This is a genomic window from Methylobacterium sp. J-078 (assembly GCF_022829285.1).
Taxonomy (GTDB): domain Bacteria; phylum Pseudomonadota; class Alphaproteobacteria; order Rhizobiales; family Beijerinckiaceae; genus Methylobacterium.
The window spans coordinates 1-112665 of sequence record NZ_JAKSYI010000069.1; the positions used below are offsets into that span (position 1 = coordinate 1).

At 69.4% G+C, this 112665-nt stretch carries 100 protein-coding genes, 1 tRNA gene and 1 pseudogene (1 of these 102 only partly in view); 40 read left to right on the forward strand and 62 right to left on the reverse strand.

Annotation, left to right across the window (positions count from 1 at the left end):
• Together MKK58_RS10800 and MKK58_RS10805 are read right to left on the reverse strand one after the other, a co-directional pair.
• Window positions 1-110, reverse strand: a pseudogene (locus MKK58_RS10800) (IS110 family transposase); the annotation flags it as partial.
• A 219-nt stretch (window positions 111-329) separates the two neighbouring features.
• A complete protein-coding gene (locus tag MKK58_RS10805) occupies window positions 330-1727 on the reverse strand; it encodes a leucyl aminopeptidase family protein (RefSeq protein WP_243912080.1) in 1398 nt (465 codons plus the stop codon).
• A gap of 163 nt (window positions 1728-1890) precedes the next feature.
• Here MKK58_RS10805 and MKK58_RS10810 point away from each other — a divergent pair, with 163 nt between their 5' ends.
• The 4 genes from MKK58_RS10810 (at window position 1891) to MKK58_RS10825 (ending at window position 7741) form a co-directional block, all read left to right on the forward strand.
• Window positions 1891-2751, forward strand: coding sequence for a tetratricopeptide repeat protein (locus MKK58_RS10810; protein ID WP_243912081.1), 861 nt, complete (start codon window positions 1891-1893; stop codon window positions 2749-2751).
• A 129-nt stretch (window positions 2752-2880) separates the two neighbouring features.
• Window positions 2881-4611: a heparinase II/III family protein gene (locus MKK58_RS10815; protein WP_243912082.1), complete on the forward strand. Its 1731-nt coding sequence runs from the start codon at window positions 2881-2883 to the stop codon at window positions 4609-4611.
• Window positions 4612-4702: 91 nt separating this feature from the next.
• Entirely contained in the window at window positions 4703-6301 is a 1599-nt protein-coding gene (gene purH / locus MKK58_RS10820) for a bifunctional phosphoribosylaminoimidazolecarboxamide formyltransferase/IMP cyclohydrolase (protein WP_243912083.1), read from the forward strand.
• A 60-nt stretch (window positions 6302-6361) separates the two neighbouring features.
• Window positions 6362-7741, forward strand: a complete 1380-nt coding sequence (locus MKK58_RS10825) for a DUF2252 domain-containing protein (protein ID WP_243912084.1) — start codon at window positions 6362-6364, stop codon at window positions 7739-7741.
• Between the two features lie 55 nt (window positions 7742-7796).
• Here the strand turns inward: MKK58_RS10825 and MKK58_RS10830 are convergent, their stop codons facing one another.
• The 6 genes from MKK58_RS10830 to MKK58_RS10855 form a co-directional block, all read right to left on the reverse strand.
• Window positions 7797-9536, reverse strand: a complete 1740-nt coding sequence (locus MKK58_RS10830; protein ID WP_409565236.1) for an MFS transporter — start codon at window positions 9534-9536, stop codon at window positions 7797-7799.
• Window positions 9537-9901: 365 nt separating this feature from the next.
• Entirely contained in the window at window positions 9902-11596 is a 1695-nt protein-coding gene (locus MKK58_RS10835; RefSeq protein ID WP_243912086.1) for a cation acetate symporter, read from the reverse strand.
• Window positions 11593-11901 carry a DUF485 domain-containing protein gene (locus tag MKK58_RS10840; RefSeq protein WP_243912087.1) on the reverse strand — a complete coding sequence of 103 codons (309 nt, stop codon included), beginning with the start codon at window positions 11899-11901 and terminating at the stop codon, window positions 11593-11595. Before MKK58_RS10840 ends, MKK58_RS10835 begins: the two co-directional genes overlap by 4 nt.
• A gap of 126 nt (window positions 11902-12027) precedes the next feature.
• A complete protein-coding gene (gene acs, locus MKK58_RS10845; RefSeq protein ID WP_243912088.1) occupies window positions 12028-13977 on the reverse strand; it encodes an acetate--CoA ligase in 1950 nt (649 codons plus the stop codon).
• A gap of 147 nt (window positions 13978-14124) precedes the next feature.
• Window positions 14125-14379: a hypothetical protein gene (locus tag MKK58_RS10850; RefSeq protein WP_243912089.1), complete on the reverse strand. Its 255-nt coding sequence runs from the start codon at window positions 14377-14379 to the stop codon at window positions 14125-14127.
• Between the two features lie 69 nt (window positions 14380-14448).
• On the reverse strand, window positions 14449-17070 hold the full coding sequence (locus tag MKK58_RS10855; RefSeq protein ID WP_243912090.1) for a PAS domain-containing sensor histidine kinase: 2622 nt from the start codon (window positions 17068-17070) through the stop codon (window positions 14449-14451).
• A gap of 201 nt (window positions 17071-17271) precedes the next feature.
• Here MKK58_RS10855 and MKK58_RS10860 point away from each other — a divergent pair, with 201 nt between their 5' ends.
• A complete protein-coding gene (locus MKK58_RS10860; RefSeq protein ID WP_243912091.1) occupies window positions 17272-17763 on the forward strand; it encodes a phasin in 492 nt (163 codons plus the stop codon).
• A gap of 178 nt (window positions 17764-17941) precedes the next feature.
• The gene (locus MKK58_RS10865) at window positions 17942-18295 is read left to right on the forward strand and encodes a hypothetical protein (protein WP_243912092.1); all 354 of its coding nucleotides are present in this window, start codon (window positions 17942-17944) and stop codon (window positions 18293-18295) included.
• A 180-nt stretch (window positions 18296-18475) separates the two neighbouring features.
• Here the strand turns inward: MKK58_RS10865 and MKK58_RS10870 are convergent, their stop codons facing one another.
• The 6 genes from MKK58_RS10870 to MKK58_RS10895 all read right to left on the reverse strand — a co-directional run bounded on the left by MKK58_RS10870 (window position 18476) and on the right by MKK58_RS10895 (window position 23462).
• On the reverse strand, window positions 18476-19135 hold the full coding sequence (locus tag MKK58_RS10870; RefSeq protein WP_243912093.1) for a L,D-transpeptidase: 660 nt from the start codon (window positions 19133-19135) through the stop codon (window positions 18476-18478).
• Window positions 19136-19308: 173 nt separating this feature from the next.
• Window positions 19309-20115 carry a transglutaminase-like domain-containing protein gene (locus MKK58_RS10875; protein WP_243912094.1) on the reverse strand — a complete coding sequence of 269 codons (807 nt, stop codon included), beginning with the start codon at window positions 20113-20115 and terminating at the stop codon, window positions 19309-19311.
• Window positions 20116-20189: 74 nt separating this feature from the next.
• Window positions 20190-21110 (reverse strand): transglutaminase family protein, encoded by a 921-nt coding sequence (locus MKK58_RS10880; protein ID WP_243912095.1) that lies wholly within the window; start codon window positions 21108-21110, stop codon window positions 20190-20192.
• Window positions 21111-21248: 138 nt separating this feature from the next.
• On the reverse strand, window positions 21249-21755 hold the full coding sequence (locus tag MKK58_RS10885) for a response regulator (protein WP_243912293.1): 507 nt from the start codon (window positions 21753-21755) through the stop codon (window positions 21249-21251).
• Between the two features lie 235 nt (window positions 21756-21990).
• A complete protein-coding gene (locus MKK58_RS10890) occupies window positions 21991-23172 on the reverse strand; it encodes a transglycosylase SLT domain-containing protein (protein ID WP_243912096.1) in 1182 nt (393 codons plus the stop codon).
• Window positions 23173-23385: 213 nt separating this feature from the next.
• Window positions 23386-23462 (reverse strand) — tRNA-His (locus tag MKK58_RS10895).
• A gap of 194 nt (window positions 23463-23656) precedes the next feature.
• On the opposite strand from MKK58_RS10895, the gene MKK58_RS10900 reads away from it, so the two are divergent.
• The gene (locus MKK58_RS10900; RefSeq protein ID WP_243912097.1) at window positions 23657-25501 is read left to right on the forward strand and encodes a chloride channel protein; all 1845 of its coding nucleotides are present in this window, start codon (window positions 23657-23659) and stop codon (window positions 25499-25501) included.
• 6 nt (window positions 25502-25507) lie between these two features.
• Here the strand turns inward: MKK58_RS10900 and MKK58_RS10905 are convergent, their stop codons facing one another.
• The 3 genes from MKK58_RS10905 to MKK58_RS10915 all read right to left on the reverse strand — a co-directional run bounded on the left by MKK58_RS10905 (window position 25508) and on the right by MKK58_RS10915 (window position 28154).
• The gene (locus MKK58_RS10905) at window positions 25508-25711 is read right to left on the reverse strand and encodes a sporulation protein YpjB (RefSeq protein ID WP_243912098.1); all 204 of its coding nucleotides are present in this window, start codon (window positions 25709-25711) and stop codon (window positions 25508-25510) included.
• Between the two features lie 66 nt (window positions 25712-25777).
• Window positions 25778-26539 (reverse strand): YfdX family protein, encoded by a 762-nt coding sequence (locus tag MKK58_RS10910; protein WP_243912099.1) that lies wholly within the window; start codon window positions 26537-26539, stop codon window positions 25778-25780.
• Between the two features lie 277 nt (window positions 26540-26816).
• Entirely contained in the window at window positions 26817-28154 is a 1338-nt protein-coding gene (locus MKK58_RS10915; protein ID WP_243912100.1) for an MFS family transporter, read from the reverse strand.
• A gap of 317 nt (window positions 28155-28471) precedes the next feature.
• On the opposite strand from MKK58_RS10915, the gene MKK58_RS10920 reads away from it, so the two are divergent.
• Window positions 28472-29326, forward strand: coding sequence for a DUF1236 domain-containing protein (locus MKK58_RS10920; RefSeq protein ID WP_243912101.1), 855 nt, complete (start codon window positions 28472-28474; stop codon window positions 29324-29326).
• Between the two features lie 58 nt (window positions 29327-29384).
• On the opposite strand, the gene hrcA is transcribed toward MKK58_RS10920, so the two are convergent.
• Together hrcA and MKK58_RS10930 are read right to left on the reverse strand one after the other, a co-directional pair.
• Entirely contained in the window at window positions 29385-30440 is a 1056-nt protein-coding gene (hrcA, locus tag MKK58_RS10925) for a heat-inducible transcriptional repressor HrcA (protein ID WP_243912294.1), read from the reverse strand.
• Window positions 30441-30733: 293 nt separating this feature from the next.
• Complete coding sequence (locus MKK58_RS10930; RefSeq protein ID WP_243912102.1) at window positions 30734-31021, reverse strand: hypothetical protein; 288 nt, start codon at window positions 31019-31021, stop codon at window positions 30734-30736.
• Between the two features lie 134 nt (window positions 31022-31155).
• Between MKK58_RS10930 and rph the strand changes: the two genes are divergently transcribed.
• From rph to hemW, 3 genes are all read left to right on the forward strand, one after another.
• The gene (gene rph / locus MKK58_RS10935; RefSeq protein ID WP_243912103.1) at window positions 31156-31872 is read left to right on the forward strand and encodes a ribonuclease PH; all 717 of its coding nucleotides are present in this window, start codon (window positions 31156-31158) and stop codon (window positions 31870-31872) included.
• Complete coding sequence (gene rdgB, locus MKK58_RS10940; protein WP_243912104.1) at window positions 31869-32501, forward strand: RdgB/HAM1 family non-canonical purine NTP pyrophosphatase; 633 nt, start codon at window positions 31869-31871, stop codon at window positions 32499-32501. Before rph ends, rdgB begins: the two co-directional genes overlap by 4 nt.
• A gap of 63 nt (window positions 32502-32564) precedes the next feature.
• Window positions 32565-33743 carry a radical SAM family heme chaperone HemW gene (hemW, locus tag MKK58_RS10945; protein WP_243912105.1) on the forward strand — a complete coding sequence of 393 codons (1179 nt, stop codon included), beginning with the start codon at window positions 32565-32567 and terminating at the stop codon, window positions 33741-33743.
• Window positions 33744-33756: 13 nt separating this feature from the next.
• Here hemW and MKK58_RS10950 read toward each other — a convergent pair whose 3' ends face one another.
• A complete protein-coding gene (locus MKK58_RS10950; RefSeq protein ID WP_243912106.1) occupies window positions 33757-35001 on the reverse strand; it encodes a penicillin-binding protein activator in 1245 nt (414 codons plus the stop codon).
• Window positions 35002-35121: 120 nt separating this feature from the next.
• Here MKK58_RS10950 and rsmI point away from each other — a divergent pair, with 120 nt between their 5' ends.
• A complete protein-coding gene (gene rsmI, locus MKK58_RS10955; protein ID WP_243912107.1) occupies window positions 35122-36081 on the forward strand; it encodes a 16S rRNA (cytidine(1402)-2'-O)-methyltransferase in 960 nt (319 codons plus the stop codon).
• Window positions 36074-36445, forward strand: a complete 372-nt coding sequence (locus MKK58_RS10960) for a YraN family protein (protein WP_243912108.1) — start codon at window positions 36074-36076, stop codon at window positions 36443-36445. The genes rsmI and MKK58_RS10960 overlap by 8 nt, the downstream gene beginning before the upstream one ends.
• 16 nt (window positions 36446-36461) lie before the next feature.
• On the opposite strand, the gene MKK58_RS10965 is transcribed toward MKK58_RS10960, so the two are convergent.
• The gene (locus MKK58_RS10965) at window positions 36462-36851 is read right to left on the reverse strand and encodes a response regulator (protein ID WP_243912295.1); all 390 of its coding nucleotides are present in this window, start codon (window positions 36849-36851) and stop codon (window positions 36462-36464) included.
• Between the two features lie 303 nt (window positions 36852-37154).
• Between MKK58_RS10965 and MKK58_RS10970 the strand changes: the two genes are divergently transcribed.
• The 3 genes from MKK58_RS10970 to MKK58_RS10980 are packed head-to-tail and all read left to right on the forward strand — an operon-like array spanning window position 37155 to window position 40035.
• The gene (locus MKK58_RS10970; RefSeq protein ID WP_409565229.1) at window positions 37155-38096 is read left to right on the forward strand and encodes a glycine betaine ABC transporter substrate-binding protein; all 942 of its coding nucleotides are present in this window, start codon (window positions 37155-37157) and stop codon (window positions 38094-38096) included.
• A 2-nt stretch (window positions 38097-38098) separates the two neighbouring features.
• Complete coding sequence (locus tag MKK58_RS10975; RefSeq protein ID WP_243912297.1) at window positions 38099-39286, forward strand: ABC transporter permease subunit; 1188 nt, start codon at window positions 38099-38101, stop codon at window positions 39284-39286.
• Window positions 39286-40035, forward strand: a complete 750-nt coding sequence (locus tag MKK58_RS10980; protein WP_243912109.1) for an ABC transporter permease — start codon at window positions 39286-39288, stop codon at window positions 40033-40035. The genes MKK58_RS10975 and MKK58_RS10980 overlap by 1 nt, the downstream gene beginning before the upstream one ends.
• Here MKK58_RS10980 and MKK58_RS10985 read toward each other — a convergent pair.
• Window positions 40022-41113 carry a L,D-transpeptidase gene (locus MKK58_RS10985; protein ID WP_243912110.1) on the reverse strand — a complete coding sequence of 364 codons (1092 nt, stop codon included), beginning with the start codon at window positions 41111-41113 and terminating at the stop codon, window positions 40022-40024. The two genes, MKK58_RS10980 and MKK58_RS10985, sit on opposite strands and share 14 nt — an antisense overlap.
• A gap of 75 nt (window positions 41114-41188) precedes the next feature.
• Window positions 41189-42136: an extensin family protein gene (locus MKK58_RS10990; RefSeq protein WP_409565230.1), complete on the reverse strand. Its 948-nt coding sequence runs from the start codon at window positions 42134-42136 to the stop codon at window positions 41189-41191.
• 196 nt (window positions 42137-42332) lie between these two features.
• Here MKK58_RS10990 and MKK58_RS10995 point away from each other — a divergent pair, with 196 nt between their 5' ends.
• Window positions 42333-44423, forward strand: coding sequence for a M3 family metallopeptidase (locus MKK58_RS10995; protein WP_243912111.1), 2091 nt, complete (start codon window positions 42333-42335; stop codon window positions 44421-44423).
• Between the two features lie 83 nt (window positions 44424-44506).
• Window positions 44507-45313 carry a hypothetical protein gene (locus MKK58_RS11000; RefSeq protein WP_243912112.1) on the forward strand — a complete coding sequence of 269 codons (807 nt, stop codon included), beginning with the start codon at window positions 44507-44509 and terminating at the stop codon, window positions 45311-45313.
• Between the two features lie 514 nt (window positions 45314-45827).
• Here the strand turns inward: MKK58_RS11000 and MKK58_RS11005 are convergent.
• The 11 genes from MKK58_RS11005 to rpsT all read right to left on the reverse strand — a co-directional run bounded on the left by MKK58_RS11005 (window position 45828) and on the right by rpsT (window position 58943).
• Window positions 45828-46727, reverse strand: a complete 900-nt coding sequence (locus MKK58_RS11005) for an NAD(P)/FAD-dependent oxidoreductase (protein WP_243912113.1) — start codon at window positions 46725-46727, stop codon at window positions 45828-45830.
• 133 nt (window positions 46728-46860) lie between these two features.
• Window positions 46861-47202 (reverse strand): Grx4 family monothiol glutaredoxin, encoded by a 342-nt coding sequence (gene grxD / locus MKK58_RS11010; RefSeq protein ID WP_243912114.1) that lies wholly within the window; start codon window positions 47200-47202, stop codon window positions 46861-46863.
• Window positions 47203-47232: 30 nt separating this feature from the next.
• Entirely contained in the window at window positions 47233-47739 is a 507-nt protein-coding gene (locus tag MKK58_RS11015) for a DUF29 domain-containing protein (RefSeq protein ID WP_243912115.1), read from the reverse strand.
• A gap of 33 nt (window positions 47740-47772) precedes the next feature.
• Window positions 47773-48009, reverse strand: a complete 237-nt coding sequence (locus MKK58_RS11020) for a BolA family protein (RefSeq protein ID WP_055951915.1) — start codon at window positions 48007-48009, stop codon at window positions 47773-47775.
• A gap of 34 nt (window positions 48010-48043) precedes the next feature.
• Window positions 48044-50269: a phosphoribosylformylglycinamidine synthase subunit PurL gene (gene purL / locus MKK58_RS11025; RefSeq protein ID WP_243912116.1), complete on the reverse strand. Its 2226-nt coding sequence runs from the start codon at window positions 50267-50269 to the stop codon at window positions 48044-48046.
• Between the two features lie 108 nt (window positions 50270-50377).
• Window positions 50378-51541, reverse strand: coding sequence for a hydrolase (locus MKK58_RS11030; protein ID WP_243912117.1), 1164 nt, complete (start codon window positions 51539-51541; stop codon window positions 50378-50380).
• Between the two features lie 177 nt (window positions 51542-51718).
• Window positions 51719-53569 carry a DNA helicase RecQ gene (gene recQ, locus MKK58_RS11035; protein ID WP_243912118.1) on the reverse strand — a complete coding sequence of 617 codons (1851 nt, stop codon included), beginning with the start codon at window positions 53567-53569 and terminating at the stop codon, window positions 51719-51721.
• A 324-nt stretch (window positions 53570-53893) separates the two neighbouring features.
• Window positions 53894-55021, reverse strand: a complete 1128-nt coding sequence (gene recF / locus MKK58_RS11040; protein ID WP_243912119.1) for a DNA replication/repair protein RecF — start codon at window positions 55019-55021, stop codon at window positions 53894-53896.
• Window positions 55022-55082: 61 nt separating this feature from the next.
• On the reverse strand, window positions 55083-56204 hold the full coding sequence (dnaN, locus tag MKK58_RS11045) for a DNA polymerase III subunit beta (RefSeq protein ID WP_243912120.1): 1122 nt from the start codon (window positions 56202-56204) through the stop codon (window positions 55083-55085).
• A gap of 187 nt (window positions 56205-56391) precedes the next feature.
• A complete protein-coding gene (dnaA, locus tag MKK58_RS11050) occupies window positions 56392-57912 on the reverse strand; it encodes a chromosomal replication initiator protein DnaA (RefSeq protein ID WP_243912299.1) in 1521 nt (506 codons plus the stop codon).
• A gap of 764 nt (window positions 57913-58676) precedes the next feature.
• A complete protein-coding gene (gene rpsT, locus MKK58_RS11055; protein WP_056190238.1) occupies window positions 58677-58943 on the reverse strand; it encodes a 30S ribosomal protein S20 in 267 nt (88 codons plus the stop codon).
• Between the two features lie 240 nt (window positions 58944-59183).
• On the opposite strand from rpsT, the gene speB reads away from it, so the two are divergent.
• On the forward strand, window positions 59184-60197 hold the full coding sequence (gene speB, locus MKK58_RS11060) for an agmatinase (RefSeq protein WP_243912121.1): 1014 nt from the start codon (window positions 59184-59186) through the stop codon (window positions 60195-60197).
• A gap of 67 nt (window positions 60198-60264) precedes the next feature.
• Window positions 60265-62751: an esterase-like activity of phytase family protein gene (locus MKK58_RS11065; protein ID WP_243912122.1), complete on the forward strand. Its 2487-nt coding sequence runs from the start codon at window positions 60265-60267 to the stop codon at window positions 62749-62751.
• 201 nt (window positions 62752-62952) lie between these two features.
• Here MKK58_RS11065 and MKK58_RS11070 read toward each other — a convergent pair whose 3' ends face one another.
• The 4 genes from MKK58_RS11070 to ubiE form a co-directional block, all read right to left on the reverse strand.
• Complete coding sequence (locus MKK58_RS11070) at window positions 62953-63240, reverse strand: hypothetical protein (protein WP_243912123.1); 288 nt, start codon at window positions 63238-63240, stop codon at window positions 62953-62955.
• A gap of 270 nt (window positions 63241-63510) precedes the next feature.
• The gene (gene coaBC / locus MKK58_RS11075; protein WP_243912124.1) at window positions 63511-64782 is read right to left on the reverse strand and encodes a bifunctional phosphopantothenoylcysteine decarboxylase/phosphopantothenate--cysteine ligase CoaBC; all 1272 of its coding nucleotides are present in this window, start codon (window positions 64780-64782) and stop codon (window positions 63511-63513) included.
• 47 nt (window positions 64783-64829) lie between these two features.
• Window positions 64830-66386 (reverse strand): 2-polyprenylphenol 6-hydroxylase, encoded by a 1557-nt coding sequence (ubiB, locus tag MKK58_RS11080; RefSeq protein ID WP_243912125.1) that lies wholly within the window; start codon window positions 66384-66386, stop codon window positions 64830-64832.
• A gap of 46 nt (window positions 66387-66432) precedes the next feature.
• Window positions 66433-67233 carry a bifunctional demethylmenaquinone methyltransferase/2-methoxy-6-polyprenyl-1,4-benzoquinol methylase UbiE gene (gene ubiE / locus MKK58_RS11085; protein WP_243912126.1) on the reverse strand — a complete coding sequence of 267 codons (801 nt, stop codon included), beginning with the start codon at window positions 67231-67233 and terminating at the stop codon, window positions 66433-66435.
• 134 nt (window positions 67234-67367) lie between these two features.
• On the opposite strand from ubiE, the gene mutM reads away from it, so the two are divergent.
• Both mutM and MKK58_RS11095 read left to right on the forward strand, forming a co-directional pair.
• A complete protein-coding gene (gene mutM, locus MKK58_RS11090) occupies window positions 67368-68294 on the forward strand; it encodes a bifunctional DNA-formamidopyrimidine glycosylase/DNA-(apurinic or apyrimidinic site) lyase (RefSeq protein WP_243912127.1) in 927 nt (308 codons plus the stop codon).
• Between the two features lie 220 nt (window positions 68295-68514).
• Window positions 68515-69867 carry a diguanylate cyclase domain-containing protein gene (locus MKK58_RS11095; protein WP_243912128.1) on the forward strand — a complete coding sequence of 451 codons (1353 nt, stop codon included), beginning with the start codon at window positions 68515-68517 and terminating at the stop codon, window positions 69865-69867.
• On the opposite strand, the gene MKK58_RS11100 is transcribed toward MKK58_RS11095, so the two are convergent.
• The 3 genes from MKK58_RS11100 to uvrB form a co-directional block, all read right to left on the reverse strand.
• Window positions 69852-70601 carry a YidB family protein gene (locus tag MKK58_RS11100; protein WP_243912129.1) on the reverse strand — a complete coding sequence of 250 codons (750 nt, stop codon included), beginning with the start codon at window positions 70599-70601 and terminating at the stop codon, window positions 69852-69854. The two genes, MKK58_RS11095 and MKK58_RS11100, sit on opposite strands and share 16 nt — an antisense overlap.
• A gap of 72 nt (window positions 70602-70673) precedes the next feature.
• Entirely contained in the window at window positions 70674-71021 is a 348-nt protein-coding gene (locus MKK58_RS11105; RefSeq protein ID WP_243912130.1) for a hypothetical protein, read from the reverse strand.
• 80 nt (window positions 71022-71101) lie between these two features.
• Window positions 71102-73891: an excinuclease ABC subunit UvrB gene (gene uvrB / locus MKK58_RS11110; RefSeq protein ID WP_243912131.1), complete on the reverse strand. Its 2790-nt coding sequence runs from the start codon at window positions 73889-73891 to the stop codon at window positions 71102-71104.
• Window positions 73892-73994: 103 nt separating this feature from the next.
• Between uvrB and MKK58_RS11115 the strand changes: the two genes are divergently transcribed.
• From MKK58_RS11115 to MKK58_RS11125, 3 genes are all read left to right on the forward strand, one after another.
• Window positions 73995-75581, forward strand: a complete 1587-nt coding sequence (locus MKK58_RS11115; RefSeq protein WP_243912132.1) for a glycosyltransferase family 61 protein — start codon at window positions 73995-73997, stop codon at window positions 75579-75581.
• 99 nt (window positions 75582-75680) lie between these two features.
• Window positions 75681-76217 carry an ankyrin repeat domain-containing protein gene (locus tag MKK58_RS11120; protein WP_243912133.1) on the forward strand — a complete coding sequence of 179 codons (537 nt, stop codon included), beginning with the start codon at window positions 75681-75683 and terminating at the stop codon, window positions 76215-76217.
• A gap of 58 nt (window positions 76218-76275) precedes the next feature.
• The gene (locus tag MKK58_RS11125; RefSeq protein ID WP_243912134.1) at window positions 76276-78039 is read left to right on the forward strand and encodes a pyrroloquinoline quinone-dependent dehydrogenase; all 1764 of its coding nucleotides are present in this window, start codon (window positions 76276-76278) and stop codon (window positions 78037-78039) included.
• A gap of 181 nt (window positions 78040-78220) precedes the next feature.
• On the opposite strand, the gene MKK58_RS11130 is transcribed toward MKK58_RS11125, so the two are convergent.
• The 4 genes from MKK58_RS11130 to MKK58_RS11145 all read right to left on the reverse strand — a co-directional run bounded on the left by MKK58_RS11130 (window position 78221) and on the right by MKK58_RS11145 (window position 81642).
• Entirely contained in the window at window positions 78221-79108 is an 888-nt protein-coding gene (locus tag MKK58_RS11130; protein WP_243912135.1) for a DUF3313 domain-containing protein, read from the reverse strand.
• A 311-nt stretch (window positions 79109-79419) separates the two neighbouring features.
• Window positions 79420-79968 carry a DUF2147 domain-containing protein gene (locus MKK58_RS11135; RefSeq protein ID WP_243912136.1) on the reverse strand — a complete coding sequence of 183 codons (549 nt, stop codon included), beginning with the start codon at window positions 79966-79968 and terminating at the stop codon, window positions 79420-79422.
• Between the two features lie 126 nt (window positions 79969-80094).
• The gene (locus MKK58_RS11140; RefSeq protein ID WP_243912137.1) at window positions 80095-80730 is read right to left on the reverse strand and encodes a TetR/AcrR family transcriptional regulator; all 636 of its coding nucleotides are present in this window, start codon (window positions 80728-80730) and stop codon (window positions 80095-80097) included.
• 597 nt (window positions 80731-81327) lie between these two features.
• Window positions 81328-81642 (reverse strand): hypothetical protein, encoded by a 315-nt coding sequence (locus MKK58_RS11145; RefSeq protein ID WP_243912138.1) that lies wholly within the window; start codon window positions 81640-81642, stop codon window positions 81328-81330.
• A 408-nt stretch (window positions 81643-82050) separates the two neighbouring features.
• On the opposite strand from MKK58_RS11145, the gene MKK58_RS11150 reads away from it, so the two are divergent.
• Both MKK58_RS11150 and MKK58_RS11155 read left to right on the forward strand, forming a co-directional pair.
• The gene (locus tag MKK58_RS11150) at window positions 82051-82473 is read left to right on the forward strand and encodes an acyl-CoA thioesterase (protein WP_243912139.1); all 423 of its coding nucleotides are present in this window, start codon (window positions 82051-82053) and stop codon (window positions 82471-82473) included.
• Window positions 82470-83615 carry an endo-1,4-beta-xylanase gene (locus MKK58_RS11155; RefSeq protein ID WP_243912140.1) on the forward strand — a complete coding sequence of 382 codons (1146 nt, stop codon included), beginning with the start codon at window positions 82470-82472 and terminating at the stop codon, window positions 83613-83615. Before MKK58_RS11150 ends, MKK58_RS11155 begins: the two co-directional genes overlap by 4 nt.
• A gap of 40 nt (window positions 83616-83655) precedes the next feature.
• Here the strand turns inward: MKK58_RS11155 and MKK58_RS11160 are convergent, their stop codons facing one another.
• Together MKK58_RS11160 and MKK58_RS11165 are read right to left on the reverse strand one after the other, a co-directional pair.
• Window positions 83656-84564 carry an alpha/beta hydrolase gene (locus tag MKK58_RS11160; protein ID WP_243912141.1) on the reverse strand — a complete coding sequence of 303 codons (909 nt, stop codon included), beginning with the start codon at window positions 84562-84564 and terminating at the stop codon, window positions 83656-83658.
• Between the two features lie 94 nt (window positions 84565-84658).
• Complete coding sequence (locus MKK58_RS11165) at window positions 84659-85588, reverse strand: lytic transglycosylase domain-containing protein (protein WP_243912142.1); 930 nt, start codon at window positions 85586-85588, stop codon at window positions 84659-84661.
• 158 nt (window positions 85589-85746) lie between these two features.
• Between MKK58_RS11165 and MKK58_RS11170 the strand changes: the two genes are divergently transcribed.
• The 4 genes from MKK58_RS11170 (at window position 85747) to MKK58_RS11185 (ending at window position 89190) form a co-directional block, all read left to right on the forward strand.
• The gene (locus MKK58_RS11170) at window positions 85747-87387 is read left to right on the forward strand and encodes an ABC transporter ATP-binding protein (RefSeq protein ID WP_243912143.1); all 1641 of its coding nucleotides are present in this window, start codon (window positions 85747-85749) and stop codon (window positions 87385-87387) included.
• A 10-nt stretch (window positions 87388-87397) separates the two neighbouring features.
• On the forward strand, window positions 87398-88618 hold the full coding sequence (locus tag MKK58_RS11175) for a phosphopentomutase (RefSeq protein WP_243912144.1): 1221 nt from the start codon (window positions 87398-87400) through the stop codon (window positions 88616-88618).
• 18 nt (window positions 88619-88636) lie between these two features.
• On the forward strand, window positions 88637-88828 hold the full coding sequence (locus tag MKK58_RS11180; RefSeq protein ID WP_243912145.1) for a DUF1192 domain-containing protein: 192 nt from the start codon (window positions 88637-88639) through the stop codon (window positions 88826-88828).
• Between the two features lie 134 nt (window positions 88829-88962).
• Window positions 88963-89190: a hypothetical protein gene (locus tag MKK58_RS11185; RefSeq protein WP_243912146.1), complete on the forward strand. Its 228-nt coding sequence runs from the start codon at window positions 88963-88965 to the stop codon at window positions 89188-89190.
• 18 nt (window positions 89191-89208) lie between these two features.
• Here the strand turns inward: MKK58_RS11185 and MKK58_RS11190 are convergent, their stop codons facing one another.
• Entirely contained in the window at window positions 89209-90354 is a 1146-nt protein-coding gene (locus MKK58_RS11190) for a helix-turn-helix transcriptional regulator (protein WP_243912147.1), read from the reverse strand.
• A 205-nt stretch (window positions 90355-90559) separates the two neighbouring features.
• On the opposite strand from MKK58_RS11190, the gene MKK58_RS11195 reads away from it, so the two are divergent.
• The 5 genes from MKK58_RS11195 (at window position 90560) to MKK58_RS11215 (ending at window position 94079) form a co-directional block, all read left to right on the forward strand.
• Window positions 90560-91198 carry a TetR/AcrR family transcriptional regulator gene (locus tag MKK58_RS11195; protein ID WP_243912148.1) on the forward strand — a complete coding sequence of 213 codons (639 nt, stop codon included), beginning with the start codon at window positions 90560-90562 and terminating at the stop codon, window positions 91196-91198.
• A 76-nt stretch (window positions 91199-91274) separates the two neighbouring features.
• Window positions 91275-91733 (forward strand): DUF2852 domain-containing protein, encoded by a 459-nt coding sequence (locus MKK58_RS11200; RefSeq protein WP_243912149.1) that lies wholly within the window; start codon window positions 91275-91277, stop codon window positions 91731-91733.
• 194 nt (window positions 91734-91927) lie between these two features.
• Complete coding sequence (upp, locus tag MKK58_RS11205) at window positions 91928-92569, forward strand: uracil phosphoribosyltransferase (protein ID WP_055951992.1); 642 nt, start codon at window positions 91928-91930, stop codon at window positions 92567-92569.
• 78 nt (window positions 92570-92647) lie between these two features.
• Window positions 92648-93658 (forward strand): NAD(P)H-quinone oxidoreductase, encoded by a 1011-nt coding sequence (locus MKK58_RS11210; protein ID WP_243912150.1) that lies wholly within the window; start codon window positions 92648-92650, stop codon window positions 93656-93658.
• Between the two features lie 118 nt (window positions 93659-93776).
• Window positions 93777-94079 (forward strand): hypothetical protein, encoded by a 303-nt coding sequence (locus MKK58_RS11215; protein WP_243912151.1) that lies wholly within the window; start codon window positions 93777-93779, stop codon window positions 94077-94079.
• A 24-nt stretch (window positions 94080-94103) separates the two neighbouring features.
• Here MKK58_RS11215 and MKK58_RS11220 read toward each other — a convergent pair whose 3' ends face one another.
• From MKK58_RS11220 to MKK58_RS11255, 8 genes are all read right to left on the reverse strand, one after another.
• On the reverse strand, window positions 94104-94985 hold the full coding sequence (locus MKK58_RS11220; RefSeq protein ID WP_243912152.1) for a 3-hydroxybutyryl-CoA dehydrogenase: 882 nt from the start codon (window positions 94983-94985) through the stop codon (window positions 94104-94106).
• Window positions 94986-95165: 180 nt separating this feature from the next.
• Window positions 95166-96116, reverse strand: a complete 951-nt coding sequence (locus MKK58_RS11225) for an electron transfer flavoprotein subunit alpha/FixB family protein (RefSeq protein ID WP_243912153.1) — start codon at window positions 96114-96116, stop codon at window positions 95166-95168.
• A 90-nt stretch (window positions 96117-96206) separates the two neighbouring features.
• Window positions 96207-96956, reverse strand: a complete 750-nt coding sequence (locus MKK58_RS11230; protein WP_243912154.1) for an electron transfer flavoprotein subunit beta/FixA family protein — start codon at window positions 96954-96956, stop codon at window positions 96207-96209.
• 207 nt (window positions 96957-97163) lie between these two features.
• A complete protein-coding gene (locus tag MKK58_RS11235; protein WP_243912155.1) occupies window positions 97164-97736 on the reverse strand; it encodes a cob(I)yrinic acid a,c-diamide adenosyltransferase in 573 nt (190 codons plus the stop codon).
• A 173-nt stretch (window positions 97737-97909) separates the two neighbouring features.
• A complete protein-coding gene (locus MKK58_RS11240; protein WP_243912156.1) occupies window positions 97910-98527 on the reverse strand; it encodes an acyloxyacyl hydrolase in 618 nt (205 codons plus the stop codon).
• Between the two features lie 175 nt (window positions 98528-98702).
• Window positions 98703-99998, reverse strand: coding sequence for an AmpG family muropeptide MFS transporter (locus tag MKK58_RS11245; RefSeq protein WP_243912157.1), 1296 nt, complete (start codon window positions 99996-99998; stop codon window positions 98703-98705).
• A gap of 10 nt (window positions 99999-100008) precedes the next feature.
• On the reverse strand, window positions 100009-100194 hold the full coding sequence (locus MKK58_RS11250) for a twin transmembrane helix small protein (RefSeq protein WP_243912300.1): 186 nt from the start codon (window positions 100192-100194) through the stop codon (window positions 100009-100011).
• A 106-nt stretch (window positions 100195-100300) separates the two neighbouring features.
• Window positions 100301-102994, reverse strand: a complete 2694-nt coding sequence (locus tag MKK58_RS11255; protein ID WP_243912158.1) for a TIGR02302 family protein — start codon at window positions 102992-102994, stop codon at window positions 100301-100303.
• Window positions 102995-103188: 194 nt separating this feature from the next.
• Here MKK58_RS11255 and MKK58_RS11260 point away from each other — a divergent pair, with 194 nt between their 5' ends.
• Window positions 103189-103716 carry a tellurite resistance TerB family protein gene (locus tag MKK58_RS11260; RefSeq protein WP_243912159.1) on the forward strand — a complete coding sequence of 176 codons (528 nt, stop codon included), beginning with the start codon at window positions 103189-103191 and terminating at the stop codon, window positions 103714-103716.
• Between the two features lie 13 nt (window positions 103717-103729).
• Here MKK58_RS11260 and lysA read toward each other — a convergent pair whose 3' ends face one another.
• From lysA to MKK58_RS11285, 5 genes are all read right to left on the reverse strand, one after another.
• Entirely contained in the window at window positions 103730-105010 is a 1281-nt protein-coding gene (gene lysA, locus MKK58_RS11265; protein ID WP_243912160.1) for a diaminopimelate decarboxylase, read from the reverse strand.
• Between the two features lie 64 nt (window positions 105011-105074).
• Complete coding sequence (gene lptM, locus MKK58_RS11270) at window positions 105075-105428, reverse strand: LPS translocon maturation chaperone LptM (protein WP_243912161.1); 354 nt, start codon at window positions 105426-105428, stop codon at window positions 105075-105077.
• Between the two features lie 101 nt (window positions 105429-105529).
• Window positions 105530-105829: a 3',5'-cyclic-nucleotide phosphodiesterase gene (locus MKK58_RS11275; protein WP_243912162.1), complete on the reverse strand. Its 300-nt coding sequence runs from the start codon at window positions 105827-105829 to the stop codon at window positions 105530-105532.
• Window positions 105830-106011: 182 nt separating this feature from the next.
• Window positions 106012-106755, reverse strand: coding sequence for a hypothetical protein (locus MKK58_RS11280; RefSeq protein ID WP_243912163.1), 744 nt, complete (start codon window positions 106753-106755; stop codon window positions 106012-106014).
• A 170-nt stretch (window positions 106756-106925) separates the two neighbouring features.
• Window positions 106926-107540 carry a DUF1134 domain-containing protein gene (locus MKK58_RS11285; RefSeq protein ID WP_243912164.1) on the reverse strand — a complete coding sequence of 205 codons (615 nt, stop codon included), beginning with the start codon at window positions 107538-107540 and terminating at the stop codon, window positions 106926-106928.
• A 168-nt stretch (window positions 107541-107708) separates the two neighbouring features.
• Between MKK58_RS11285 and MKK58_RS11290 the strand changes: the two genes are divergently transcribed.
• Window positions 107709-108185 (forward strand): hypothetical protein, encoded by a 477-nt coding sequence (locus tag MKK58_RS11290; protein WP_243912165.1) that lies wholly within the window; start codon window positions 107709-107711, stop codon window positions 108183-108185.
• 83 nt (window positions 108186-108268) lie between these two features.
• Here the strand turns inward: MKK58_RS11290 and MKK58_RS11295 are convergent, their stop codons facing one another.
• Complete coding sequence (locus tag MKK58_RS11295) at window positions 108269-109138, reverse strand: 3'(2'),5'-bisphosphate nucleotidase CysQ (RefSeq protein WP_243912166.1); 870 nt, start codon at window positions 109136-109138, stop codon at window positions 108269-108271.
• A gap of 143 nt (window positions 109139-109281) precedes the next feature.
• Between MKK58_RS11295 and chpT the strand changes: the two genes are divergently transcribed.
• Both chpT and MKK58_RS11305 read left to right on the forward strand, forming a co-directional pair.
• Window positions 109282-110013 carry a histidine phosphotransferase ChpT gene (chpT, locus tag MKK58_RS11300; RefSeq protein WP_243912167.1) on the forward strand — a complete coding sequence of 244 codons (732 nt, stop codon included), beginning with the start codon at window positions 109282-109284 and terminating at the stop codon, window positions 110011-110013.
• Between the two features lie 134 nt (window positions 110014-110147).
• Window positions 110148-112665, forward strand: partial view of a hybrid sensor histidine kinase/response regulator gene (locus MKK58_RS11305; RefSeq protein ID WP_243912168.1) — the 5' portion only. Its footprint extends 170 nt past the window's final position; only the first 2518 of its 2688 coding nucleotides appear in the window; the start codon lies at window positions 110148-110150; the stop codon falls past the right edge of the window.

Genomic DNA, 112665 nt, shown 5'->3' on the forward strand with positions numbered 1-112665 from the left:
ATGCCGGTCGGGGTGTTGTCACACCGGAGCGGTTTGGCGGCGGGATGGAACCCGAGGTCGAGGACGTGCTTGCCGACGTCGATGCCGGCCACCGGTACGAGGCTGAGCATGGCGGATCCTGTCCTGTACGCGGGCGCCCGCCGAGGCGGGACCCAACCGACTGTTCGGACTACGCAAGACAGGGCGTCCGGGATCGTGCCGATTGACGGTCGTATCACGCGGCGGAACGACAGCCCGCGTGACGGACCTGGAAATCGTAAGACCGCCGGACGCCCAAGCCGTATCAAACCACGGCCAGCCCTCAGGTACAGGAAACCGGATGCCCCGCGTCAGGCCTTCGGGTAGCGGCGGGACAGGAGCGCGTGGACGAGGCGCGCCGTCTGCACCTCGCCGCCTTCCGGCCGCCCCGGCTTCGTGGACGGGTTCCAGCCGTAAAGGTCGAAATGCACGTGGGCCCGCGTGGTGGGGGCGAAGCGGCGCAGGAACAGCGCCGCCGTGATCGCTCCGGCGAAGGGGCCGCCCGAGACGTTGTTCAGGTCGGCGACCTTCGAATCAAGCAGGCTCGCGTAAGGCTTGTGCAGCGGCAGGCGCCAGACGGGGTCGGCGCAGGCCGCGCCGGCCTCCGAGACCGCATCGGCGAGGGCATCGTCCTCGGTGAAGAAAGCCGGCAGGTCCGGCCCCAGGGCCACTCGCGCAGCGCCCGTGAGGGTCGCGAAGTCGATCAGGAGCTCCGGTTTCTCGGCATCCGCCAGCGCGAGTGCGTCGGCGAGGATGAGCCGGCCCTCGGCATCGGTGTTGCCGATCTCCACCGTGAGCCCGGACCGGCTGCGGATGACGTCCCCCGGCCGGAAGGCTTCGCCCGAGACCGCGTTCTCCACCGCCGGCACGATCAGGCGCAGGCGCAGGCGAAGCCCCGAGCCCATCACCATGTCGGCGGCGGCGAGGGCGGCCGCGGACCCGCCCATGTCCTTCTTCATCAGGAGCATCGCGCTCGACGGCTTGATGTCGAGGCCGCCCGTGTCGAAGGCGACGCCCTTGCCGACGAGCGTCACGCGCGGCGCGTCGGCCGGTCCCCAGGTCAGATCGATCAGGCGGGGCGCGCGCGGCGACGACGAACCGACCGTATGGATGAGGGGGAAGTCGCGGGCGAGATCGGCACCCGACACGACCGAGACGCTGGCGCCGTGACGCATCGCGACGGCGCGGACCGCCGCCTCGATCTCGGCGGGTCCGAGGTCGTTGGCGGGGGTGTTGACGAGGTCGCGCCCGTTGGCGACCGCGGCGGCGATCCGGGTGAGGGCCTCGGCATCGACGCCCTCCGGTGTCACGAGGGCCGGGCTCTCCGGCCCCGCATCGCGGTAGCGCCCGAAGCGGTAGCTGCCGAGGAGCCAGGCCAGCGTCGCTGTGGCGGCATCGAACCCTTCCGCTGCGGAAAAGCGGTAGGTGCCCGGCGGAAGTGCCCCGGGGAGCTTGCCCGCCAGCATGCGGTCGCCCCCGTCGCCGAGCCCGAACAGGACGCCGCCGAGCCGGCCGTCCGGCGCCGGAAGGAGGGCGAGCCGGCCCGCCTTCGGGGTGAAATCCGCCGCGCGGGCGAACGTCGCCTGCGGGCCGGGCAGGGCGGCCTCGACCGCCGGCCAGGATTCGGCCGTGACGCAGGTGATTGGCACGCCGATGTCAGCGCCGGACGGGCCGTTAGCGGGAACGAGACGGGACAGGGACTGAGTCATGTGGCTCGCGGAGGGCAGGATCGGGACGAGGTTAACGGCGGGTTAGGGTTAACCGTCTATCACCACCCGGTCGGGAGGGCGAAGCGCGCCTCCGATGAGACACACCGATCACAAACCCGGACCCATGGGGCGCACGTTCCCGTCGGCCGTCGCGGAGCGCGTCATGGTCACGCCGCTGTTGAACCCATCACGAACCCGGACCACCGGGCTGCTGATCACCATCCTGGTGGCGAGTGTCGCCGCCGGGTGCCAGTCGCGCTCGCCCGAGACCACCGGGTCCATCGGGGGGATGTCCCTGCCGAGTTTCGGCAAGCCGCAGAACCCGGCGGTGATCGGCCGGCGTGAGGTCGACAGTCTCGGTGAGAAATATGCCGCCGATTCCGGCGACGTCACCCTCGCGCTGCGCTATGCGCAAGCCCTGCGCGCGACCAACCAGAAGCCGCAGGCGGTGGCGGTGCTTCAGCAAGCGGCCCTGCGCAACCCCAAGAACAACGCCGTGCTTGCGGCTTACGGGAAAGCGCTCGCCGATGTCGGCCGCTTTCAGGAAGCCGCGGAAGTGCTTCAGAACGCCCATACGCCGGCCCGGCCCGACTGGCGCGTCCTCTCGGCACAGGGGGCGGTGGCCGACCAGCTCGGCGATCATGCCCGCGCGCAGGCGTTCTACGAGGCGGCCCTGAAGATCCAGCCCGACGACCCCGTCATCCTCTCGAACCTCGGCCTGTCCTACGCGCTCGGCCGGCAGTTGCCGCAGGCGGAGGCAACCCTGCGCCGCGCCGTCGTTCAGCCCCGCGCCGATGCGCGGGTTCGGCAGAACCTGGCGCTCGTCCTCGGCCTTCAGGGTAAGTTCGCCGATGCCGAGGCGGTTTCCAGCACCGATTTGTCCCCGGATGAGTCCGCCGCCAACACCGCCGCCCTTCGGGCCTTCGTGGCGCAGCCCAATAGCTGGAAGGCGCTCAAGGCCTCCGAGTCCAGGGCGGCCAAGCCCGTGCGCGCGGTCGCGGCATCGGCCAGGGCTGCCGAATGAGAACGTCCGAGCATGGACGGAGCGCCGGATTTGCGGTTAACCGCGCAGTCGGATCAACGGTCTCGCTTCGGGGAGCGGCATCCGGCGTAACGCCCGGCGGTCGGGTTCGACGCCGGAAGGGGAGAACACGTGCGCTGGGGGGCTGATCGCTGGCGTTTCTATCGGCTCATCGGGCGCGAGATCACGCGGTCCGTGCGCGACACCTATGCGCGCCTGACCGGCCGACCCGACATCCTCGCCCGCGCCCGCGTCACGGGCCTCGTGATCGCGCCGCACGACCTGCGCACGAGCGACGCCACTTTCGCGGACGACATCTATGCCGGCCTGTTCGTGTTCGCCGGCCGCTCGTTGTCGGTGAGCGGGCGCTCGCCCTTCGATTACGCGCCGCCCTCGCAGGAATGGGCCGACATCCTCTACGGCTTCGGGTGGCTGCGCCACCTGCGCGCCGCCGACACGGCGCTGGCGCGCGCCAATGCCCGCGCCTTCGTCGCCGACTTCATCGCCGGACGGGGCGATGCCGCGCTCGCCCGGCCGACGCCGGTCGCGGCCCGGCGGCTGATCTCGTTCCTGTGCCAGTCGCCCCTCGTGCTCGAGGGCGCGGACCATGCCTTCTACCAGGCCTTCCTGAAGGCCCTCGGCAAGGCGGCGCGCGAACTCGAGGGCGATCTGCGCCGGGGCATCTCGCCCCAGACCCGGCTCCTCGCCGCCGTGGCCCTCTGCTATGCGGGACTGTGCTGCGAGGGAATCCAGCCGATCCTCCGGCGCTCCACTCGCATCCTGGTGCGCGAACTCGACCGGCAGATCCTGCGGGACGGCGGTCATCGCAGCCGCGACCCGCGCTTCGCGATGGAACTGCTCCTCGACCTGCTGCCCCTGCGCCAGAGCTTCCTCTCGCGCAGCGTCGATCCGCCGGAAGCCCTCCTCCACGCCATCGACCGGATGCTGCCGCTGCTGCGGCTGCTGCGGCACCCCGACGCCTCGCTCAGCCACTTCAACGGCATGGGCGCGACGGCGGCCGATCATCTGGCAACGCTGCTGATCTATGACGGCGCTCTCGCCCAGCCGATGATGCACGCTCCGAATTCCGGCTACGAGCGGATGGAGGGCGGCCGGGTCCTGGTGGTGGCGGATGTCGGCGCGCCGCCGCCGCTTCCCGATTCGATCAATGCCGGCGCCGGCTGCCTGTCCTTCGAGATGTCGAGCGGGCCCCAGCGCATCGTCGTCAATTGCGGATTGCCGGCGAGCGGCCCGGAACTGCGCAGGCTGGCCCGCAGCACCGCCGCCCACTCCACCGCGACGGTGGCCGACACCTCCTCCTGCCGGTTCCTCGTCGGCGGTGGCGCCTGGTACGAGCGCTGGGCGGTGCGCTGGCTCTCACACCGGATCGGCCCGGTGATCCTGCGCGGTCCCCGCGCGGTGAAGTCGGAGCGGACCAGCGAGGACGGCGCCAGCATCCTGGCTGCGCGCCACGACGGCTATGCCCACGAATTCGGGGTGCTCCACGAGCGCCGCTGGCGCCTCGCGGCCGGCGGCCAGGTACTCGAAGGCGAGGACGCTTTCGTGCGTAGCGCGGGCACTAAGCGCGGCAAGGTTCGGCGCCAGGAGGTCGCGGTACGCTTCCACCTGCACCCGGCCATCGCGGCGCGCGGACTGGACGACGGCCGCATCGAGCTCAGCCTTCCCATCGGCGAGGTCTGGCACTTCGGCGCCGAGGGCGGCGAGATCGCCCTGGAGGAGAGCGTCTACTTCGCCGGGCTGACCGGCGCGCGACGCACCGATCAGATCGTGATCTACCTCTCCGTCGCGGACGATACCCGCGTCCGCTGGGGCTTCGCGCGATCCCAGAACCCGGCGGGCTGACGGGCGGCTGGCCGCAGCGCACCATTCCGTGGTAGGCGCGCGCCAGTTCCCTCGTCGCAGTTCCTTCGTATTTTGCCTCGGACGAAACGCCATGTCGCATGACCAGGTGCGGGTCACCCGCGCACTCCTCTCCGTCTCCGACAAGGCCGGCCTCGTCGAATTCGCCACCGCCCTCGACCGCCTCGGCATCGCGCTGGTCTCCACCGGCGGTACGCACAAGGCCCTTCGCGCGGCCGGGCTCACCGTTGCCGAAGTCGCGGACCTGACCGGCTTTCCCGAGATGATGGATGGCCGCGTGAAGACGCTGCACCCCGGAATCCATGGCGGATTGCTCGCCGTGCGCGACAACCCGGAGCATCAGGCGGCGCTGGCCGCCCACGGCATCCGCGCGATCGACCTCCTGGTGGTCAATCTCTACCCGTTCGAGGAGACGGTGGCGAAGGGAGCCGGCTACGACGACTGCGTCGAGAACATCGATATCGGCGGTCCGGCCATGATCCGCGCGGCCTCGAAGAACCACGCCGACGTCGCGGTCGTGGTCGATGTCGGCGACTACGCCGCCGTGCTTGCCGAACTCGAAGCTCACGGGGGTTCCTTAAGCGAGCGCACCCGCCGGCGCTTCGCCCAGAAGGCCTATGCCCGCACGGCCGCCTACGACGCCGCCATCGCGAACTGGCTCGCCGGCCAGATCGAGCCGGACCCGGCGCCCGCCTTCCGCGCCTTCGGCGGCAGCCTCGCCCAGTCACTCCGCTATGGAGAGAACCCGCACCAGGGCGCGGCCTTCTACCGCTCGCCCGGCCCAGCCCGGCCCGGCGTCGCCACCGCCCGCCAGCTCCAGGGCAAGGAACTCTCCTACAACAACCTCAACGACACCGACGCCGCCTACGAGTGCGTGGCCGAGTTCGACCCGGCCCGCTCGGCTGCCGTGGCGATCATCAAACATGCCAATCCGTGCGGCGTCGCCGAGGGGACGAGCCTCGCGGAGGCCTACGAGCGCGCCCTGAGCTGCGATCCGACCTCCGCCTTCGGCGGCATCGTCGCCCTGAACCGGACGCTCGACGCCGAGGCCGCGCGCCGGATCGTCGAGATCTTCACCGAGGTGATCATCGCGCCCGACGCCACCGAGGAGGCCATCGCGATCGTGGCCGCGAAGAAGAACCTGCGTCTGCTGCTGGCCGATGGCTTGCCCGACCCGCGCGGGCCCGGCGAGACCGTGAAGACCCTCTCGGGCGGCCTCTTGGTGCAGGCGCGCGACGCCGCGGTGGTCGACGACATGCCGCTGCGCGTGGTAACGCGGCGCGCGCCGAGCCCGCAGGAATACGCCGATCTGCGCTTCGCCTACCGGGTGGCCAAGCACGTGAAGTCGAACGCCATCGTGTATGCCCGCGAAGGGGCCACGGTCGGCATCGGCGCCGGGCAGATGTCGCGGGTGGATTCCTCCCGCATCGCCGCCTGGAAGGCGGCGGAGGGCGCCCGGCGCCTCGGCCTCCCCGAGAGCCTCGCGAAAGGTTCGGTGGTCGCCTCGGACGCGTTCTTCCCGTTCGCCGACGGGTTGATCGCGGCGGCCGAGGCCGGCGCCACGGCGGTGATCCAGCCCGGCGGCTCCATGCGCGACGCCGACGTGATCGGGGCTGCCGACGCGGCCGGCCTCGCCATGGTATTCACCGGACACCGCCATTTCCGGCACTGACCCTCTCGCCGGAACGCGGACGCGCGCCAGCGCTTGCCGCATCGACAAGGCTACCCCACCATGACCGACACGAACATTCCGACCAGCCGCGAAGAGCGCCGTGCGGCCGGCAAGCGCCTGCGCGAGCAGGTCTCGCGGGAGTCGCACGGCCAGTGGCGGCCGGACCCGGCCCGCGATCCCCTCGCGATCCTGCGCGCGGGCGATCAGGGCCGGCTCCAGCCGCTGATTCCGCTCCGCTACGAGCGGATGCGCGAGAATTCCTTCGCTTTCCTGCGCGGGGCCGCGGCCGTCATGGCGGCCGACCTCGAGGGCGTTCCGGTCCCGGGCATCCCGGTCCAGGCCTGCGGCGATTGCCACATCGGCAATTTCGGCGTCTACCGCAGCCCCGAAGGCCAGACCCTGTTCGACATCAACGACTTCGACGAGACCCTGTGGAACGTCGACTTCACCCTCGACGTGAAGCGGCTGGCTGCCAGCGTCGCCGTGGCGTCCCTTCCGCGCGGCGAAGAGAAGGCGCGCCGGGCCGCCAAGGCCACTGCCTGCGCCTATCGCGAGCACATGCGCGACCTCTCCAACCTGTCGCCGCTGGCGATCTGGCACAGCCGCATCGACCTCCACCACGAGGTGGGCCGCCTCGGCGACGGTGACCTCTGCCGGCGGCTCCTCGCGGAAGCCGAGACGGAGAACGCGGACGGCTTGAGCCGGGGTGATGCGCCCAAACTCGCGACCGCGCCCGACGAGGCCGCGCCCGCCGCCTGGCGCATCGCCGACAAGGATCGGGTGATCTTCCACGAGGGGGATCACGGGCTCACGCAGGCCGTGCAGGACGCGGCCGCCGCGCTCCTCGCCTACCCGCACAGCCTCACCGCCGATCGCTGGACCCTGGTGTCGCGCTACGCGCAGCGCGACGTCGCCTTCAAGGTCGTGGGTATCGGCTCGGTCGGCCTCGTCTGCGCCGTCGCGGTCTACGCGGATGCCGATGGCGCGCCGCTGTTCCTGCAGATCAAGGAGGCGCGGCCGTCGGTGATCGGCCAGCACGCCCTGCGCCCGTTCTCCGTGGCTTCGGAAGGCCAGCGGGTGATCGACGGCCAGCGGATCATGCAGGCGGCGAGCGACCTCTTCCTCGGCACCGCGTTCTCCGACGCGAGCGGACGCTCCTACTACGTGCGCCAGCTCAAGAACCGGAAGCTCTCGGCCGTGGCCGAGATCCTCGCCGAGAGCGGGGCCAAGGCCTATGCCCGCCTGTGCGGCACCACGCTCGCCCGGGCGCACGCCCGCTCCGGCGACGCGGCGATGATCGCCGGCTACCTCGGCAAGGGTTCGGCCTTCGACGAGGCGATCGCGGATTTCGCGATGGCCTATGCGCGCCAGAGCATCGCCGACCACGCTCTGCTGCTGGAGGACTTCCAGACCCAGCCCCCGAACGACGGCGCCCAGTGAAACGAAGGAGGGCCCCGCCTTGCGGCGGGGCCCTCCGGCAGGGTGCTGTCCGCGTTCAGCGGGCCGGCGCCTCGTCGTAGGTGAAGATGTCGCGATCCTTGGTCTCGGGGATGAACAGGGCCCCGATGATCGCGGTCGCGACCGCGATGACGATGGGGTACCAGAGGCCGTAGTAGATATCGCCGGTCTGGGCCACCATCGCGAAGGCGGTGGCCGGCAGGAGGCCGCCGAACCAGCCGTTGCCGATATGGTAGGGCAGGGACATCGAGGTGTAGCGGATGCGCGTCGGGAACAACTCGACCAGGGCCGCCGCGATCGGGCCGTAGACCATCGTCACGTAGAGGACGAGAATGGTCAGGATGCCGATGATGGTCAGCTTCTGCACCGAGAAGATGTCGATCATCTTGGCGAAGTTGGTCAGGCCGTCCTTCGGATCGATGACGATCTTGACGATGCTGGGGTTGTTCGCGGCCGGGTAGCCGGCGGCGGTGAGCGCGGCACCCACATCCTTGGCGAAGGCCGGGTCGGCGGCGGCGAATTCCTTGCCGGCGACCGTCACGGTCGCTTTGGTGCCGGGGGCCACCGGCTCGGTGGTGTAGTTCACCGCCGACCGGGCGAGCAGCGCCTTGGCGATGTCACACGAATTGGTGAACTTGGCGGTACCGACCGGATTGAACTGGAAGGAGCAATCCGCCGGGTCGGCCTTGACCACCACCTGCGTGTTCTGCTGAGCCGCGTGCAGGGCGGGGTTCGCCGCCGCCGTCAGCGCCTTGAACAGCGGGAAGAAGGTCAGCGCCGCGATCACGCAACCGCCGAGGATGATCGGCTTGCGGCCGATCTTGTCCGAGAGCGCGCCGAAGAACAGGAACCCGCCGGTGCCGAGGATGAGCGACCAGGCGATGAGCACGTTGGCGGTGAACTGGTCGACCTTCAGGATCGTCTGCAGGAAGAACAGCGCGTAGAACTGGCCGGTGTACCAGACCACGGCCTGACCGGCGGTGAGGCCGAGGAGGGCAAGGAGGGCCCACTTGGCGTTGCGCCACTGGCCGAACGCCTCCGAGAGCGGCGCCTTCGAGCCGGTGCCCTCTTCCTTCATCTTCTTGAAGGCCGGGCTCTCCTGCATCTGAAGGCGGATGAAGACCGAGACGCCGAGCAGCACGATCGAGACGAGGAACGGGATGCGCCAGCCCCAGGCGGCGAACGGGGTGATGGTGCCGGCGGTGCCGTCGGCGAGCGTGGTGGCCACGGGAGCGTAGTTGGCGTTCACGTAAATCTGGGTGAACAGGATCACCATCAGCGACAGCAGCAGACCCAGGGTCGCGGTGGTCTGGATGAAGGCGGTGTAGAAGCCGCGCCGGCCGCGGGGCGCGTGCTCGGCCACGTAGACTGCCGCGCCGCCGTACTCACCGCCGAGGGCCAGCCCCTGCAGCATGCGCAGAGCGAGCAGCGCCACGGGCGCGACCCAGCCGACGCCGTACTCGTTCATGGTCGCGTAGGAGGGCAGCAGGCCGACGACGAAGGTCGAGATGCCCATGATCAGGATGGTGACGAGGAAGGTGTATTTGCGGCCGACCATGTCGCCGAGGCGCCCGAAGACCAGCGCACCGAACGGGCGGACGAGGAAGCCGGCGGCAAAGGCCAGCAGGGCGAACACGTTGCGCGTGGCTTCCGGATAGGCCGAGAAGAACTGCGCGCCGATGATCGCGGCGAGCGACCCGTAGAGGTAGAAGTCGTACCACTCGAAGACGGTACCGAGGGACGAGGCGAGAATGACTTTTTTCTCGCCGGCGCTCATCGGCCGTGAGGCCGATTCGCTGACGGGCATTGCGCTCGACGCAACCATGAGACGTTTCTCCAGAAATTTTCTAGCCCAGGCGTTCAGTCGCCCGTGGCATGTTGGACCAGCGCGCAAGACTAGGTCGATCGGACGGCACGGCGTCTCGCCCGCCGACCTGTGCAGGGTGCGCGGACCGGGATGCTAAGGGAGGCCTTGTGCTTGCCCAATAGCGAAAGACGGCGCCGAACTACCGAATTCAGATATTTTTGAGCATTCAACCAACTATATTTTTCCGCTCGGCCGGGACTAACACGCCGTCTAAAACGTAGAAGGGCGCGACTCGCGCCGCGCCCTCCCGGAAAACCGAACTTCGCCTCCGCGAATTAGTGGGCGTGCGCCCCATCGGCGCCGATGCCGGTCTCCGAGCGGACGAACTGCGCGTCGAACAGCGCACGCTCGCGCTGAGCTCTGCGGGTGTTGTCGAGCTTCGAGACGACGAAGATCGTCAGGAAGGCCAGCGGCATCGAGAACAGGGCCGGGTTGTCGTAGGGGAAGATCGCCACCGGGTTGCCGAAGGTCGTCACCCAGACCGCCTTCGACAGCACCACCATGCCGACCGCCGCGATGAGGCCGACGAGGCCACCGATGAGGGCGCCCCAGGTCGTGGTGCCCCGCCAGAGGATCGACATCGTCAGAACCGGGAAGTTGCAGCTTGCCGCCACCGAGAAGGCGAGGCCGACCATGAAGGCGACGTTCTGGTTCTCGAAGACGTAGCCGAGATAGATCGCCACGATGCCGATGACGACGGCTGCGATCTTGGAGAGCCGCACCTCGGCGCCCTCGTTGACGCGCCCGCGGGCGATTACCTGGGCGTAGAGGTCGTGGCTGACCGCGGAGGCGCCGGCGAGGGTCAGGCCGGCGACCACCGCCAGGATGGTCGCGAAGGCCACCGCCGAGATGAAGCCGAGGAAGTACGGGCCGCCCACGGCATTGGCGAGGTTCACCGCCACCATGTTGGTGCCGCCGATCATGCCCTTCAGCTTGTCGAAGGCGCCGGCCGCGTCGAGGGTGAAGTAGGCCGGGTCGGACATCAGGAGACTGATCCCGCCGAAGCCGATGATGAAGGTGAGGATGTAGAAGTAGCCGATCAGGCCGGTGGCGTAGAACACCGACTTGCGGGCGGCTTGTGCGTCCGACACCGTGAAGAAGCGCATCAGGATGTGCGGCAGGCCGGCGGTGCCGAACATCAGGCCGACGCCGAGCGAGATCGCCTCGATCGGGTTCGACACGAGGCCGCCCGGTGCCATGATCGCATCACCCTTGGGGTGGGTGGCGACGGCGGCGGCGAACAGAGTCTCGGGATTGAAGCCGTACTTGTAGAGGACCGCGCCGGCCATGAAGGTGGCGCCGCCGAGCAGCAGGCAGGCCTTGATCACCTGCACCCAGGTGGTCGCCTTCATGCCGCCGAAGGCCACGTAGACGATCATCAGCACGCCGACGATGATGACGGCGTAGAGGTAGGGCAGGCCGAACAGGAGCTGGATCAGCTTTCCTGCGCCGACCATCTGGGCGATCAGGTAGAACGCCACCACCACCAGGGTGCCGGTGGCCGAGATGATGCGGATCGAGGTCTGGTCGAGGCGGAAGCTCGCCACGTCCGCGAAGGTGAACTTGCCAAGGTTGCGCAGGCGCTCGGCGATGAGGAACAGCACGATCGGCCAGCCGACGAGGAAGCCGGTGGAGTAGATCAGCCCGTCGAAGCCCGAGGTGTAGACGAGGCCCGAGATGCCCAGGAACGAGGCGGCGGACATGTAGTCGCCCGCGATGGCGAGCGAGTTGGTGCCGGCCGAGATGCCGCCGCCGGCGGCGTAGAAGTCGGCCGCCGACTTGGTGCCCTTGGCCGCCTTGTAGGTGATGCCGAGGGTGAAGAGCACGAAGAACGCGAACATGCCGATGGCCGGCCAGTTCGTCGCCGACTGCTTGACGGCACCGAGATCTGGCCCGGCGGCGAAGGCCGCCGTGACGGCGACGACGGCAAGGGTGCCGCCGAGGACGATGGGATGCTTGAGGCGGTTCATCGGCCGACATCCCGCTTGAGGGCGGCGGTCAGGTCGTCGAAGCGGCCGTTGGCGCGCTGGACGTAGATGCCGGTGAGGATGAAGGCGAATACGATCACGGCCACGCCGAGGAAGAGGCCGAGGGACGCGGTGCCGCCGCCGATCTTGACGGCGAGCAACGCCTTGTCGAAGGCGATGAGGCCGATGAAGCCGAAATAGATCAGCAGCATGAGAATGGTGAGCGTCCAGCCGAACCGCGTGCGTTCGTGGACGAGCGCCTTGAAGTTCGGGTTCTGCGCGACGCGCGCAGTCTCGATATCGGACATGACATGACCCTCCCGGGGAGCCGCCTCTTGGCGGACCGGCGTCCCGTTACGATGAAGCTTGGATGCTGGCATGATGGCGCGCGGCCTGCCCGAAGGAGGCCGCGCGTTCGAGAAACCCGACGTCGTTCAGTGCGTCCGGTTCTGCCGATTCTCGATGAGGTCATCGACCACCGCCGGTTCGGCGAGCGTCGAGGTGTCGCCCAGGGACGAGAACTCGTCCTCGGCGATCTTGCGCAGGATGCGGCGCATGATCTTGCCCGAGCGGGTCTTGGGCAGGCCCGGGGCGAACTGGATGAGGTCCGGTGAGGCGATCGGACCGATATCCTTGCGGACCCAGGTCACGAGTTCCTTGCGCAACTCGTCGGAGCCCTCCTCGCCTTCCATCAGGGTCACGTAGGCGTAGATGCCCTGGCCCTTGACGTTGTGCGGGTAGCCGACCACGGCCGCCTCGGACACCTTCGGATGCGCGACGAGGGAGGATTCGACCTCCGCCGTGCCCATGCGGTGGCCCGACACGTTGATGACGTCGTCGACGCGGCCGGTGATCCAGTAATAGCCGTCCGCGTCCCGGCGGCAGCCGTCGCCGGTGAAGTAGTTGCCCGGGTAGGTCGAGAAGTAGGTCTGCTCGAAGCGCTCGTGGTCGCCGTAGACCGTGCGCATCTGGCCGGGCCAGGAATCCTTGATGCAGAGGTTACCCTCGCACGGCCCTTCCAGGGTCTTGCCCTCGGCGTCGACCACGATGGGCTGAATACCGAAGAACGGACGCGTGGCCGAACCGGGCTTGAGCTTCGTGGCGCCGGGCAGCGGCGTGATGAGGATGCCGCCGGTCTCGGTCTGCCACCAAGTGTCCACGATAGGGCAGCGGGATTCGCCGACCACCTTGTAGTACCAGTCCCAGGCTTCCGGGTTGATCGGTTCGCCGACCGAGCCGAGGACGCGCAGGGATGCCCGTGAGGTCTTCTTCACCGGGCCTTCGCCGCCGCCCATGAGCGAGCGGATGGCGGTCGGCGCGGTGTAGAAGATGTTGACCTTGTGCTTGTCGACGACGTCCCAGAAACGCGAGTTCGAGGGGTAGGTCGGAATACCCTCGAACATCAGCGTCGTCGCGCCGTTCGCAAGGGGCCCGTAGACGATGTAGGAGTGGCCCGTGACCCAGCCGACATCGGCCGTGCACCAGTAGACCTCACCCTCGCGGTAATCGAAGACGTACTGGTGCGTCATCGATGCATAGACGAGGTAACCGCCGGTGGTGTGAACGACGCCCTTCGGCTGGCCGGTCGAGCCGGAGGTGTAGAGGATGAAGAGCGGGTGCTCGGCCTCGACGGGCTCGGCCGGGCAATCGTCCGTCACCTGTGCGGCGGCCTCGTCGTAATAGACGTCGCGACCGGGCTCCATGGCGATCGACGAGCCGGTCCGGCGCACGACCACGACGTGGTCCACGCTGTCCTTCGGCAAGCGGGCGATGGCGGCGTCGACATTGGCCTTCAGCGGCACCTTGCGGCCACCGCGCAGACCCTCATCGGCGGTGATCACCATCTTCGAGGCGCAACCCTCGATGCGTCCGGCCAGCGAGTCCGGCGAAAATCCACCGAACACGATGGAATGGATCGCGCCGAGGCGCGCGCAGGCGAGCATCGCGTAAGCGGCTTCCGGGATCATCGGCAGGTAGATCGTGACCCGGTCGCCCTTGGCCACACCGCGATTGCGCAGCACGTTGGCCATCTTGCCCACTTCGGAGTGAAGCTGGCGATACGTGATGTGCTTGGACTCGTTCGGGTCGTCGCCTTCCCAGATGATGGCGACCTGGTCGCCACGGGTCTCGAGATGGCGATCGATACAGTTGTGCGCGACGTTGGTGCGCCCGTCCTCGAACCACTTGATCGCGATATTGCCGGGCTCGAAACTGGTGTTCTTCACGCGCGTGAAGGGGGTCATCCAGTCGATACGCTTGCCGTGTTCGGCCCAGAAAGCCTCCGGGTCGCTCACGGACGACTGATACATGGCCAGATACTTCGCGTCGTCGACGTGGGCGCCCTCGCTCCATGCCGAACGGACTTCGACCACCTTCTCGTCCATCGCTTCTTCCCTGTCGGTGCCCGATCGTATCGCGACTGTTCACGCAGCCGGGTCTTCCGAATACCGTCTTAGGCACAAGGACATACCGGCGGCAAGCACGGATCGGGAAAGTTCAGGGACAGATAGGCAATTTTGTTCACGCGCGCTTTAATTGCACCCAATGCAGATTCCGGTCTCCACCTTGCGGTCGATCGCCTGCTGCTTTCGGGTGGAATCCGAGACGCGGTTCTCGTTGGGCGCTCCCCCGCCGCCCGGCGGCTTCGTCACGCCGGTCGAGGTGATATTTTGAAACTGGCCGGCCGAGCCGAGATTGGCGTCCGGCGGCAGGCGCCCGGCCTCCTGCGCCTGGGCGGCGAGGGGCAGGGTCAGCGCGAAGGCGAGGGTGAGGATCGAGGCACGCATCGGAATCTCCATGGCTGGAGGTCCAACGCGAAGGCGGGGCGTGGGTTTCCGCGCCCGCGAGGTTCGGGCTCAGGCCCGCTTGGTTGCGGCGGCACCGGGAAAAAGCATCTCCACCAGGGTGCCCTCGTCCCGTCGGCTGTCGATGCGGAACCGCCCGTGATTGGCCTCCACCAGGGCCTTGGTCAGCGGCAGACCGAGGCCTGTTCCCTTGCGAAGGCCGTCCTTCTCGATCTGTCGGAACGGCCGCAGCGCCCCCTCCACCTCCTCGGCCGTCATGCCGATACCGGTATCACGCACGCGAAGCGCAATCTCGCCGCGATCCGCCATGCTGGTTGAGACGATGACCTGTCCGCCGGCCGGCGAGAACGCTATGGCGTTGGCAATGACATTGAGGGTGGCTTGCCGCACCGAGCGCTCGTCGGCCATCAGGATCTCGAGGTCGGCGGAGAAGCTGGTACGCACCACGATGCGCTCACGGGCGGCCTGGGGCTGGAGTTGCGCGACGCAGCGCGCGACGACCTCATTCAGCGGGATCGGTGCCACGCTCAGATCGAGGTGCCCGGCCTCGATCTGCGCAAGTTCAAGGAGGCCGTCCACGCGGTCGAGCACCTGGGTGCCGGAAGCGTGGATCTCCCGCAGAGACCCGCGGTAACGCTCGGACCCTAGGGGACCATGCGGCTCGCCGAGCATGCGGTCTGCCAGGGCCAGAATGGCATCGATCGGCGTTCGAATCTCCTGGGTCACCTGGGCGAGGAATTCCAACGGCTGCCGGCGCACAACGCTCTCATTTCCGTCGGCGTTCGCATCCTCTGCCTCGTGTCGACTCCGGGTGATGGCGCGCCCGATCACGGCGCAGAGGCGGACCGGCCCATCCCCGTCCATCGGGAGGACCTTGACCCGCAGCGCGATGCCGGTGGCGCGCGCCATGACGGCGGCGTCCACCGGCTCGGAGCCGGGCTCCGCGTGCAGGCGCGCTAGCAGGTCGACCGCGTTCTCGGGTGCGAACAGGCCGAGGAAGCTCGCGCCGACGATCTCGCGGGCATCCAACCCGAAGGTCGCGGCGGCGCTGCGGTTCAACGCCAGGATGCGAGCCTGCCCGTCGAGGGTGGCGATTCCGTCATCGAGCCGGTCCAGCACCGCGATCGCCTCGGCGCCCCTGCGGCCGGCGAAATCCTGTGCGAGCGCATTGGCGGCGCTGGCGCGGAAGGCATCGCTCGATTCGGAATCCCGTGCGAGGAGCAACTCGGCCGGTTGCCCGGCCCAGTCGAGGACGGAATGCTCGATGAGCGCGCCGAGTCGGCCGCCATCGCGGGCCGTGAGAACGACCGGGGTGTCGCTCTCGACCCGGGTATGCGGCATCAGACCGCCGAACAGCCGCTCGATCCCCCCGGCCGCGTCGAGCATCGCCGTGTCCGCATAGCCGGTCAGATCCAGGAGGCGCCGGTTGGCGAACAGCACGGTATTGTCGCGGTAGACGAGCACCCCGGCTGGCAGGCGCTCCAGGGTCGCCACCATGGCTGCGTCCGGGCTCACCGCATCGACGCTGCGGGAGGCCGATGCCGGGAACGGCATCACCGCGCAGGGCAGGCCGCGCTCGAGTGGCGCTGCACCCGCGTCATCGCCGGCAAATCGAGCCCCGAGCGCCCGTGCGATCTCGCGGAACGCCGCGTGCTCGTTGCTCGAGAGGCTCGGGTCGGCCGTGGATGCACTGGTCTCCTCGTTGGCCTCGATCGTCGGGGGCGAGGCCAACGGCTCTTCGGTCTGCTCCGCCTCCACGGACTGATCCTGCATCACGGTCGGCGCAGCCTCGGGGCCCTCACCGATCGCCTCGGGCTCCGCGACCGGCGGATGCGCCTCCGCCGGCGCCACGGATCGGACCTGACCGAAGCCGCGAAAGCCGCGACCGGACCGGTCGACCGGCGATCCGGAGAGTTCCAGTTCGAACACGCTCGCGTCGGCCGCGATGAGGGTCACCGGAATTGCCCGGAAGGTTCTGGCCTCGGCCAGGGCCGCGAGCAGCCCCTCCGCGTCCCGTAATGTCTCGGTGTCCGAGAGCGCCCGCCAGGTCCGACCCAACATGCGTTCGCGTAAGGGATCGCCCGGTGCCCGTGAGAGATCCGACACTCTGCCGTCCGCATCGCTCTTCCAGGTAAAGCGTCGGAACAGGGCGTCGGGATCCTCGGGAAGGTCCGGCGCTGCCGGAACGAGGGCCACCGCGTCGGGCGAATCCGCGAGCGGACCCGGCCGGTCCGACACTTCGATAGGTCCGGACGTCGGGAGGGTCCGCAGACGGGGCAGGGGGGTGGCGGCGAGCAGGATCAGGGCTTCGATCCCGTCCTCGGTCCGCGCGCGAAGGATCGTGACGAGGGCCGGCGGCGCGATCCGTCGCGGATCGATGTGAAGACGCAGGAGAAGTGAATTGCCGAGACGCGGCCGTGCACGCTGGATCTGGGCTCCAAATCGCAGCGTCGGCAAGAGGCGTCCATGCGAGTCGGAGATTGCGCGACGCAGGCCTGTCGCTGCCTCAGAAGCATGCACGATGCGCTCGCCCGCCCCGTCGAGCACGAGGAGCACTGCCTTCGAATCAGTCATGCGGGATGCCAGAGCCGAATCACCCTCGGCAGCACGCCGGATCAGCGCCGTCGCCGCGTCGTTCTTCAGCACCGCCTCCCATCCGATCTTGTTCAACATCCGAACCCGTTTCGCGTGACGATTCCCGAGACGTGACGCCCTTTTTACTGCGTTGCAGCCCTCCCGGAAGCCATCGAGGGGGATGAAGCGCGTTTACCTGTTGTCAACCTTAATGCGCCCCAGCAGGGTGGCATAGGGCTGGAGCTGTGCTATGTTGCAGCGCACAACAAGCCATTAACAAGTGTGAACAAGGAGAGGACAATGAGCAGCACCCCGAACTACGAAGTGCCCGCCGAGATGCGCGATTTCGCCGAGAAGAGCGTCGACCAGGCGCGCAAGGCGTTCGATTCGTTCATCAGCGCCGCCCGTCGCACGGCCGACACCGTGCAGGGCTCCGCCGAGATGGCCCGCACCAACGCCCAGGACGTCTCCGCGCGTGGCTTCGAATTCGCCGAGCAGAACGTGACGGCCGCCTTCGACCTGGCCCAGAAGCTCGTCCGCTCGCGCGACCTGCAGGAGGCCATGCAGCATCAGGCGGAGTTCGTCCGCAGCCAGTTCGCCGCGATCCAGGCTCAGGCCAAGGAGTTCGGTGGTCTGGCGCAGACCGCGATGCAGCAGAGCGCCGAGAAGGCCAAGGGCGCCATGCAGGAGACTGCCGAGCACGCCCGCAAGGCGATGGAGCAGGGCACCGAGGCCGCCCGCAAGGCCGGCAGCGATGCCGAGCAGGCCATGCGCAACGCCACCAACTCCTGATCCGAGCCGCGGCGCCGCCCCGGCGGCGCCCACCTCGCAGCCCGGTCCGCTCGCGCGGGCCGGGCTGTTCCGTTGTGCGCACCCGCGCTTGCCCCGGACGGTCGGGTCTCCTAACCCTGGCCGCCGAACCGCCGCGCTTCCCCTTCGAGGCCGGCATTGTCGAGAGGGGTGAAACGCCATGCGGCGCATCTACCGAATCAGTCTTTTCCTCACGGTCCTGGCGAGCCTCTTCGGTGCTCAGGGTGCGAGCGCGCAGTACTACGACGACGGCTACGACCGGCCGCCGCCGCGTCGCTACTACGACGACCGCCGCCCGCCGCGCCCGGATTACCGGGATGACGGCTATGCCCGGCCGGCGCCCCGCCGCGAGGTTGGCCTAAACTGCGATGCGGTCCAATCCGGCCTCAGCGGTCTGCAGCCCTATTCCTGCCCGCTGCCCGGCCCGCGGCCGCTCGGTGCCCGCTGCTTCTGCAACATGCCGATCGCGCCCTTGAGCTCGCCCCAGACGGCGGTCGGGCGCGTCGTGCCCTGATTCACGACACGAACGGCAGCGGTCGCCGCGCGACGCGCGGGATCGGTGCCGGGGCAAAGCCATCCGTGGAATGCCGATCCGTTGAGGTCATGTCGGCGCTGCGGATTAAACGAAAGACGCCGCGCCTTCCGTTGGGAGTGCGCGGCGTCTTTCGCTCGCAATGTCTGTCTGGAGCTGGGTTCAGTTCAGGACGACGACCTTGGCCCCGACCTTCACCCGCTCGTACAGATCGGTCACATCCTCGTTGGTCATCCGGATGCAGCCCGAGGAGACCGCCTGACCGATCGTATCCGGCTCGTTCGAGCCGTGGATGCGGTATTCGGTGTTCCCGATATACATGGCGCGGGCGCCCAGGGGGTTTTCGACACCACCGGCCATGTAGCGCGGCAGGTCGGGACGACGCGCGATCATGGCGGCCGGCGGGGTCCAGGACGGCCATTCCTTCTTCGCCGTCACGGTCTTGACGCCGGACCACGTGAAGCCGGGGCGGCCGACGCCGACGCCGTAGCGGATCGCCTCGCCGTTCGGCATCACGAAGTAGAGACGGCGCTCGGCGGTCGAAACCACGATGGTTCCCGGCTTGTAGCTGCCGTTGAAGGCAACGATCTCGCGCGGGATCGGAGCGACCTGTGCCTGGGGTGCCGCCTGCACACCCTGGCCGACCGTGCCTTGGTAGCCGTAGGGATCGTCGGTGGCCCGACCGTAAGCGTAGGCCGGATCGTTGCCGTAGTCATCGGCGGCGTTGCTGCCGAAAGGATCGTAGGGATTCGCGAGAGCAGGGCTCGCGGAGAGTGCGCAGACACCGAGTATGCCCGCCAGGGCAGTCGCCAAGGTCTTCATCGTGGATACCTTACCTGTGCCGTAACCTTTGCTATACAAGCGTAAGCGTAGGCAGGTGGTTCCATCGCACCTTGACGATTTCGTCATCTTCGTGGCGGCACGCCTCGAAAGCACCGCCAGTCGGCCGATCGCACCACACGCTGGTGCGATCCGGCTGCTGCGAACAGGGCTCTTCAGTAGACCTCGTCGGTGTGCACGTCGAAGCGGGCGAGGTGCGCGTAGCCGAAGTTGGTGGTGATCGCCACGTCGGTGGCGTCGCGCCCGCGCGCCATCACGATGCGGCCTATGCGGGGCGTGTTGTGGCGCGCGTCGAAGGTGTACCAGGTCCCGTCGAGATAGACCTCGAACCAAGCCGAGAAATCCATCGGATCGGGCACCGGCGGGATGCCGATATCGCCGAGATATCCCGTGCAGTAGCGGGCCGGGATGTTCATACAGCGGCAGAACGCGACGGCCAGATGCGCGAAGTCGCGGCAGACCCCGTGGCGCTGCATGAAGCCGTCCCAGGCCGTGCGGGTGGCGTCGGCGCACATGTAGTCGAAGCGGATGCGATCGTGGACGTAGTCGCAGATCGCCTGGACTCGGGCCCAGCCGGGCTGCGTGCCGCCGAACAGCGACCAGGCCGTCTCGGAGAGCTTGTCGGTGTCGCAGTAGCGGCTGCCGAGGAGGAATACGAGCACGTCGCTGGGCAGGTTCTGGACGTCGATCTGCTGCGCGTAGGGTGCGTAGACGTCGGGCTGCCCGGAATCCTGCACCACGAAATCCGCCGAGATCGTCAGACGGCCCGGAGGGGTGACGATGCGGGTGCAGATGTTGTCGAAGGTATCGCGGTAATCCTGGTAGGGGATCGGCGGATCGAAGTTGATGACGTGCGGCGTCAGCACATCGGGCATCCGCGAGGGGTGCACACTGAGTGCCAGGATCATGGGCGTCGGTTGAACCGATTCGAAGGCGATGTCGAACCCAGTCCTGATTTTCATGACAACCACCTGATCCTGTCGAGAAACACACGCCGCGCTTCTGCTTGCCCGCGGGTCCGGCCGCGGCCGATCTGTCAACGCACCAGTTTCGGCTCCGCCGATCCCGGCACATCGGGGCTTGGTTCGATCTCATCGACCTGAACGTTCACCGTCATGCCGAGGTCGTCCGCAGGGAAACCGAAGAACGAACCATGCAACGGCACCGCCTGACGGGGATCGCGGGCGACCGCGACACGGATCAGGTCGCGATTGCCCACGATGCCGTTGGTGGGATCGAACTCGATCCAACCCGCCCCCGGCAGGTAGACCTGCACCCAAGCATGAGTCGAGCCACCACCCACGTGACGGTTGCGATCCCCCCGTGGGTTGTAGAGGTAGCCCGAGACGAAGCGCGCCGCCATGCCCAGCGCCCGCACGGCCTCGATCATCAACACCGCGAAGTCGCGGCATGAGCCGCGCTTGAGCCGCAGGGTGGTCACGGGGTCCTGCACGCCCTTCTCGGAACGCGCGAGGTACGCGAAGTTGCGGCGAACGCTGCGCGTCATGTCCGCGAGGAGGTCCTGCGTGCCGATGCGGCCCTCGGCGGGCACGAAGCTGCGTGCCCAGGCATCCACCTCGTTGCGAGGGTCGGAATACTGGCGCTCCATCGCGCGGCTGAGATCGGGAATGTCCTCCGCGCTGTAGCCGAAGGGGTAGTAGGCAGCATGCGCCGAGATCGGGAAGACCGGAGCGGATTCCGGCGTATGGTCGAGGGTGATCGCGCACTCGAAGGTCAGCTGCGCGGCGCGGCCCGTGAACGACGCGACCGCGACGCAATTGCCGAACACGTCGTGCAGCCAGCGCAGACCGCTCGGCTCGGGCGTGATCTTGAGCGTCGCCGCGATCAGGCGCTGGTCGTAGCTGTCGCGCGGGCGGAACAGGATGCGATGCTCGCCGAACGCCACGGGCTGGCGGTAGCGGTAGGTCGTGACGTGGCGAACGGAGAGGATCGGCAAGGCGGGTAGGCTCCACCGCGCGGCAGGCGCGGGCGTGTCGGCACGGACGCTGGCCGAACACGATGCAAGAGGTGCGCCGGGGTCTCAGGTCGCCCAGCGCGTGAGTGCTTCGTGGGTCGTCCCCGCGAAACCTTTGGGTCAGGGAACGATCGGTTGCCGTTCCGTGGTGGCGCGCTCGGCCTCGACCAGCAGATCGAAGGGCCGCCACGGCTTCGGGATGAAGACCGCCTGCGGCGGCAGGTTGGCGGGCCGTTCCGCCCGCCGGCCGGAGGTCACCACCATCCGGGCGGTCGGCCAGAGCAGGGTGATGGCTGCGGCGAGCTGCAGTCCGTCCATCGGTCCCGCGAGACGGACGTCCGCGAATACGAGGGCGACGCGCCCGCCCTGTTCCTGCATGATCGCGAGGGCGGCCTCGGCATTGTCGCAACCGATGACGCTGAGATCCGTATCTCCGAGGAGCGCCTCGGCGAGCTGCCGCGTGGCCTCGTCGTCTTCCACCACCAGGGCCACCCGGTCGGATTTGACGCGTGCGGCCGGCTCGGGCCGAACGTTGCGAACAAGGGTGGCGAGGTGCTCGGGCACCCCCTCCGCGATGAGATCATCGTAGAAGGCGGCCAGCGCCTGCCCGATCCGATCGAGGGACAGGCCCGGACTTAAGGTGTCCAAGGGCGCAGCCGGGCGGACGGACGAGGATCGGTCCGGCGGGGTGCCTTTCAGGTCCGGCAAGCGAGGCCTCCGACAGGTATGCTCGTGACGCGCCCCCATGGGCCGCACGGACATTAAAGCCGGGACGCGACGGTCAGTTGCCAGAAATCATCCCACCGCGCGACAGCCATGTGCCTTTTCTCAAGCGCGTGGCATTTCTCGAGGGCGCGGTCCGTCAATCCACGGCGGCGTCGGCATAGGCCATCACGCCGGCCACAGAGCGTACGTCGCGGTAGCGGGCGCCGCGCGCGCTCATCATGGCCTCGAACTTCTCGTGGACCTGAGCCACCGAGAGGCTGATGGCCTTCCGGCGCCCACGCTGTGCGGCGAAGAAGATCGACTTGTTGGCGCGTGCCGGGCCCGGCAGCATCTGGGCGGCGGCGGTCTTCGGCTTGTCGACGACGGAGGCCAGGAAATCCTCGGCGTCGTCGGGGCCGAGGAAGTGGGCGAGATAGACCTCGCCCAGGGTGAGTTCGCGGCCGATGCGCAGGGCGATGCGGGCGGCATCGCGCTTCAGCATCTCGCCGGCCATCAGGGCCGAGAGGTAGGGGTCGCGGCGCATCTCCAGGATGCGGGTGCGCTCGGCCGCGTCCGCCACCGTGGGACGGCCGTTATCCCCCGAGACGACGAGGGCCGCGTCACCGGCGAGACCGTATTTCGGCCCGAAATCCCGGATCACGCCGAGCCAGGTCCGCTCGATGAACTGATAGAGCCCCGTCGCCGAGGAGGTTTGGGCCTGCACTTCGGTCTTGAAGCTGGATTCCTTGTCCGCCACCGCCATGAGCAGAACGGGGTCGGTCTCGACCGCCTGCGCGGCGCGAATGATCTTCTGGACGAGGTGGCGGCGGATCCGCATCGGGCCGAACTCGAGGACGTCGTTCGGGTCGCCGACCGCGCTCTCGGTCAGGAGGAAGTCGTAGGAGACGCGGTCCACCGCGTTCGAGCCGAGCTCGGTGTCGAGATCGTGGACCGCCGCGAAGGCGGAGGAGGCGGTCATCATGGCGGGCGCCGCCGGTGCGGTGGGACTGGCCTTGAGGACGACAGAGACCGGCTGGACACGCGGCTTCGGCATCGTGATCTCGGTCATCGCCTGAGCCGACTGGACCACCCCCGCCTCGGGTCCGATCCCGTAGGACACGATGGCGCCGAGGCCACCGGCCAGGAGCAGCATCGAGAGGACCGAGCGGGTGAGGGCGGGGCGGCTGCCATGAGCGCTGCCGACCCGGCCGGCCAGCATCAGGGCGTCGGAGGTGTTGGGCGCGGCCCGCAGGCTCGAACCTGCGACGAGGAGCCCTTTGGCGAGATGTGGGCCTTTGGCGAAGACGGTCCGTGACGATCCGACGTTTCGACCCTGCATCTGTGCGACCCAACCCCGTTCCCTGGCGACGGATTGAGATTAGCTTGACAGATGTGGCGACAACACGGCCCAGTTTGGGGCAATCCCGTGGCAAGTTCGCCACGGTGTCGAGAGCGTTTCGGCACATCGCCGACGGCAATGGCACGCCCAAACGTAGAAAGCGGCCATGCGAGGCATGACCGCTGCAACGTCGTCACGATGTGGGAAAGACAATGGTACCACTGCCCCGGCTCGAACGGGGGACCTCTTGATCCACAATCAAGCGCTCTAACCAACTGAGCTACAGCGGCACTGCGGGCGATCTATCCCGAGCCGCGCCGCATTTCAAGCCGCCTTCGGCGGATCGTCGGCAAAAGTGTGCGCCATCCCCAGCGGGTGCGTGGGCGCCGGACGGTCGACGGCGGGACTTCGGGCAGGCTAAGCAGGGCTCGGGTCCGCTTTCCACGCGCGCTCCTCCCGGCCCCCGCCCCCAAAACACCGGTCGATGCCACCGCAACCCGTCCCTTCCCGCCCGCCGGTCGCCCACCGGGTCCTCGTCCAGGCGCCGGGGCATCTGCGCGCCCTGGTGCGCGGCAGCGAGATCGGCCTGATCGTGCTGGCCGCGCTCATCGGCTGCTGCGGCGGCGTAGCGGTCGCTGCGATGACCTATGCGACGCAGGGCATGCGCGAATGGCTCTACGGACTGCCGCCCGGCCTGCGCCTGAGCGCCGCCACGGACCTTCCTCCTCTGGTGATGCTGCTGGCACCGGCCTTCGGTGGCGTGCTGCTGGCGCTGTTCACCCTCGCGTTGCGCTGGCAGCGCAGACCGCGCCGGGCCGTCGTCGACCCGATCGAGGCGAACGCCCTCCACGGCGGCCGGATGTCGATCCGCGATTCCACCGTGGTGGTGATCCAGAACACGATCTCCAACGGCAGCGGCATCTCGGTGGGGATGGAGGCGGCCTACACGCAGTTCTGCGCAGGCCTCGCCTCGCGTCTCGGCCTGTCCTTCGAGCTGCGCCGGGCCGACCAGCGCACCCTGGTCGGCTGCGGCGCGGCGGCTGCCATCGCGGCGGCCTTCGGCGCGCCGCTGACGGGCGCGTTCTATGCCTTCGAACTCATTATCGGTACCTACTCCATCGCGACGCTGACCCCCGTCGTGGTGTCCGCCCTGTGCGGCAGCGTCGTTGCCCGCGCCCTGGTGGCGCAGACATCCCTCGTCACCGTCGAGCGGGCGGACGCCATCACCACGACGGTGCTCACCACCCTGGACACGGTGCCGAGCCTCGCCCTCGGACTCATCTGCGCCGGGCTCGGCATCCTCATCATGCGCGGCGTGACGCTGGTGGAGGGGGCGTTCCGCGCCACTCGCCTGCCGACCCTGTGCGTTCCGGTCCTCGGCGGGCTCTGCGTCGGCGGGCTGGCGCTGATCGCCTCGCCGCAGGTTCTGTCCGGGGGACACGGGGCGCTGCACCTGCACCTCGACGCCCACGGAACCACCCTCGGGCTGTCCGCCCTGGTCCTCCTGTTCGTCGCCAAGGCGACCGCCTCGGCGATTTCCATCGGGTCGGGATTTCGCGGCGGCCTGTTCTTCGCCTCGCTCTTCCTCGGTGCGATCGCGGGCGAGATCTTCGCCGCCGGAATGCCGCTGATCCTGCCCGGCCTCGCCGCCTTCGGGCTCACCCCGCTCGCCTACGCGGTGATCGGCATGAGCGCCCTGGCGGTGGCGGTGATCGGCGGCCCTCTGACCATGACGTTCCTCGCCCTCGAACTCACCGGCAGCTTCCCGATCACCGGCCTCGTCCTCGTGGCGGTGATCGCCTCGTCCCTGACGGTGCGCAAGACCTTCGGCTACTCCTTCGCCACCTGGCGCTTCCATCTGCGGGGCGAGAGCATCCGCAGCGCGCACGACGTCGGCTGGATCCGCACCCTGACGGTGGGCAAGCTGATGCGCCGCGAGGTGCCGATGGCCCCCCTCGACCAGACGCTGCCCGCCTTCCTGCGCAAGCATCCCCTTGGTTCGCCCTCGCGGGTGGTGATGGTGGACGGGGAGGGGCGCTACGCCGGCATCATCCTGGTGCCGGAAGCGCACGCCGCCCTGCGCGAGGCCGAGGACGGCTCCCCCGACCTTTCCGGCCTGTTGCGCCACACGGCCGACGTCCTCACCGCCGACATGAACGCCAAGATCGCCACGGCGATCTTCGACCGGACCGAGAGCGAAGCCCTGGCGGTTGTCGAGGACCTCAAGAGCCGCAAGGTCATCGGCTTCCTCACGGAGAGCCACACCCTGAAGCGCTACAGCGAGGAACTGGACCGGCAGCGCCGGGCGGTGCTGGGCGAAACGGGCTGACGGCTGTCAGTTCGTCCGGCCGGTGACGCGGCGCCAGCCGACATAGCTGAAGGCGAGCAGGCTCGCCCCGCCCATCATGACTAGGCTCCAGCCCCAGTCGCTCGGCAATTGCCCGTCCATCGGATGCAGGGCGAGCCCCGAGGCCAGCACGAGTCCGAAGCCGGTGACGATGGCGGAGACCAGAAGCCCGAAACGGATCCCGATGCCCATGGCGAGGCTGCCTTTCCGATGGAAACGGGCCGGCCGCCCTCGCGGGGTGGCCGGCGGGTCGGAGCGTCACTTCTGCGGCGCGGTCGAGGCCGTCGCGGCGGCCGGGGTCGCGGGCTTCTGCGGGGCGCCGAGCACGTCGACCACGTCGAAGCGTACGCCGTCCTCCACCTTCTTCAGGAGGGCGTTGCCCTCGTAGTACTGGCCCTGGCCGATCAGCTTCGCGGCTTGATCGACCTCGGTCGTGGTCTGATTCAGGGGCACGACGGCGAGGACGAAGTTCACGTCGACGCCGGCGAGCTTCAGCCCATCCACGGCTGCCTTCCGGTCACCCTTCTCCAGGCTCTTATTGGCGGTGGCGACCGCGGCGGCCTTGGTCGGCGTCGCCACGAAGTCCTCACCGAGGGTCAGCTGCCCGTCGACCGGGAGCCAGGCGGTGGGCTGGGTGGACGCCATGGCCGGATCGTTCGCCTTGGCCGTGTCGCCACCCCTGGTCGTGCCGGCCGGCTTGGCCGGGCCGCGCAGGTCCGCTTCGGCTTTGGTGTAGACCGCCTCGTCGGTCTTGGCCTTGGTCAGCGAGGCCTGTGCCTTTCCGATCAGGTCCTTGGCGAGGGTCGGATCGGCGTCGAAGATCGCGATGCGGGCGAGATGCAGGTCGCGGAAGGCCTGGGCGCCGTCCTTCGAAAGCTTGCCCACGTCCGTGTCGGCAGCCTGCTGCGCGGCGCTGACCGGCGGGGCAGCCGGGGTCTTCACGGCGTCGTTCGCGAAGGCGACTCCGCCGAGGAGCGAGGTGGCGGCGAGGAAAGCGGCGACTTTTCTGGTCTTGGTCATGGCAATACCTCCGAAGATGAGCGGCGCCAAGCATCTCACGCCACCTTGACCTGTCCGCGCCGAAGCTCTCTCCTGATTTCGACTGTGGTCCCACCTGTTTTCGAAGTCACCTTAAAGAATTGTCAGGTTTGGTTCATGCGATCCGGCTTGACAGATGTCGAGATCGGGGGGCGTCATCGCGCCAACGGGCGGTCGTCGGCGCCCGGAAGCCGGCCATGAAAAAAGCACGCGATGCGACGGCATCGCGTGCTCTTAAGGTTTCGGAAAAATCGTCGTCTCAGGCGGCCGAGAGCCGGGTCTTGCGCATCAGAGCCTCCTCGACCGTGCCGTCGCCGTCGAGGTACCCGTGCCGCTTCGGGTTCGGCATGATCAGCGAGCCGATGAAGGCGATGCCGAGCATCACCGTCACGTACCAGAAGAACGTGCTCTCGGAGCCGACCTGCTTCAGGTAGAGCGCGACCATCTCGGCGGTGCCGCCGAACAGCGAGTTGGCGATGGCGTAGGAGAGGCCGACGCCGAGCGCCCGCACCTGGGTCGGGAACAGCTCGGCTTTCACGATGCCGCTGATGCCGGTGTAGAAGCTGATCACGATCAGCCCGACCATGATGAGGGCGAACGACAGAACCGCGTTCTGCGTCGATCCGATGGCCGTCATCAGCGGCACCACCATCAGGGTGCCGAGGCCGCTGTAGAGCAGCATGTTGGCCTTGCGGCCGATCCGGTCCGAGAGCCAGCCGAAGAACGGCTGGATGATCATGTAGACGAACAGCGCGGCCGTGGAGATCTGCGAGGCCGTCACCTTGTCGATATGCGCCGTGTTGAAGAGGTACTTCGGCATGTACGTCGTGAAGGTGTAGAAGCTCAGCGAGCCGCCGGCGGTGTAGGCCAGCACCACGCAGAACGCGCGCCAGTGCTTGAACAGGGCCGAGAAGGTGCCAGAATCCTTCTTGGCCATGTCCTCCTTGGTGGCGGTCTCGTCGAGGGACGAGCGCAGGTAGAGGGCGACCACCGCCGCGATGGCGCCGATCACGAACGGGATGCGCCAGCCCCAGGCGGTGAGTTCCTGAGCGGTGAGGAAGCTCTGCAGGATGATCAGCACCAGCGAGGCGAGGAGCTGGCCGCCGATCAGCGTGACGTACTGGAACGAGGCGAAGAAGCCGCGGCGGCCCTTCACGGCGATCTCGCTCATGTAGGTGGCGCTGGTGCCGTACTCGCCGCCCACCGACAGGCCCTGGATCATCCGGGCGAGCAGCAGCAGGGCCGGCGCGAGCTGCCCGACCGTGGCGTAGGTCGGCAGCACCGCGATCATCAGCGACCCGGCGCACATCATCAGCACCGAGATCAGCATCGATGTCTTGCGGCCAAGGCGATCGGCGATGCGGCCGAAGAGCCAGCCGCCGATCGGGCGCATGAAGAAGCCCACCGCGAACACCGCGGCCGATTGCAGGAGCTGACTGGTGCTGTCGCCGGCGGGGAAGAACACCGGCGCGAAGTAGAGCGCGAAGAACGCGTAGCAGTAGAAGTCGAACCACTCGACGAGGTTGCCCGACGAGGAGGCGACGATCGCCTTGATGCGGCGTCGATTGTCGGCGGCTTCGTCCGCCCTGAGTGCCATGCTTTCGGCCGCACCTGTCATGCGTTTCACCCCTGTGTGCTCGGCGAAACCGTTCCATGGCCCGCTTTGCGCCGGACGTTACTGCGTGAGGCGGATTTCACAAGGGCTGCCAGCGGGTTGCTCGCGAAAGCCAAGATAACGATGAAATCAGCCTGTTGAAGAGCTCGCTTAAAGCTTGGCCGTGGCTCGCGAATAGGTTCCGTACGCCGCGTGGAAAGATCAGCGCAAGAAAGCCGGGAACGGTTTCTCGAAGATCCTCGTTGCGGGTGGCATCGGCGTCGAGCGGCGTCTGGCACAACGAGATTGGAATCGATCCCATGAACAAGCTCTTGCGGAGCACGGTGACGGCGGCGGCGCTGGTGATTGGTGCGGCGAGCGCGTTCGCGCAGGGTGGCCCCGGCGGTGCCGGTGGTGGCGCCGGAGGGGCTGCGGGCGGCGGCGCCGGGGGCGGTGCCGGCATGGGTGCGGGCGGCGGAGGCGGCGCGGGCGGAGGTGCCGGTGGTGGCGGAATGCGCGGCGGGGCCGGTGGTCCGGAGTCCGGGGCCGGTCCGGCTGGCGGCGCTCAGCGCGGCGGGGCCGAAGGACCCGGCGTCCGTGGCGCCGAGGGCGGAGCAGGCCGCCAGGACGGCCGTCCCGGTTCGGCCGCCGGGGAGCGCGGTGGCCGCGAGGATGGTGGCGCGGCGACGCGCGACGGCCGGGGCGACCGCGACGGCAAGGCGGATCGCGATGGCAAGGGGGATCGTGACGGCAAGATGGATCGCGACGGCAAGGCTGATCGTGACGGCAAGATGGACCGTGACGGCAAGGCGGATCGCGGCGGCCGGATGGACCGGGACGAGCGCGGTGGCCGAGCCGACCGCGACGGTCGGGGCGGACGCGGCGATCGCGGCGATCGCGGTGCGGTCCGGGGTGCCTACGGGCGCCTCGGCGCGCCGCAGCGGACGGAGTTCCGCCAGAGCGTGTTCCGCCGCGGGATTCCGCGCCTCGCCGCCGGCGCCTTCGCGCTGACCGTCGGCACGGCCATCGCCCGCAGCTACACCCTCTACGACCTGCCGCCGGACATCGTCCGGATCGCGCCGGAATACGAGGATTACCGCTACGTGCTCGTGGACGACGACATCGTCATCGTCGATCCCGACACCTACGAGATCGTGGACGTGATCCGCGGCTGATCCCGTCGATCAGGACGTTCAGGGGGCGGTGCTTCGGCTCCGCCCCTTCGCGTTCGTCTCAGCGTTTGCGGTCGAGGAGGCCTGAGACGACCCGGGCGGTGTAGTCGACCATCGGCACGATGCGGGCATAGTTCAGCCGCGTCGGGCCGATGACGCCGACGACACCCACGATCTTCTGGGACCCATCGCGAAAAGGGGCGGCGATCATCGACGAGCCCGACAGCGAGAACAGCTTGTTCTCCGAGCCGATGAAGATCCGCACGCCCTCGCCGCCCTCGGCCCGGGATAGAAGCTCGATCACGTCCTTCTGGGTCTCGAGGTCGTTGAACAGCAGGCGGATGCGGTCGAGGTCCTCGGCCGCGCGCAGGTCGTCGAGGAGATTGGCCTGGCCGCGCACGATGAGCTGGCGCGCGTCGGACGGGCCGACGCTGACCGCCAGCCCCGCATCGACGAGGCGCTCGGTGATGACGTCGAGCTCGCGCTTCATCGCTTGCCGACCGGATTCGATCTCGGCCCGCAGGGTGCCGAGAGTGCGGCCCTGGAGTCGGGCGTTGAGGTAGTTCGAGGCCTCCTGCAGGGCGCTCGCCGGCAGGCCCGGCGGCAGATCGAGGAGGCGGTTCTCCACTGACCCATCGTCGGAGACGAGGACGACCAGGGCCCGGGTCGGGTCGAGGCGCACGAACTCGATGTGCTTGAGATGGACGTTGGTCTTGGTGGTGAGCACCACGCCGGCGCCGCGCGAGATGCCCGACAGCAGCATCGATGCTTCGGCCAGGGCGGAATCGAAGGTGTGGCCCGAGGCGGCCGCCCGCATCTGCGCCTCGATCCGGTCCTGCTCCTCGCGGCCGACATCCCCGAGTTCCAGCATGGCATCGACGAAGAAGCGTAGGCCCTGCTCGGTGGGCAGCCGACCCGCGGAGGCGTGCGGCGCGAAGATGAGGCCGGAATGCTCCAGATCCGCCATCACGTTGCGGATCGAGGCCGGCGACAGCGTCATCGGCAGGATGCGGGCAAGGTTGCGCGAGCCGACCGGCTCACCGGTCGAGAGATAGCTTTCGACGATCTGCCGGAAGATCTCACGCGAGCGCTCGTTCAGCGCGCTGAGAACCTGCATCTGCTGCGATGACGAGAAGGGGCGGGCGGGCTCTGTCACGGTCCATTCCTGAAGCCTGATTGTGACCGCCCGGCGTCGCGAACACAATGCCGCTGACGGTCGCTGCGCACCGACGAAGGCGGTAGCACGTCCACGGCCACCATCCTCATCCGGCCGCGCGTCCCGCGAAGAAATTGCGCCCCGGTGTGAGACCGTTTGGCGGTTGGGTTCGTTGGCCTTCCTCATCGTCCGGTCACGGGCGCTGACGACGATCGTCGAAACGCGTCACCAGGAGTGGTTGCCCCATGAGAAAATCAGCCCGATCCGGTCTGATCCGATCCCTCGCCGTCGCCCTCGCGCTCATTGGCGCGACCCTGTTCGGCGCTCCCCAGGGTGCGCAGGCCGCCCCGGCCATCGTGTCCGCCGAGGTCGCCGGGCCGGCTGCCGGCCTCACCGAGGTTCAGTACGGCCGCCACTGGCACCACCGCGGGGGGCGCGGCTTCCGCCACCACCATCACCATCGCGGCCGGCACTTCGGCCATCATCACCGCCGTCATTTCGGGCATCATTTCGGTCACCGCCACGGCCACCATTTCGGCCATCGCCGCTACCGCTACTGAGCCCTTCGGAGGTCCGGGCCGCTCACGGGCGGCCCGGACCATCCGCAGCCTCGCTTGCCGCGCTGGGCTCAGGCCCGTAAAGCCCGCTCCCGACCATGATCGAGAAGGAGAGCGGCATGCGGCCCTCGAAGCGCGGACCCGACGAGTTGCGCACCGTCACCCTGGAGCGCGCCGTCTCCCGCCACGCCGAGGGTTCCTGCCTCGTCAGCTTCGGCGACACCAAGGTTCTCTGCACGGCCTCCCTGGAGGAGCGCGGCCCCGGTTGGCTGCGGGGCTCCGGCAAGGGCTGGGTCACCGCCGAATATTCCATGTTGCCCCGCGCCACGCACGAGCGCACCCGCCGCGAGGTGACGTCCGGCAAGCCCTCCGGCCGGACCCAGGAGATCCAGCGCCTCATCGGCCGCTCGCTGCGTGCCGTCACCAACCTGCCGGCCATCGGCGAGCGTCAGATCACCGTCGATTGCGACGTGATCCAGGCCGATGGCGGCACCCGCACCGCCGCGATCACCGGCGCCTGGGTCGCCCTGCACGACTGCTTCACCTGGATGCGCGGCCGCTCGATCATCTCGGTCGATCCCCTGCGCGACCACGTGGCGGCGGTGTCCTGCGGCATCTACAAGGGCAAGCCCGTCCTCGACCTCGACTACGCCGAGGATTCCGGTGCCGAGACCGACGCCAATTTCGTCATCACCGGCTCCGGCGGTCTGGTCGAAGTTCAGGGCACCGCCGAGGGCAAGCCGTTCTCGGAGGACGAACTCCTCGAGTTGCTGCGTCTGGCCAAGGGCGGCATCCACGCCCTCGTCGCGCTTCAAAAGCAGGCCGTCGGCCAATGAGCGGACATCGCATCCTCAGCGGCCGCGTCGTCATCGCGACCCACAATGCCGGCAAGCTCGTGGAGATGCGCGAATTGCTGGCGCCCTTCGGCGTCGATGCCGTCTCGGCCGGTGAACTCGGGCTGGCCGAGCCCGACGAGACCGGAACGATGTTCGCCGAGAACGCCGCCATCAAGGCGCTCGCCGCCGCAGCGGCCTCGGGCCTGCCGGCCTTCGCCGACGATTCCGGGCTCTGCGTCAATGCGCTCGACGGGGCGCCGGGACTTTTCTCGGCGCGCTGGGCCGGTCCGTCCAAGGACTTTTCAGGCGCCATGGCGCGCATCGCCTCCGAACTCGACAAGCGCGGGGCCACCACCCGGCGGGCGCACTTCGTCTCCGCCCTGGTGATCGCCTGGCCGGACGGCCACACCGAGACCTTCGAGGGCCGGGTCTTCGGCGAGCTCGTGGAACCGCGCGGCGCGAGCGGGTTCGGCTACGACCCGATGTTCCTCCCCGACGGCTACGACCGCACCTTCGGCGAGATCTCCTCGGAGGAGAAGCACGGGGTCGACTGGCAGACCGGCGACGCGCTCTCGCACCGCGCCCGCGCCTTCGTGCTCCTGGCACAGACCTGCCTGCGGCGTCCGTGAGACGGGCGCCGGGGTTGCCAAGCGCCCCCCCGGCGCGCACATCCGCCCCATGACGTGCGCCCCATGACCGAACCGACAGGCCCGGACCACCCGACCCGCGACGCGGGCTTCGGGGTCTATGTCCACTGGCCCTTCTGCGCCTCGAAGTGCCCGTATTGCGACTTCAACAGCCACGTGCGCCACGCGCCCGTGGACGAGGTTCGTTTCCTGAAGGCGTTCCGGACCGAGATCGCCCACGTGGCCGCACGCACGCCGGGCCGCACCGTGTCGAGCATCTTCCTCGGCGGCGGCACGCCCTCCCTAATGCAGCCCGCCACGGTGGCAGGACTTCTCGACGCCATCGGGCAAGGCTGGAGCGTGGCGCCCGGCGTCGAGGTCACCCTGGAGGCGAACCCGACCAGCGTCGAGGCGACGCGCTTCCGCGGCTACCGCTCCGCTGGGGTCAATCGCGTCTCCCTCGGCGTCCAGGCCATGGACGACGCCTCCCTGAGGCAGCTCGGGCGCCTCCACAGCGCGGCCGAGGCGATGGCGGCCGTGGCGGTCGCGGCGGCGCATTTCGAGCGCTACTCCTTCGACCTCATCTACGCGCGCCCGGACCAGAGCCCGGCCGCATGGCGGGCCGAACTCGAGGGCGCCATCGCCCGCGCCGCCGAGCACCTGTCGCTCTACCAGCTCACCATCGAGCCCGGCACGCCGTTCTACGGCCTCGCCGCCGCCGGCAAGCTGGTACCGCCCGACGACGATTCCGCGCGCGCGCTCTACGACCTGACGCAGGAGATTTGCGACCGGGCCGGCCTCCGGGCCTACGAGATCTCGAACCACGCCCGGGCCGGCGCGGAATCGCGGCATAACCTCCTGTATTGGCGGTATGGCGAGTATGCGGGCATCGGCCCCGGCGCGCACGGTCGCCTCGTGACCGGAGACGGTCGTCTGGGTACGGTCACCGAGCGGGCGCCGGAAGCTTGGCTCGCCCGCGTCGAGCGGGACGGCCACGGCATCGTCGAGACCGAGACGCTGGCGCCATCCGACCAGGGCGACGAGTTCCTCATGATGGGCTTGCGCCTGCGCGAGGGCATCGACCCTGACCGCTACGCGGCCCTGAAGGGCCGTGCCCTCGATCCTGCGCGCATCGCCGACCTCGTCGGCGACGGCCTGATCGCCGCCAGCCCCGAGGGCCGCATCGCCGCGACGCCCGCCGGGGCGCCGGTGCTCAACGCCGTGGTGGCGGCTCTTGCCGCCTGATCTCGCCGCCTGATCAGGTGCCCGAAGGGCCGAGGGTACGCGGCGCCGGACTGACAACGGCGGGAGCGCCGCTGCGGATCTCGTAGATCGCGAGCGCGCGGTCGCTCGGGCCGTCCGGCCGGAACCGGAAGGTGCCGTCGATGCCCGAGAAGCCGGACGGGTTGGTGAGGGTGGTGTCGGCGAAGCGCTGCGAGCCGTATTGCCGTGACAGGGCCGACATGAGCGAGACGGCGTCGTAGGCAAGCGTCGCCACGCGGGGCGGTGCGCTGCCGAAGCGGGCCTGGTAGCGCTGCGCGAAACCGTTGAAGCCCGCGGCATCGGGTGCGGCGTACCATCCGCCCTGGAGGGCCGGCAGGGCGTAGACCCGCGGATCGCTCCACACCGCCGTCCCGATCGGCCGGACGCGCGATGGCGAGAAGCCCGCTTTGGCCAGCGCTGCCGCTGCCGCGCCGAGGCCATCCGGGGTATCGGGCAGGAACAGGGCATCGGCCTGGGCGCCGGGCCCGGTGATCAGGCTGGCGAGCCGCGCGACGGCCGCTCCGGGATTGCCGGCCGGGTAGCGCTCGATGGCCACGAGGCGGGCGCCCTTGCGCGCCACCGCTTCGCGGAACTGCGCCTCCACGGCGTTGCCGTAGGCGGTCTCGGGGATCATCGCCGCGAAGGACTTGCGGCCGGATGCAACGGACTCGTCCACGATCCGGTCGACCTCCGCCTGCGGCAGGAAGCTGAGCAGATAGGTCCCGCGCGCGGCGACCCCCGCGTCGGTGGAGAAGGCGATGAGCGGCTTGCCGGCGGACCGGATCACGGTCGCGGCCGCCTGAACGTTGGTGGCGAAGAGCGGCCCGAGCACGAGTTCGACCCCGTCCGCGACGGCAGACTGCGCCGCTTCGCGGGCGCCCTCCGGCGACCCGCGATCGTCCTTCACCAGGATCTGCAGGTCGGGCTTTTGAAAATCCTCGATCGCGAGTTCGGCGGCGTTGCGCATCGCCGTGCCCACGGCCGAGCCTGGCCCCGAGAGCGGCACGATGAGCGCGACCTTGACCGACCCGGTCCCGATCCGGCTCCCCGCCACGACGGCCGGTGCGTCCGGGGAGGGCGTGTCCGCGGGCGCGGTGGCCGGAACCGGCTCGCGCGCGACCCGGGTTCCGCCATCCGGACCACCGACGCAGGCGGCCAGCGCGACGGCCAGGAACGCGCCTGCAGCGGCCGGCGCGACCCGTCGCGCGGCCCCGGATCGCAGCCTCTTCGTGCACGCCATCGAAGGCCCCTCTGTCGCCGGCAGACGACCCACGCATAAAGTTTAGAGCCCAAAAGTAAATGTGAGCACACCCCGTCCGGTGCATTCCGCCGGAGGGGTGGAACGTGGCAAGGTCCCGCCATGACGCAGAAGACCGACACTCGGCCCCGGCGCCGCCGCGACCCGGCGGATGCGGGCACGAAGCCGCCCGCGACCTTCACCGCCTTCGGGCTTGCGGCCGAGGCGGAGGCCATCGAACCCGGGCTGCACGTGGTGGCGACCCCGATCGGCAACCTCAAGGACGTTTCGTTCCGCGCGCTCGCCACCCTCGCCGCCGCCGACGCCGTCCTGGCCGAGGACACCCGCGTCACCCGCACGCTGCTGATGCATTACGGGATCACGACGCCGCTGGTGGCCTACCACGAGCATTCGAACGCGGCGGTACGCGAACGGATGGTCGCCCGCATGCTGGCCGGGGAGGCCCTGGCGCTGGTCTCGGACGCCGGCACGCCGCTGGTCTCGGATCCAGGCTTCAAGCTGGTTCAGGCCGCTATCGAGGCCGGGGTGCTGATCACCCCGATTCCCGGACCCTCGGCGGTGATGACCGCCATCGTGGCGGCTGGCCTGCCGACGGACCGCTTCTTCTTCGAGGGCTTCCTACCGGCGAAATCCGGTGCGCGCCGCAACCGGCTGGAGACCCTCGGCCAGATCCCCTGCACGCTGGTGCTGTTCGAATCCCCCCATCGCCTCCCCGAGATGCTGGTCGACGCCGCGGAAACCCTCGGGGGCGCCCGGCCGGCCGCCGTGGCCCGGGAACTGACCAAGCTCTACGAAACGATCCGGCGCGGCAGCTTGGCGGAGCTTGCCGCGACCTTTGCCGAAGAAGGCCCGCCGAAGGGCGAAGTCGTCGTGATCATCGGCACCCATGACGTGGCCCCCGACGCGGCCGCGACCGATGCGGGGATCGACGCGGCCCTCGCGGCGGCCCTCGCCCGGCACTCGATCAAGGATGCGGCGACCCTGGTGGCGGAGGAGACCGGCCAGCCTCGCCGCGCCGTCTATGCGCGCGCCCTCGCCCTGGCGCGCCGCGACGATGCGTGAGGCGAGCGAGCACCGGCGCGTCACGGACCGACGCGGGCGTTCGGCCGAGACGCTCGCCCTGGTGGCCCTGATGCTGAAGGGGTACCGCCCCCTCGGCACGCGCTTCCGCGCGGCGGGCGGGGAGATCGACCTCATCGTCCGGCGGGGCGACACGGTCGCCTTCGTGGAGGTCAAGGCGCGCGACACCCTGCTGGCGGCCCAGGGTGCCATCGATGCGCACAAGGTGGCGCGGTTCTCGCGGGCGGCGCGGGCCTGGATCGGCCGCCACGCGGCCTGCGATGCCACGACGTTCCGGGCCGATGCGGTGTTCGTCTCACCCCGCGCCTGGCCCAGGCACGTGGTCGACGCCTTTCCGATCGGGTGAGGTCAGGCCGGTGGTCTCAGGCCTTCGCGGCTGCGACGGCGGCGATGAGCGTGCGCTTCAGATCGGCCTGGCTGAACGGCTTCTGCACCACCGGACGGTCACGGAAGGGTTCACGGATGCCGGCACCGCCATAGCCCGTCGAGAACACGATGGGGAGGTTGCGCTTCACGATCGCCTCGGCCACCGGGTAGATCGGCTCGCCCGCGACGTTGACGTCGAGGATGGCCACCTCGAAACTCTCGGCCTCGGCCATTTCCAGGGCCGTCGACAGGCGCGCGGCTGGGCCCACAACGGTGCAGCCGAAATCGAGCAGCATGTCTTCGAGCAGCATCGAGATTGCGGCTTCGTCCTCGACGACAAGCACGCGAGCCCCATTGAGAAGGTCGTCGTCCACTTGAGCACTCACGCCGGGGCTTCTTCCCTTCGATTCGTTCGGAATTCCGGAAGACCTTGCAGGAAGGCCATTCGCGGGTTCGCTCCCACCGTGTCCGATCAGCGCCGCGCGTCGCGGACGATACGGTCTTCGCGCGGCACCGGACGGCGGATCAACCACCTCGGCACAGAGCGAGCCGTCGCCCGTTCCGGCAGGCGTGTCAAGCACCGGGACCCTGGCAAACACTGTCTCGGAGGCCGCAATGTTACGCGCTGATACATTTCTCGCGGATCCGGGCTTCCGGGTAGGGTGCGGGCAGCAAGGCGCCAACAACCTATGTTAAATGAGCAGTTTGCGGCGCGGTCTGCGTCGCGGCGGTCCGTCCTCGGCGGCCTCGGTCTTCTGACTTGGCACGCCGGCGCCCCCGCTTTTGCCGAAGCTCCCCTCGTCGTGGCCTCGAAGAGCGACACGGAGGGGGCGCTCACCGGAGCGATGATCGCGCAGGTGCTCGGCAAACTCGGCCTCCCGGTGGCACGCAAGCTCGGCCTGGGGCCGACCCTGATCGTGCGCACGAGTCTCCTGTCCGGGGAGGTGACGATCTATCCCGAGTATACGGGCAACGGCGCCTTCTTCACCGGCACGGAGACCGATCCCGTCTGGAAGTCGCCGCAGGGGGCCTACGAGACGATCCGCCGTCGCGATGCGGAGCACGGCCTCGTCTGGCTCCAGCCCGCCCCGGCCAACAACACCTGGCTCATCGCGGTGAACGGCGATCTCGCCCGGCGCGAGGCTTTGGCGACGATGGCCGATTTCGCCGGTGCCGTGAAGCGCGGCCTGATCCGCCTCGCCGCATCCACCGAATTCGTCGAGAGCCCGGCAGCCCTGCCATCCTTCGAAGCCGCCTACGGCTTCACGCTGCCCCTCGACCGCATCATCAGCCTACCGGGCGGCGACACCGCCGTGACGGCACGCGCGGCGGCGCAGGGCATCAGTGGCGTGAACGCCGGCATGGTCTACGGAACGGACGGTGCGCTCTCGGCCCTCGATCTCACCGTGATGAGCGATCCCCTGGCCGCGCAGATCGTCTACGAGGTCGCACCGGTCATCCGGGCCGACGTCCTGGCGAGGCACCCCGGTATCGCGCCAGCCCTGGCGCGGGTCTTCACCACCCTCGATGCTCCGACCCTGCGCCGCCTCAACGCCCGCATCACCGTGGAGGGCGAGGTAGCCGAGTCCGTGGCCGGGCGATACCTCTCGGAGAACGGGCTGCTGCCGTGACGATGCATGATGCGCCTCTCGCCGGTCCGCTCGGCGTCGGTCCGTCGCGGAGGCTACCCCTCCTCGCTGGGATCGCCTGGACCTGCGCGCTCGCCCTGGCCCTGTTCGCCCTGCCGGTGCTCAGCATCGCCGAGAACCGCCTGGCGCTCGGGCGGCCCGTCCTCGGCGCCCAGGCGCTCGGCTGGTCTGTCGGACCGATCCTGGCTCTGGGCGTCGCCGGCCTCGTCGTCCCGAGCCGTCAGGCGGCAGGGCTGCGAGCCGGGCTCGCCGTCGCGGCCCTCGCGTTCGCGATCCTCGTCCTCGCCGCCGGCCTCGGCCGAGGTGCGATGCAGGCCCTTGCTGGTCTCCCCCCGGCCGCGCGGGCGAGTCTGGGGAGCGGCGCCTGGCTCGCCCTGGCGCTCCTCGCGGGCGGGCTCGGCCTTGCGGTGCGCCGTGCCCACGCGCCCTGGCTCGGGCCCGCGACGGTGGTGGCGCTCCTCCTCGGCGTCGGTCTGATGGCGCGCTCCGGCGCCTTCGATGCGCTTTCGCTGGCCGTCGAGTACGCGGCGCGCCGGGAAACGGTGAACGCCGCCATCGGCGAGCACCTCGCCCTCTCGGGCGCCGCCCTGGCCCTGGCGCTCGCCGGAGCCGTGCTCCTGTCGCTGTGGCGCCGGGGGCAGGGCGTCGTGGCGATCCTGCTCAGCGGGATCCAGGTGGTGCCGGCGGTGGCCCTCCTCGGCGGCCTCGTCGCCCTGACCGGCGGCCTCCTGCGCGCCGCCCCGGCCCTGCGCGACCTCGGCCTGTCGGCCCTCGGCGCGGTCCCGGCCATCGTCGCCATCGCGGCCTACCTGCTGCTGCCGCTCTGGCGGGGGCTGGCCCTCGCCCTGCGTTCCCCCGACGCCGCAACCCTGGAGGCCGCCGGAGCCCTCGGGCTCACCCCCGCGCAGGCCCTGTTCGGCGTTCGCCTGCCGCTGGGGGCGCCGATCCTCGTGGCCGCCCTGCGGGTGGCCGCCGTGCAGGCCGTCGGCCTCGCGACCCTCGGCGCCCTGGTGGGGGCCGGCGGCCTCGGCCGGATCGTCTTCGACGGCATGGCGCAGTTCGCCCCGGATCTGATCCTGCTCGGGGCGATTCCCGTAATCGCTCTGTCGCTGGGGGCCGAGACCGGCTTGAGCCGGATCGAGGCGGCGGCGCGCCGACGCTGGCACGCCTGATGCACCGCGCTGCGCAGTCGACCACTCGTCACCCGGCCTTGGGTCTCGCCGTCACCGGACTGATCCTCGCGGGCATCAGCCATCCGGCCGCCGCGACCTGGATCGCCGCCGCTCTCGGGGAACCCGCCCGGCGGCCCCTCGACGTGGCGCGCCTCCTCGCCCTGAGCCTGCAGCACGTCATCCTGGCCGGCGCGGGGCTCGGCCTCGTCGCGGTCCTAGGCGTCGGGCTCGGCATCTTGGTGACCCGCCGGGTCGCGAGCCCCTGGCGGCCCCTGGTCGACGCGGTCGCGGCGGGCGCGCAGGCCGTGCCGCCGGTGGTGGTGGTGGCGCTGGCCCTGCCGGTGCTCGGGTTCGGCGGTCCGCCGACCCTGCTGGCCCTCGTCGCCTACGGGATCATGCCGGTCCTGCGCGGCACGGTCGGCGGGATCGAGGGCGTCGCGTCCGACATCCGCGAGGCCGGCCGGGCGGTCGGCCTGACCAACTTTCAGATCCTGATGCGGATCGAACTGCCCCTGGCGGGGCCGGCCATCGTCGAGACCCTGCGTACGGCCCTCGTGCTCGCCGTCGCCACGGTCGCGGTGGGGGCACTCGCCGGGGCCACCACCCTCGGCACGCCGATCGTCGCCGGCCTGCAGAACCAGAACACGGTGCCCATGCTCCAGGGCGCGGCGGCCACCGCCGCCCTGGCGTTCCTCGGCGAGGCCGCACTCCTCGCCCTGGTGTCGGCCTGGCGCGCTATTCGTCCTTGAAGACCACTTCGGCGCCGCGGGCGACGTGGGTTGCGAGGTCGCGCGCATCCCAGTTGGTGAGCCGGATGCAGCCGTGGGATTCGGTCTTGCCGACCTTCTCGGGTTCGGGCGTCCCGTGGATGCCGTAGGAGGGAATCGACAGGTCGATCCAGACGATCCCGACGGGATTGTTCGGCCCCGGCGGAATCGTGAACTTGGTCTTCGCCTTTACGCCCGCGAACTCGTATTTCGGGTTGTAGGTGTAGGTCGGCACGAATGCGACCCCCTCGACCTTTGCCTTGCCGGAGGGGGCCGGCTTCTCCTCGCTGCCGATGGAGGCGGGATAGAACGCCACCAGCCGGCCCGCCTTGTCGAAGGACCGGACGTTGCGGCTCGCCTTGTCCACCTCGATTCGGGTCACGTCCTTCGCCTCGGCCAATTTTTCCTTGGCTGCCACGTCGGTTTTCGGCTTGCTCGTGTCCAGCGGCGGTACGGCGGCCACCTGGAGGACGGTACCGGCCTTGGCGAAATCCGCTCCGGGGTTCAGGGCAGAGAGCAGGTCCGGCGACATGTGGAAGCGCTCGGCCAGCATCTCGCGGGCGCTGGTGTAGCCGAGCGCGTCGAGGTCGGCCTGATCCTCCATCTTAGGGGGAATCCGGTCGACGAACGGCCCGGCCACGTCCGCCTCGCTCAGGGTGTAATCAACCAGCACCGGATCGGTGCTGGTCGCCTGAAGCTTGCCGGCGAGGTCGGGTTCGAGCGCTCCCCCGGACTTCAGGCCGTTGGCCGCCGCGAAGGCCGCGAGCGCCCCGCGCAGGTTGTCGCCGTCGCGCCCGTCGATGGCACCGGGTGAGAAGTGGGCGCGATCCAGCAGGACCTGCGCCTTGATGAGCGCTGGAACCGGACGCTTCGCGCCGCCGCCCTTGGACGTCTCCGTCTTGGGCGCCTCACCCGTGTCGCCCGCCTGCGCCAGGGACGCCCCCTCGACCGCCTCTCGGGTCAGGGCCGGCGCCTCCTCGGCATCCTTCGCGACCGCCGGGACCGCGATCCAGGCCAAGGTCAGCGCGGCCAAGCCGCCGCCGATCGTCCGTCCACCCATCCGCACCGGAAACTCCCGCACCATCGCATTGCAACCACGAGGGTAAGGCGGATCGTCCCTCCGGCGTTCCGTCACCTATTGGCAGAGGCGATGACCGGCGTTGCGCGCGCGCTCGTCGAGGTGGAGGTGGTTGGCATGGGCCGGGTCCGTGCCGGGGCCGAGCACCGTGCGAAAGAAGTCGCAGGCCCGGGTGCGAACCGCCGCCAGGAACGCCGCTTCCGGCGAGCCCTCGGGGGCCGGCGCGACGCTGATCCCCGGGCGCCCCGCGAAGTCGAAGCCCATCACGTCGACCCCGTTGGCGAAGCTATGCTCGCTCAGCTTGGCATCGGGATCGTGATTCTGGCCCCGGCACTCGTAGGACGTTCCGATCGAAAGTCCCTTCAACGGCTGGCCGAGGTCGCGCTGGGCGGTGACCTGTGCCTCCGTCGCCCAGCGGGCCAGGGCCTCGGCTGCCTCGCAGACCAGGGTGACGGGCGGGGCGAGGGCGAGGTCGTCGGCGAGCGCGGTGACCTTCAGGGGCTTGGCGGCTCCGCACTGGCCGTTGGAGATCGGCGGCAGCGGCTCGAACCGGGCACCGAGGCGTTCCAGGCGGCGCCGGCAGGCGCTGTCGTCCACCGGCGTCACGGTGATGGCGAGGGCTGTGCCGGCGAGTTCCGGCGGGCGCGGCGGCGGCACGGGCGTCTCACCGGTCTCCGTGGGCTTCCCGGACGCGCCGGGCCCCGTCGCTTCGGCGGGCTTCGTTGCTTCGGAAGGCTTCGCCGCCTCGGAAGGCTTGGCCGCGTCGACGGGCCTGGCGAGATCCGTGGGCCGTTCGGGCGGAAGCGGCGTCGCGACCAGATCGGGCGCGGCCGGCGCCCCGAGTTTGGCTGGGCGCGCCGGCGGCACGGGCGGCGGCATCGGGATCGCGGTGGCGTCGGAGGGGACCACTTTCTCCTGCGCACGCGCCACGATGACCGGACAGGCGAGCAGGACCGGCGCTGTCAGGGCCACCAGAAACAATCCGTGCAGGCGGGGCGGGCGCATCGCGTCTCGATCCTGGTGCGGCCACGCGTTTTTGCGGGACGGCGTGTTCGGGCCGGACGATCAGCGGGTTCGCGACGCTCCGCAAGGGCACGCGGACCACGCCAAGCAGCAATCGGTGAGGCGGGCCGCCTTTGCGCTTCGGCCGCACATGCTTACGTTGCAACGACCCTTGGACGAACTGAACGAAGGATTCCGGATGACCTCTGGTACGCCCGCCGACATGCACGACACCGAAGCCTCGACGGCGGCGCTGGGGCCTTTCGCCGAAACCGCGTGGGCGACGCCGCACGGCCTGCCACCCTTCGAGCGGATCACCCCCGCCCATTACCTGCCGGCCTTCGAGGCGGCCCTGGCCAGCCACAGCGCGGAGATCGCCGCCATTGCGGGCGAGAGCGCACCGGCCACCTTCGCCAACACCGTCGAGGCGCTGGAACGCGCCGGGCAAGCCCTCGACCGGGTGGCCTCGGTGTTCTTCAACCTCAGCGGCAGCCACACCAACGCGGAACTTCAGGCGGTGGAGCGCACCATCACCCCGCGGCTCGCCCGCCACGGCAGCGCGATCTACCTCAATGCCGATCTCTGGGCGCGCATCTCGGCCGTGGATGCCGAGGCCGAGGGGCTCGGTCCGGAGCAGGCCCGCGTGCTCGACCGCTACCGGACCCGCTTCCGGCGCTCCGGCGCCGACCTCGCGCCGGAGGCCAAGGCCCGCATGGCCGAGATCGCCGCCCGCATGGCCGAACTCGGCACCAGCTTCAGCCAGAACCTGCTCGCCGACGAGGGCGCCTTCGCGCTTCCCCTCGAGGGCGAGGACGATCTGGCCGGGCTTCCGTCCTTCCTGCGTTCGGCCGCCGCCGCGGCGGCGGAAGAGCGTGGCGGCGGCCACGGCCACGTCATCACCCTCTCGCGCTCGCTGATCGAGCCCTTCCTGGTGTTCTCGACCCGGCGCGACCTGCGCGAGAAGGCCTACGAGGCCTGGATCCGGCGCGGCGAGAACGGCGGCGAGACGGACAATCGCGGCCTGATCGCCGAGATCGTCTCCCTGCGGGCCGAGCGCGCGCGCCTGCTCGGCCACGAGAGCTTCGCCCATTTCAAGCTTTCGGACACGATGGCGGGCTCGCCCGACCGGGCGATGGACCTCCTGCGCAACGTCTGGACCCCAGCCCATCACCGTGCTGCCGCCGAGCGCGACCGGCTCCAGGCCCTGATTCAGGCGGAGGGGCACAACTTCGCCCTCGCGCGGCACGACTGGCGCCACTACGCGGAAAAGCTGCGGCGGGCCGAACACGACCTCGATGCCAGCGAGATCAAGGCGTACCTGCCCCTCGATGGCGTCATCGCCGCCGCGTTCGATACGGCGACTCGACTCTTCGGCCTGCGCTTCGCGGAACTCAGCGACGTTCCGCGTTACCATCCGGACGTGCGCGCCTGGGCGGTGCACGACGCGGACGGCTCGGAGATCGGCCTGTTCCTCGGGGACTACTTCGCCCGTGCCTCGAAGCGAAGCGGTGCCTGGATGAGTGCGTTCCGCTCGCAGGAACGTCTGGCGGGGGACATCAAGCCCATCATCGTCAACGTGATGAACTTCGCCAAGGCCCCGGACGGTGAGGCGACGCTCCTGTCCTTCGACGATGCCCGTACGCTGTTCCACGAGTTCGGACACGCCCTGCACGGCCTCCTCTCCGACGTGACCTACCCGTTGCTGGCGGGCACCGCCGTGGCGGGCGACTTCGTTGAACTGCCCTCGCAGCTCTACGAGCATTGGCTGGAACAGCCGGAGGTCCTGCGCGCCCATGCCAGGCATCACCGCACGGGCGAGCCCATGCCGGAGGATCTACTCGCCCGGCTGCTCGCCGCCCGTACCTTCAACCAGGGCTTCGCGACGATCGAGTACACGTCCTCGGCCATCGTCGACATGACCCTCCACCTGTCGAGCGCCGGCGAGGAGGGCCTCGACGTCACCGCTTTCGAGGCGGACGCCCTCAAGCGCATCGCCATGCCGGCCGAGATCGCGATGCGCCACCGCACGCCGCATTTCGCGCACATCTTCTCCGGCGACGGCTACGCGGCGGGCTATTACAGCTACCTCTGGTCCGAAGTGCTCGACGCCGATGCCTTTGACGCCTTCCGGGAGGCCGGGGACATCTTCCACCCGGAAACGGCGGCACGCCTGCGCAAGTACGTCTACGGGGCCGGCAACCTGCGCGATCCTAGCGAGGCCTACACCGCCTTCCGGGGCCGGTTGCCGAGCATCGACCCGCTCCTGCGCCAGCGCGGTCTCGCCGCCTGACCGTCGAAACCACCGGTATGGTAACGATTTCGTAAAGAAGCACGCTTAACCAATGCTTTCTGCGGATACAGGAAGCACCGGTCATGACGGATAAGGTCCTCGCGTCGTCGGCGGAAACCTCGCCCGAGGCATTGCTGAAGCAGGCGATTCTCGGCGCGCGCGCCTCGGCCGAGAAGGTCGACAAGCCGTCCGCGCCGGTTCGCCGGGCGGTTCGCTTCGATGCCCATCTGGCTGTGGTGTTCGCTGTCGCCATCGCGTTCGGCGCGATGCTGGGCGCTGGTGCGATGGGGTTGGCCGCTTCGGGCACGTCCGGGCAATCCGAGACCGTCGGTCAGCTTCGCCTTCAGGTGGACGCGATGCGGACGGAGTCCGAGCGTCAGGCCGAGCGCCTGGCAAAGAGTCTCACGCAGCTTCAAGAAATTACGGACGCGGCCCGCTCCGAGGCCAAGACCCGCAGCGCGACGCTGAGCGAGCGCCTCGGCCGCGCCGAACAATCGCTTTCCGCCAAGATCACCGCCACGGGCGATCGCCTGGAACAGGCGGAGAAGGACCAGACCGCGCGCCTGGCCGCTCTCACCACGCAGATCGAGAAGCGCGCTGCCGCGCCGACGCAGCCGGTGGCGGCCCCCCAGGCCGCGAAGTCCACGCCGCCCGAGCCGACCGAAACCGGCAGCCTGGCGGACAAGCCGAAGGCCGCCCCGACCGAGAACTGGGCCGTGCGGGAAGTCTACGACGGCGTCGCGGTCTTGGAGGATCGCAAGCGCCGCCTCGTCGAGGTCGGGCACGGCGACACCGTTCCGGGCCTGGGCCGGGTGGAGGCGATCGAGCGTCGCGGCAAAGCTTGGGTCGTCGTCACCAAGCAGGGTCTCATTACGCCGCAGGCGTGGTGAGACTGCGCGGAGCGCTGCCCTCAGAGGGACTGTGATTCGACCTGATGCTCGGCGTTCCGCAAGGGAAAACGCGGCTCGATCGTTGCCGGGTCCGCGATCAGGGCGCCCCGTGCGGCCCGAGCACGCCCATGCGTGAGAGCGCGCGTCCGGGCTTCCGCGGACGGATGCAGGAGGGCTGCGAGGAAGGCCGCGCCCTCGAACTCGGTGTCGAGATTCTTTGCTTCGAAGACAGGCATGGCAGCCACCGGACCCAGGGTCCCGTCGGTCTCCCGGTGGGAGCCCAGACCCTGTCATTGGCAGAAAACGGGGATAACGGCAATAAGTTCCGAGGTCCCTCGAATATTTACCGTTAATTCACTTCTGCACTGCGCTGAAGATTAATGCGGTGCGGCAGCGCACGCGATTACAGTCTTCGCGCCAGTCGTAGCCGTCGCACTCCGACGATGCCGCGCTATCGTTCCCGGTCGCATCCAAACACCCCCCCTCGCCGAGAAGACGAACGAATCCAATGCGTTCAGGCAACATCTGCGCGCAGAAGTTCGGTGTTGGCCGCGAAGGCCGCCATGGCCCCCTCCGCCGCCGCCACGACGGCGAACTGGACCCGCCGGGACGCATCGCCTGCCACGAACAGTCCCGGCACGTTGGTCGTTTCGTACTCGCCGGTCGGCACGATTCCTTTTTGGGTCAGGTCGCAGCCGAGCTGGGTGATGAGGCGGGACGGGTCGCACGACATCGGCATCAGGAAGACCGCGTGGCAGGGGCGGGTGGCGCCATCCACGAAGACGATGCGATGCGGCTGCTGTCCGTCGCCTTCCAGACGCCGAATCGCCGTTTCCACGATGGTGACGTTCTTGCGCTCCAGCTGGTCGCGGTCGCGCGACGAGAACGCGGTGGTCTTCGCATCGGTGCAGAGGGTGACGTCGCGGCTCCAGACCGTGAGTTCGAGGGCCATGCCCTTGGCCGCCGCGCCGTGGGCATAGACGACGAGGGGCCGGTCCCGGTTCTCGTAGCCGTCGCAATAGGGGCAGGAATGGACTCCGTGGCCCCAGTAGGCCTCGAAGCCGTGTACGTCCGGGAGAGCCTGATGCAGGCCCGTGGCGAGGATGAGCTTGCGCGCTTGCGCCTTCGTCCCATCCGCCAGGGTCACGGCGAACCCGTCGTCCCGGCGCTGGGCCGCCACCACTTCGACCTCGCGGCGCACGACGGTGTCGTAGCGCGCGAGGTCCGCCTCGGCTTTGGCCCGCAGGACGAGGGGCGGCGTCCCATCACGGGTGAAGACGCCCCAGGTGCGCGCGGTGACGGCGTTGCGCGGCGTACCGGCGTCGCAGAGGAGCACGTCGCGTCGGCATCGGCCCAGGATGAGGGCCGCGTTGAGGCCAGCCGGGCCGCCGCCGACGATGATGACGTCGTGCATGTCGTGTCGCTCCGGAACGGGTGTGCCGCCCGTTCAACGAATCCCGACCCGATGATGTTCGAAGGGTACCGGTTCGGCCATGAAAAAGGGGCGCTCGCGCGCCCCCCCTTCGACCTTGCCGTGCGACCCGAGATCAGGCGGCGGTCGGCGCCTTCACCGGGATGCCCTTCTCGGACAGGAACTGGTGCAACTCGCCCGACTGGAACATCTCGCGGGTGATGTCGCAACCGCCGACGAACTCGCCCTTCACGAAGATCTGCGGAATGGTCGGCCAGTTGGAGAATGCCTTGATGCCGTCGCGGATCGCCATGTCGTCGAGGACGTTCACGCCCTTGAACGGCACTTCGAGGTAGTTGAGGATCTGCACGACCTGGCCCGAGAAGCCGCACATCGGAAATTGCGGGGTGCCCTTCATGAACACGACCACGTCCTGGGACTCGATCTCGGCTTTGATGGCGGTGTTGGCGTCGGTCATGGTTTCGATCCTTTCGGGTATCACAGTGATTTAGTGATGGTCGGCCGGCCTGTTCAAGGCCGAGGCGAGGCGCTCCAACGCCCAATCCATCGTGAAGGCCTCGGAAACGAGTTCTTCAGGTGTGAACGGCATCGCATCGGGTAAGCCGGCGACGAGACGATCGTCGAACATTCGGAGGGAGGCTTCCGCCTGTACCCGCGCCGTCTTCCACAGCCAGGACCAGTCGATCCGCTGCCGCATGCCGGGCGCGTAGGCCCGGCAGGCCGCCGCATGAAAAGCGATCACCTCGGATCGCCAGGATCGGGTCGACTGGGCGCTCGGCGCGGACATGTACTTCAGCACGTGAATGAGCATCTGCAGGAGCTTTTGCTCCACCGCGCTGATCTGGGACCGCCCCACGCTCTCGATCTCCTCGGCGACGTTCTCCCAGTCGAGGACGTTCGACAGATCGGGCCGTGACGCGAGGGCCCGGATCGCAGCGGCCTGCTGCTCGGCCCAGGTCACGATGTCGTCGTCGTAGAGGCTCGGCTGATCCATCGGTCTGCCTCCGGGAGGGGGCCGGGAATGCCCTCAATCCTGCGGGACGCCCGTGGTCAGCGCAAGGGCGTGCAGCACGCCCCCCATGCGCCCCTGGAGCGCGCCGTAAACCATCTGGTGCTGCGCGACCCGGGTCTTGCCCTTGAAGGCCGAGGACAGAACCGTGGCGGCGTAGTGGTCGCCGTCGCCCGCCAGATCCTTGATCTCGATCCGGGCGTCGGGCAGCGCCTCGCGGATCATCGCCTCGATCTCGCGCGCATCCATCGGCATCGGGTTGACTCCTGACGATCGGGAAATGGGGGCTTCAGGCGGGAACGCCCGCCGGCTGGCTCGCCATGTAGGCCGGCAGCCAGCCCTCGTGGGTCTGCCGCAGCGCGGCCACCGATATGGTCTCGCCGTGCGGCAGGGTCAAATGGTCGTTCCCGGTGACGCCGATCACCGCCGCCGGAATGCCCTGGGCGGAGGCGCTGTAGAGCAGGTCCGGCGCGGTCTCGGGGTCGACCGCGAGGAGGTAGCGGGCCTGGTCCTCGCCGAAGAGGTAGGCGTGGGTCGCCAGGCCTTCCGGGACCTGGGGCAAGGCAGCGCCGATGCCACCGGCCATTGCCATCTCGGCCAGCGCCACGGCGAGGCCCCCATCGGAGAGGTCGTGGACCGTATCGACCAGACCCGACGTGATCAGGCCGCGCACGAAGTCGCCGTTGCGGCGCTCGACGGCGAGGTCGACCGGGGGCGGGGCGCCCTCCTCGCGTCCGGCAATCACCGAGAGGTAGACCGACTGGCCGAGCCAGCCGGCCGTCTCGCCGATGAGCACGAGCACGTCGCCGGCGCGTTTCAGGTCGATCGTGGCGTGGCGCGTCACATCGTCGAGTACGCCGATGCCGCCGATGGTCGGGGTCGGCAGGATTCCGACGCCGTTGGTCTCGTTGTAGAGCGAGACGTTGCCGGAGACGACGGGGAAGTCGAGGGCGAGGCAGGCCTCGCCGATGCCCTTGAGACAGCCGACGAGCTGGCCCATGACCTCGGGCTTCTCGGGGTTGCCGAAGTTCAGGTTGTCGGTGATGGCCAGCGGCTTGCCGCCGACCGCCGTGATGTTGCGCCAGGCCTCCGCCACGGCCTGCTTGCCGCCCTCGACCGGATCGGCCTCGCAGTAGCGGGGCGTGACGTCGGCGGTCATGGCGAGGCCGCGCGGGCCGTCCTCGACCCGCACGATGGCGGCGTCGCCGCCCGGCTTCTGCACGGTGTTACCGCCGATGAAGTGGTCGTACTGCTCGTAGACCCAGCGCTTCGAGGACAGGTCGGGCGAGCCCACGAGGCGCTTCAGGGCCTCGGCGCTGCCCACGCTCTCAGGCACGTCGGCGGCGGAAAGCACCGGCCGGTGGGTGTTGGCGATGTGAGGCCGGTCGTAAAGGGGCGCCTCGTCGCCGAGTTCCTTGATCGGCAGGTCGGCCATGACGACGCCGTCGTGCTTCACCACGAAGCGGAGCGTGTCGGTGGTGTGCCCGATGATCGCGAAATCGAGGCCCCACTTCACGAAGATCGCTTCGGCCTCCGCCTCCATGCCGGGCTTGAGCACCATGAGCATGCGCTCCTGGCTCTCGGAGAGCATCATTTCGTAGGCGCTCATGCCGGTCTCGCGGGCCGGGACCTTCTCGATGTGAAGCTCGACGCCGAGATCGCCCTTGGCGCCCATCTCGACGGCCGAGCAGGTGAGGCCGGCCGCCCCCATGTCCTGGATCGCGATCACGGCGCCCGAGGCCATCAGCTCGAGGCAGGCCTCCAGCAGCAGCTTCTCGGCGAAGGGGTCGCCGACCTGCACGGTGGGACGCTTGGATTCGGAGGCGTCGTCGAACTCGGCCGACGCCATGGTGGCGCCATGGATGCCGTCGCGACCGGTCTTCGAGCCGAGATAGACGATCGGATTACCCACGCCGGTGGCGGCTGCGTAGAAGATCGCGTCGGTGCGGGCGAGGCCCACCGCCATGGCGTTGACGAGAATGTTGCCGTCGTAGCGGGGGTGGAAGCCCATGGCGCCGCCCACCGTCGGCACACCGAAGGAATTGCCGTAGCCGCCGATGCCCGCGACGACGCCGGAGACGAGGTGGCGGGTGCGGGGATGATCCGGCGAACCGAAGCGGAGGGCATTGAGTGCCGCGATCGGACGCGCGCCCATGGTGAACACGTCGCGAAGGATGCCGCCGACGCCGGTCGTCGCGCCCTGGTAGGGCTCGATGAAGCTCGGGTGATTGTGGCTCTCCATCTTGAAGACGCAGGCGAGGCCGTCGCCGATATCGATGACGCCCGCGTTCTCGCCCGGCCCCTGAATGACCCACGGCGCCGAGGTCGGCAGGCCGCGCAGGTGCTTGCGGGAGGATTTGTAGGAGCAGTGCTCATTCCACATCGCCGAGACGATGCCGAGTTCGGTCAGGGTCGGGTCGCGCCCGATCAGGCCACGGAAACGATCGTACTCGTCCGGCGTCAGACCGTGCTGGCGGACCAGTTCGGGGGTGATCGGAACATCGTTGCGGAACATGCGACCCCTCTCGGGCCGGGCCCGCATCCCGGGTCCGGCCGTGACGGCTCTAGAGCGGAACGCCGCGCCCTGGCAACCGTCGATCACGGCCGGGACGGCGCATGCGGTCTAAACCGCCGCGTAATCCGCGGCCAGGCGCCCCCTCGGCTGCTCCCGCACGTCGCGCCAACGGGCGATCAGGGCGTGGATCGGATCGGGGCCCGCCACGAAGGCGATGTAGTCGAAGGCTTCCGGGTCGCGGCTCGACATGAGCAGCTGGAAATGCATGCGGAAGAGATTCCACTTGCGCCGCGCGATGATCCGCTTCTCGATGAGATCGTCGATCCGGACGTGGATCTCCACCGGGCGATGGCCTGCGGGCGCCGGCAGATTCGAGGCGCTGAGCGGGTTGCGCTGATGCACCGAGAGCCAGTCCCATTTCGCCCGGACGTCGAGCCAGCCGATCGCGTCGCTCGCCGCCACCCGGGCGAGGGCATCCCGGGTGTCCCTGGCCAGGGGGTCGAGGGTGATCCAGGGGATCACGCTGCCGATGCTGACGAAGGAGACCGGCGTCCCGCGCGTGCCGAATTCGGGGTCGCGGGCGAGCACCCGGTCCAGGGCCTCGAGGCCGAGGAAGCTCGACGAGGAATGGCCGATCACCACGATCTCGGAGGCGCCCGCCTCGGCCGCCCGGATGATGTCCGCGAAGGCGTCCAGCCGCGCGCGCATGCGGGGCTCGACGCCGCTGGCGTGATCGTGGGTGAAGGCCGTGTCGTCCACCAGATGCGCCACGTAGAACGGCTTGCCCCGCGTCAGCCGCATCAGCAGGGCCAGGAGCGGGTAGGCCAGGAGCGGGATGAACAGGAGCGACCACGGCCGGAGACTCTCCGGCAGCAGGAGGATGAGGCCGGCCGCGAAGACGAGGCTCAGGAGAAGCAGCAGCCCGTAGATGACGTGGACGCCGAAGATGACCCGGGCGAAGCGTCGGGCCTCGCGCCGGAAGGGCGCGACGTAACCGGCGCGCACGAGGCGCCACCACAGGGCGGGCACCTCGCGGAGCCGCCGCAGGTTCGAACGCGGGAATCGGGCCCGGACGATGTCGTCCCAGCGCAGCAGGGTGTAGCGGGTCGCGTGCCCGTCGAGGGTGACGTCCCAGTCGAGGGCCAGATCGTCCGTCCTGCGAACGGGATCGGAGACCGTGATGGTCAAGCCGCGCCGGACCGCGGCCATCCGGCTTTCCCGCCGAAACAAGCCCCAATAGGTCTCCGGCTCGCGCGGGTCGAAGCCCGGCATGTAGAAGACCTGACGCTTGCGTGACGGACACGCCTCTGGGGCCGGGGCGAGGGGAGATTGGGCGATGACGGGTCGTTCCGATTCGGGGGCTCACGGCCGGCGGCCGCGCCCGTCCCTACACGATGGGCGCGCCGCGCGACGAGTGCGAAAGCGCATCAGGCGCATCCCGGCCTCGGCTCACCGGAGCGCGGGCGCATCCGCCAGGAACTCGGCGATGGCCGCAACGAAGCGCTCGCCATAGGCCTCACGCTTGCGCTCGCCGACCCCGTGCACGGTGCGCAGCGCGTAGAGATCGACGGGCTTGGTGCGGGCCATCTCGATCAGCGTCCGATCGGGGAACACCATGAAGGCGGCGATGCCCTCGGCACGCGCGATGGTGGCGCGCAGGCCGCGCAGGTGCTGGAACAGGGCCTCGGTGGCGGGGTCCAGGTCGAGGCTCGCTTCATCGCGGGACGCCCCGCGCTTCCGGTCGCGGGGCTCGGCCACCTTCGGCTCGGGGTCGGGGCGCATCTGGATGGCCTCGCGGCCGAACAGGATCGCCTCGCCCTTGTCGGTGAGGGAGAGGCCGCCGAAACCGTCGCCGTTCTCGGTCACGGCGCCCGCGGCGAAGAGCTGGCGCAGCATCGCGCGCCAAGCGGCGATGGGCTTGTCCGCACCGACCCCGAAGGTCTTCAGCGCCGTGTGGCCGTTGCGGCGGATCGTGTCGGATTCCTTGCCGTGCACCACGTCGCAGACATAGGCCGCGCCGAAGCGCTGGCCGGTGCGCACGATGGCCGAGAGCAGCTTCTGGGCCGGCACCGTGGCGTCGATGAGTGAGACGCCGGAGCGGCAGAGGTCGCAGCGCCCGCACGGCTCGCTGCCTTCCCCGAAATAGCCGAGCAGGGACTGGCGCCGGCAGGTGGCGCCCTCGCAGAGCGCGATCATCGCCTCGAGCTTGCGCCGCTCGACGCGGCGGCGCTCGTCGGGCACGTCCTTCTCGTCGATCTGGCGACGGCGCAGGGCCATGTCGTCGAGGCCGTAGATGGTCAGCGTGTCGGCGGGCAGGCCGTCGCGGCCGGCGCGGCCGATCTCCTGGTAGTAGCCCTCGACGTTGGAGGGCATGTCGGCGTGGCAGACGAAGCGCACGTCGGGCTTGTTGATGCCCATGCCGAAGGCGACGGTGGCGGTCATCACCACGCCGTCCTCCTGCAGGAAGGTGTCCTGATTCCTCATGCGCGTGCCCTGGTCGAGGCCGGCGTGATAGGGCAGGGCATTGAAGCCGTCCTTGGCCAGCATCTCGGCGAGTTGTTCGGTGCGCTTGCGGGACGAGCAGTAGATGATCCCGCTTTCGGAGCGGCGCGGGCGCAGGAAGCGCTCGATCTGGCGGGTCGGGTTGTCCTTCGGCGCGAAGGTCAGGCGGATGTTCGGCCGGTCGAAGGAATGGACGAAGGCCTTCAGTTCGCGGCCGGCCGGAAACAGCCGCTCGGTGATGTCGGCCCGGGTCGCCTTGTCGGCGGTGGCGGTGAGCGCGACTGTCTGGACGTTGCCGAGCGCCTCGCGGGCCCGGGCGAGGTCCCGGTACTCGGGCCGGAAATCGTGCCCCCATTGCGAGACGCAGTGGGCCTCGTCCACGGCGAGCCGGCGCACGCCCGCGCCGCGCAGGGCGTCCATCAGGCCCTCCATCATCAGCCGCTCGGGCGAGACGAAGAGCAGGCGCAGGTCGCCGGAGCGGATCTGCCGCCAGGTCTCCCGGGCCGTCGCCTCGGCCACCGACGAGTTCAGGGTCGCGGCGGCGACACCGAAGCCGAGCATCTGCTGCACCTGATCGTGCATCAGGGCGATCAACGGCGAGACCACGACCGTCAGCGAGGATTCCACCAGCGCCGGCAACTGGTAGGTCATCGACTTGCCGGAGCCCGTGGGCATCACGGCGAAGACGTCCGTGCCGTCTAGGACGGCGCCGATCACCTCGTCCTGGCCAGGCCGAAAATCGTCGTAGCCAAAGGTGGTCTTCAACGCGGCGCGGGCCTCGTCGAGGCGGCTGGTCATGGGCATCCTGGCCTGATGGCGAGCGGGCGGGCGACTGGCGGCCCCGGTGTGCAGGCAATACGCGCGACGCGTCTACACAAGCGAAGAGTCGGTAGCGGGAATCCGCATAATGCCTCTGGGCATCCGAAGCGAGGAGGTCAATCGCCTCGCCAAGACGGTGGCGGCTCTGGCCGAAGTCGCGATCCTCGCGGGGAAGGAGGCAGACGGCGCCCTGTTCGGGTGCCTCAATGCCGGCGAACGGCCCGCGACATCGGCGCGGGCGATCTTCGCGGCCGCCCGCACGATCTGTCGCAAGCAGCGTAACATGGTCGACGCGGCAGTCGTTCAGGTCTGCGCGATCCGCCCCTCGACGACCCTGACCATATCGGCCCGTCCTTCGAGGTCGCCGAACAGGGCCGGGTCGGCCCCCGTCATCCAGACCTGTCCCTGCAGGGCTTCGAGGGCGTCGAACAGCCCTGCGCGCCGGCGCGGATCGAGATGGGCCGCGACCTCGTCGAGGAGGATCACGGGCGCAAGGCCGCTCATGGCCTGGACGAGGCGCGCATGGGCGAGGACGAGGCCGATGAGGAGCGCCTTCTGCTCGCCGGTCGAAGCGGTGGCGGCGGGCACGTCCTTGGGGCCGTGGCGGACCACGAGGTCGCTGGTCTGGGGGCCGCTGAGCGTCCGCCCGGCCGCCCGGTCGCGGGCGCGGCCCTGGCGCAGGGCCATGCGGAAACGGTCCTCCGCCTCCAGCGCCGGCCAGACCGCGACGAGGTCGTCGAGGTCGCCTTCGAGGCGCAGGGCCGCCCAGGGGAAGGGCTGGGAATCGTCGCGGCCCTCGGCGATGAGGCGATCCAGGCGCTCGGTCGTCTCACGGCGGGCCAGCGCCACCGCGACGCCGAGCTCGGCGACCTCGCGCTCGATCGCGTCGAGCCACTGGCCGTCGTTGGGCCGCTCGTCCAGCAGGCGGTTGCGCGAGCGGAGCGCCCGTTCCATCGCATTGACGCGGGCGCCGTGCGTCGCATCGACCGCGAGCACGAGCCGGTCGAGGAAGCGGCGGCGGTCGCCGGCCGGCCCTCGGAACAGGCCGTCGAGGTCCGGGGTGAGCCAGACCACGCGCAGGAATTCCGAGAAGGCCACGGGGGAGGGCGCGGTGGCGCCGTCGATCCGGCACAGGCGCGGCGCGCGGCCGTCGAACCCGGGCGGCTCGTAGCCGGTCCCGATCCGGTGCTCGGCCTCATCGCCCGCCAGTGTCATCGAGACCGCGAAGCCGCCGGGGCCGCCGGTACGCGGCATGGCCGCGAGATCCGCCCGGCGCAGGCCGCGCCCGGGCGAGAACAGGGAGATCGCCTCGAGGAGGTTGGTCTTGCCGGCCCCGTTCTCGCCCACCAGGGCGACGAAGCGGCGGTCGACCGCGAGGTCGAGGTCGGCGTGATTCCGGAAATCGCGGCAGATCAGTCGGGTGAGGCGCACCCGCCTGCCCTTAGCCGATCGGCCCGGGCCTGTCTCGCACCGCGACGCCCCGGCGCGACGGTCACACCCGCATGGGCATGAGCACGTAGAGCGCGGGCGCGCCCTCGCGGTCCTGAATCAAGGTCGGCGAGCCGGGATCGGCGAGCTTGAACAGGGCGGTGTCGCCCTCGAGCTGGCTCGTGATGTCGAGGAGGTAGCGGGCGTTGAAGCCGATATCGAGCGCCGGCGCGTCGTAGTCGACGTCGAGCTCCTCGGTGGCGCTGCCGGAATCCGGGTTGTTCACCGACAGGGCGAGACGGCCCTCCTGGACGGCGAGCTTCACCGCGCGCCCGCGCTCCGACGAGATGGTCGAGACGCGGTCCACGGCCTTGGCGAAGACATCGCGCTCGACGGTGAGCCGCTTGTCGTTGCCCGATGGGATCACGCGCTGGTAGTCGGGGAAGGTACCGTCGATCAGCTTCGAGATCAGCACCACGCCGCTGGCGAACTTGAAGCGGATCTTGGCCGGCGAGAGGTCGATCTCGACGCTCTCGCCCCCGTCGTCCACAAGCTTGATGATCTCGGCCACCGCCTTGCGGGGCACGATGATGCCCGGCATCTCGCGGCTGCCCTCGGGGGCGTCGATCTCCACCCGGGCGAGGCGGTGCCCGTCCGTCGCCACGGCCCGCATGCGCAGGGCGCCCTCGGACTCGATCGTGTGCAGGTAGATCCCGTTGAGGTAGTAGCGCGTCTCCTCCGTCGAGATCGCGAACTGCGTCTTCTCGATCAGGCGCTTGAGGTCGGAGGCCGCGATGACGAAGCGGGTCGGCAGTTCGCCGGCGGCAAGATCGGGGAAGTCGCCCTCGGGCAGCGCGCCCAGGGAGAAGCGCGAGCGCCCGGAGCGGATCGTCATCTGGCCGGTCTCGCCGCTGGTCTCCAGGGAGACCTGCGCACCGTCCGGCAGCTTGCGCACGATGTCGTAGATCACGTGCGCGGGCACCGTGATGGCGCCTGCGTCCACGACGTCGGCGGGGATCGTCTCGGTCACCTCGATGTCGAGGTCGGTGGCGCGCAGCTCCAGGCCGTCGGCGCCGGCGCGCAGCAGCACGTTGGACAGGATCGGGATCGTGTTGCGGCGCTCCACCACCCGGTGCACGTGGCCGAGCGACCGAAGGAGGGCCGCACGCTCGACAGTGACTCTCATGGTCTGAACTCGTGGTCTCTCGTCGGCGCGGCCGGAACGAGCGCGGCGTCGCGCTCAACCCCTCGCGTGCGCCCTGGCACCGTGGCCGCTGAACTTGGCGAAGCCACCGGGCGAACGCAAGTGCGAGAGGCCGGCTATCCCGCAGATGATTCGGGGCGTCGCGGGCCACCGCGACGCCCCTGGAGCCTCAATCCTGGAGCATGCGCTTCAGAAGCTCGACCTCGTCGTTGAGCACGTTGTCCTCGCCAATCAGCTTGTCGATCTTGCGCACCGCGTGCAGCACCGTGGTGTGGTCGCGCCCGCCGAAGCGGCGCCCGATCTCGGGCAGCGAGCGCAGGGTGAGCACCTTGGACAGGTACATCGCAATCTGGCGCGGCTTGACCACGGCGGCGGTGCGCCGCTCGGAGAGGATATCGGAGCGCGAGACGTTGTAGCGCGAGGCCACAAGCTTCTGGATGTCCTCGATCTTGATGCGCTTGGGCTCGCGGTTCTTCACGAGGTCGCGGATTGCGGTCTCGGCGGTTTCCATCGTCACGGCGGCGCCCGTGAGGGTGGCGTGCGCCAGCAGCCGGTTCACGGCGCCTTCGAGGTCGCGCCCGTTGGCGGTGATCGCCCGGGCCACGTAGGTGGCGACTGTGGGCGAGACCTCGAAGTTCGGGTGCGAGACCTGCACGGCGGCCAGACGCGCCGACAGGATGGAGGCGCGCAACTGTTCGTCGAGGCTGCCGATCTCGACCACGAGGCCACCGGCGAGGCGTGAGCGCACACGCTCCTCCAGGGCTTCGAGCTCGGTGGGCGGACGGTCCGAGGCGACGACGACTTGGCGGCCGGCATCGATCAGGGCGTTGATGGTGTGGCCGAACTCGGCCTGGATCGACTTGCCCTGGATGAACTGCACGTCGTCGAGGATGAGCAGGTCGATGGCCCGCAGGCGTTCCTTGAAGGCCAGGGCGTTCTGCGTCTTCAGGGCATTGACGAAGCCGTACATGAAGCGGTCGGCAGTAAGGTAGATCACCCGGCGCCCGGCTTCGCGGGCGGCATGGCCGATGCCGTGGAGGAGGTGGGTCTTGCCCAGGCCGACGCCGGCATGGAAATAAAGCGGGTTGTAGAGCGCGCCCTCGCCGTCGTGCCGGGCGACGCGCTCGGCGGCGGCGTGCGCCAGGGCGTTGGAGCGCCCGACCACGAAGCTCGCGAAGGTCAGACGGTTGTCGAGGGGCGCGCCGTTGAGGTCGCCGCTCGCCTCGGAGCGAGCACCGGCGATGGGCTCACCCGGGGACGCGGCGTGGGATTCGGCGTGGGACGGCATGACGCTGCCGACGGCCTGGAGCCGGGCCAGCGGGCTCGCCGCGCTGCTCCCGGTCTTGGCGGGGCCGGGCGCCGGCCGGGCCGTGCCGGCGGCGGAGGGACCGCGCACCGACACGTCGAGGCGGGACACGGACTCGACCTCGCTGCGGAAGGTCGTGAGCACGCGGTCGAGGTAGTGCGACTCGATCCAGCTCTTCAGGAATCGGGTCGGAACCGTGAGACGCGCCGTCCCGTCCACGACCTCCACCAATTCGAGCCGGGCGAACCAGCTCGCGAACACGTCCTCACCCAGTTCCGCCCGCAGGCGCCGCTTCACCCGAGCCCAGGCAGCCACCGTATCGGGGCCACTCACGCCGCTCATGCCCGTCTCGGCGTTGCCGGACACGCTACCGTCGACATGCATCATCGCTCTCCTCGTGCCGAGAGCGGAGGGCCGCCACCGGAACGTACGCACACTTGACTGAAGTTGCGCCTCGCGAAGCACTCGCGAGACCCAGATTGCCAGCCCAGAGTCAATGGCCCTGGAAAGGCTTTTATCGATGAAACGAGCCTATCAACAATAAGCTACGGTTCTCCTAACAACGGGACTAACGGGGACAGCACAAAAAGCGACAATTCCAGCGTGGCTTTCATGGCCTGAGTCGAGTGCGGGCGACCGACCTGTGAACGATTCGGCCTCGACTCGAAGACGTCTTGGATTTGTCGGTTCATCGTCAGACATCGTTAAGCTACAGGCGCGCCGGACGCGCCGCAACCAAACAGATTGTCGGTAGCGTTAACGATTGATCTCGGAAGGCGGCTCGCACCTTCGGCGGGGCGTAAAGAGCCCGAAGCACTCTCATACGGTTTCTGGTTGATTGCTTCGTTCAGCCTGTGCGCGACGCGCTCCCTCTCCTGAAAGGAGAGGGTTGGGGTGAGGTGTGGTCCATTTCCAGAGAGGTCACACACCTCACCCTGTCCCTCTCCTTCCAGGAGAGGGGACCCGCGCCAGAACCCGAACGATTCAGCCGGAAACCGTATCAGGCGGATTCCGGCGAACGTTCGCGCCCGGCGCCCCGCGCCGCATCGGGCGCAGCGCCTCGGGGCGAGAACGGACGGACGTATCCGGAAAACAAAAAAAGCCCGGCATCGCTGCCGGGCTTCGTTAGAACATCCTGGAGGGATGGATCAGGCGGCGAGCGCCTTCACCCGCGCGGCGAGGCGCGAGACCTTCCGGGACGCGTTGTTCTTGTGCACGATGCCGTGCTGGGCGGCCCGCATGATCTCGGGCTCGGCGGCGCGGAGGGCGGTCAGCGCGTTGGACTGATCACCGGTGGCGATGGCTTCCTCGACCTTGCGGACGAAGGTGCGCATACGGCTGCGACGCGAGCGGTTGACCGCGGTGCGCTTCGCAATCTTGCGGGTCATTTTCTTGGCCGACACGGTGTTGGCCATGGGGCATCCTCGTCACGTTTGAGGCGATCGCGACGAGCCCGCAGGCTGAAGTGTCGGTGGATCGCGTGCAGGTTGTTCGGGCAATGGCGAAGCCGACGATCGCGGTGAGCGCGCCCGTCGGCGATGTCCGTTCTATAGACACGCGTTGCCGATCCGTCAACGGAACGTCATCGTGCCGTCGTCCGACCCACGATGGGCCAGCCCGTCGGTGGTCGTCACCCCGAGACACGAGGACACCTCATGCCGAGCGAGGCGGATCAGGAGCGGATCGCGCGATATCGCCCCCTCTCGGGGATGGAGACGCCGCGGTTCTCCGGGCTCGCGAGCTTCATGCGTCTACCGCTCGTCGACCCCGCGCAGGCGCCCGGGCGAATCGACATCGGCCTCGTGGGCATTCCCTTCGACGGCGCCACCACCAACCGGCCCGGCGCCCGCCTCGGTCCGCGCGGGGTGCGCGAGGCCTCCACCGGGACGCGGGCGATCAATGCCGCCACGGGTGTCGCGCCCTACGATCTGGCCGCCTGCGCCGATCTCGGCGACGTGCCCGTGAACCCGATCGATACCGCCGCGACGGCGCGGATCATCGAGGCGTTCTACCGGCCGCTCGCCGAGGCCGGCATCGTGCCGCTCTCCGTCGGCGGCGACCACTTCGTGACCTACCCGGTGCTGCGCGCGCTCGGGCGCGGGGAGCCGGTCGGGCTCATCCATATCGACGCCCACAGCGACACCGACGACGGACAGTACGACGGTACGCGCCTGACCCACGGCACGCCGTTCCGCCGGGCGATCGAGGACGGCGTGCTCGATCCCCGCCGCATGGTGCAGATCGGCCTGCGCGGCAGCATCGATTCGGCGGACGAACTCGACTGGGCGAAGGGGCGGGGCGTGCGCGTGATCCCGATGGAAGCGGTGCTGGGGCACGGGTTGCCCGAGGTGCTGGCGGAGGCGCGTGCCGTGGTCGGCGACGGACGCACCTATCTCAGCTTCGACATCGACGCCCTCGATCCCGCCTACGCACCCGGAACCGGCACCCCGGAGATGGGCGGCTTCACCGCCCGCGAGGCACTTCAGATCGTCCGGGGCCTGCGGGGGATCGACCTGATCGGCGCCGACGTGGTCGAGGTGGCGCCGCCCCTCGATCCGTCCGGCGTCACCGCGCTCGCCGGGGCGACGCTGGCCTTCGAGATCCTGTGCCTGCTGGCCGAGGCCGTCGCCGCGCGGCGGAGGCGCACCCCGACCGACATATTCCCGTAATGTTGCTCCGCCATCGAGCCCCGAAGCTTAACCGTGGGGGCGGACTTTGTCTTACGATTCGAACCGGGTGGCCCAGGTCACCGGATCATTCATCGCGCTCGCCGCCCTGGCCGGCGCGGTCGGCGTCCAGGACGCTCAGGCGCAGGAGTTCCGCACGCCGAACGTCACCACCGTCGACGGCCCGGTCGCGGTGCCCTTCAACGGCACCACCGCGGTGAACCAGGGCCTCCAGGGCGTGGGCCGCCTGTCCGCGAACACCCGGGACTTCCTCGGCGACAGCCTCGGCTCGTTCTCGTCCCTGTCGATCGATCTCGCCACCTGGCGCCGCAGCGGCGAGAGCTATTCGGGGACGCTCTACACGCTGCCCGACCGGGGCTACAACAATCCGGACGGCGGCCTGTTCACGGATTATGCCGGCCGCCTCAACCGCTTCACCCTGACCTTCACGCCCAATCCCGGCGCGAACCTGCCGCAATCCACCGCCTCGCAGAACCAGATCACCCTGACGCCGGACGGCGGGATCGTGCTCACCGATGCACGCGGCCAGCGCTTCAGCGGCCTCGACCCGGGCAACGGCACCACCACGCAGCTCGGAGCCGTGCTGCCCTCGGCGCGGACGGGCCCGAGCGCCGGGCGGATCAGCCTCGACGCCGAGGGCCTCGTGCGCAAGCTCGACGGCTCGTTCTACGTCAGCGACGAGTACGGCGCGAACGTCTATTACTTCAACGCCGCCGGCCAGTTGCAGGGGGTGCTCGGCATCCCGGCGGCGCTGCAGCCGCGCACGAACGGGCAGCCGGACTTCAACTCGATCAATCCGCCGACCGATTCGGGCCGCCGGAACAATCAGGGCCTGGAAGCCGTCGCGCTGACGCCGGACGGACGCGGCCTCGTCGCCATCCTGCAGAGCGCGACGGTCCAGGATTCCGGGGCGGGCCAGCAGCAGCGCAGCAACACGCGCATCCTGTACTACGACGTCTCCGGCACTCCGACACCGGGCGCGCCGAGCCGCGAATACGTGCTGCAGCTGCCGACCTATCAGCAGGCCGGCAACGGCACCGCCGTCGCCCGGACCGCCGCGCAGAGCGAGATGCTGGCGCTCAACGACACCCAGTTCCTCGTCCTCTCGCGCGACTCGAACGGCCTGGGTACTGGGACCACCCTCCCGATCGTCTACAAGAGCGTGCTGCTCGTCGACACGGCCCGCGCCACCAACATCGCCGGGTCGACCTACGACGGCGTCACGCCGGTGGCGCCGGGCGGCACGTTGCGGGCCGGCATCACGCCCGTGCAGACCACCGAGGTCGTCAATCTTCTTAACCCGGTTCAGCTCGGCCGTTTCGGCATGAACCTGAACACCAATCCGGCAACGCAGACGACGCTGCCGGAGAAGATCGAAGCAATGGGCCTCGTGCCGGTGCTGAACGACAAGACGCCGAACGACTACTTCCTGCTGGTCGGCAACGACAACGACTTCCTCACCCGACAGGGCGTCATCAACGGACAGACCTACGACGCGGGCATCAACAACGACAACATCCTGCTGGCCTATCGCCTGACCCTGCCGACCTACGTCGATCCGTATTCCCTCGCCGTGATGAAGCTGACCGCGCCGGCGACCCTGCAGGGGCTCGGCGCGGGCACGCTCGGGTTCGCCGCCTCGGCGACCCGCGGCGTTCAGGACCACCTGTCGGCCCTGCGGCGCGGCACCGGCCTCGGCGGCCCGTGGAGCGGGGGCGGCGGCGCCTGGATCGGCGGCGACTTCGTCTTCGCCGACCAGCCGCGCAGCGGCGGCCTCGAGATCGACCGCACCGTGGCCCAGGGCAGCGCCGGCATCGACCTGCCCTTCACGGGCCCCTGGCGCGCCGGCATCGCCGTCGGCGGCGGAGGCGGCAGCCTCAGCCGTCCCGGCGGCTTCCGGCAGGACCAGACCGGCTTCACGGTTTCCGCCTATGCGGGCTACTACGGACCGAACTTCTACGCGCAGGGCATCGTCGGCGGCGCGCCCGTCGTCACCTTCGACGGCATCCGGCGTCCCGCCGCCTACGGCCTGACGGGCGCCGGCAAGACCTCGGGCAGCGCATTCGCGGTGGATGGCGAACTCGGCGTCCCGTTCAACCTCGACCGTGTCCGGGTGACGCCGTTCGCCGGGCTCACGCACCTCGCGGGACGGGTCGACGGCTTCACCGAGACCGGCGCGGCCGGAAACAACATCGCCTATCAGGGCCTCGACGTGACGCAGACCACGGCGCGGTTCGGCGCCGAACTGGCCTATTACGGCTGGGGCGGCCTCATCCCGTCCGTGCGCGTCGCCTACAATCTCGCCACCGGGCCGCAGGAGAGCACGACGCAGGTCCGGCTCGCCAGCGTGGAGAATGCGATGGCGGGCGCCTCGGTGGTCGTTCCGTTCCTGCGCGGCGACTTCGTGACGGCGGGCGCGGGCCTCCAGGGCAGCTTCACCGAGCAACTCGGCTGGCGGCTCGACTACCAAGCCGCGATCGCCACCCGCACCGGCACCTCCCACGGCGTCACCGCCGGCCTGCGCTATCAGTGGTGAGGGGCCGCGGCCCGGCCCCGTCATGGATCGGGGTCGGGCCGTCGTCAGGTGAGAGGATCGTGACGCGGGCGATCCGACAGGGCGTCCGCCCCGTCGAAGCGGACGCCGTCGACGGACCCGCGCGGCGCCCGAGGCCACTATCCCACAGGGATAGGCCGGCCCTTCTCGGGTTCGAGAATTCGGATGACGCGCCGGCCGGACTTAGCTCGGCGGCAGCACGGCTCCGGTGCCGCGCGCGAGGATCTCGGGCGCGGTCGCTACGGGGGTGAAAGCGGCGATCAGGTGCACGCCGATCACCGGACCGAAGACCAGGCTCATCATCACGGCCATGATCAGGGCGACGTTGGCGTCGCCCGAGGCCGCGCGCTTCGCCCTGGGGCGGCGCGCCTTAACGCGCAGGAGCTTCGAGCCGTCCGGGCGACGGAAGCTCAAGGTTCGCACGGGCGCTACGGCAACGCGCAGGCGTGGAAGGGCATTCGAGAAGGTCATCGGCTCACCTCGTTCGACCGGGCCATCGGAGGCCGGTCGCGGGCGAGCCCGATCAGGCGATCAGGCGCGGGTCTCGCGGAGGGCCATCGGCGGCGCGGTCCATCGACTACTGTCGCTGGGCATTAGGGTCGGGAGTTCCTGTGGAGCCGCGCGGACAGCCGAGATTGCTGCACACGCGAACGACGCCGAGATGATGCGGCGGAGGGCGTTAGTCAAGCCTTAACGCGCGAGCCTGCGATCGGCTCCGCGGGCATTTCCAGAGGATGTCGCTCAAGGGACGAGCAGACCGGCGAAGTGCCGGATCAGTCGGCGACCGACCTCGTCCTTGTCGAGGGTCGGCCACGTCTCCACCGTGCCGTCGCGACCGACGAGATGGACGGTGTTGGCACTGCCGCCCATGACACCGCCAGCGGGCGAGACGTCGTTGGCGACGATGAGGTCGCAGCCCTTGCGGGCGATCTTGGCGCGCGCGTTGTCGAGGACCGCATCGGTCTCGGCCGCGAAGCCGACGACGAGGCTTGGCCGCCCGGTGGAACGCCTCGCGATGGTGGCGAGGATGTCGGGATTCTCGACCAGGGCGAGGGGGGCCGGCTTGGTGCCGTCCTTCTTGATCTTGGAGTCACGGGTCTCGGCGGGGCGCCAGTCTCCGACGGCGGCGGCGAAGATGGCGAGATCGGCGGGAAGCGCGGCCTCGACCGCCGCCAGCATCTCGCGGGCGGACTCCACCGCAACGACCTGCACCCCCGGCGGGTCGGGGATCGCCACCGGGCCGGAGATCAGGGTCACGACGGCGCCGGCCTCCGCGGCGGCGGCCGCGATGGCGTGTCCCTGGCGCCCGGAGGAGCGGTTGGCCAGGTAGCGCACCGGATCGATCGGCTCGTGCGTCGGCCCGGAAGTGACGAGCACGCGCCGGCCGGCCAACGAACCGCCATCCGGACCTGCCGCAGGAGCGCGGCCCGCGAGAAAGCCGAAGCCCGAGGCCGGCCGGGTCTCGGCCAGCATCGCCTCCACCGCATCGGCGATCTCGGACGGCTCCGCGAGGCGGCCCGGCCCGAACTCCGCCTCGGCCATGGCGCCTTCGTTGGGGCCGACGACCCGGACGCCGTCGCCGCGCAGGGTGGCGAGGTTGCGCTGCGTCGCCGGGTGCTGCCACATCCGCACGTTCATGGCGGGTGCGATCAGGATCGGCAGGGTGGTGGCCAGCAGCACCGTGGCGGCGAGATCGGAGGCCTCGCCGGTCGCCATGCGGGCCATCAGGCTCGCGGTGGCCGGCGCCACCACGATGGCGTCGGCGTCGCGCGCGAGCTTGATGTGCCCGATATCGGCCTCCTCGGCTCGGTCGAAGAGATCCGTATGGGCGCGCTCGCCGGCCAGGGCCGCCGCCGCCAGGGGCGTCACGAATTCCTGCGCGCCCTTGGTCAGGAGCGGACGCACCTGCGCCCCGCGCTCGCGCAGGCGCCGGATCAGGTCCAGCGCCTTGTACGCGGCGATGCCCCCGCCGATGACGAGGAGGATGCGGCGGTTCTGAAGCGGGCGGGTCATGGTCGAACCCCTCGGGAGGCGAGCCTGACGGATCGAGGCAAAGCAGGCTAGCGGAACGCCATCACCAGCGCACCGATGGCGATGCCCCAGAGGGCGAGTGTCGACCAGATCGCGCGCTTTCGCTCGGCCCGCGCGAAGGCGTCGAGGCGATTGGTCTCGCCGGAGCCCTCCTCGTCGAGGCGCACCAGGATGCGGCGCAGGCGCTGGGCGAGGTCGGGAATATCCGAGACCACGTCGGTGATGGTGAGGGCGGCGCGACCGAGATTCTCGACGCGCCCCACGGGGCCGAGATTGCGGGCGATCCAGGAGCGCACAACCGGCTCGGCCCCAGTCCACATGTCGAGCTGCGGATCGAGGGAGCGGGCGACGCCTTCGACGACCACCATGGTCTTCTGAAGCATCACCAGTTCGGTGCGGGTGCTCATGTCGAACAGGGCGGTGATGTCGAACAGCAGGGTGAGGACCCTGGCCATCGAGATCTCGTCGGCCTTGCGCTGGTGGATCGGCTCGCCGATCGCCCGAATCGCTTGCGCGAAATCATCCACCGAGTGGTGGGCCGGGACGTAGCCGGCCTCGAAATGCACCTGCGCCACCCGCTTGTAGTCGCGCAGGATGAAGCCGAGCAGGATCTCGGCGAGGAAACGGCGCTCCGGGTGCCCGAGGCGGCCCATGATTCCGAAATCCACAGCCACCAGGGTGCCGGTCGGATCGACGAACAGGTTCCCGGGATGCATGTCGGCGTGGAAGAAGCCGTCCCGGATGGCGTGGCGCAGGAAGGACTGGATCACCGCCCGGCCGAGGGCCCGGGGATCGTGCCCGGCCGCCACGATGGCGGCACGGTCATTGAGGCGGATGCCCTCGATCCACTCGCTGGCGAGCACGTCGCGGCCCGTCAATTCCCAGTCGGGCTTCGGCACGCGGAAATCGGCGTCGTCCTTCGTGTTCTGGGCGAGCTCGGACATCGCGGCCGCCTCGAGCCGGAAGTCCATCTCCATCATCACGGACCGGGCGAGGATCTCCACCACCTCGCGGGGGCGCAGGCGCTCGGCCTTCGGCGAGAGGGCGTGCACCACGCGGGCCATGAAGCGCATGACCTGGAGGTCGCGCTGGAAGCGCTCGCGCACGCCCGGGCGCATGATCTTGATCGCCAGCACCCGCTCGGTCCCGTCCGCGTCGTGGACATGGGCCTTGTGCACCTGCGCGATCGAGGCCGCCGCGATGGGAGGGCTGAATGAGACGAAGAGTTGCGCGACGGGCTTGCCCAGGGCCGCCTCGACGACGCGGATCGCGGTCGCCTGGGGAAAGGGCGGGACCCGGTCCTGCAGTGTCTCGAGGTCGCGGGCCGCGTGCATGCCGACGATGTCGGGGCGCGTCGCGAGGAACTGGCCGAACTTGACGTAGCTCGGCCCCAGCCGCGTCAGGGCCTGTTGGAGCGGGCCGGCCCCTGCGCCGAGACCGGGGCGTTCCAGCATCCGGCCGAGACGCAGGACGAAGCGCAGGTGCGGGGGCAGTTCGGTGGTATCCACCAGCGCCAGCGCGCCCTCGCGGGCGAGCACGTAGCCGACATGGGCACCGCGAAACAGATGGACGAAGCTGCCGAGCATCAGGCGGTCCACGGCGTCGCGCGAGCTGCCGTCACCGAAACCGCCGTCACGAGACCTTCCAGCCCGAATGGATCGCCACGATGCCCCCTGTCAGCGGCCGGTGGCTGACATGGTGGAATCCCGCAGCCTCGATCATTCCGGCAAAGCGCCCGGGGGAGGGAAACTTGCGGATCGACTCCACGAGGTAGCGGTAGGAATCCGTGTCTCCGGCCACCCGGGCGCCGAGGCGCGGGATCACGTGGAACGAGTAGGCGTCGTAGATCCGGTCGAGCACCGGCAGGTCGACCTTCGAGAATTCGAGGCAGAGGAACCGTCCGCCGGGCTTCAGAACCCGGTGCGCCTCGGCGAGCGCCTTGTCGATCCGCGGCACGTTCCGGATGCCGAAGGCGATGGTGTAGGCGTCGAACCGCTCCGCCGGAAGCGGCAGCGCCTCTGCATTCGCCGTGACGAAGTCGATGCGCCCGCGGAAGCGGTCGCCTGCCCGCTCGGCGCCGACCCGCAGCATCGCCTCGTTGATGTCCAGGACCGTGGTGTGGGTCGCCGGGCCGCCGGCTTCCAGGGCGCGGAACGCGATGTCGGCGGTGCCGCCGGCCACGTCGAGATGGCGGAAGGGCCGGTTGCGCGGCGGCCGCAGCATCGAGATGAGGTGCGATTTCCAGGCGCGGTGCAGGCCCCCCGACATCAGGTCGTTCATGAGATCGTAGCGCTTGGCCACGGACCGGAACACGTCGTCGACGCGTCCCTGCTTCTCGTCGAGGGCCACGCTCTCGAATCCGAAATGCGTGCTCGCCGCGTCCGCGGATCGATCGGCCGTCTGCTTCACCGAACTCGTGTCTACCGGAGTCATGGACCATCCTCTCGCGGACGCTCATAGCGAAAGGCGGTCGAGATCGCCATCTGCCATCCGTCGTCATCGGCGGATCGCGTCGCCCCGCGATGCCGCAGCCGAGTCCCCGTCGTCCATGCGCGCCCCGTCCGGTCATGCCTGAACTCCCCGAAGTCGAAACCGTCCGCCTCGGCCTCGCGCCCGCCCTGGTCGGCGCGCGCTTTGCCCGCGTCCTCCTGCGGCGGCCCAATCTCCGCTTCCCCTTTCCGGACCGCTTCACGGAGCGCCTCGAGGGCCGCACGGTGACGGATCTGGCGCGCCGGGCGAAGTACCTCGTCGCAGGCCTCGAGTCGGGCGAATCGTTGATCATGCATCTCGGCATGAGCGGCCGCTTCGACGTGGCGCTGCCCGACGGCCGCAACCTCTCGCCGGGCGATTTCTATCTCGACGGGGCGCTGGGCAACGCCAAGCACGACCACGTGGTGCTGGCGATGTCGAACGGCTCGACGGTGACCTACAACGACGTGCGCCGCTTCGGCTTCATGGACCTCGTGCCCACCGAGTCCCTCGGCGCCTGCCGGCACTTCGCCGGCATGGGCATCGAGCCCTTGAGCGAATCCCTCACGCCCGAGGCGGTCGCCCGCCTGTTCCGGGGTCGCATCACCCCCCTGAAGGCGGCCCTCCTCGACCAGCGCCTGATCGCAGGTCTGGGCAACATCTACGTCTGCGAGGCCCTGCACCGGGCGGGGCTGCATCCCGAAGCCCCCGCCGGCAGCCTCGCTCGGGCAGACGGAGGACCGACGCCGCAGGCCAAACGCCTGACGCGGGTCATCGGCGACGTTCTGCGGGAGGCGGTGGCGGCGGGCGGATCGACCCTGCGGGACTATGCCCACACGGATGGCGGCGCGGGCGCATTCCAGCACGCGTTCCGGGTCTACGACCGGGTCGGCCATGCCTGCGGAGCGCGGGGATGCACGGGGACGATCGAGCGGATCGTTCAGTCCGGCCGCTCGACCTTCTTCTGCGCCACCTGTCAGGTGCGCACCGCGCCGAGCCGGACCGCGAAAAAAAGCCGCGCTTGAGCAATCGATCCGAGTGTCGGGACCTCGATGTTAAGTCTTGGTTCCGATTCGCAATGCGAATGATCAGAATAGATTTGGTTCACCGGACCTCGACACCCCACCCCGGGCGCGCATGTCTCCCACCGTAAGCAAGGCAGCGGACTGCCCGGAGGACGTTCGGGATCCAGGTGCTGTCACGAGGCATTCAGAACCGCGCTTCGGCGCCATCTGCCGAACGGCGATGGCTCTGTTCACGATGCCCGTCAGCCGCGTCTCGCTGATCGACGCGAATCGTCTCTGGCTGGAGGAGGGGGCCGCCCTTCAATCGGACGAGTTCTATGGCACCGACCTGTTCCGTGACCGCGCGATGCTGTCGAACGATGTCCTGATCGTCGCGGATGCGGCCGGCGATACCCGCTTCCGCGACCCGGTGCCGGACGCGGGGGCGTCCTCGATCCGGTTCTATGCCGGTGCACCGCTCCTGGCGGAAGGCGGCCTCCGGGTCGGCATTCTCTCGGTCATGGACGTCGTGCCGCGCCACTTCAGCGAAGCGGATCGCGCTCGCCTGATCGACCTCGCCTCCGTGCTGAGCGCCCAACTCGCCCTGGAGCGTGCCAACCTCGGCCTGCGCGAGCGCGAGACCCATCATCGGCTCGTCGCCGAGAGCAGCGCCGACATGGTGATCTGGGCGACGCTCGACACGGTTCGGCGCTACGTCTCCCCGGCGGCCGGCGTCCTACTCGGCTACGCTCCAGAGGAGTTGGTTGGAACGAAGTCCCTCGATCAGGTTCATCCGGACGAAGCCGAGGCTTACGGAAAACTCCTGGCTGATCTCTGCGAAGGGCGCATCACACGGAGCGTCGCCTGCCAGCGCTACCGGCGCCGAGACGGGGGCTGGATCTGGGTCGAAGCGATCTTCAAAGTCACCTTCGATCCCGAGGGTCACGCGGCCACGGGCTACGTGGCGGCGATCCGCGACATCACCGAGCGTAAGGAGGCCGAGCACCAGATCGCCCACATGGCCCGCCACGATGCCCTGACCGACCTGGCCAACCGCGTCCTGTTCCGCGAGCGGCTGGTCCAGGAGATCGCGGCGTCCCGGCGCGGCATCAGCGGTTTCGCGGTGCTCTGCCTCGATCTCGACCGCTTCAAGGCGGTGAACGACAGTCTGGGTCACCAGGTCGGCGACGTCGTGCTGCGCATCGTGGGGCAGCGCCTGCGCGCGCTGCTACGGGCGGAAGACACGGTCGGGCGCATCGGTGGCGACGAGTTCATGATCATCCAGACCGGTCCCCTGGTCACCAGCAGCATCCGCAACCTCACACGCCGCATCATCGACACAATCGCCGAACCGATCACGATCGCGAACGAGCCCATCGTGGTAGGGGTCAGCATCGGGGTGGCGATGGCGCCCCGTGATGGCCTCGACCCCGACACGCTGTGTCGTAACGCCGACATGGCCCTGCTGGAGGCCAAGCGGACCGGGCGAAACACGTTCCGCTACTACGAGGCCAGCATGCGCTTCGGCTCGCTGGCCTCGGGCGACTCCGATGCGGCCTCCGAATCGCCCGCGCCTCGTCACCAGCCGCGCTGATCTTCCCCGGTCGGTCGACGGCCCTGCGGAGTCAGGGCATTGATGACCTGCGGCAGGGCTTGAGAGAGCTGGGCCAGGAGATCGTCGCGATTGAGGCCGGTACGCTGTTCCAGGGCGCCGACGGTTTCGGGTCCGAGGGCATCGGCGAGACGGTTGGGTTCGACGGGCCGGTTCTCACCATGGCCGATCCACGATTCCATCACATCGCCGAGGCCGCCGCGCTGAAACCGATCGATGAGCCCATCGAGACCGCCGCGGCCGTCGCTCGGCTCGTGATCCAGATGGGCGTAGGGACCCGCGCCGGGATCGCGCTCACGCCCCGTGCTCCGATCGCCGGGCCCGTCCAGCATACCGGACAGGTCGCTGAAATCGCCCTCGCGGGACCGAGGACCTGAATCGGCCTCGCCACGGTCCCATCCCGATCCGGGACGCTCCCCTGGATCCTGGCCGAACCCGCCCATGTCGCCGTCGTCGTGACGGCGCGGCGGGGGCCCCTCCTGGTGACGCCCGCCGCCCAGGAGATCACCCAGGCCGCCGGCCCCCTTCGACATCAGCAGCATCAGGAGCGCCTGAACGATGGGCGACATCGCCCCGCCGAGTCCGCCACCGAGCCCACCGCCGCCTTGACCACCGCCGCCTTGACCACCACCGCCCTGGCCGCCTCGCTCGGGCTCGCGCCCGCCTCCGAGCACCTGACCGAGAACGCCGCCGATGACCTGATCGAGGAGACCCATGACCGATTCCTTCCCTGTGATTATGCTCTCGACACATGCCGACGCGACATCCGTCGGTCCGACGTGCCGTGCTCAGTCGCGGCGCGTACCGCCCGTCGCTGCCCGGTCGCTGGCCGGCAGGTGATCGAGGGGGTTCGTACGGGTCCGCGTCTTCGGGTCGGAGGCCACGATGGTGGTGCTGGAGGAGATTGCCTTCGGTGGCGCGACCTGTCCGGTCGGCCGGTCTGCGGCGGCACCGGTCCGGCCCGGGATCGTGGCGGGGGTCGGCTGGTCGTTCGGGTTTGCCACGCTCTGCGCTGCGGCCGGCGTCACGAGGGGCGCGACGACGAGACCGGATACGGCGGAGATGGCCAGAGCGCCGAGGAACAGTGAGGTCACTGCGCCCCCGGCGCGGGGACGGAACGGGCGAGGCGTGGTCACGGGACACTCTCCTGGGTCGGCCGGGCACGTATTGCCCAACCAAGCCCCGGTCCTACCGTGCGGTTCCGCCGTCTCCGCGCTCAGCTCCGCTTTCGGCCGCCGCCACCCTTGTATTTCGGCTTCTGCCCGCCGAGCCCCTGCGTCGAGCGCGCCTTCGGGCGCTCCTGCCAGACCGGCGCGCCGACGGGCAGTTCACGGTCGGTGCCCGGGCCCATGTTGTCCAGCGTCGGCTTGGAGATGCGGCTCTGCTTCGAGCCGAAGCGCCCGGCCTCCCGCTCGATATCGCCCTGGCGGGCCATGGGATCGTCCGAGACAAGCAGTTCGGTGGCCTGGAGGCGCTTGAGCTCGTCGCGCAGGCGCGCCGCTTCCTCGAAGTCGAGGTCGGCGGCCGCCGTGCGCATCCGCTTCTCGAGGTCGGCCATGACCGCCTTGAGGTTGTGGCCGATGGTGACGGCGTTCTTGGCGAGTCCGGTATCGACCTGCACGTGGTCGCGCTCGTAGACGCTGTCGAGAATATCGGCGATGCCGCGCTTCACGCTCTGGGGCGTGATGCCGTGTTCCTCGTTGTAGGCGAGCTGCTTGGTGCGCCGACGCTCGGTCTCCGCCATCGCCCGCTCCATCGAGCCGGTGACCTGATCGGCGTAGAGGATGCAGCGGGCCTCCGCGTTGCGGGCCGCGCGGCCGATGGTCTGGACCAGCGAGGTCTCCGAGCGCAGGAAGCCCTCCTTGTCGGCGTCGAGGATGGCCACCAGGGCGCATTCCGGGATGTCGAGGCCCTCGCGGAGCAGGTTGATGCCGATCAGGACATCGAAGGCGCCGAGCCGGAGATCGCGGATGATCTCGATGCGCTCGAGGGTGTCGATGTCCGAGTGCATGTAGCGCACGCGCACCGAGTTCTCGTGCAGGTACTCGGTCAGGTCCTCGGCCATGCGCTTGGTCAGCGTCGTCACCAGCGTCCGGTACCCGGCCTGAGCGACCTCGCGGACCTCGCCCAGGAGGTCGTCCACCTGGGAGCGGGCGGGCCGGATCTCGATCACCGGGTCGACGAGGCCGGTGGGGCGGATGACCTGTTCGGCGAAGACGCCGCCGGTCTGTTCCATCTCCCACTTCGCCGGCGTCGCCGAGACGTGGATCGTTTGCGGGCGCATGGCGTCCCATTCCTCGAACCGCAGGGGACGGTTGTCGAGACAGGAGGGCAGGCGGAAGCCGTACTCGGCCAGCGTCGCCTTGCGGCGGAAGTCGCCCTTGTACATGCCGCCGATCTGCGGAACCGTGACGTGGCTCTCGTCGGTGAAGACCAGGGCGTTGTCCGGCAGGTACTCGAACAAGGTCGGCGGCGGCTCGCCGGGTTTTCTGCCGGTCAGATATCGCGAATAATTCTCGATGCCGTTGCAGGCGCCCGTGGCCTCGATCATCTCGATGTCGAAGGTGCAGCGCTGCTCGATGCGCTGAGCCTCGATGAGGCGGCCCATCTTCGTCAGTTCGTCGACCCGCAGCTTCAGCTCGGTCTTGATGCCCTTCACTGCCTGCTGGAGGGTGGGACGCGGCGTGACGTAGTGCGAGTTGGCGTAGACCTTCACGAACTTGAGGTCGTTGATCTTCTTGCCGGTGAGCGGATCGAACTCGGTGATCGATTCGACCTCGTCGCCGAACAGGCCGATGCGCCAGCCGCGATCGTCGAGGTGGGCGGGCCAGAGTTCGATGACGTCGCCGCGCACCCGGAAGGTGCCGCGGGCGAAATCCGACTGGATGCGCTTGTACTGGAGCGCCACGAGGTCGGCGATGAGCTGGCGCTGTTCGATCTTCTCCTCGAGCGACACCGTGAACGACATGGCGGTGTAGGTCTCCACCGAGCCGATGCCGTAGATGCACGAGACCGAGGCCACGAGGATCACGTCGTCGCGCTCCAGGAGGGCGCGGGTGGCGGCGTGGCGCATCCGGTCGATCTGCTCGTTGATCGAGGATTCCTTCTCGATGAAGGTGTCCGAGCGCGGCACGTAGGCCTCGGGCTGATAGTAGTCGTAGTAGGAGACGAAGTACTCGACTGCATTGTCGGGGAAGAAGCTCTTGAACTCGCCGTAGAGCTGCGCCGCCAGGGTCTTGTTCGGCGCCAGGATCAGGGCGGGGCGCTGCGTCTCGGCGATGATCTTGGCCATGGTGAAGGTCTTGCCGGAACCAGTGACGCCCAGAAGCACCTGATCGCGCTCGGCCTTGCGCACGCCGTCCACCAGTTCGGCGATGGCGCGGGGCTGGTCGCCGGCCGGCTCGAACTCGGATTTGAGCGTGAAGGCCAGGCCGCCTTCGGACTTCTTCGGCCGCTCTGGGCGATGGGGCGTCCAGGTCTTGCCGTCCCTGAACAGCGGATTGCCCTCGGTGAGCAGGCGCGAGAGCGCATCCACCGTGGCGGAGACACCGTCGCTGGCCAGCGAAGTGTCGTCCTCGGCCAGGGCAGCTCCCTCCGGCAGCGGGCCATCCTCGGGCGGGGTGAGGCCGAGGGCCTGGGCGAGGCGCGGGTCGACATCGGCGGCCTCGGCGTGCATGAACGCCGCCTGCGGGGCCTCGGCCATTCCGGTCGGCGCTGGGGCCGCCTTCCGGCCACGACCCGGCGGCTTTCCGCCTGGCCGCGCCTGGACCGGCTCCGGCAGTGGCAAGCGGTTCCGGTTCAGCGCGGGGCTGAGCAGGGCGGCCAAATGCTCGTCGAGCGGCTGCAACTCCGGCTTCGCGGCCTTGGAGTTCGGCGTCCTGCCGCCCGGGACCTTGGCGGTGGAGACCTTGGCGTCGGAGGCTTGGGTATCGGAGACTTGGGCGCCGGATCGTCTGGCGCGCGAATGCGTCTCGGATGCGTCGCGGGGCTTCTTCGGAGTCGGCATGGTGCAAGTATGGTTCCTGGCCTCCGCTTGGAAAAGGGCCCGGAGCGGCAAGATCTGGTCTCGGTTCCGGTCCGCCCCGGCGGACGGGCGGGCACGGGGCGATTTGGCGCGCCTCCTCCCGACGCCTCCGGTGCTGGCGCTGGCCACGCAATCGGGCGCGATGCTGATCCTCTGCGATCGGATCGATCCCGACCTGTTGAACTTCCAGGCCCATTTCGTCCACACCGCGATCTGCCTCGTGACCGGAAATCCCACCCTGGCGGACGCGGCACCGCCGGGGATCACCGTCGCCTGCGGTGACATCGGCGACCGGCGCTGGCTGCGGTCCCTCGCTGCGTTCCACGGCCCGAACCTCATCATCGATCAGCGCGACCGCGGAGCGGTCGCCCACGCTTGGGCGCTCACGGTGCTGCACGGTGCACTCGCACGGGGTGGCGTGTACGCCGTGCGCGCCAGGGCCTTTCCGGGGGAACGCCGCGCCGGTCCCACGCCCCTGAACCCCATCCTCGAACGCCGATTCGCGACGGCCGGGCTCCTGCCCGCCGAGGACGACCCGAACCAGCGCCGCGCGGGCTACCGCCTGTTCGTCAAACCCGCTTCGGGGCCGACGCCGATCCGCGTCAGGCCGGCGGCGGAGATCCCCGCGCCGCCGGCGGTCATGATCGAGGCCCCGGCCTATCGGCGCCCGGCCGCGGAGATCATCGACGCCCCACCCTGGATCGACGAGACGGTGGTGCACTACGCTGGACGCGAGGTCACGCCACCCGAGGCCCGCGTCTATCGCTACCGCGACGCCGTCGTGTTCGGGTACGGCATCGTCCAGGTCGGCGACACCATCGTCGACGAGAGCCTGATCAATCGCGACCGCACCGACTTCCTGGGGGCCCTGTCCCTGCAGGCGGACGGAACCGGGCAGGTCCATCACACCCTGCCGCGCCCGCGCCGGATCGCCGGGCGCACGGTGCACCTGTGGCAGATGTGGGGTGAGAATTACGGGCACTGGCTCATCGAATGCCTGCCCCGGCTGCACCTCGCCCACCGCGCCGGGCTCCTCGACGGGGCCAAGGTCACCGTTCAGGCATCGATCGCCATGGAGCCGATCTACCGGCAATCCCTGGCGGTGCTGGGCATCGGCTCGGACCGGATCGTTCGGCTCAACCACCGGGAAGTCGTCTTCGAGGAACTGGTCTACCCGACCCCGATCACCCGGCAGCCCTTCGTCAAGTCGCCCCTGGTGATCGATGCGGCCTTCGACATGCGCGACCGGATCGGACCGCCGCCGGAACCGCTCTCCGAACGGATCTACGTCAGCCGCAACCGGAGCGGCCGGCGCCGCCTCGCCAACGAGGATGCGGTGATCGCCCTCCTGCGCGAGCGCGGCTATCGGGTTGTGCATCCCGAGACGGAGAGCTTCACGCGGCAGGTCCAGATCTTCGCGGCCGCGCGCTTCGTCGTCGGCAGCATGGGCGCGGCCCTGAGTAACCTCGCCTTCGCGCCGCAGGGCGTCCGCTGCCTGATGCTCACCAACCGGGACATGCTGGACGACTTCTTCCTCGACCTGGTCGGGCTGAAGGAAGGCACCTACGTCTCCCTCCACGGCACCAGCCTGGCGCCCGACCAGGGCATGCATTCCGACTACACCATCGCGATCGATGCGCTCCGCGCGGTCCTCGACCGCCACGCCCTCTGAGGGCGAAGCCGGGCGGCAATTCCTCGACTCTCGGCCGGACAGACATAGATTCGCCCTGCCCCGGGCTCCGGGACTCCTGGAACAGCAGCGGACATCCCGATGGACACCGACGCCCCGCAGAAGCCGGAACTCGACGCCGAAACCCTGGCCTTCGCTGGTCGGGTCTTCCAGTACGCCCGCATGGGCCACGCGGCGGAACTGGCCGACCTGTTCGGGCAGGGCCTCCCGGCCAACCTCTGCAACGACAAGGGCGACAGCCTGCTGATGCTCGCCGCCTATAACGGGCAGGGCGAGACCGCGCGGGTGATCCTGGAGAATGGCGGCGACCCGGAACTCGCCAACGTGCGTGGCCAGACGCCCCTCGCCGGCGCGGCCTTCAAGGGCGACCTCGACATGGCGGCGCTCCTCCTCGCCCATGGGGCGCAGGTGGACGGCACGGGCAGCGGCACGCGCACGGCCCTGATGACGGCGGCGATGTTCAACCGCACCGACATGGTGGCCCTTCTCTTAGCGCACGGGGCCGATCCCGACCTTCGCGACGGCGCCGGCCTCACCGCCGCCGAGATGGCTCAGTCGATGGGGGCCGCCGACACGCCCCTGCAACTGGCCACGGCAAAGCGATCGCCTGCCGACTGAACCAGGGCAGGTTGACGGAGCGCGCGATCACGGCGCGGCCATGCGAAGGAAAAAACCGATGCGCATCAGACATGCCGCCGCCGTCGCGGCACTCCTCGCGGGCGCCGCGTCGGGACCGGTCCTGGCCGAGGACTGGCCGATGTTCGGGCGCGACCACACCAACCAGCACTTCTCGCCCCTGACGCAGATCGACCGGTCCACCGTGAAGGGCCTTCGCCCGGCCTGGATCTTCCAGACCGGGATCACCGGCTATTTCCAGGCCGAGCCGGTGGTGGTCGGCACCACCCTGTACGTCTCGACCACCCAGAACCACGTGGCGGCCCTCGACGCGCGCAGCGGCCGGGTCCTCTGGACTTACGTGCACAAGGCGCGGACGGAGAAGATCTTCGGGCCGCCCTCGAACCGGGGCGTCGCGGTCTCGGACGGAAAGGTCTTCGAGGCGACCATGGACGGCCGGGTGATCGCCCTCGACGCCGCCACGGGCAAGGTGCTGTGGGATCACGAGGCCGTACGGCCGGAGGAGGGCGAGTCGGAGACCGCCTCGGCCCTGGCGGACACCCTCGGGGCCAACGGGGTGCAGGGCTCGAGCCGGCTCGGGTTCAAGATGCCGCCGCTCGTCGCCGACGGCCTCGTCATCGTGGGCGTGGCAGGTGCGGGCTACGGCCTTCACGTGGAAGACGCCAAGGGCGGCCTCGACGGGGGCGCCGTCGTCGGCATCGAGGGCGGCTACGGCCGACGCGGCTGGCTCGCCGCCTACGACGCGGCCACGGGCGCCGAGCGCTGGCGCTGGTACGTCACCAAGGCGGATGGCTGGGAGGGCGATTTTTCCGCCACCACACCGGACGGCGTCGCGCTCCACCGCGACATCGCCGCCGAGAAGGCCGCCGCTCCCGCGCACCGCGAGGCCTGGCGGGTCGGCGGCGGGTCCCTCTGGATGACGCCGGCCTACGACAAGGATCTCGGGCTGATCTATGTCGGCACCGGCAATCCGGCGCCCCAGAATTTCGGTCTCTCACGGCCGGGCGACAACCTCTACACGATGAGCCTCGTCGCCCTCGACGTCCGGACCGGGCACTTGCGCTGGTACTACCAGCAGGTCCCCCACGACGAGTGGGGCTACGACGTGGCGAGCCCCCCCTTCCTCCTCGACCAGCCGACGCCGAAGGGCCTCGTGAAAGCCGTGGCGCAGGGCTCGAAGACGGGCTGGATCTACGTGCACGACCGGGCGACCGGAGAACTGCTGACCCGGTCCGAGCCCCTGATCACGCAGAAGAACCTCTACGCGCCGCCGACTGAAGCCGGAACCGTGGTGAGTCCCGGCCCCCTCGGGGCGATCTCCTGGCACCCCGTGGCGTACGACGCGCGGAGCGGCTCGGCCTTCGCCCAGGTTCGCCACGGGGCCACGACCTACGTGGTGAAGACCGTGCCGGCGACATCCGAGCGCCCGGCCATCCGCTACACCGAGACGACCGAGGCGAAGGGTGAGCCCAGCTTCAGCACCCTGACGGCGGTGGATCTGGCCCGGGGCGGCGCGATCAAGTGGTCGGTGCGGGGCGGGAGTCGGCTTTCCGGGGGTACGCTGGCCACGGCCGGCGGCCTCGTCTTCTCCGGCGAGGAGGACGGACATCTCGACGCCCACGATGCGGAGACCGGCGCGGTCCTGTGGCGCTTCCAGTGCGGGGCCGGCATCGGCGGCCCCCCGATCACCTATTCCCTCGACGGCCGGCAGTACGTGGCCGTCGCGGCCGGCGGCGCCTCGTTCACCAAGGGGGCCGGCTTCGGCACGGGCGATGCCCTCGTGGTGTTCGCGCTGCCGGATTGATGGCCGGGCCGCGGTGATCGTGGACCGTTGCCCGGAGGGAGCGTGTCCCGAGGGCTATCCGACCGGCACCCCGAAGCCACCGGCCGACCGCGCCCGCGACGCCGCCGCTGGCATGGAAGCCGAGGGACGGTGCCGATGTCGCGTCAAATCCTGCTCCGGACCTTGAACCGGCGAGCGCGCATCACGGTGTCTTAGGTTCCTCGGTCCTGGCATCGCTCCATTCCGGCGGCACGCCAATCTGATTCGCAACGACCCCCGCGAGGCCCGGGCCACGGCCGAAGGCTTCGCAGGCCGAGTATCGTAGGGCCATGCCGAGGGCGAGACCCATCCTGTCGGATGTCGGCCAGGAGCCCATGCGGCCGAACGGGCTTTCCCCATCGACGAGAAGCTCGCTGAAATCCTCCCCGAACTTGCCCGCGAGGGTGTAGGCGTCGCCGACGTCGGAGACGGTGGCCGCCGAGGCGAGGATCTCCGCACCGCGCGCCCAGACCATCGCGGCCTTCTGTCCGCCCCTGGGGTCGCGTGCCTCGGCCTCGATCGAGAGGCTTCCCAATCCGAAGGGCAGGCGAGGTACGGGGCCGCTGGCACCGAAGGCCATGGGTGTGACGGCGAGTCCCTTGGAGACACCCGCGTAGACCTTGTCGGTGAGTTCGATCTCGCCGACGACGGCGTGCACCGTCAGGTCGGCCGGGCGCCCAGGGCCGACCATCTCGAACCGCGAACTGAGGTTGGCGCAGAGTGCGCGATCGACGGCGTTCGACACCAGTTTGCGCTGATCGTCCGTGAGCGGAGCCCCCGACGCTTTCCGGGAGAACGTCGTCGGCACCACCCGCACGGTACGCGCTGCCTTCACCGCCGGCGCGTCGACATGGACGAGGGCCTTCGTGACGAGCCCGTCCGAGACCTTCAGGCTATCATAGGAGCGCAGGGACCCCGCCTGCTGCAGGGAAACCTCCTGGCAACCGGCCGAGAGCCCGAGCGGAGCGAGGACCAGCGCGCGCCCGACCAAGCGATGCGCGAGGCGTTTCACGGTTGTGCCGGCATCGCCGGTCTCATGCGTCTGAAGCATTTTCGGAGCACCTATCTGGTTGGTCTTGCGCGGTCGGTCTTGCGCTGCCCCTGCACCGACACGGTGCTCGCGAAGCGCGAAGTTTGTCGGGGTGAGATCCGGCTGATGGCCAAAAGCCGTGGCGACGTCGCGTGAGCGACCGGCCAGCCGAGGCGAAGGGGGGGCGTTCTCCGCTGCGGCCAACCGGTGCCAACCGCGGGGCCTCACGAGGCCTCACGGATCCGAGAAAAGGGGTTTTGCGTCACCTGCATCGCCGGTGGGCGGCAGGTGAGGCTCATGGCCGGCACGAGCGAACGTCCGGATCGAAAGGCCTAGTCCGGTGCGGCGCGCCTCGCCGTCGCCGGATGCGGAGGGGCCCATTCCGGGTCTGCGCGTGGCCCGTTCGGCTGGTCCGTCGACGCCGCGAGTTGGCCGGGTAGGATGTCCGTGGCCCGCTTCCAGGTCTGCGTTCCGCACAGCACCGCGAACATGCATCCTTCCACCGAGAGTTCGTCGGTGTTCTTGCTCCAGACCGTGACGTCGTACGGCTGGCCGTCATCGGCGTTGTAGATCTTGCCCACGTGGCGGCCGTCCCGGCCGGGTTCGAGCCCCAGGATCATCTGGTGTCCCAGCACGGGCCGGCCGCGTTTCCGACGATCGGGATTCTTGCTGTCGGTCGCCGCTTCGCGAATCCACACGATATAGCCGCAGAGATGCCGGTCACGGGGACCGCACCGCTCGGTGCGGACGCGGGCGCGACCATCCTCGGTGATCCAGGTTCCGGTGGGATGGATCGGGGCCGCGGAGCCGACCCTCATGGTGCCGATGGCGGCCAACGCGATGAGTGCCGTCGTGGCGAGGCGCGGGAAGATCATCGTCATCGGTCGAGGTCTCCCATTGGTTCGGGCAGCCGTCCGCAATCCCGCACGCCGCGTGGAGCGGGCTGGCGCCGGAGGGGAACGACGGATCGGTGCGAGGGCCGGCGGTTCAGATGCCGGGAGCGAAGATCAGGGGTCGGTGGGCTCGCGCCGGGATTCGACCGATAGACGGCCGGCGAGGCCCGCATCGAGCAGGGCGTGGACCTGGGCGAGGAACGGCCCGGTATCGAAATCGGGATAGGCGGCCTTGCAGACGATGATGCCCTTCAGGAGGGAACTGATCGCTCCGTAGAGCGCGACCGGATCGCAATCCGGTGAGGTCGCCAGGGCCGCCAGGGTCCCGATGAACCACTTGGAGCCCTCCTCGTGGTGCTCGCGCAGGATCGCTTCGATCTCGCGGTTGCGCGTGGCCTCCGACCAGAGTTCGACGCGCAGGATGGCGGACTCGCGCGTAATCTTCAGGTGGTAATAGGCAATGATGTTCATCAGGGAGGCGCGCTTGTCGCCCGCCTCCTCGAAACGCGCGATGCGCTCCATCGCGCGGCGCCTTTCGCGCTCGGCCATCGAGACGAGAATGACCTCCTTCGAGACGAAGTAGCGATAGATGTTGGGTGAACTCATCGACGCCTCGCGGGCGATGTCCTGCATGGTCGTGCGGTGGAAGCCGCCGCGCACGAAGCACACCTCCGCCGCATCCAGGATCCCTTCCTGACGCGCGGTGAAGGCCTGCGACGGCTTCTGTGCGGGGCTGCCGAGAGCACTCATCGTAAGGGTCCGATCCAGGTCACGGACAGGCCGTGCCAGACGGCCCGTCGGCGGAAAGTTGCAATTCCGGAGGAAGACGACGTTGCCGCCGCCCGGTTCCGACCCGGGCCCTTCACCGGCATCCTCGGTCCGGAGCGGCCGATTCATCGCGAATTCGCGGGCCGTCGACATGCCTCCGGCGGTCTCGGCAGAACTACCACAGTGAGCGATCGTCATCATGTGCGATCCTTCCTCGATATCGAATGTCGTGCGTCGGCTTCGTCGGGAGGCATCGGTGTTCGGATGCACGTGCGACCCGGCAGGGCCACGGCGTCCTTGATCGGGAATTCCCGGAGAACAGATCGGGGAATGGACCCGGGAGTGAGGCTTAACGGGTCGGACCGGCCGAGTTTTCGTGGCTGCGTGCCGGACGGGTCTCTTCGTCGATGTTCGCGCCACTGAAGCAGGCCATGAGGACGCCGACGACGAGCACGGCCAGGATCACGCAGACCGCGCGGTCGGAAACCCGAACCCCTTCGCCCGCTTCCTGGTGCTCCCGCGTTTCATGACGGTCCGGCGCGGCGGATCTCGATGATGCGGGGCGGCCTCGGTGGGGGATCACGGTCGCCCGATCCGGTCGGGACGGATCGAGGATGCCGTGTGCGCGGCGAACCGAGGTTGGATGATCCGGTCCGGGTCGTTCTTCAGAACCGAGAAGACGAACAGGTCGGCGACATGACGTCCGATGAGTGACTCCATGCGCCGGATCGGCTCCACCGCGACGAGGCAACACGCCGTCGTCGCCAGGATCATTCCGCGTAGGGCCAGACGCCCAATGACGCCGTTTCGATGCAGAGATCCGGTCTCGCGCGGCGAAAGAATGAATGGGTGCCAGGAATGACGCTGGGCCTCCCTCGATTTGCCTTCGGACATCTTGGTTGCTCTCCAACACCGATCGGAGGCCCGCCTTCAGATGAAGAGGCCGTCACGTGACGGAGCCCATGATCGACGACCCGGGGTGCAAGTCGGCGATCGCTGCTCTCTCGAGCCGCAAACACTGATAGTGAACGGTCATTATCGTGTCAATCCTGATACACCGCCGGAATCTTCCAGTCTGGGATTTTGCTGTTCCGGCGTGTGCCGGCACACCGGGAAGCCGATAGAAAGGTAGGGGAGGAGTCGTGGCTCCGCCCAAGCGGGAGGGACCGTGGGCGGCATTCCCCGAGTCGCGCGACTCGCTGCGCGGTCCGCTGTTCGCGGCCGAAAGGATGTGACATGGGGACACGGGCGGCGCGCGGCTTGCGTCGGCCGGCCCGTCGCAACTCGAGATCGCACCGCGCCATGACCATCGACGCTTCCGAACCGCGCCAGCCCGACGACCGCGGACCGCCGGTGGTGCGCACCATCGCCATGCCGGCCGACACCAACCCGGCGGGCGACATTTTCGGCGGCTGGCTCATGGGCCAGATGGATCTGGCCGCCGGCAACATCGCCGCCCGGCGCTCGCGTGGGCGCTGCGCGACCATTTCGGTGGAAGCGATGACCTTCCACCGCCCGGTGATCGTCGGCGACGAGGTCAGCATCTACGCCTGGATCGTGCGCGTCGGACGCACTTCGATGCGCATCCAGGTCGAGGTCTGGCGCCGCGAGCGCGAGGGCGAGGAGACCATGAAGGTGACGGAGGGGCTGTTCACCTTCGTGGCCATCGGCGCCGACCGCCGTCCCAGGGTGATCCCGCCCGAGCGGCCGACGGTCGAGGCGTGAACCGCACCGACCCCTCGCGCCGCCTCGTTCTGGCCGGCGCACTGGGCGCGCTGGCGCCCGGACTTTCGGCGGCAGCGCCTGCGTCCCCGTCCTGGTCGGCGGATTCCCTGAACGCGGCGGCGGCGCGCAAGGGGGTCGCCTACGGGTCGGCCGTGAACGGCGTAACCCTCCGCCAGTTGCCCGCCTACGGGCAGGCGCTCGCCCGCGAGGCCGGCATCCTCGTGTCCGAGAATGCGATGAAGCTGACCTATGCGTGGCCTGCGCCGGACGCCCTCGGCTTCGCCTACGCGGACGAGGTCGTGGCCTTCGCGGAGGGGAACCGTCAGCGCATGCGCGGACACACCCTGGTCTGGCACGAGGGCCTGCCCGCCTGGGTGGGCGAGCGCCTTGCAACCGGGCAGGGCGAGGCCTTCCTGCGCCGCTGGATTGGCGCGATGGCGGGCCGCTACAGGGGCCGGATCGAGGCCTGGGACGTGGTCAACGAGATCTGCGGTCCCCAGGACAGTCGCCCCGACGGCCTGCTCCGGACACCCTGGCTCGCGGCCCTCGGCCCGCGCTTCATCGATCTGGCCTTCCGCATCCAGCACGAGGTCGATCCGCGCGCGGCCGGCGTCTGGAACGAGAACGATCTCGAACTCGACGCGGACTGGATCGACCGGCGCCGGGTCATGGTGCTCAGGACCCTGGAAGGGCTGCGCGCGCGCGGAGTGCCGATCCGTCGCCTCGGGCTGCAGGGCCACCTCTACGCCAAGCACCCGCTGAATCAGGAAAAATTCCGGCGCTTCCTGCGCGAGGTCGCGGCTTTCGGCCTCGCCATCGAGGTCACGGAATTCGACATCAACGACAAGGATTACCCCGCCGACCTCACCGTCCGGGATCGGGCGGTCTCGGATCTCGCCCGGCGCTTCCTCGACGTGGTGCTGGACGAGCCGGCCGTGCTCAACGTGCTGACCTGGGACATCACCAACCGCAACAGCTGGCTCAACGCCAACCCCGAGCGTCGACGCGCCGACGGCTTGGTGCAGCGCGCGCTGCCCCTCGACGAGGCGATGGCGCGCACCCCCCTCTGGCACGCGATGCACCGCGCCTTCTCGGACGCGCCCGACCATCGCAAGGCCCGCGACCTCCTACGCAAGGCGTAGGGGGGCGTCGCCTGGAGTTGGCGCCGCCGGGCCGACGCAATCAGTTGGCGAGCATCCGGGCCTGCTGCGGGCGCTCGCCCGCCTGCTGGCGCAGGAAGGCCGCCATCTCGGCGAGTTCCGGCGCTTTAGATCGGAAGGTGACCGAGAGCGCCAGCAGCGTGTCGGAATGGTCGAGGCCCGGATAGATCCGCTCCTGCACGGGCACGCGGGCTTCCCGCAGGCGGGCGGCGAGGTTGCGGGTGTTGGAGGGCCGCACGATGGTGTCGCCGTCGCCCGAGGCAAGGAAAGCCGGCGGCGAGCGCGGACCCGCGAAGGTGATGGGCTGGGTCGCGGCCTTGTCGGAGGCTTGGCCGAACACCTCAGTCGCGGTCCCGGCATCGAGGGGCAGGAAGTCGTACGGCCCCGAGAGTCCCGCCACCGCGCGCACCGCCCGGGGATCGACCCCCGCGCGGCGCAGGTAGCGTGGATCGAGCCCGAGCATCACGGCGTTGTAGGCGCCCGCGGAGTGACCGGCGAGCACGATCCGCCGCGGATCGCCCCCATAGGCGGCGATGTTGGCCTCCACCCAAGCGATGGCCTGGGCGCCGTCGTCGAGGAAGTCGGGGAACTTCACCTCGGGGTAGAGGCGATAATCCGGCAGCACCGTCACGAAGCCCTGCGCGGCCAGCGCCTGGCCGACGAAGGCATAATCTTCCTTCGCGCCATTCTTCCAGGAGCCGCCGTAGAAGAACACCAGCACGGGGGCACTGCCTGTTGCCGCCACCGGCGTGAACACGTCGAGGCGCTGGCGCGGATGCGAACCGAAGGCGGCGTTCTTCAGGCTCAGACGGCCGCCATCGTCCCGGGGACCGATCGCGTCGAAGAAGGCGAGCGGCGAGCAGGCCGTGATGCCGAGCGCGACGAGCGCAAGACCGATGAAGCTGGCGAGGACGGCGAGAACCCGGGTCATGCATCTCTCTGTTGGGGCGCGGTTCCCCTGTGACAGGGCCCGCGCGGCGGATTGATGGCGCGATCGGGACGCCTTCGCGCCCGCCCGATCACGATCAGGTTCGCAGGACGAGGCAGGCGCCCCCGACCTGGCGGATGCGGCCGCACAGGGTGTCGGCGGCCTCGCGACTCTGGGCCGGGATACGGACACGGTAGAAGGCGCGCGTGCCGCGGCTGCGCAGGCGTGTTCCGATGATCATCGGGCGAACATCGCCGATCACGCTTGTGTAGAGCTTCCGTGTCCGCGCGAAACTCTGAAGAGCCAATGCTTTGGAGAAGTTTCCGGCCAGTTGGATGCCCCAGGGCGCCGCCGGCCCCTCGTTCCCGCCGAGGGCGAACCGGTCGCCCCGCGCGGGAATGCGCAGGGCCGCGGTCACCTTGAGGCAACTCGTCTCGGATTCGACCCCGGCCTCAGATGAGTTGTGGCCGCCTGAGTCCTTGGCGGATGGCGCCTTCGGCGCCTCGCCCTCCGGCATCTCGATCGTTGCACTCGGACGCCAGGCCTCGGCGGGCGAGCCGGTGATCGCCAGCACGTAGTTGCGGGTCTCCGTCGGCAGGCCGCCGATTCCCGCGAGCCAGGCCGAGACCCGGCCGGGGCCGCCGTTATAGGCCGCCGCGGCGAGACCGAGATTGCCGAATTGCCGGTTGAGGTCGGCGAGCAGATGGGCCGCGTGCGGGATCGCCTGCTCGGGGTCGAAGGGGTCGGTGAGGCCGCGCTCGCGGGCGGTGCCGGGCATGAACTGCGCGACACCCTGCGCGCCGACCGGGCTGACGGCTCCGACCCGGAACGCGCTCTCCCGCCAGATCAGCCGGGTGAGGAACGGCACCGGCAACCCGCGCGCCCGAGCCGAGCCCTCGATGAGGCGACACAGGGCCTGCTCGACGGTTTCGGTCGCGCCCTCGGCGGCCGCGCGCGCAGGGCCGGACGCGAGCAGCAGGGCGAGGAGGAGCAGGATGGCGGGGCGGCCGCGGGGGAGGGCGTTCACGAGGCGGTTGTAGGGCGTGGACTGCGCCGATCAATCGCAAAGGCCAGACGGCGGCCCTCGCGGCGTTCGCCGATCGGGAAGGCGCGCGCTATAACCGCTCCTGATAGCTGCTCCTGCCGACATTCGTTTTCGCGCGCATCCCTCGCAGACAGGCCTCGATGACCGACACGCTGCTCGACGTTCAGGACCTGTCGGTCGCCTTCCGGTCGCGGGAGCGCGCGACGCTGGCGGTCGACCGGGTCAGCTTCACCATCGCGGCGGGCGAGACGGTGGCGCTGGTGGGTGAGTCCGGCTCCGGAAAGTCGGTGACCGCGCTGTCGATCCTGCGCCTGCTGGACGGGAGCGCGCACCACCCGGGCGGCCGCATCCTGTTCAAGGGCCAGGACCTTCTGGCCCTGCCCGAGCGCCGGCTTCGGAGCATCCGCGGCGCCGACATCACCATGGTGTTCCAGGAGCCCATGACTTCGCTGAACCCGCTGCACACCATCCAGCGGCAGATCGGCGAGGTGCTGGAGGTGCATCGGGGCCTGTCCGGCCGCAAGGCGCGGGCGCGCATCCTCGAACTCCTCGAACTCGTCGGCCTGCGCGACGCCGAGCGCCGCCTCAACGCCTATCCGCACGAACTGTCCGGCGGCCAGCGCCAGCGGGTGATGATCGCCATGGCGCTCGCCTGCGAGCCGGACCTCCTGGTGGCCGACGAGCCGACGACCGCCCTCGACGTGACGGTCCAGGCCCAGATCCTCACCCTGCTCGCCGATCTGCAGAAGCGGCTCGGCATGGCGATGCTGTTCATCACGCACGATCTCGGCATCGTCCAGCGCATCGCGAACCGCGTCTGCGTCATGCTCTCCGGCCGGATCGTCGAGGCTGGTCCGGTCGCCGAGATCTTCGCGCGGCCCCAGCACGAATACACCCGGCGCCTGCTCGCCTCCGAGCCGAAGGGCCGCGCCAACCCGGTCCCGGCGGACGCCGAGCGCCTGCTGGAGGCCGGTCCGCTCAAGGTCTGGTTCCCGATCCGCGAGGGCCTGCTCCGGCGGACCACGAGCCACGTGAAGGCAGTGGACGGCGTCTCGATACGCGTGAGGGCGGGGGAGACCGTGGGGGTCGTCGGCGAGTCCGGCTCCGGCAAGACCACCCTCGGACTGGCGCTCCTGCGTTTGACGGGCTGCGAAGGCCCGATCGTGTTCCTCGGCCGCTCCATCGCGGGGCTGCCGCCCGCTGCCATGCGTCCGTTCCGGCGCGACATGCAGGTCGTCTTCCAGGACCCCTACGGTTCGCTCTCCCCGCGCATGACGGTGGCCGACATCGTCGCCGAGGGCCTGGTGGTCCAGGGCGTCGTCAAATCCAGGGCCGAGCGCACGGCGATCGTCGCGCAGGCTCTGGGCGATGTCGGGCTCGATCCGGCGACGATGAACCGCTACCCGCACGAATTCTCGGGCGGGCAGCGCCAGCGCATCGCCATCGCGCGGGCCATCGTTCTCAAGCCGAAATTCGTGGTGCTGGACGAGCCGACCTCGGCCCTCGACCGCTCGGTTCAGGCGCAGATCGTGACGCTGCTGCGCGATCTCCAGGCCGAGCGCGGCCTCGCCTACCTCTTCATCAGCCACGACCTGAAGGTCGTGCGCGCGCTGGCGAACCACGTTCTGGTGATGCAGAACGGACGGGTGGTGGAGGAAGGTCCGGCGGAGGCGATCTTCGCCGCGCCGCAGACGGCCTACACGCAGGCGCTCTTCGCCGCCGCCTTCGACCTCCACAGCGACGCCGTCGCGGATCCCGCCGGCGTGGCGGTTCCGGCCTGAGGGCGAAACGATGGCGCGCGCCCTCCTGATCGTGCTCGATTCCGTCGGCATCGGCGGAGCGCCCGATGCCGACCGCTACGGCGACACGGGTGCCGACACCCTCGGCCACATCGCGCGAGCCTGCGCGGAGGGGCGGGGCGACCGCCCGGGCCTGCGCCAAGGCCCCCTGGCGCTGCCGCATCTCGCGCGCCTCGGCCTCGGGCTCGCCGCGAAGGGCGCCACCGGGCAAGTCCCGGCCGGACTCGCGGTCCGGGCGGCGCCGGAGGGCGCCTACGGCCACGCCATGGAGCGGGCCGCCGGCAAGGACACGCCTTCCGGCCATTGGGAGATCGCCGGCGTCCCCGTGCTCGAACCGTGGGGTGCCTTCCCCGTCACGGTCCCGGCTTTCCCGGCGGCGCTCACCGGAGCGCTCGTCGCCGGGGCCGGTTTGCCCGGCATCCTGGGGGATTGCCACGCCGCCGGAACCGCCATCATCGACCGCCTCGGGGCCGAGCACGTGCGCACCGGCCGGCCGATCTGCTACACCTCGGCCGACAGCGTGTTCCAGATCGCGGCGCACGAGGAGAGCTTCGGCCTGGAGCGCCTCTATGCCACCTGCCGCATCGCGCGGGATCTCTGCGATCCCTACCGCGTCGCCCGCGTGATCGCCCGACCCTTCGTCGGCGATCCCGAGCGTGGGTTCCGGCGCACGGCGAACCGCAAGGATTACGCGGTCGAGCCCCCGGGCCACACGCTCCTCGACGATCTCCAGGCCGCCGGGCGGGCCGTGGTCAGCGTCGGCAAGATCGGCGACATCTTCGCGCATCGGGCCACCGGCCGCGAGATCAAGCCCGCCGGCAACGCCGCTTGCCTCGCGGCCGCCCTCGAGGCCTTCGCGACCCTGCCGGAGGGCGGCCTGGTGTTCCTCAACCTCGTCGATTTCGATACGGAGTACGGACACCGGCGCGACGTTCCGGGCTACGCCGCCGCCCTCGAAGCCTTCGACGCGCAGCTACCCGCCATACGGGCGGTCCTGCGCCCGGGCGATATCGGCATCATCACCGCCGACCACGGCAACGACCCGACCTGGGCCGGCACCGAGCACACCCGCGAGCAGGTGCCGGTCCTCGCCTTTGGACCCGGGGTCGCACCCGGCCCGATCGGTGCGCGGGACAGCTTTTCGGATATCGGCGCCACCCTGGCCCGGCACCTCGGCCTCGCCTTCAGCGGAGCGGGAATGCCGTGGATCTGAGGCGAGAAGGAGAAGCCTATGTGGAACGAGGATGACGGCGGTCCCCGACAGGCCACGGTGCACCGGATCGGTGAACCGCTCGACACGCTGTCGGTGGAGGATTTGACCGAGCGCGTCTCCGCCCTGCGGGCGGAGATCGCGCGGCTCGAAGCGGCACGCGACGTCAAGAAAGTGGCCCTTGCACAAGCCGGCTCGATCTTTCGCCTGTGACCGCTCGGCCACCCGGACTCCACGAGGCAACAGAATAGAAACATTTCCCCCAAACAGGGGATGAAGCCAATTCCGGCCTGGGTTCTCATGCCGCATCAACGATGTGATGCGGGGCAGTCATGCAGGGGAAATTGATGATGGCGCCGTGGATGCGTCGGCGCATCGCGCGGCATGTCGAGCGTGGCACCAGCGAGCGCGTGCTCGCCTGTCTGCTTGGAACGAATCCGACGGAGCCCGCCCCCAATGATCAGCCCGATACCCGGGCGACCGGCCCCGGGGCGGACCGACCCGATGTGTCGAACGTCATTCTGTTTCGAGCCCTGAACAACGCGGTTGGTCATTCCGCGGCCGGCGCTTCGTGAGGCCGCGGCGCGCCGGTCCTACCGGATCAGGCTGAAGCCCGAGATCAGCCGCGCCAGGTCGACCTGCCGCGTCACACCGGTCTTGGCGAAGATCGCCTTGACCTGGCTGCGGATCGTCTCGACGCCGACCTTGTGCTGCGCGGCGAGGATCGCCAGGGTCGCGCCATCCGCGATGCCGCGGGCGATGCGCGCCTCGGCGGCGGTGAGATCGAACAGACCCGAGAGCAGTTCGGTCCCGGGCACGGGACGGGGCATGACCGGGGTGGCGACCATCAGCAGTGTTCCCCCGCCGAAGACGTCCTGGGCGGATCCGCGCATCGGCAGGAGGTGCATGACCATCGCGGGATGTGCATCGCCGGCCGGAACCGCGATCGAGCGGGCCGATAGGCAGGTACCCGCCATGAGAGCGTCCGCCAGCAATGCGTCGCCACCCGGATGTACCAGGGCGATCCGTTCGCGCTGGTCGCGGATCACGTGGGGGACGAGGCCGGCGAAGGCTGCATTGCGGTACTGCAGCCTGCCGTTGCCCCCGAGGATCGCCGCCGGAAGTCCGAGCAACTCCAACGTCTGGACCGATGCATGCGCGCGCTCCAGTTTCAGCCGTGCGGAGAGCAGGGCGGCGCGCCCGAGATGGGGCCGCAGGGTATCGAGCGCATCCGTGGCCGCGCGCGGCACCGGACCATCCGCGAAACGCCGCTCGATGCTGAAGATCAGGGTGTCGCCCGTTGAGAGCGGGAAAGCCGTCGCGACACCCCAGCCGAGCCCGCGAGGCCGCAGAAAGTCTCGGATCAGCACATCCGTCTCGACCTCCTCCTGGGTGTACACGTCCTCCTCGCGCACGAAGCCGGCGTGGCGGGCGCCCAGGAGTTTCACGGTGCGCTGATTGGCGCGTCCCCAGCCGCCGGACGCGAAATCCGACATGACCTGGTCCAGGCTCGCGGAGTTGATCCAGCGATGCGCCTTGAGATCCGATGTGATCAGGACCGACCCTTGTGCGCCGGCGATTTCTGCGAGGTGATCGAGAACCGAAGGCCAAAGCTCTGGAAGAACCGCCGCTTCGTAGATCAGATCGATCAGGCTTTCGAAGTCCATCTGTCCAGGTTCAACGATCACGGCACTGAATTTCCCAAGTCGGGATTCTTTCGAAAGCGGTCCATTGATCACGAAATCTCGGCCACCGACAAGAGATTTGCGCCCCGGAAGACGAGCTTGGCGATGCCTTTCGAGGAACCCGTGAGGCGGTCGAGAGCGCGGTCAGCTGCGGAGGATGCGGCTCGAAATCGAGCGCCGTCGTGTTAGGGGAAGACGGAGGCAGGATCCCCGAACCCGCGCGCGGATGCGCGCCGAGGACGGGCCCGAGGAGAATGGTGTGCGACACTGGCGGGAAGGACCGGGAGACCGGCGCAGTTACCATCACGGCAATCTCAAGGAAGCCCTGATCGAGGCCGCGCGCCGCTTCATCGCCGAGCGGGGGATCGGCGGGTTCACGCTGGTGGATGCCGCGCGCCTCGTCGGTGTCACGCCCGCCGCCCTCTATCGGCATTTTCGCGGCCGCGAGGCTCTTCTCGAGGAGGTGGCGGGGCGCGGCTTCGCGGACTTGGCCGAGCGTCTCGCCCGCGCGCTCAACGCCCGCGGCACGCCGCTGGAGCGCTTCACCCGGATGGGCGAGGCCTACCTCGCCTTCGCGGAGGAGGAACCGGGCTACTACGCGGCGATCTTCGAGACGCGAGGCCTCGCGGCGGGCGAGCCGAACGCGGAAGCCGCTCCCCGCCCGAGTCCCTTCGATCTCTTGGTGGAGGCCCTGCAATCCACCTTCCCGGAGGGCTTCGGCGGTGTCGCCCCACGCTTCATCGCCCTCGAAGTCTGGGCGCTGTCGCACGGCCTTGCGACCCTTTCGGCCTCCGGGCATCTGCCGCGAAGGCCCGGAATGCCCGACAAGTACGAACTCCTGCGCGCCGGGGTCCTCGCCCTCGTCCACGGCGCCGGAGGCCCCCGTGCCCCTTCGTGACGCGGACCGCCCCTTGAAAGCGCCGCGTCGCGTTCGCAAGTGAATGTCGTTCACATTTACATCGGAGCCGTGAGCCGTGAGCTTCTCCTCTACCTCCCCCTACGCCACCGGGAAGGCCTGCCGCGGCGGCCCCTTCTCCCGCCGGTCCTTCGAGATCGGCGCCATCGTCGTGGCCTTCATCTACTGGTGGCCGCTTGCGGCCGCCTACGTCGCCTGGAAGATCGCGGGCTACCCGGCCCTCAGTGAGTTGCGCGGATTGGCCGGACGCGGGCTGTCCTGGAATGCCTCTGCGACGCGCTCGCGCTTCGCGGCGGCCTTCGAGACGGCCAATGGCGGTGGTATCACCGGCAACCGCGCCTTCGACGAGTATCGCCGCAGCGAACTCGACCGGCTCGACGCCCAGCGCCGCGCCCTTCAGGAGGAGAGCCGCGCTTTCGCCGAATTCGTCGAGGAGCTGAAGCGGGCCAAGGACCGCGAGCAGTTCGACGCTTTCATGCAGAAGCGCCGCAGCGCGGACACGACCCGCTCGGTCTGAGCCGCCTATTTCGATCCCGCTCGACCAGGGGGCTTCCGGCGCAGGCCGGGAGCCTCCTTTTCGTCGTCGTCCGCAGGTCGGACGCCCTCGCTCGTGCTGCCGCGATGCTCTAGGACTTCGGTTCCGCTCTTGCCTCGGTCTCCCCGCGCCCCGGATCAGACCCCGGCCATTCAGGGCTACGTGGAGATTTCGATATGCAGGCAGCCGCCGCGACCGTCCGGGTGGTGGACCACCCCCTCGTGCAGCACAAGCTGACCCTGCTGCGCCAGCGCGAGCGCTCGACCAAGGGCTTCCGCCAGATCCTCAACGAGATCGGCATGCTCCTGGCCTACGAAGTCACCCGCGACCTGCCGCTGGAGACCGTGACGATCGAGACGCCGATCCAGTCGATGGAGGCGCCGCAGATCGCCGGGAAAAAGCTCGTCCTGGCGCCGATCCTGCGCGCCGGTGTCGGCTTCCTTGACGGCATGCTGTCCCTGGTGCCCTCAGCCCGGGTGGCGCATGTGGGTCTCTACCGCGATCCGGAGACGCTGGAGGCGGTGGAATACTACTTCAAGGCGCCCTCTGACCTCGTGGACCGGACGGTGCTGGTCCTCGACCCGATGCTGGCGACCGCGAACTCGGCGGTGGCGGCGATCAACCTGTTGAAGCAGCGCGGCGCCCAGGATCTGCGCTTCGTCTGCCTGCTCGCCGCTCCGGAGGGCATTGCCCGCCTGCAGGCTGCCCATCCCGATGTCCCGGTCTGGACGGCGGCCATCGACAGCCATCTCAATGACCACGGCTACATCGTGCCGGGCCTCGGCGATGCCGGCGACCGGATGTACGGCACCCGCTGAGGCACCGCCGCTGGGTGGCGCGATCTTGCCAAGGGCGGTCCGGACGGCACATGACGGGGCTTCCAGGAGGAGACCCCAATGACGACCAGCCTGCCCGAGACCATGCGACAGATCCGCTTCACCGCTGCCGGCGGACCGGATGTGCTGGCCCTGGAGACGGTGCCGCTGCCGCAGCCCGGTCCGGGCCAGGTCCTGATCGAAGTCGTGGCCGCCGGGATCAACCGGCCCGACATCCAGCAGCGCGAGGGCAAGTATCCGCCGCCGAAGGGCGCCACCGAGATTCCGGGCCTGGAGGTCGCCGGCCGCATCGTCGCCCTCGGCGAGGGCGTCACTGGCTTCACGCTCGGAAACGAGGTCTGCGCCCTGGTCATCAGCGGCGGCTATGCCGAGTTCGCCGTGGCGGAGATCGGACAGTGCCTGCCGAAGCCGTCCTCGCTCTCGCTGGTGGAGGCCGGCGGGCTGCCCGAGAACTACTTCACCGTCTACAGCACCGTGATCGAGCGCGGCCGCCTGAAAGCCGGCGAGGCCTTCCTCGTCCATGGCGGATCGAGCGGCATCGGCTCGACCGCGATCCAGATCGCCAAACACCACGGTGCCCGCGTCTTCGCCACAGCCGGTTCGGCCGAGAAGTGCGATTTCTGCCGCGAACTCGGTGCCGAGGCCGCGATCAACTACCGCGAGGCCGACTTCGTCGAGGAGGTGAAGCGGCTCACCGATGGCAACGGCGTCGACGTCATCCTCGACATGGTCGGGGCGCCCTACCTCGCCAAGAACCTCTCGGCGCTCGCGATCGAGGGACGCCTCGTCCAGATCGCCTTCATGCAGGGTTACAAGGTCGATGCCTTCAGCATGACGCCGATCATGATGAAGCGCCTGACCTTCACGGGCGCGACGCTCCGGGCCCGGCCCAAGGCTGAGAAGGCGGCGATCGCCGAAGGTCTCGCCCGCGATGTCTGGCCGCTGCTGGAGGCCGGGACCATCCGGCCGGTGATCCACGCCACCTTCCCGCTGGAGGAGGCGCGCAAGGCGCACGAACTCATGGAGTCGAGTGCGCATCTCGGCAAGATCATGTTGTTGACCGGCCGCTGAGGTCGGATCCCGGCGGAACTCCGCTCTCGACCGTCGCGTTTCAGACCCGAGCAGGAATCACGAGCCCGTGGGCTCGGGTCGAAACATCGGTCTTCAGGACCGTTCAAGCGAGGATCGCATGGCAGAAAATCTACACGGTCAGGACGCCCGGCAGGGCAAGCGCGGCAAGCCGGTGCTCTACGTCCTCGTGGCCAGCCTCGTGCTGCTCGCGATCGCGATCACGGGCTTGATGACCTGGCAGGGTGCAAATTCGCCGAAGGACTACGCCAGCCAGAGCCAGGACGCGTCCCGCCAGGAGGTCACGGGCTCGGTCAAGGGCAGCTCGAACGCCACGTCGTCGTCGAACACCGGTTCGGTGCCGGCTGCGAACCCGGCCTATCCGAGCCCAGCCCAGCCGGCCGCCAACGGCAACAAACAGTAAGTCTGATGCTCGTGCCGGTCCGCCTCAGCGGGTCGGCACGGGCGTCTCGCCCCGGTAATCGTAGAAACCGCGCTTGGACTTGCGTCCGAGCCAGCCGGCCTCGACATACTTCACGAGGAGCGGGCAGGGCCGGTACTTCGAATCGGCCAGGCCCTCATAAAGCACCTGCATCACCGACAGGCAGGTATCGAGGCCGATGAAGTCGGCGAGCTGCAGCGGACCCATCGGGTGGTTCGCCCCGAGCCGCATCGCGGTGTCGATGGATTCCACCGAGCCGACGCCCTCGTAGAGCGTGTAGATCGCCTCGTTGATCATCGGCAGCAGGATGCGGTTGACGATGAAGGCCGGAAAATCCTCCGACATCGTCGAGATCTTGCCGAGCTTGGCGATGAAGGCCTTGGCCGACTCGTAGGTCGGGTCTTCGGTGGCGATGCCGCGGATCAGCTCCACGAGCTGCATCACCGGCACCGGATTCATGAAGTGAATGCCGATGAAGCGTTCCGGACGGTCGGTTGAGGCTGCGAGCCGCGTGATCGAAATCGACGACGTGTTGGTGGCGATCAGTGCGTCGGCCCTGAGGGACGCACAGAGCGTGCTGAAGATCTGGCGCTTGGTCGATTCGTCCTCGGTTGCCGCCTCGATGACGAGATCGCAGGGCGCGAGATCATCGAAGGTCTCCGCTCCCCGGATGCGCGAGACGGCGGCCCGGCGCTGCTCGTCCACGATGGTGCCCTTGGCGACCTGACGCGCAAGGTTGCCGTCGACGGTGGCCAGACCGTTGTGGATGCGGGCCGGGTCGCGGTCGTTCAGGCGAACGTCGAGGCCCGCCATCGCGCAGACATGCGCGATCCCGCTGCCCATTTGACCGGCACCGATGATGCCGACCGTCCTGATATCGATGCCCATCGTCTGCACTCGCACCCTTGGGGCGTCGCCGGATCGGCCACCGGGCCCCCGCCCGGCCGCCGAGGGCGCCCGTCTCCGCTTATAACGTTGCACACCAGCAGCGTCCTAGAGCAATTCCATGCCCGAAGGCCGCCGTCAGCAGCAACCGGCGCGTAACAGGGCGCCGGTCGCGCGGTTGTCTTAGCCCTTGGCCTTGGCGAGTTCGGCCTGGAAATCGGGCACGACCTGGAACAGATCACCGACGAGGCCGTAATCCGCCACCTGGAAGATCGGGGCGTCCTCGTCCTTGTTGATGGCGACGATGACCTTCGAGTCCTTCATGCCGGCAAGGTGCTGGATCGCGCCCGAGATGCCGACGGCGACGTAGAGGTCCGGCGCCACGACCTTGCCGGTCTGACCCACCTGCCAGTCGTTCGGCGCGTAGCCGGCGTCCACTGCCGCCCGCGAGGCGCCCACGGCCGCCCCGAGGGTGTCGGCCAGGGGCTCGATCAGTTCCTTGAACTTGTCGGCCGAGCCCAGCGACCGACCGCCGGAGACGATGATGCGCGCGGCGGCGAGTTCCGGACGGTCGGACTTGGCGATTTCCTCGCCCTTGAAGCTCGACTTGGCCGAGGCGGCGGCCGCTTCCTGCACGGACTCGATGGGGGCAGCAGGCCCGCCTTCGGTCGCCGGCTTGAAGGCCGCCGTGCGCACGGTGATGACTTTCTTGCCCGCGCCGGCCTGGACGGTCTGGATCGCGTTGCCGGCGTAGATCGGCCGCTCGAACGTATCGGCTGAGACGACCGCGATGATGTCGGAGATCTGCGCGACGTCGAGGAGGGCGGCGACGCGCGGCAGCACGTTCTTGCCCGTGGTGGAGGCCGCCGCCACGACGACGTCGTAGGACTGGGCGAGGGCGGTGATCAGGGCCGCGGTGGGCTCGGCCAGGGCGTGATCGTAGGCGGCATCCTCGTGGAGCAGCACCTTCTCGACGCCTTCGAGCTTGGCGGCGGCTTCGGCCGCCGGGCGGCTGCCCGAGCCGAGCACCAGGGCGTGGACCGGCCCGCCGAGCTGCACGGCGGCGCTGAGCGCCTTCTGGCTGGCGTCGCGCACGGCGCCGTTGTCGTGTTCGATGTAGAGGAGGGTGGCCATGGTGGGGTATGAATCCTCGAAAGGGCCGGAGCCGGTGCAACGGGCCCGTCGCCCTCGCGGCGCCGGGCCCCGACGGGGAGAGCGGTGTCGCTAGATGACGCCGGCCTCGACCTTGAGCTTCTGGACCAGAGCGGCGGCCGACTCGACCTTCACGCCTGCCTTGCGGCCGGCGGGCTCGACGGTCTTGATGACCGTGATGCGCGGGGTGACGTCGACGCCCAGCGCGTCGGGCGTCATCTCCTCGAGGGGCTTCTTCTTGGCCTTCATGATGTTGGGCAGGGAGGCGTAGCGCGGCTCGTTGAGACGCAGGTCCGTCGTGACGATGGCGGGCAGCGTCAGCGTGACGGTCTGGAGGCCGCCGTCGATCTCGCGGGTGACGTCGATCGACCCCTCGCCGAACTCCACCTTGAAGGCGAAGGTGCCCTGCGGCCAGTCGAGGAGCGCGGCCAGCATCTGGCCGGTCTGGTTCGAATCGTCGTCGATGGCCTGCTTGCCGAGGATGACGAGGCCGGGGGCCTCCTTCTCGACGATGGCCTTGAGGATCTTGGCCACCGCCAGCGGCTCGACGAGGCCGTCGGTCTTCACCAGGATCGCACGGTCGGCGCCCATGGCGAGCGCGGTGCGCAGGGTCTCCTGCGCCTGCTGCGGGCCGATGGAGACGGCCACGATCTCGGTGGCCTTGCCCTTCTCCTTCAGGCGGATCGCCTCCTCGACGGCGATCTCGTCGAAGGGATTCATCGACATCTTGACGTTGGCGAGATCCACGCCCGAACCGTCGGCCTTGACCCGGATCTTGACGTTGTAGTCGACGACCCGCTTGACGGGCACCAGAACCTTCATGGCGTTCACAATCCTCCGCGCGGACAATTTTCTTCGACCAGGCCGGCGCGGCGCGCAGCGGAGATCCGGGCGAGCCGGAGATCCTGAACCCTGGTCATTGAGGCGGCGGACCGTAACGGCCTCATTTCCGCCTTGTCAACGCGGGCCCGCCGACGCGGCAGGGGGCGTTCCGATCGCCGCGACGAACGGCGGGGCCCGCGCGTCCCGTCAGCGGTTCTTGCCAGGCACCCAGAGCACGTCGTCGGCCCCGTTGGCATTCGCGGTCCGGCTCGCCACGAACAGGAAGTCGGACAGGCGATTGAGGTACTGCAGGGCTTCCGGCGAGACGATCTCGCCCTCGGTGGCGGCCAGCGCCACGGCGAGGCGCTCGGCCCGCCGGCACGTCGTGCGGGCGAGGTGAAGGGCCGCCGCTGCCGGTGAGCCACCCGGAAGCACGAAGGATTTGAGAGGCGACAGATCCGCGTTCAGGGCGTCGATGTCCCGCTCGATCCGCTGGACCTGCGTGGCGACCACGCGCAGGGGCTCGTATTTCGGCGGCTCTGCGCTCTCAGGGGTCGCGAGGTCGGCCCCGAGATCGAACAGATCGTTCTGGATGGCGCCCAGCATCGCGTCGAGCCGGGGATCGGCGTGGAGGCGGGCGAGGCCGATGCAGGCGTTGGTCTCGTCGACGGTGCCGTAGGTCTCGATCCGCAGGTCGGCCTTCGAGCGGCGTTCGCCGCTGGCGAGCGCCGTCGATCCCTTATCACCGGTGCGGGTGTAGATGCGGTTGAGCGTGACCACGATGACGTCCGATCTCGAGGGGGCCAGACCTGCGGCGGGTGAAGGGGCCGCAGCTTGATGCCGGCCAACCTAGCGCAGTTTCGGCCATTCGGAAGGCGCCACGAAACGCGAAGGGCCGGCCCGCTGCTGCGAGACCGGCCCAGACGTGGAAAGGTGAAGCTCGGGCGTGCCGATCAGAACGTGTAGCCGAGCTTGCCACCGAAATTGGTCAGGCCGCGGTTGTTCGCGCACAGGCCGGCATTCGACATGTGCTCGACGGTGGCCATGATGCTCCAGTGCTCGGTGAGACGGAAGCCGAGGGCGGCGGCCTCGCGGAACAGCGGGTTGCAGCCCAGCGTGTTGAAGCCGGCCGGGGCCGTGGGCTTGGGACCCGTATAGCCGTTGTGGGCGCCGGCGCCGAAGAAGCCTTCGAGGAAGACGATGTTGTTCAGGGTCTGCGGGAACAGATCCACGGTCCAGGTCGCGCCGATATAGGCGTAGCTGGTGCGGCCACCGAAATTGTAGCTGCCGCCGACGGTCGGGCGCGGCACGAAGGCCTGCCAGAACGGATCGACGCTGACGAGCGGCTTGGCGAAGAGGATTTCGCCGTTGATGTTGTTGGTGTTGTGTTCCGCGCTCCCCGGGTCCTGCACGGCTCCACCGATGCGAACCTCGGAGACGATGCTCAGCGGCTTGACCGGGCTCACATAGGCGGCCGGCGGCGGCTCGGACCGGAAGTCGGCGGCCTGGACCGGCACGGCCGCAGCGAGGGCGAAACCGGCGGCGGCGAGGCGGAACGAGTGGGAATGCATGAAAACGGTTCCGGTTGGACCGACCTTGTCTAGCATGGCCTCTTGCCTGGGCGGCAGGCGTCATGGCTCCAATAGCGGTTCGGGAACGCCGATAGCCGCCGAGTGAGACCGCGGGGCCACACATGGACGCCATGTGCCAGGCCATCGCCCGCCCCGGGGATTAGGGACCGGGCGGTCAGGACGCGGATGCAACGGCGGGCTGCGCACCCGCCTGCTGCCGGCGCCAGACGTACCAGCACAGCAGCGCGACGGGCAGGCCGATGACCGACGTCGCCACGAAGAACCAGACGAACCCCGTGGCCTCGATGACGAAGCCGGACGCGCCCGCCAGAAGGCTGCCGGGGAGGGCGCACAGGGAGGTGAGCAGGGCGTACTGGCTCGCCGCATGCTCCGTCGCCGTCAGGGACGACATGTAGGTGATGAGGACGATCGACGCGAAGGCGTAGGCGAAGCTGTCGATGCTGACGGTGACGGCGAAGGTCCAGAAGGCGCCGCCTCCGTCGCCCCCGTGCAGGGCGAGGTAGGCCAGGCTGAGATGCGAGGCGGACCCGAACACCGTGCCGGCCACGAGGCTCGCCATGATGCCGATCCGGGGAACGATGTAGGAGGCCAGGAAGGTGCCCCCGAGGGCCACGCCGAAACCGAACAGCTTCGTCACCGTCGCGATGTCGGTGTTCGAATAGTGCAGACTCTTGAAGAGCGGCATCGCCATCGCGCTGGAGACGTAGCCGGGCATTCGGAAGCCCGCCACCATCAGGAGGACCGGGACCGCCATGGGGCCGAGGCGTCCGATGAGGTCGCGGATCGGGGCCACGATCGTCTCGACGAAGCCGGCGTGCACGGGCGCCCCGCTCCGGTCGGATTCCGGCTCGGGGGCGAGGAGCGCGGCGGCGAGTCCGGGCGCCATCGCGACGGCCATGCAGAGATAGGCGGCCCGCCAGCCATAGGCGTCGGCGAGATAGAGCGCGCCGGCGCCGGCCGCGAGGTTGCCCATACGCCAGCCGATCTCGGCCCAGGACGACATCAGCGATTGCCGCTCCAGGGGCGCCACGGTGATGCGCCAGCCATCGATGACCACGTCCTGCGTCGCGCCCGCGAAGCCCAGTGCGAGGGAGAACACGATGGTCCAGGCGAGCCAGTGCGCCGGATCGCCGAAGGCGATTCCCGCGAGCGCCAGGATCACGCCGATCTGCGAGACGATGATCCAGCCCCGTCGGCGGCCCAGCCAGCGGCCGAACACGGGCGCGTCGTAACGGTCGAGGAACGGCGCCCACAGGAACTTGAACTTGTAGGCCAGCGTCAGCTCGCTCATGAGGCCGAGGATGCCGATCGGCACCTTCGCCTCGGAGAGCCACGCCGATTGCGTCACGTAGACGAGCAGGAAGGGAATGCCAGAGCTGAAGCCGAGGCCCAGCATTGCCGCGATGCGGCGATCGCCGGCGAGCCCCTTCAGCGCATCCCGGACACTCATGCCGGGCGCGTCAGGCCGAGCGCCACCAGACCACGCCCATGATCAGGATGATCGCCAGGAACTGGAGCAGGACGCGCAGGCGCATCAGCTTCTGCGAGACGTTGGCACTGCCGCCCCGCATCATGTTGACGAGGCCGAGGAGCAGCACGGCCGCCACCGCGAGGCAGGCAAGGAGAACGAGGGTGTTGGAGGAGATCACGGCGTGACGTCTCGCGGCTGGCGGATCTAGTATTCAGGTCTGCTCCCTATGGACCCCGCAAGGCGCGGAGCCCATGGGGCAGGGCGGCGCATCGGCGCTCCCATCAGTTCCGACGGAGCAGGCGCTCGAAATAGTCGAGCTCCTCGCGGGGACGGCTCGGGTCGCCGAGCTTGCGGCGCAGTTCCTCCATGATGCGGCGGGTCCGCTGGACGGCTGATTCGTCCGCCGTCGGCACGCGAGCGTTACCGTTGGACATGTCGCGGCCCTTGGTGGGGCGGCCGAGCGGGTCGTCCTCGCGGTTGCCGGCCTGGCCCTGCTGGCTCGGCTGCTCGCCGCCCTCACCCTCGCCTTTGCCCTCGCCGTCGGCTTCCGCCATCTCCTGCATCTGCTTCTGCATGCCCTCGGCGCCGCGCTTCAGCCCATCGAGGGCCCGGCCCTGGGCATCGACCGCATCGCCCTCCTTGCCCTGCCCGAGGGCGCCTTCGGCCTCGCGCATCGCCTCCTCGGCATCCGACAGGCCTTCCTCGCCCTGCATGCCGAGATCCTTCATGCGGCGTTGAAGGTCCTCCAGCCGCTCGCGCAGAGCCTGCTGGCGCTGACCGGCGCCCTTCTGGCCCTCACCCTTCTGGCCTTGCTGCCCCTGGCCTTGCTGGCCCTGACCCTGTTGACCCTGGCCCTGCTGACCGGGCTGACCCTTCTGTCCGTCCTGCTGCTGACCCTGCTGGCCACGCTGTGGGCGTTGGCCCCGTTGACCCTGGCCCTGCTGGCCGCGCTTGTCCTGACCGTCCTTGAAGGTTTCGTCGCGCAGGTCCTGCTGCTCGCGGGAGAGCTTGTCGAGCTCGTCGGCCTGCTTACTCATCTCGCGGCCGTTCGGGTCCGACTTGCCGCCCGGTTCCGCCGTCTGAAGGTTCTCCAGGGTCTCGCGCAACTGGTCGAGGAGCCGCTGCGCCTCCGCGGTGTCGCCGCGCTTCATGGCCTCGGCCATGTCGTTCAGCATCTTGTTGAGGTCGTCCGGCGTCACCGTCTTGGCGTTCGGGTTCGGCTGGCTCTTCTCGCCCGGGGGCTTCCCGTCCTTGCGCTGGCGCTCGGCCATGCCCTTCATGAACTTGTCGAGGGCCTGCTTCAGGTCCTCCGTGAGCTTCTTGATCTCTTCGTCGGGCGCGTTGCGCTCGATGGCCTGCTTGAGGTTGTCCTGGGCGGCCCGGAGGCTTTTCTCCGCATCGGAGAGATCACCGTCCTCGATCTTGAGAGCCATCTCCCAGAGCAGGTCCGCCACCTCCATCAGGGCCTCGTCGCTGCGAGCGGCCCGCAAGCGGCGCGAGGCGGTCTTCAGGCCGAGGAAGACGCTTGGCTGAGGCGTGAATCGGTCCGGCGCGATGAGGAGCGCGTCGAGGGCGGTCAGCACGCGTCCGCGGCTCTCGTCGGGGGCCGTGATCAGGCGGCGGCGCTCCTCGGCCAGCGCCCGGGCCAGGGGCTGCGCGAAGATGCGGGCCGGCAGGGTGATCTCGGCGGTCGGCGTGCGCCCTTCCTGCCCGGCCTCGTCCTTGACCACCAGGGTCAGGCGCACGCGCGCGCCGGACCAGGGATTGTCGGTGAGGTCGACCAGCGTCTTGGTGTCGTGCTCGCCCGTGGCGTCGGCGGGCAGCGCGAGGGCGATGCGCGGCGGCGGCACCAGGGTCCGGGTGTTCGCCAGCGGCTCGACGAGGCCCTCGGCCGAGGCGATGCCGTAATCGTCCTTGGCCCGGTAAGTCAGGTTGAAGGTACCGCGTGCATTGACCTCAAGGCTGCCGATGCGCTGCACCTCGGGTGGGGTATCGGGGATCGTCTCGACGACGAGGTGCTGGGTCGCGCCGCCCGTGGCGATGGTCAGGTCCGCGACGCCGCCGACCAGCTGGAAGCGGTCCTCGCGTAGATCCGATCGCGGCACGTTTCCGGATGCCTCCGGTAGCTTGCCAGACGCCTGCGGCAGCTTGCCGGGAATCGCCTTCAGGCCCGCATTCGGGGTCAGCACGGCCTCGCCATGGCCGGCGATGCGCACGATCAGGGTGGAATTGACCGGCGCGCGCAGGGTCTGACGCTCACCGTTCATCGTGACGACGAGGGGCGGCAGGCGTGTGTAGAGCGGTGGATCGATCCATCCGTCAACGCGGAAGTCCGGGCCGGGCGATGGCGGAGCCCGCCAGTCGAAGGCGCCGAGGATACGCGGGCGCCACTCCGCACCGGCGACGAACAGGCTCGCCACGGCCCCCACGATCAGGGCGGCGCGCAGGGCGAACGGATCGCGCCGCGCCATGGCCGGACGGGGCGGCCCGGCGCGCAGACCCGCGACGGACTCTGCCGCGCGCGCCTTGTGCAGGGCCCAGAGCGCTTGCGTCGCCGGATCCTGCGTACCCACCGCCAGGGTGTCTTCCAGCGACGAGGCCGGGGAATGTCGGGTGCGTCCGCTGGCCGCCGCCTCGCGGTCGATCCGCGCCAGGGCATCGCGGCGCGAGCCCGGGCGCAGGCGCGCCAGGGGCAGCAGCACCACCGCGAGGGCAACCGCGAAGAGAGCGAGGCCGACGATGCGGCCCAGGGGCGGCAGGTCGAGCCAGAGGCCGAGCCAGGACAGGATCAGATAGGCAAGCACGAGCCCGATGCCGCGCCATAGGATGGGCCACGCGGTTTCCCAAAGCCCGGCCGCCTGCGATCGGGCGACCAGCCGGTCCAGGCGCTGCCGCAGCGCGCTGTCGGCATCGCCCGCGGATTCCTTGCCTGTCAGGTCCCTGCCTCGTGAGGTCGCCGGGTCGGCCTCGCCCATCGTGTCTGGCTCCTCCGCGCGTCGCTCAAGGCGCCGCGCCTGCCCGCAAGGCTAGCATGGTGGAGACACCGTGCGGCGGGGTCAAATCAGCCCAGGTCTTCACCGCGTCGACGCGGGCATGGCAAGCGGGTGAACCCTGCCCGGCCCTTGCGTGTTGCTGCCTCGACCCCACACCGAAAGACAGGATGCCCGCCATGGTGGATGCCACGCCGTCGGTCGACGCCAAGCCGATCGTCGATGCCCTGGTGCGCTCGCGCCGCAGCGGCCTCCTCGCCGCCACCGCCCTCGGCGGCCTCGCCCTCGTGGCCGGGCTCGCGGCCCGGGCCCTGCAGGGGGCCGAAACGACGGAATCGCCCGCGACCGAGCCACCGGTGACCGAGGACGAGGCCCGGATCATGCTGCGGGCGATGGTGGCCGCCACCCTGGCCGACGGCCAGATCGATGCGGACGAGCGCCGGCGGCTCGAGGCGGCCGTCCAGGCCGCCGGGATCGAGCGGGACGGCGCGGCCTGGCTCGAGGCCGAGATCGCCGACCCAGCCGACGTGGACGAGATCGCCGAGCGGGTGCGAACGCCCGAGCAGGCGACGCGGATCTACTCCGCCGTCCGCCTCTCCGTGCTCGCCGATACGCTGCAGGAGCGGGAATTCCTCAAGATGCTGGCCACGGCCCTCGACGTGCCGAGCGAGGCCGTCGCGCGGATCGAGGCCGAGATCGACACCTGAGCCGCCAATTCGCTCAGGCGGCGGGCGGGCTCAGCCAGTCCGGCACCCGGTCGAGGCCGATCAACTCCTCGTAGGTCTGGCGCGGACGGACGACGGCGTGGTCCGCCCCCCGCACCAGGACCTCGGGCACCAGGGGCCGGGTGTTGTAGGTGCCGGCCTGGACGGCCCCGTAGGCGCCGGCGCTCATCACCGCGATCAGGTCGCCGGGCGCGACCTCAGCCATCTCGCGGCCAAGCGCAATGTAGTCGCCGCTCTCGCAGACCGGGCCAACGACGTCCGCGACGATCCGGGCCGTGTCGTGCCCGGGCTGCCGGACAGGCCTCAGGGCATGGTAGGCGTCGTAGAGCGTCGGGCGGATGAGGTCGTTCATCGCCGCGTCCACGATGACGAAGGTCCGTCCCTCGGTGCGCTTCACGTAGATCACGCGCGTCACCAGGATCCCGGCATTCCCGGCGATCATCCGGCCGATCTCGAAGACCGGGCGCAACCCCAGCGGGGCGAAGTGCGGACGCAGGATCGCCGACAGGGCGGCCGGCTCAGGGGGCGGGGCGTTGTCGTCGCGGTAGGGTATGCCGAGGCCGCCGCCGAAATCGATGTGGTGCAGGGCGTGGCCCGCGGCCATCAGGTCGCGAGCGAGCCCGGCAAGAAGGCCAGCCGCGTGGTCGAAAGGCGCCAGATCCGTGATCTGACTTCCGATATGCATGTCGACGCCGGTGACCGCGAGGCCGGGCAACTGCGCGGCCTGGGCGTAGACCGCCGGGGCACGGCCGATGGGGATGCCGAACTTGTTCTCCGACTTGCCCGTCGAGATCTTGGCGTGCGTCCCGGCATCGACGTCGGGATTGACCCGGATCGAGATTGGGGCCGTCATCCCCAGGCTGGTGGCGACGGCCGAGAGTTCGGCGAGTTCCGGCTCGCTCTCGACGTTGAAGCAGTAGATCCCGGCCTTGAGGGCGGCGGCCATCTCGGAGCGGGTCTTGCCGACGCCCGAGAACACGATGCGCTGCGGATCGACGCCGGCCGCGAGGGCCCGGCGCAGCTCGCCCTCCGAGACGATGTCCATGCCGGCACCGAGGCGCGCCAGCGTCCTCAGCACGGCCTGATTCGAATTCGCCTTCATGGCGTAGCAGACGAGGGCGTCGTCGCCGCCGAACGCCTCGGCGAAGACGCCGTAATGCCGCTCCAGCGTCGCGGTCGCGTAGCAGTAGAAGGGCGTGCCCACGCGCTCGGCGAGGTCCGCCAGATCGACGTCCTCCGCCTGAAGACGTCCGTCGCGATACTGGAAATGGTGCATCGGCCTGCCTGCGAGCCTTCGCACGGGAGCGTGCACGGGCCTCGAGAATGTTCGCGCCCCGCTTCTACAGCAGCGGATCGAGCAGGAAAGGCTGTTTCGGGATCACGTAGCCCCGCTTGGCGCCGCGCGTGGTCTTCACCGCCGGTTCGGCCCCGGAGCCCGGCACCGCGAGCGTATCGAGTTCATCGCCGCTGCGCACGGCGTCGGGTGACGGCGCCGCCGTTCCGCCGCCGAGGCCCACGCTCTGGGGCAGGGCGCGGGGGCTCGCCAGACCCGGAAGGCCCGGACGCGCCACCGCGCGTGCGGCCTCCGTGCCCGGTGGCGGCTCGAGGGCGCCACGCCGTCCGCAGCCGGAGGTGGCGAGCGCGACGAGACCGATCACGGCGATCGCGGGAAGATGGCGGGAACGGAGGAACATCAACGCTTGCGGTCCGGCACTCGATCGGCGTCAGCATAGCCGTTGCGGACGCGCGAAGCGAGCCGAACGGCCACGCTGTCCCGCACCGTGGCCGCGTAGCCTCAGCCCTTCTTCTTGCCGTCTGTCTTCTGGTAGACGTCGATGGCGCGGCGGCAATTCTCGGAGAGCTTCGTCCAGTTGGTCTGGAAGCACTTGTCCAGGGCCGGGTCGTCCGTGGCGAGGTTGCCGCAATAGGTGAGGTAATCGCCGGTGCAGTACTTCTTCAGGGTCTCGTTGCCGCGCTTGGTCTGCGGGGCAGCCCCACCCGACGGCTGAGCCGCCGGCTGGGCCAGGGCAGGCGCGACCGCAACGGACGCCGTTGCGGCGAGAGCGAGGGCGAGCGACGTAAGCTTGAGGGCCATTATGGACGCAGTCCGTCTCGTGAAACAGGGAATGGGCGATCCGATGAAGCGCCGACATGGTCGAAACATGGCGCGCGGATGGTCACCGCATGGTCAGGGCGCCTTCTACGCCGCGCTCTCGGCTTCGCGCAACGTGTGCGGCGTACTCCGCCGCACATCACGCGATCATTGACGCGCAGGATTCAATTCGGTTGCGCCGGAAGCTGAAAGGCGGTCGCCGGCGGCAGGCGCTCGCGCTGCAGCAGGCTGTCGGCGACGTCGGAAATCCGACGGCGCAGGTCGGCCGCCTCGCCTTCGCGCCGCGCCATAACTTCGGCCAGGGCCTCCTCCGCGGCGGCGAGACTGGCGCGCAGGGTCTCGCGCTCGGCCACCAGGGTGGCGGTGAGATCCGGCACGCCGGATTGCGCGACCGCCTGGACGGGTCGCTCCTGCAGCGGAGCCTGCGCGTCCCGCACCGCGAACAGGTCGTCGAGCACCTCGCGATGCGCCTCCTCCAGCACCTGGAGCGTCGCAGCCTCGATCGCCGCGTCCTGGCGAACCCGCTCGAGGTCGCGCTCGACGGCGCTCAGGGTCTCGCGCGTGGCGGACATCGCCGCCTCGCGCTCACGCAGGGTCGCGTCGCGGTCCTCCACCGTCCGGGCCAGAGCCGCGGCTTCCAGGGTCCGGGCGCCGATGGCCGCGAGGTCCGCGTGCCGGTGGGCCGTCACCGCCTCGACCCGCCGCTCGAGGCGGCGCTGCGTGACGGCGAACTGGGCCCGCAGGTAATCCTTCTCTGCGGCCACCTCGGACAGGGAGAGGGGCAGGCGCGACTCGATCCGCCGTCGTGACAGGCGGGCCGCCCGCGCGTTCACCGCCGGCAGCAGCAGCAGGCCACAGAGGCTCGCGGCCAGGAAGCCGAGGACGAAGATCATCACGGATTCGATCACGCGGGCACGCTCTTCCAAGACGCCGGAGATGGGTCACAGACCGGAGGCGGGACATCGCCGCATGCACGCGCGGCGCCATCCGTCTCAAGCTCTGTTTAGCCCATTTTCGGGTCAGTTGGGCAAGGCACACCGACCCGGCAAACGTCACGGCCGCGCGTGAGCCCTGCGCATCAGAACGGATTCCAGGTCGGCCGGTCGGTGAACTTCAGGTAGCCGATATTGATGCCGAGCCGGGCGCCGACGCCGGTCCGGATCGGTACGACTACGACGTTGTTGGCCGTGACCGCCGTCATGCCGAAACCGCCGACGAGATAGGCCGAGCCGTCGACGCCGCCGAATCGCCGGTAGAGTCCGGCGACGCTGGGCAGATTGTAGACCAGCATCATGGTCCGGTCGCCGTCGCCGCCGACGTCGAAACCGATGGAGGGACCCTGCCAGTAGATCCGGCGCTGCCCGGCATTGCGGGTATAGAGCGTGCCCTCGCCGTAGCGGACGCCGCCCACGATGGCCCCGGACGCCTCCTGCCCGAGGATGTAGCCGTTGGGTTCGCCCCAGCGGCGTGAGGCTTCCTCGACGAGCTGGGCGAGACCGCGCGACATCGAGCCGAAGAAGCGATGGCCGTTGTCGACGAGTTCCTCCGGCCGGAAGGTGCCGGGTCGACCCTCGACCGCCTCGACGGCACGGGCCGAGACCCCGACGAGCAGGGTTCCGGCGAGGCCGGCCAGCAACGCGCGGCGGGTCGGGACGGCGGGCGCGGACTGGGCGACCCGGATGTTCGACGACATGCCTCGTTCCTCCTCGTGACCTCGGACTGTTCGTTGCGCGCTAGCGTCGCGCTAACCCTCTCGGGGCTAGGACCATGAGCGCCCCGGACACCGAACAGGCTATCGTTCGGCGCCCGGGCCGGCCGTGCGCCGGCATACCCCCGCGACCATCGCTCAGATCAAAGCAAGATGTGGTTAACGCGCCGTCACCTGCTGTCCCTCGCCCTCGCCCTACCCGCGACGGCCGCGCGTGCGACGAGCCTCCCCGCTCGGCCACCCGGCCCGATCGCCCTGGCGGGCTTCGATCCGGTGAGCTACTTCCTGGGCGCGCCCGAGGCCGGGTACGCAGCCTTCGAGGCTGCCTGGGCCGGTCGAACCTGGCGCTTCGCACGGGCCGCCAACCGGCAGGCATTTCAGAGCGATCCCGTACGCTACGCGCCGCGCCTCGGCGGGTTCGACCCGATCGGCATCCTGGCCGGCCGCCTCGTGGATACCGCTCCGTCGATCTTCGCCTGCCTGCCGGACGGGGAGGGGCTCGCACGGCTCTACCTGCTGCGTAACCTCGAACACCGGGCGCGCCTGCTCGCGGAGCCCGCCTTGGCCGATCAGGCGGAACGGCGCTGGCCGGACCTTCGGGACCAGATCGAGCGGGATTTTCCGGACTAGGTATCTTTCGCCGAACCGGCACCCCCTTCGGCGAAGGATGCGCAAGCAGGGGCCGGGACAGCGTTCGCGCCCCGCGACGCCGTTCAGGCGCGAGCCGGGCTCTCGCTGCGCGCGGTATGCCGAGCGCCGCGTGCGGCCGGGCTGCGCTCGGGCAGAACGAGGTCGTCTGCGTAGCCCGCGTGGCCGAGGGCCGCGAAGGGGCCGTTGCGATAGTGCCGCGTGTAGTGCCCGTAGGTCATCGGGCGCCCGGCCGGCGCCACGACGCAGCCGCCGGCCACGGTGAGAATGTGGTCGCCGGCCGCCGTGTCCCACTCCATCGTCGGTCCGCAGCGCACGTAGATGTCGGCCTCGCCGGCCGCGATCAGGCAGAACTTCAGGGCGGAAGCCGCCGAGCGGGTGGCACCGATCTTGAGCGCCTCGAGGCAGAGTTCGGTCTCGTGATCGCAGTGGCGGTTGCTCGTCAAGGCGACGAGGCCCGCATCCGGCCGCGGCCGCACCGCGATCGGCGCCAGGGCGCCGGGACGCCCGTCCGAGACGGTGGCTTCGAACGCCCGCGCGCCGGCACCCCAGACCCGCCCGAGACCCGGGGCGGCGAGGGCGGCCGCGACCGGCCGGTCGCCGGCGATCAGACCGATATTCACGCTGTACTCCGGATTTCCGGCCAGGAAGTCGCGGGTCCCGTCGAGGGGGTCGACGAGGAAGAACAGCGGCGCGGGCGGATGATCGTAGGAAGATTCCTCCGCGATGACCGGGATCTCCGGCCAGCGACGGTCGAGTTCGGCGAGGATGAAGGCCTCGGATTCGGCGTCGGCCTGGCTCGCGGGTGATCCGTCCGGCTTGATCACGTGCGGGCAGTCGCCGCCGTGATGTCGCTTGAGGATCTCGCCCGCGCGGCAGGCAATTTCCATCAGGGCGGTCGCAATACGGTCGCGGGTTGGCGCATCTATCGACATAATCGCAGCGAGAATGCCTGTCTCGTCGGATCTTGTCGACCCGGATCTCGGGCGGTCCGGGCGCTTTTCAAAGCAATCGGCGCCGTCTATCGGTGCCGTACACGACCGGACGCGGCCCGAAAAACGCCTGCGCGGAGCGCTTCATGACCCCCCTCGATCTCGACGCCCTCGACCTTTCCGCCCTCCTGTGCTCGCGGGTCTGCCACGACGTGATCAGCCCCGTGGGCGCCATCGTGAACGGCCTGGAGGTCCTTGAGGACGAGAGCGACACCGCCATGCGGGAATTCGCCCTCGAGTTGATCGCCAAGAGCGCCCGCCAGGCCTCGGCCCGCCTGCAATTCGCCCGGATCGCCTTCGGGGCCGCCGGGTCGGCCGGCGCTTCGATCGATGTCGCCGATGCCGAGAAGGTCTCACGCGGCATGTTCGTCGACGACAAGACGCAGCTCGCCTGGAGCGCGCCCCAGGCGCTCTTCCCGAAGAACAAGGTCAAGCTCCTCCTCAACCTCGTGATGATCGCCCAGAGCGCGATCCCGCGCGGTGGTCTGATCGACGTCACCGTCCAGGGCGATGGCGAGGCGCCGACCCTGACCCTGAAGAGCAAGGGCTCGCATGCGCGCATCCCGGCCCACGTTGAGGCCCTGATCGCCGGCACGCCCGAGACAGGCAGCGTCGACGCCCACGGCATCCTGCCGTTCTATGCCGGCCTCGTCGCCCGCGCGGCGGCCATGGACGTGCGCTTCTCCATCGAGGGCGACACGGTGACGATCGAGGCCACACCCACCGCCGCGGCGATTCCCACACCCCCGCCGGCCGATGCAGGCCCCGAGGCGGACCGCCCCTCGGATTCCGAGCCGCCGGAAACGGCGCTCGCCTGAGCGGATCGCGGGAGTTCAGCGAGGATCTATGCTGTCTCCCGCTTTATTGGCGGCTGTGAAACTCTTCCCTAACCGGTTCGCCCGCAAGGTCCCGTTGCACAGACTGTAGTGCGCGTATGGACCGAGTGCCTCTCATGGACGACTTGTTGCGTGAGTTCCTGACCGAGAGCGCCGAGCATCTCGATACCGTCGATGCCGAGCTCGTCCGGTTCGAGCAGGATCCCAACAACCAGACGATCCTGCGGAACATCTTCCGCCTCGTCCACACCATCAAGGGCACCTGCGGCTTCCTCGGCCTGCCGCGCCTGGAAGCCCTGGCGCACGCCGCCGAGACCCTGATGGGGCAGTTCCGCGACGGCATGCCGGTGACCGGCCCGGCTGTGAGCCTGATCCTCGTGACCCTCGATCGCCTGAAGGCGATCCTCGGCGACCTGGAGGCCACCGGTTCTGAGCCCACCGGAAGCGACGACGACCTGATCGGTGCCCTCGAAGTGATGGCCGCCACGCCGGTGGCGGCGCCCGCACCCGTGGCCGATATCAAGCTGCCGGAGCCGGTGGCCCGCGAGCTCAAGCCGGGCGAGGTCAGCCTGGAGGATCTGGAGCGCGCCTTCATGGAGGCCGAGGGTCCCGACCCGTTCGACGCGCCCGTGGCGCCCGTCCCCGAGCCGATGCCGGCAGTCTCCGTCGCCGTCGAGGCCGAGGCACCCGTGCCGGCTCGGAGCCGGGACACGGCGAAGGCCGCCGACGCGCCCGCCGCGCCGGAGGGCGAGGGCGGCGTCGCGAAGGTCCAGACCATCCGCGTCAACGTCGATACCCTCGAACACCTCATGACGATGGTGTCCGAGCTGGTGCTGACCCGCAACCAGCTCCTCGAGATCGCCCGCCGCCACGACGATTCCACCTACAAGGTGCCGCTGCAGCGCCTCAGCCATGTGACGGCCGAGCTGCAGGAAGGGGTCATGAAGACCCGGATGCAGCCGATCGGCAATGCCTGGCAGAAGCTGCCCCGCGTGGTGCGCGACCTGTCGTCGGAACTCGGCAAGCAGATCGAGCTCGTCATGAGCGGCGCCGAGACCGAACTCGACCGTCAGGTCCTGGAGGTCATCAAGGACCCGCTCACCCACATGGTGCGCAACTCAGCCGACCACGGCATCGAGTCGTCGGCCGACCGCAAGGCCGCCGGCAAGCCGGCGCGCGGCACCATCCGCCTCTCCGCCTATCACGAGGGCGGCACGATCACGATCGAGATCGCCGACGACGGCAAGGGCCTCGATCTCGCCGCCATCCGCCGCAAGGCCGTGGAGCGCAAGGTCGCCTCCCAGGCCGAGGTCGAGCGGATGACCGACGCCCAGGTGGCGAAGTTCATCTTCCATCCCGGCTTCTCCACGGCCGCGGCCATCACCTCGGTCTCGGGCCGCGGCGTCGGCATGGACGTGGTCAAGACGAACATCGAGCTCATCGGCGGTGTCATCGACATCAACACGCAGCTCGGGCGCGGCACCACCTTCACCATCAAGATCCCGCTGACGCTCGCGATCATCGCCGCCCTCATCGTCAAGGCCGGCGACCAGCGCTACGCCGTCCCGCAGGTGGCTGTGCTGGAACTCGTGCGCGTCGACAAGGCGACGGCGCAGAAGGTCGAGCGCATCAACGGCTCGCCGGTCCTGCGCCTGCGCGAGCGCCTCCTGCCGATCGTCACCCTCACGGGCGTGCTCGGTCAGGATCAGGCCGCGGACGCCGTGGATTCCGGCTTCGTGGTGGTGGCGCAGGTCGGGCGCCAGCGCTTCGGCATCCTCGTGGACGAGGTCTTCCACACGGAGGAGATCGTCGTGAAGCCGATGTCCTCGAAGCTGCGCCACCTGCCGCTATTCGCCGGCAACACCATCCTGGGCGACGGCGCCGTGGTGCTCATCGTCGATCCCAACGGCATCGCCCAGCATGTCAGCCAGGGCTCGCAATCGGGCGGCGTGCCCGTGGAGGCCGAGGTCGAGGAGACGGAAGCGGCCGACGCCAAGGCGACACTCCTCGTCTTCAAGGGCGGCAAGGGCAGCTACAAGGCGGTCCCGCTCTCCCTCGTCACCCGCCTTGAGGAGATCGAGTCGGAGAAAGTCGAGTGGGTCGGCGGCCGTCCGCTGATCCAGTATCGCGGCCGCCTGATGCCGCTGGTCCCCGCCGATCCCTCGATCGAGATCCGAAGCTCCGGCAAGCAGGCGCTCGTGGTGTTCTCGGACGGCGAGCGGGCCATGGGCCTCGTGGTGGACGAGATCGTCGACATCGTCGAGGAGCGCCTCGACGTGGAGATCTCGGCCGACAGGTCCGATCTCATCGGCTCCGCCGTGCTGCGCGGCCGCGCCACCGAGATCATCAACATCGCCCACTTCCTGCCGCTGGCCTACGACGACTGGGCGCGCGGGCCCAAGAAGGCGGAGAAACGCGGCTCCACCCTGCTGCTCGTGGACGACTCCGCCTTCTTCCGCGACATGCTGACCCCCGTGCTCAAGGCCGCCGGCTACAACGTCGTCACGGCGGCGAGCGCCGACGAGGCGGTGGCGACCCTGCTGAGCAACGGCCGCATCGACCTCGTGGTCTGCGACCTCGAAATGCCGGGACGCAACGGCTTCGACCTCGTCGGCGCCATGCGCCGGGCCGAGG

Excerpts from the sequence above, each read along its gene's own strand:
- MKK58_RS10805 (WP_243912080.1), bottom strand. The coding sequence starts at position 1,727 with ATGACTCAGTCCCTGTCCCGTCTCGTTCCCGCTAACGGCCCGTCCGGC.
- MKK58_RS10810 (WP_243912081.1), top strand. The coding sequence starts at position 1,891 with ATGGTCACGCCGCTGTTGAACCCATCACGAACCCGGACCACCGGGCTG.
- purH (WP_243912083.1), top strand. The coding sequence starts at position 4,703 with ATGTCGCATGACCAGGTGCGGGTCACCCGCGCACTCCTCTCCGTCTCC.
- MKK58_RS10825 (WP_243912084.1), top strand. The coding sequence starts at position 6,362 with ATGACCGACACGAACATTCCGACCAGCCGCGAAGAGCGCCGTGCGGCC.
- MKK58_RS10830 (WP_409565236.1), bottom strand. The coding sequence starts at position 9,536 with ATGAGCGCCGGCGAGAAAAAAGTCATTCTCGCCTCGTCCCTCGGTACC.
- MKK58_RS10835 (WP_243912086.1), bottom strand. The coding sequence starts at position 11,596 with ATGAACCGCCTCAAGCATCCCATCGTCCTCGGCGGCACCCTTGCCGTC.
- MKK58_RS10840 (WP_243912087.1), bottom strand. The coding sequence starts at position 11,901 with ATGTCCGATATCGAGACTGCGCGCGTCGCGCAGAACCCGAACTTCAAG.
- acs (WP_243912088.1), bottom strand. The coding sequence starts at position 13,977 with ATGGACGAGAAGGTGGTCGAAGTCCGTTCGGCATGGAGCGAGGGCGCC.
- MKK58_RS10850 (WP_243912089.1), bottom strand. The coding sequence starts at position 14,379 with ATGCGTGCCTCGATCCTCACCCTCGCCTTCGCGCTGACCCTGCCCCTC.
- MKK58_RS10855 (WP_243912090.1), bottom strand. The coding sequence starts at position 17,070 with ATGTTGAACAAGATCGGATGGGAGGCGGTGCTGAAGAACGACGCGGCG.
- MKK58_RS10860 (WP_243912091.1), top strand. The coding sequence starts at position 17,272 with ATGAGCAGCACCCCGAACTACGAAGTGCCCGCCGAGATGCGCGATTTC.
- MKK58_RS10865 (WP_243912092.1), top strand. The coding sequence starts at position 17,942 with ATGCGGCGCATCTACCGAATCAGTCTTTTCCTCACGGTCCTGGCGAGC.
- MKK58_RS10870 (WP_243912093.1), bottom strand. The coding sequence starts at position 19,135 with ATGAAGACCTTGGCGACTGCCCTGGCGGGCATACTCGGTGTCTGCGCA.
- MKK58_RS10875 (WP_243912094.1), bottom strand. The coding sequence starts at position 20,115 with ATGAAAATCAGGACTGGGTTCGACATCGCCTTCGAATCGGTTCAACCG.
- MKK58_RS10890 (WP_243912096.1), bottom strand. The coding sequence starts at position 23,172 with ATGCAGGGTCGAAACGTCGGATCGTCACGGACCGTCTTCGCCAAAGGC.
- MKK58_RS10900 (WP_243912097.1), top strand. The coding sequence starts at position 23,657 with ATGCCACCGCAACCCGTCCCTTCCCGCCCGCCGGTCGCCCACCGGGTC.
- MKK58_RS10905 (WP_243912098.1), bottom strand. The coding sequence starts at position 25,711 with ATGGGCATCGGGATCCGTTTCGGGCTTCTGGTCTCCGCCATCGTCACC.
- MKK58_RS10910 (WP_243912099.1), bottom strand. The coding sequence starts at position 26,539 with ATGACCAAGACCAGAAAAGTCGCCGCTTTCCTCGCCGCCACCTCGCTC.
- MKK58_RS10915 (WP_243912100.1), bottom strand. The coding sequence starts at position 28,154 with ATGGCACTCAGGGCGGACGAAGCCGCCGACAATCGACGCCGCATCAAG.
- MKK58_RS10920 (WP_243912101.1), top strand. The coding sequence starts at position 28,472 with ATGAACAAGCTCTTGCGGAGCACGGTGACGGCGGCGGCGCTGGTGATT.
- hrcA (WP_243912294.1), bottom strand. The coding sequence starts at position 30,440 with ATGCAGGTTCTCAGCGCGCTGAACGAGCGCTCGCGTGAGATCTTCCGG.
- MKK58_RS10930 (WP_243912102.1), bottom strand. The coding sequence starts at position 31,021 with ATGGCCGAAATGGTGGCCGTGGCGGTGACCGAAATGATGCCCGAAATG.
- rph (WP_243912103.1), top strand. The coding sequence starts at position 31,156 with ATGCGGCCCTCGAAGCGCGGACCCGACGAGTTGCGCACCGTCACCCTG.
- rdgB (WP_243912104.1), top strand. The coding sequence starts at position 31,869 with ATGAGCGGACATCGCATCCTCAGCGGCCGCGTCGTCATCGCGACCCAC.
- hemW (WP_243912105.1), top strand. The coding sequence starts at position 32,565 with ATGACCGAACCGACAGGCCCGGACCACCCGACCCGCGACGCGGGCTTC.
- MKK58_RS10950 (WP_243912106.1), bottom strand. The coding sequence starts at position 35,001 with ATGGCGTGCACGAAGAGGCTGCGATCCGGGGCCGCGCGACGGGTCGCG.
- rsmI (WP_243912107.1), top strand. The coding sequence starts at position 35,122 with ATGACGCAGAAGACCGACACTCGGCCCCGGCGCCGCCGCGACCCGGCG.
- MKK58_RS10960 (WP_243912108.1), top strand. The coding sequence starts at position 36,074 with ATGCGTGAGGCGAGCGAGCACCGGCGCGTCACGGACCGACGCGGGCGT.
- MKK58_RS10970 (WP_409565229.1), top strand. The coding sequence starts at position 37,155 with ATGTTAAATGAGCAGTTTGCGGCGCGGTCTGCGTCGCGGCGGTCCGTC.
- MKK58_RS10975 (WP_243912297.1), top strand. The coding sequence starts at position 38,099 with ATGCATGATGCGCCTCTCGCCGGTCCGCTCGGCGTCGGTCCGTCGCGG.
- MKK58_RS10980 (WP_243912109.1), top strand. The coding sequence starts at position 39,286 with ATGCACCGCGCTGCGCAGTCGACCACTCGTCACCCGGCCTTGGGTCTC.
- MKK58_RS10985 (WP_243912110.1), bottom strand. The coding sequence starts at position 41,113 with ATGGGTGGACGGACGATCGGCGGCGGCTTGGCCGCGCTGACCTTGGCC.
- MKK58_RS10990 (WP_409565230.1), bottom strand. The coding sequence starts at position 42,136 with ATGCGCCCGCCCCGCCTGCACGGATTGTTTCTGGTGGCCCTGACAGCG.
- MKK58_RS10995 (WP_243912111.1), top strand. The coding sequence starts at position 42,333 with ATGACCTCTGGTACGCCCGCCGACATGCACGACACCGAAGCCTCGACG.
- MKK58_RS11000 (WP_243912112.1), top strand. The coding sequence starts at position 44,507 with ATGACGGATAAGGTCCTCGCGTCGTCGGCGGAAACCTCGCCCGAGGCA.
- MKK58_RS11005 (WP_243912113.1), bottom strand. The coding sequence starts at position 46,727 with ATGCACGACGTCATCATCGTCGGCGGCGGCCCGGCTGGCCTCAACGCG.
- grxD (WP_243912114.1), bottom strand. The coding sequence starts at position 47,202 with ATGACCGACGCCAACACCGCCATCAAAGCCGAGATCGAGTCCCAGGAC.
- MKK58_RS11015 (WP_243912115.1), bottom strand. The coding sequence starts at position 47,739 with ATGGATCAGCCGAGCCTCTACGACGACGACATCGTGACCTGGGCCGAG.
- MKK58_RS11020 (WP_055951915.1), bottom strand. The coding sequence starts at position 48,009 with ATGCCGATGGATGCGCGCGAGATCGAGGCGATGATCCGCGAGGCGCTG.
- purL (WP_243912116.1), bottom strand. The coding sequence starts at position 50,269 with ATGTTCCGCAACGATGTTCCGATCACCCCCGAACTGGTCCGCCAGCAC.
- MKK58_RS11030 (WP_243912117.1), bottom strand. The coding sequence starts at position 51,541 with ATGCCGGGCTTCGACCCGCGCGAGCCGGAGACCTATTGGGGCTTGTTT.
- recQ (WP_243912118.1), bottom strand. The coding sequence starts at position 53,569 with ATGACCAGCCGCCTCGACGAGGCCCGCGCCGCGTTGAAGACCACCTTT.
- dnaN (WP_243912120.1), bottom strand. The coding sequence starts at position 56,204 with ATGAGAGTCACTGTCGAGCGTGCGGCCCTCCTTCGGTCGCTCGGCCAC.
- dnaA (WP_243912299.1), bottom strand. The coding sequence starts at position 57,912 with ATGCATGTCGACGGTAGCGTGTCCGGCAACGCCGAGACGGGCATGAGC.
- rpsT (WP_056190238.1), bottom strand. The coding sequence starts at position 58,943 with ATGGCCAACACCGTGTCGGCCAAGAAAATGACCCGCAAGATTGCGAAG.
- speB (WP_243912121.1), top strand. The coding sequence starts at position 59,184 with ATGCCGAGCGAGGCGGATCAGGAGCGGATCGCGCGATATCGCCCCCTC.
- MKK58_RS11070 (WP_243912123.1), bottom strand. The coding sequence starts at position 63,240 with ATGACCTTCTCGAATGCCCTTCCACGCCTGCGCGTTGCCGTAGCGCCC.
- coaBC (WP_243912124.1), bottom strand. The coding sequence starts at position 64,782 with ATGACCCGCCCGCTTCAGAACCGCCGCATCCTCCTCGTCATCGGCGGG.
- ubiB (WP_243912125.1), bottom strand. The coding sequence starts at position 66,386 with ATGCTCGGCAGCTTCGTCCATCTGTTTCGCGGTGCCCATGTCGGCTAC.
- ubiE (WP_243912126.1), bottom strand. The coding sequence starts at position 67,233 with ATGACTCCGGTAGACACGAGTTCGGTGAAGCAGACGGCCGATCGATCC.
- mutM (WP_243912127.1), top strand. The coding sequence starts at position 67,368 with ATGCCTGAACTCCCCGAAGTCGAAACCGTCCGCCTCGGCCTCGCGCCC.
- MKK58_RS11095 (WP_243912128.1), top strand. The coding sequence starts at position 68,515 with ATGGCTCTGTTCACGATGCCCGTCAGCCGCGTCTCGCTGATCGACGCG.
- MKK58_RS11100 (WP_243912129.1), bottom strand. The coding sequence starts at position 70,601 with ATGGGTCTCCTCGATCAGGTCATCGGCGGCGTTCTCGGTCAGGTGCTC.
- uvrB (WP_243912131.1), bottom strand. The coding sequence starts at position 73,891 with ATGCCGACTCCGAAGAAGCCCCGCGACGCATCCGAGACGCATTCGCGC.
- MKK58_RS11120 (WP_243912133.1), top strand. The coding sequence starts at position 75,681 with ATGGACACCGACGCCCCGCAGAAGCCGGAACTCGACGCCGAAACCCTG.
- MKK58_RS11125 (WP_243912134.1), top strand. The coding sequence starts at position 76,276 with ATGCGCATCAGACATGCCGCCGCCGTCGCGGCACTCCTCGCGGGCGCC.
- MKK58_RS11130 (WP_243912135.1), bottom strand. The coding sequence starts at position 79,108 with ATGCTTCAGACGCATGAGACCGGCGATGCCGGCACAACCGTGAAACGC.
- MKK58_RS11135 (WP_243912136.1), bottom strand. The coding sequence starts at position 79,968 with ATGACGATGATCTTCCCGCGCCTCGCCACGACGGCACTCATCGCGTTG.
- MKK58_RS11140 (WP_243912137.1), bottom strand. The coding sequence starts at position 80,730 with ATGAGTGCTCTCGGCAGCCCCGCACAGAAGCCGTCGCAGGCCTTCACC.
- MKK58_RS11145 (WP_243912138.1), bottom strand. The coding sequence starts at position 81,642 with ATGTCCGAAGGCAAATCGAGGGAGGCCCAGCGTCATTCCTGGCACCCA.
- MKK58_RS11150 (WP_243912139.1), top strand. The coding sequence starts at position 82,051 with ATGACCATCGACGCTTCCGAACCGCGCCAGCCCGACGACCGCGGACCG.
- MKK58_RS11160 (WP_243912141.1), bottom strand. The coding sequence starts at position 84,564 with ATGACCCGGGTTCTCGCCGTCCTCGCCAGCTTCATCGGTCTTGCGCTC.
- MKK58_RS11170 (WP_243912143.1), top strand. The coding sequence starts at position 85,747 with ATGACCGACACGCTGCTCGACGTTCAGGACCTGTCGGTCGCCTTCCGG.
- MKK58_RS11175 (WP_243912144.1), top strand. The coding sequence starts at position 87,398 with ATGGCGCGCGCCCTCCTGATCGTGCTCGATTCCGTCGGCATCGGCGGA.
- MKK58_RS11180 (WP_243912145.1), top strand. The coding sequence starts at position 88,637 with ATGTGGAACGAGGATGACGGCGGTCCCCGACAGGCCACGGTGCACCGG.
- MKK58_RS11185 (WP_243912146.1), top strand. The coding sequence starts at position 88,963 with ATGATGGCGCCGTGGATGCGTCGGCGCATCGCGCGGCATGTCGAGCGT.
- upp (WP_055951992.1), top strand. The coding sequence starts at position 91,928 with ATGCAGGCAGCCGCCGCGACCGTCCGGGTGGTGGACCACCCCCTCGTG.
- MKK58_RS11210 (WP_243912150.1), top strand. The coding sequence starts at position 92,648 with ATGACGACCAGCCTGCCCGAGACCATGCGACAGATCCGCTTCACCGCT.
- MKK58_RS11215 (WP_243912151.1), top strand. The coding sequence starts at position 93,777 with ATGGCAGAAAATCTACACGGTCAGGACGCCCGGCAGGGCAAGCGCGGC.
- MKK58_RS11220 (WP_243912152.1), bottom strand. The coding sequence starts at position 94,985 with ATGGGCATCGATATCAGGACGGTCGGCATCATCGGTGCCGGTCAAATG.
- MKK58_RS11225 (WP_243912153.1), bottom strand. The coding sequence starts at position 96,116 with ATGGCCACCCTCCTCTACATCGAACACGACAACGGCGCCGTGCGCGAC.
- MKK58_RS11230 (WP_243912154.1), bottom strand. The coding sequence starts at position 96,956 with ATGAAGGTTCTGGTGCCCGTCAAGCGGGTCGTCGACTACAACGTCAAG.
- MKK58_RS11240 (WP_243912156.1), bottom strand. The coding sequence starts at position 98,527 with ATGCATTCCCACTCGTTCCGCCTCGCCGCCGCCGGTTTCGCCCTCGCT.
- MKK58_RS11245 (WP_243912157.1), bottom strand. The coding sequence starts at position 99,998 with ATGAGTGTCCGGGATGCGCTGAAGGGGCTCGCCGGCGATCGCCGCATC.
- MKK58_RS11255 (WP_243912158.1), bottom strand. The coding sequence starts at position 102,994 with ATGGGCGAGGCCGACCCGGCGACCTCACGAGGCAGGGACCTGACAGGC.
- MKK58_RS11260 (WP_243912159.1), top strand. The coding sequence starts at position 103,189 with ATGGTGGATGCCACGCCGTCGGTCGACGCCAAGCCGATCGTCGATGCC.
- lysA (WP_243912160.1), bottom strand. The coding sequence starts at position 105,010 with ATGCACCATTTCCAGTATCGCGACGGACGTCTTCAGGCGGAGGACGTC.
- lptM (WP_243912161.1), bottom strand. The coding sequence starts at position 105,428 with ATGTTCCTCCGTTCCCGCCATCTTCCCGCGATCGCCGTGATCGGTCTC.
- MKK58_RS11275 (WP_243912162.1), bottom strand. The coding sequence starts at position 105,829 with ATGGCCCTCAAGCTTACGTCGCTCGCCCTCGCTCTCGCCGCAACGGCG.
- MKK58_RS11285 (WP_243912164.1), bottom strand. The coding sequence starts at position 107,540 with ATGTCGTCGAACATCCGGGTCGCCCAGTCCGCGCCCGCCGTCCCGACC.
- MKK58_RS11290 (WP_243912165.1), top strand. The coding sequence starts at position 107,709 with ATGTGGTTAACGCGCCGTCACCTGCTGTCCCTCGCCCTCGCCCTACCC.
- MKK58_RS11295 (WP_243912166.1), bottom strand. The coding sequence starts at position 109,138 with ATGTCGATAGATGCGCCAACCCGCGACCGTATTGCGACCGCCCTGATG.
- chpT (WP_243912167.1), top strand. The coding sequence starts at position 109,282 with ATGACCCCCCTCGATCTCGACGCCCTCGACCTTTCCGCCCTCCTGTGC.